The sequence below is a fragment of the Streptomyces sp. NPDC104381 genome (assembly GCF_055583745.1).
Genome location: NZ_JBVJNK010000004.1, coordinates 350,300 through 463,700 on the forward strand (window position 1 = coordinate 350,300; position 113,401 = coordinate 463,700).

Genomic DNA, 113,401 nt, shown 5'->3' on the forward strand with positions numbered 1-113,401 from the left:
GCCTGCCCCGGGTCGGATGTGCCGGGACCTCGGCGGTGGGTGCCGACAGGGCGGGGTCGGGGCAGTAGCGGGCCCATGCGTCCACGAACTGGTTGCGGGCGTACGCCTTGGCCTGCCTGCCGTTCTCGAACCGGTAGTTGGCCGGGCTGATACCGAAGTCACGCAGTAGATTCGCCAGGTGGTAGGCGTTCAGACCCTTCGTGCCGTACTCCGCCCACGGGGCCTCGGCGTCCTGGATGAGGACCGCGAGCAGGTCCTGGCTGCGCATGGCCTCCTTGCCGGCCTCCTGGTCGAAGACGCGGCGGATGTCACGCAGCAGCCGCGTCTTCAGTGTCGTCTGTTCGTCCTGGACCACCTCGTTGCGCGTCATCGCGAGGCAAGCGGCACGTGCCCGCGCGGGCCAGTGTCCGCCGGCGAGGTCGGCGACGATGACGAGCGGCTCCCATGTGTCGGCGGCGCGGTCCTCGACGGGCATCTTCGGCACCGCGCCCGCGACGGTGCCGCGCTGCGGGACCAGCCAGTCGGCCAGCCGGTCGCGAATCGCGTGCAGTTCCGGTACGGAGTATCGCGATCGGAAGGGGGTGATCCGCTCACCCGGCTTGCGCTTCTGCATGCGGATGACGATCGCCCGGTCCATGATCGTGTCCGGCAGGTCGCCGATGCCGGCCAGCGCCGCCATGGCGAAGGTGGGGAACGCGGTCGGCTTGTGCTCCGGCCCGGAGATCCGCCAGGCGGGCCGGTTGCGCTGGTGCCCGGCGTTCAGCAGGCCGCGCAGGTCCTCCTTGTCGCCTGCCTTGGGGCCGAAGATGGTGTCGGCCTCGTCCACCAGCAGCGTCGGCGGGTTCTTGCCGATGACGCGGAAGACGACGGCGGGGGAGGTGTTCACCGTCATCATCGGCTGGTGGACGGTCTCGTAGAGGACGTCCAGGAGACGGGACTTGCCGCACCCCTTGGTCGGCCCGACCACCGCCAGCCGTGGCGCGTGTTGGAGGCCCGGCTGGATGTGGGAGGCCGCGACCCAGAGCGTGACGGCGGTCAGGGCCTCGTCGCTCGGCAGCACCACGTACCGCCCGATCGCCGTGTGGAGATCGTCCAGCAGCGCGCTGCCTTCGCCTGCCGGCCCGCCGCTATCTTGGGACTCTGGTCCGCCTGGAGCAGGAATGCATGCGCTGTCCGACGCTGTTGTCGGCGCACTGGTTTCGGCAGGTCGCGAATTGCGTGAGCTCCGGCTCGGCGCATCGGCGGGCGGGCCTCCGATGGCGGGGCGTGCTTCTCGGTCGCGAGGCAGACCCTGGCCCGGGACCGCGATCGGTGGCCAGGCAACACCGGATGCCTTCGAGGTGGCGGGGGACGTAGGGTCCTTCATAGATGTTCCTCTCAGGTGGGGGCGAGACGGGCAAGGTCTCGCCCCTGACCAGTTCGTTCAGGGATGGGCGAGGTGCAAGGGGATCTCCGGCCCTCGGCGTAGGCGCGCCGAGGGCCGTTCCTGTGTCCGGGCGGTCTGGCGGCTCATGAGGCCAGGCCCCACTCGTCTCCGCCGTCGATCAGCGCGCGCTCGTAGCGCAGCAGTTCGGCCTCGGGGTAGAGCACCCGCTTGCCGACCTTGATGCCGCGCGGCCCCTTCTTGAGCTGCCGCCAGTAGCGGACGGTGCTCTCGGCGGTGCGGTAGCGCTCGGCTACCTCGGCGGTGGTCAGGTAACGCATGCGTTCCCATTCGGCTAGGTTGTGATTCGATCCGCATAATCAGTACCTCATGATCGGCGGTTAGCCAAACCGGGAAGCCCATGTTTCAATTTGGATAGCGACGGTCGCGATGGAGGTTCGATGGCAGACGAGAAGTCCGAGGGCGGCGAGGTGCCGCTGCTTTACAGCGAAGGCAACGTGGCGGGCCGCGTGGCCCTGGAGCGCGAGGTCAGAGGGTGGAGCACGACCGAGCTGGCCGAACGGGTGACCAGAGCCGGCGTGAAGATGAATCAGACGGCCGTCTGGCGCATCGAGAACGGCTCACCCCGTCGCCGGATCAACCTCGACGAGGCGCTCGCCTTCTCCCGCGTCTTCGAGCTCCCCCTCGAAGAGCTGATGTCGCCGCCCCTCGAAGGGCTCGACGTCGACAGCCGACGGCTCGTCCAGGAAGCCGTCGAAGCGTTCTACGAAACCCGCGACGCCCGCGACCGCCTGCACCGCGCCGTGGTCGCCGTCGCAGGCCACATCAAGGCCCACCCGGACAGCTCGCGGGCGATCCACGAGCAATGCCTCCGCCTCATGGGGGACGAGCGAGACGCGCGCGTCCTCAGCGGCGACATCGAGGACGGGGGCCACTACTGACAACCAGCACAGAGGAGAAGCCACTTGGCGAACGTACAGAAGCGACCCAACGGCAAATGGCGCGCCCGATACCGTGATCTCGACGGCAAGGAGCACGCCCGCCACTTCGACCGGAAGCTCGACGCCCAGCGCTGGCTCGACGAGGTCACGGCCAGCGTGGTCACTGGTCAGTACGTCGACCCGCGCGCCGGTCGCATCACCTTCGCGAAATACGCCGAGAGGTGGCAGGGCTCGCTCATCGCGAGCGAGGCGGGTGAGCGCATCACCGACAACGCGCTCCGGCTCCACCTCGTACCGGCGCTGGGTGCCCGCTCCCTGGCGGCGATACGCCGCAACGACATACAAGTGCTGTTCAAGCACCTGTCCGACCAGCTCGGCCCGGGCAGTGTCCGGAACGTCCACGACGTCCTCGTGCGCGTCATGACGGCGGCCGTGGACGACAAGGTCATCGCCTCCAGCCCGTGCCGCCGGATCACCCTTCCGGTCATGCCGGACGAAGAGGTCACCCCGCCCACCGTCGCTCAGGTCGGGGCCATGGCGCGAGCGATGCCGCCATACATCCGGGCGGCCGTCGTCACGCTCGCCGGATCAGGTCTGCGGATAGGGGAGTTGCTCGGCCTCAAGGTGGCGGATGTCGACTTCAAGGCCAGCACCATCCGCGTGGAGCGGCAGCGGCTCCAGTCGGGGAAGGTCGGTCCACCGAAGACCGCCAAGTCCCGGCGGACAGTTCCGGTCGGGGAGGTCGTCACCGACGCGTTCCTCGGACACCTCGCTGCGCGTCCCTCCACGGAGTGGCTGTTCACGATGGAGGAGGGGGAGCCACTCAACTACCGCCGCTGGAAGACCGAGTGGAACTGCGCCCGCAGGACGCTCCAGGCGGAGGAGAACAAGGCGGCCAAGAACGAGGGCCGCAAGCCCGTCGAGCTGCCGCACATGGTGACCCACGACTTGCGGCACTTCTACGCCTCCGCGCTCATCGCGGGCGGCGCGAGCGTCAAGCAGGTCCAGATGGTCCTCGGCCACGCGTCCGCCGTCATCACGCTGCGGATCTACGCGCACCTGTGGCCGGGCGAAGAAGACCGCACCCGGTCCGTGATGGACGCCGTTCTCGGCGGCCTGCGGACCGGGTGCGGACCGGTAGGGAGTCCGACCAGCGAAACCGCAGGTCAGACGGCCTAACCGTAGATCAGGCCTTCTTGGTCTCCCAGAAGATCGCGTCGATCTGGGCGATCAGGTCCAGAGCCTTCTGGCCCGTGGCCGGGTCGTTCGAGCCCTTGGCCGCGGAGAGCGCCTTCAGGGTGTCGTTGACCAGCTGGTGCAGCTCCGGGTACTTCTCGAAGTGCGGGGGCTTGAAGTAGTCGCTCCAGAGCACCGAGACGTGGTGCTTCGCGAGCTCGGCACGCTGTTCCTTGATCAGAACGGCGCGCGTGCGGAAGTCCGCGTCCTCATTGGCCTGGTACTTCTCCTGGACGGCCTTGACGGACTCCGCCTCGATGCGGGCCTGGGCCGGGTCGTACACGCCGCAGGGCAGGTCGCAGTGGGCGCTGACCTTCACCTTGGGGGCAAACAGGCGGGAAAGCATGGAGCTGTCCTTCCTCGTGATCGTCTTCTCAGGTGGGACATTACTCCGTGGGAAGCCGCTTTTTGCTGCTGCCCCCTAGGGCTTAGGCCAAAAGTCCGGGGTGAGGATGAGACCGGTGGCGGAAAATACGGAGCGGTGCGCGCAGCCGTGTACCGGAGGACGGACCGGGAGGTGCCACAGATGCCGGAGCCGGCACAGGAGCCGTGGAGCGGGCGGGCGGGACGTAAGCCGTTCCAGGTGGTGGAGGTGACGGGGCCCTCGATGGTGCCCACCCTGTACCACGGGGACCTGCTGCTCGTGCAGCGCGGGGCGCCGGTGCGCCCCGGTGACGTGGTGATCCTGCGTCACCCTTTCCAGCAGGACCTGCTGGTCGTGAAGCGGGCCGCCGAGCGGCGCGGCGGCGGCTGGTGGGTGCTGGGTGACAACGCGTACGCCGGCGGGGACAGCACGGACTACGGGACGGTGCCCGAGGAGCTCGTGCTGGCCCGCGTGCGGGCCCGCTACCGGCCGCTGAGGAAGGATCAGCGGTCGGTGTTCGGGCTGCTGGGCTGGGCGGTGTCCGCGGTGCGGCGCGTCTCGCCGGAGCGGTCGGCCTCCAGGCGCTTGCGGGCCCGGTAGGCCGCCACGTTGGCCCGGGTCGCGCAGCGGTCCGAGCAGTAGCGCCGTGAGCGGTTGGTCGAGGTGTCGAGGTAGGCGTTGCGGCACGGAGCCGCCTCGCACAGGCCGAGCCGGTCCACCCCGTGCGTGGTGAGGTGGAAGGCGAGGCCCATCGCCGCGATGGCGGCGAAACCGGCCGTCACGTTCGACGGGTGGTCGGCCAGATGCATGTGCCAGTCCGGTGTGCCGTCCTCGGCACGGGTGTCGTGCCCGGAGATCTGCGGGCTGACCGGGAACTCCAGCAGCAGCGAGTTGAGCAGGTCGACCGCGAGTGTGTCGTCGCCGCCGTCGGCCGCCTCGAAGACCGCGCGCAGCCGGGCCCGGACGGAGCGGAAGCGCGTCACATCGGCGTCCGTCGCACGCCGGGCCGCCTGGGCGTTGGTGCCGAACAGCTCACGGACGCACTCCACGGTCGTGAGGGAGTCCTTGTTGCGGGCCGGCTCCTCGGTGTTGACCAGACGCACGGCGTAATCCGAGTAATAGGCCAGTTCCACTTGTAGTCCTTACGGCGTCGGTCTATGGTCGCTGTGTCGACCAGTGTAATGGTCGGTGACGAACACTGGGTATTACGTGGAGGGTGAGATGGCGGAGGCGGCTACGAGCACCGACTGGCAGTCCTGGCAGAAGAGCTGGGACCGGCAGCAGGAGTGGTACATGCCGGACCGCGAGGAGCGGTTCCGGGTGATGCTGGACATGGTCGAGGCCGTCGTGGGGCCCGAACCGAGGATCCTGGACCTGGCGTGCGGTACGGGAAGTATCACGGACCGGCTCCTCCGGCGGTTCCCCGGCGCCACCAGTACGGGCGTCGACCTCGACCCCGCGCTGCTCGCCATCGCGCGGGGCACCTTCGAGGGGGACGACCGGGTCACCTTCGTGACCGCCGACCTGAAGGACCCGGACTGGACCGAGCGGCTCCCGCACACGTCGTACGACGCCGTGCTCACCGCCACCGCCCTGCACTGGCTGCACAGCGAGCCGCTCGCCACCCTGTACGGGCAGGTCGCCGGGGTGGTCAGGGACGGCGGGGTCTTCATGAACGCGGACCACATGATCGACACCGGCACCCCGCGCATCAACGCCGCCGAACGCGCCCACCGGCACGCGGCGATGGACCGGGCCAAGGCCGCGGGGGCCGTGGACTGGCGCGAGTGGTGGGACCTGATGGCGAAGGACCCGGTCCTCGCGGAGCCCACCGCCGAACGGTTCGTGATCTACGGCGAGCACGCGGACGGCGACATGCCCTCCGCCGACTGGCACGCCCGCACCCTCCGCGAGGCCGGCTTCGGTGAGGCCCGCGCGGTCTGGGCCTCCCCGTCGGACACCATGGTCCTCGCCCTGAAGTAGCGCCACGGAGAAGTGCGGGAGGAGGGGCGGCCGTCGGCCGCCCCTCCTCCTGTTCGTCCCGCACCGCAACCTCCTGCCCGCCCCGGCGCACTGGAAGGGTGAGACGGTCCGCATCCGCGGACCCGGAGAGAGGCGCCGATGACGCGGATCGATGACGACGCCGCACTGCACGCGTTCGTGGAGGGCAGACGCACGGCGCTGTTCCGCAGCGCCTACCTGCTGTGCGGAGACCGGCACGAGGCCGAGGACCTGGTCCAGACGACGCTGGTGAAGGTCGTGCTCGGCGGGAAGCGGCACGGGCGGCTCGACAACATCGAGGCGTACGCCCGCAAGACCCTGGTCAACACCTTCATCGCCGGCCGGCGCCGGTTCTGGAGGCGTGAACAGGCTTACGGGGAGCTGCCCGACCTTCCGGGGGACCCGGCCGACACGGACACCGGACTGATGGTGCGGGCGGCGCTCGCCCGGCTCACGGCCGGGCAACGGGCCGTGCTGGTGCTGCGCTACTGGGAGGACCTGAGCGTCGAGGCGACCGCCGACCTGCTCGGGATGCGGGCGAACACGGTCAAGAGCCACACGGCACGAGGGCTGGCGGCGCTGCGCGCCGGCATGGCCGCGGACACGGCGGAGGAACTTGTATGAACGACGTACGCGCACTGCTGGAACGGGCCACGCAGGACGCCGGCCACCCCACCGTCTCCACCGGGGCGGTGTACGCCCGGGCCGGGAGGATCCGCTTCCGGCGCAGGGCCGCGGCCTCGATGGCCGCGCTCGCGGTCGTCGCGGCGGGCGCGGCGGCCCTGCCCGGCATCCGGAACCTTACGGACACCACGGGGACCGGGCGCTCCTCCGTGGCGACGGCGCCGGCGGCACGGGAGAGCGCGTCCGGGGAGGACACGTCCGGGAAGGCGGCCCGGCTGGCCGCGCTGCTGCCGAAGGACGTGGGGAGCGTCGAGAAGGTCTCGCTGCCCGCCCTGACCGGCAACGGGGCACCCGGGCAGGAGCAGTCGGCGCACGCGGGCCCGCTGGACGGCGAGTACCTGATCCGCAAGGACGGCGGTGCCGGCTACCTCGTCGTGAAGTACCTGGACCGCTCCGTCCTCGGAGCACAGCCCGACGGCACCGGACGGGGCGACCTCTGCGCGCCGGGGGACGGCGGCCGCCCGCTCGCCGACTGTGTGCGGGACGAACTTTCGGACGGCAGCGTCCTGACGACCTGGAGCGACCCGATGGAGGACGCCGGTCGGGACGGAACACCCCTGTGGGGCCCGGAGCTCGACGGACGGCTGGAGCTGAAGGACGGTTCCCTGCTGGGCATGCGGGCCAGCAGCGGATACCTCGGCGACCGGTCGCGGGGCCCGCTGCTCACGGACCCGCCCCTCGGCCAGGACCAGTTGCGCACGCTGATGCGGCGGGCGGAGCTGCTCCCGGCGGGGTAGCGGAAGCGCGGAGGGCGGTACGGGACCCGGTCCCGTACCGCCCTCCGCCGCGTCGCTCCGGCGCTACAACACCTTCGACAGGAACGACTTCGTCCGGTCCTGCTGCGGGTTGGTCAGGACGTCGCGCGGGTGGCCGGACTCGACCACGACACCGTCGTCCATGAAGACCAGCGCGTCGCCCACCTCGCGGGCGAAGCCCATCTCGTGGGTGACGACGATCATCGTCATGCCGTCCTCCGCGAGGCCGCGCATGACGTCCAGGACGTCGCCGACCAGCTCGGGGTCGAGGGCCGACGTCGGCTCGTCGAAGAGCATCAGCTTCGGCTCCATGGCCAGGGCGCGGGCGATCGCCACGCGCTGCTGCTGCCCGCCGGAGAGCTGGGACGGGTAGTTCTTCGCCTTGTCGGACAGGCCGACCCGGTCCAGGAGCCGTTCCGCGCGGGCCCGGGCGACGGCCTTGGCCTCGCCCTTGACCTGGATCGGGGCCTCCATGACGTTCTCGAGGGCCGTCATGTGCGGGAACAGGTTGAAGCGCTGGAAGACCATGCCGATGTCACGGCGCTGCAGGGCGACTTCGCTGTCCTTGAGCTCGTAGAGCTTGTCGCCCTTCTGCCGGTAGCCGACCAGGTCCCCGTCGACGTACAGCCGGCCGGCGTTGATCTGCTCCAGGTGGTTGATGCACCGCAGGAACGTCGACTTGCCGGAGCCGGACGGGCCGATGAGGCAGAAGACCTCCCGCGGGGCGACCTCCAGGTCGATGCCCTTGAGGATGTGCGCGGGGCCGAAGGACTTGTGTACGCCCTCGGCCTTCACCATGGCGGTCATGCGGAGACACCTCCCGAGGGACGGTTGCTGAAGGAGGCGAGGTTGACCTTGATCCGCTGGAACGGTGTGAGCGGCAGGCTCCGCAGGCTGCCCCGGGCGTAACGGCGCTCCAGGTAGTACTGGCCGACGCTGAACACGCTGGTCATGACGATGTACCAGATCGACGCGACGAAGAGCATCTCCATCACCGCGTAACTGGTCGAGCCGATCTGCGAGGTGGAACGCAGCAGCTCGTTGTAGGTGACCGCGTAGACCAGGGACGAGGTCTTCAGCATGTTGATGAACTCGTTGCCGGTCGGCGGGATGATCACCCGCAGGGCCTGCGGGAGCACCACGCGGCGCATGGTCTTCGCCTGGGTCATGCCCAGGGCGTGCGAGGCCTCGGTCTGGCCCTCGTCCACCGACTGGATGCCCGCCCGGACGATCTCCGCCATGTACGCGGCCTCGTTGAGGGCCAGCCCCAGCAGGGCGCACATGAACGGGGTCATCACATCGGTCATCTCGTCCTTGTAGATGAACGGGATGTTCAGGACCGGGAAGATGAGCGCCAGGTTGAACCAGAGCAGCAGCTGCACATAGACCGGGGTGCCGCGGAAGAACCAGATGTACAGCCAGGCGACCCAGCTGGTCACCGGGTTCCTGGAGAGCCGCATCACGGCGAGCACCACACCCAGGATCACGCCCAGGACCATGGCGAGCACACTGATCATCAGCGTGCGGCCCGCCCCGGCCAGGACGGTGTCGTCGAACAGCTTGTCCTGGACCGCCTGCCACTGGATGTTGCCCTGCGAGAAGGCGTACACCAGGGCGACGAGGAGCGCGATGACGACCACGCCGCTGATCCAGCGGCCGTAGTGCCGTACGGGGATGGCCTTGATGGTCTCCGGTGCGACGGTGGTGGCCTTGGAGACGGGTGCGGCGGCGGCCGATGGGCCGCCGGGCACCTTGTCGAGCTTGTCAGTCATGGTGACTGCCCTTCGGTGGTGCGCCGGTCACTTGCCGCCGTTGACGGCGGCCTTGTCGATCGCGCCGGTACCGGCACCCCACTTGTCGAGCACCTTCTTGTAGGAGCCGTCCGCGATGATCGCGTCCACGGCCTCCTTGAGCACGTCACGCAGCTCGGTGTTGTCCTTGTTCACGGCGATACCGAACGGACCGGCGTCGACCTGCTCGCCGACGACCTCGAAGTCGTTGCCGCCGCCGGCCTTGCGGGCCAGGTCGACCGCGACCGGGTAGTCGTTGACGCCGGCGACGGCGCCGCCCGACTTCACCCGGGTCTGCGCCTCGGTGTCGTTCTCGAAGGACTCGATCTTCACGGCCTTCTTGCCGCCGTCCGTGCAGGCCGTGGACTGCTTCTTCAGGGCTTCCTCGTACGTGGTGCCGCGCTGGACCGCCGCCACCTTGCCGCACAGGTCCTCGATGGACTTGATGCCCTCGGGGTTGCCCTTCTTGGTGTAGACGGCGGTGCCGGCCAGGAAGTAGTCGACGAAGTCGACGCCCTTGCCGAGCTTCTTGCCCTTGTCGTCCAGACCTTCCTGGCGCTGCTTGTTGTCCGTGATGGACGACATCGCGATGTCGTGACGGCCGGTGTTGAGCGCGGTGATCAGACCGTCGAAGGAACCGGAGGTGAACTCGAACTTCACACCCAGCTGCTTGCCGAGGGCGTCGGCGAGGTCCGGGTCGACACCGACGATCTTGCCGTTCTCGACGGACTCCATCGGGGCGTACTCGGCATTCGTGCCGACCTTGATGACACCGGACTTCTGGTACTTCGCCGGAAGCTTGTCGAAGAGCGGGGCGGTGTTCCCCGAGGTGTCGCCGCCGGCCTTCGTCGAACCGCCGTCGGTCTGGTCGCCGCAGGCGGTCAGCAGCAGGGTGCCGGCGACCGCGACTGCGCAGACCGCGGCAATCCGGGACTTCGCGGTCGTACGACAGAGGGTGCTTGCGGTCATGATCGGAATCCTCCGGCGGTGAGGGAATGCTGGTCAGGTGGGCACGCACGCACCTTCGAGTGACGCCACCTTGTGTGATTAGGGCATCTTGCCATTCGGACTCACCCAATCAGGGGGCCGGTCATGTCAAAATCGGGTAACGGGCGACCCCCGAACCTCAATGGCCCGGTACCGCAAGGCCGGACCATCTGCTGGAAAGTGCGTGCCCCTCCGGAGAATCTCCGGTGCGTCTCGACCTACGGACGGCCTTCGTAGCCCTTAGTGGACTTGTCCAGATATTCGGCTATGAGTCATGTCACCGAGTCGATACCGACTCGTAAGAGGCCCGGTCCGTCCGGTAAGAAAGACCTTTACACCCCTCATCCGGGGCTCAGGGCGCGTGTGCGGCGCGCCCGCGCGTATGTGCCTCCCCTGCCGGAGCGGTCCAACCGCTCAGTGCCGGGAACGTACGCGGTGCCCGCCCACCCCTCCTCAACCAGGAGTGGCCACCCTCAACTGATGAAGACTTAAGGGGTCAACACAATGGCAGCGGAGATCGTCAATCCTCGCAGCGACAGCAAGACGAACGACGGCCGGACGCCCGGTGCGGCAGGGCTCAGCAGTGCGGACGAGCCCTTCGATCCGGCGTTCGCCCTCCACCGCGGCGGGAAGATGGCCGTGCAGGCCACCGTTCCGATCCGCGACAAGGACGACCTGTCCCTCGCGTACACGCCCGGCGTGGCGAAGGTGTGCAGCGCCATCGCCGAGCATCCGGAGCTCGTCCACGACTACACCTGGAAGTCGCAGGTCGTGGCCGTCGTGACGGACGGTACGGCCGTCCTCGGCCTGGGGGACATCGGTCCCGAGGCCTCCCTCCCGGTGATGGAGGGCAAAGCGATTCTCTTCAAGCAGTTCGGCGGGGTCGACGCGGTGCCGATCGCGCTCGCCACGACCGACGCGGACGAGATCGTCGACACCGTCGTGCGCCTCGCGCCGTCCTTCGGCGGGGTCAACCTGGAGGACATCTCGGCGCCCCGGTGCTTCGAGATCGAGCGCAAGCTCCAGGAGCGTCTCGACATCCCGGTCTTCCACGACGACCAGCACGGCACGGCCGTGGTCACCCTCGCGGCCCTGCGCAACGCGACGAAGCTCTCCGGACGGACGCTCGGTGATCTGCGCGCCGTGATCTCCGGGGCCGGCGCGGCGGGCGTGGCCATCGCGAAATTCCTGCTGGAGGCGGGCATCGGCGATGTCGCCGTGGCCGACCGCAAGGGCATCGTGAGCGCCGACCGCGACGACCTCACGGAGGTCAAGCGCGAGCTGGCGGAGCTCACCAACCGGGCCGGCATCACGGGCTCCCTGGAGACGGCGCTGGCCGGCGCCGACGTCTTCATCGGAGTCTCCGGCGGTACGGTCCCCGAGCCGGCCGTGGCCTCGATGGCGCCCGGTGCGTTCGTGTTCGCCATGGCCAACCCGAACCCCGAGGTCCACCCCGACATCGCGCACAAGTACGCGGCCGTCGTGGCGACCGGGCGTTCGGACTACCCGAACCAGATCAACAACGTGCTGGCGTTCCCCGGGATCTTCGCGGGCGCGCTCCAGGTGCGTGCCTCCCGGATCACCGAGGGCATGAAGATCGCCGCGGCGAACGCGCTGGCCGATGTCGTCGGCGACGAGCTGGCCGCGGACTACGTGATCCCCTCGCCGTTCGACGAGCGGGTCGCTCCGGCCGTCACGGCCGCGGTGGCCGCCGCCGCTCGTGCGGAGGGTGTCGCGCGGCGCTGACGCGCTACGGGTGTGGGGGGGGCGGGGTCCGCTGCGCGGGGCCTGTTCCCCCGCCCCGCCCCTTCCCGGAACCGGGGCACCGTCCCGGACCCCGGGCCTCGAACGCCGGGCAGGCTGGGTTTCGCCCTTGGGCGCCGGGTGGGCGGTGGCTCGTGCCCGGCCGGGGCGGCGCGTGTCACACTCTCGAACGCTTACGTCACGTGGCGTCACGCCCTATCGTCATGGCCATGTTCGCCGCCTACGCCGCACGCATCGACCGTGACCAGCCCCTCTCCGGACTTGAGCTGGGCGAACGCCCCTCGCCCGAGAGCCGCCCCGGCTGGACCACCGTCCAGGTCAGGGCCGCGTCGCTCAACCATCACGACCTCTGGTCCCTCCGTGGGGTGGGCCTCGCCGAGGACAAGCTGCCGATGATCCTCGGCTGCGACGCCGCGGGGATCGACCAGGACGGCAACGAGGTCGTCCTGCACTCCGTCATCGGCCAGACGGGGCACGGGGTCGGACCGGACGAGCCGCGCTCCATCCTCACCGAGCGCTACCAGGGCACCTTCGCCGAGCTGGTCACCGTACCGAGCTGGAACGTGCTCCCCAAGCCGAAGGAACTCACCTTCGAGCAGGCCGCCTGCCTGCCCACCGCCTGGCTGACGGCGTACCGGATGCTCTTCACCAACGCCGGTGTACGGCCCGGGGACTCCGTTCTCGTCCAGGGCGCGGGCGGCGGTGTGGCCACGGCCGCGATCGTGCTCGGCAAGGCCGCCGGCCTGCGGGTGTTCGCCACCAGCCGCGACGAGGCCAAGCGCAAGCGAGCCGTCGAACTGGGAGCCGTCGAGGCCTATGAGCCCGGCGCGAGGCTGCCCCAGCGCGTCGACGCCGTCATCGAGACCGTCGGAGCCGCGACCTGGTCCCACTCGGTGAAGTCGCTGCGGCCCGGCGGCACCCTGGTCATCTCCGGCGCCACCAGTGGCGACCGGCCCTCGCACGCCGAACTGACCCGCATCTTCTTCCTGGAGCTCAAGGTCGTGGGCTCCACGATGGGCTCCAAGGACGAGCTGGAGGACCTGCTGTCGTTCTGCGCGGCCACCGGCGTGCGGCCCGTGATCGACGGGACGCTGCCGCTGGACCGCGCGCGCGAGGGCTTCGAGCGGCTCGCCTCCGGTGACCTGTTCGGGAAGATCGTGCTCACCACGTCGTGAGCCCGGCAGGTGAACTGCTGACGCCGGACGGTCTGTTGCTGCGTCCCTGGCGGAACGACGACGCGCCGGCGGTGCTCCGTGCCTTCCTGCCCGAGGAGATGGCGCGCCAGGCGGGCCGGCCCGTCACGACCCCCGCCGAGGCCCTGGAATGGATTGCCGCCCGCGAGAGTGAGCGGGAAGCCGACAGAGCCTATACCTGGGCCGTCGTCCGTGACGGTGTCGCGCTCGGGTCGGTGGCCGTGGCGGCGGTGAACCACGTCCACAACACCGGCTGGGTCTCCTACTGGACCGTCGAAACGGCACGCGGGACAGGAATCGCCGTCGGGGGCGTGCGGGCGTTGGCCCGCTGGGCCTTCGAGGACCTGGGGCTCCACCGGCTCGAGCTCGGGCACCGGACGAACAACCCCGCCTCCTGCGCCGTGGCGGTGCGGGCCGGCTTCGCCGCGGAAGGGATCGAGCGGAAGAAGCTCCGCTACGGCGACACCCGGTACGACGTGGAGCGCCACGCACGCCTCGCCACCGATCATGTCAACCAGGGTTGACAGGCGCCGACTGTCAACGTACGTTGACGTCATGACCGAAGCAACGGATCTCGCCGCACGCGCCGGTGACCACGACCCGCGCGTCGGACTGCGGGCGGTCGCCGCGCTGCGGCGTCTGCTCGAGCAGCTCGAAGCCGTCCAGGTGAGGAGCGCCCGCGTCCAGGGATGGTCGTGGCAGGAAATCGCTGCCGAGCTGGGCGTCAGCAGGCAGGCCGTGCACAAGAAGTACGGGAGGCATTGATGTTCGAGCGATTCACCAAGGGCGCCCGGGCCACCGTGACCGGCGCGGTCACCCACGCCGAACGGGCCGGGGCGGACTCGGTCACCGAGGAACACCTCCTGCTCTCCCTGCTGGACCAGGAGGGGAGCCGGGCCTCCTTCGCCGTCGCCGCCCTCGGGCTCACGGACCGGCGCGCCTCGGTGGAGGCGGCACTCACGGAGGCCCGCCGCCGTGGCGGCCTCACCAAGGCCGATACGGAAGCGCTCGCCGGCATCGGTATCGACGTCACCGAGATCGTGGCCCGGGTCGAGGGTGCCCACGGTGAAGGGGTCCTGGCGGGCGACCGGAAGAACCGCCGACGGTGGTCCGGGCATCGTTCCTTCACGGGCGGCGCCAAGAGCATCCTGGAGAAGTCCCTGCGCATCGCCCTCGGCCGGCGCGACCGCTTCATCGGTGAGGAACACCTGCTGCTGGCCCTGACCGCCTGCCCCGGCGTCGTCGCCGACGTACTCGCGGAACACGGTGCGACCTACGCGACGGTGGAGCACGCGCTGTACGGGGACGGTGGGGAGGGCCACGCCCGGGCGAGCTGACGGGGGAGTCGGCGCCGCCCGGCCGGGTCCGATCCGGCCGGACAGTGCTCGGGGCCAGGGCTAGCCGGAGGCCTTCCCCTTCGCCTCGTCGGCCGGGTCGCGCAGCAGTGAACCGATGTGCGTGGCGGCCGTGGCCAGATGCCGGCGGGCCTCCGCGAGCTGGTCCTCGGTGACCCCCCGGTCCCGGGCCGCGTCACGGATGTCGTCCCGGAAGCGGTCCAGCAGTCGGTCCAGGTCGCGGGCCGGATCGCCGGTGGCCGTGGTGTCGGCGGCCCACTCGATGTCCGGCTCCTCCGGAGCGGGACGGCTGTACGCGGGCCAGGCGCCGGTCCTGGCGAAGTTGCCCAGCTGGCCCGTGATCTCCGCCAGGCCGTCGCGGACCCCCGCCGGCCAGTCACCCCGTGCGAAGTGTTCCTGGACCTGGCGTGCGGCGTTCTGCATCTGCTCCCGCGCGGTCTCGTGCGCCTCCTGGGCCTGGCGACGGGCCCGTTCGGCGTCCTCGCGGGCCTTGCGGGACTCGTCCTTCGCCCTGCGGGCCTGTTCCTTCCACTCCTGCTTGGCCTTGCGCAGCTCCTCCTTCGCCGTACGCCACGCCTCCTTCTCCCCGAGGCCGGGGTCCCAGCCGCCCTTGCGACCGCCGGAGGTGTGGCGGGACTCGGAGGCCGCCGCGCGCATCTCGCTGCGGAGCTGGCCGGCCGCGCCGCGCACGTCGTCGCGGATCTCGGCGGCCAGTTCGGAGACGGACTCGCGGATCTCCAGCTCCAGATCGGCCAGCTCGCCGCCGCGGCCCGCCAGCTCGGCCCGGCCGGCGTCGGTGATGGAGTAGACCTTGCGTCCTCCCTCGGTGGCATGGGTGACCAGGCCCTCGGCCTCCAGCTTGGCCAGCCGCGGATACACGGTGCCCGCCGACGGTGCGTACAGCCCCTGGAAACGCTCCTCCAGGAGGCGGATCACCTCGTATCCATGGCGGGGGGCCTCGTCCAGCAGCTTGAGGAGGTACAGGCGCAGTCGGCCATGGGCGAATACGGGGGCCATGTCAGAGCACCTTTCCGGTCGGCTCGGCATCATGCGCGTGGTCCTGGGCGGGTGGACGGCGCAGCAGGGCGATGGAGCCCGAGACAGTGGTCGCCTTCAGCTTCCCCGTGCCCGAGCCCAGGGTGCCGGTGATCTTCTTCGCGCCCCACTGGCCGCCCACGCGCAGGTCCTCGAAGGCATTGGAGACCGTACCGCTCGCGGTGTTCGCCTCGACCTTCGCGTCCGCGGGGTGCGGCAGCCGGATCGCGATCTCGCCGGACACCGAGGTCAGCCTGATGTCCGTCGGCTTGGGGGAGGTGTCCAGGTCGAGCACCATGTGGCCGGTGACGGACTCCGCCCGGACCGAGGTGCCGGCGCCCTCGACGACCGTCAGATCGCCGGACACGGACTGGAAGCGCAGATCGCCGGTGACGTTCTGGGCCTCCAGGCCGCCCGAGACGGTCTCGGCGCGGACCACGCCGGAGAGGCCCACCAGCGTGCTGTCGCCGGAGATGCCCCGCAGCTCGGTGCGGCCCCGGATCCCCGAGACGACCGCCTCGGCCCCGACGGCGCCGACCTCCACCGTCGCGCCGGCCGGTACGGCGAGGGAGACCGCGGCGCTCCGGCGCGGACTCCTGCGGTCGAGCCAGCTGAGGATGGACTGCCACGGCAGGTCCTCGTAGGCGACGGTGAGAGTGCCGCCCTCCTGGGTCACGATCAGCGGCGGCCCGTCGATCGCGGACACCTCCAGCCGGGCGGTCGGCTCGTCGGTGCCGACGACATTGATCACGCCGTCGACGAGGCGCACGTGGAGTGCTGTCACGGGGTCGTCGAAGGTGAGCTTCTGGGGCTCGGCGACGGTCCACGTCGACTCAGGCATGGATCAGACCTCCCACTGGGTGGCGTGACGCAACATATCGCGTCTTCTTGAGAACACGATATATCGCGGATGGGAGAAGTCAAGGGGGGAAGTCAAGGGGAGAAGCCGAGAGGGGGAGGTTAAGAGGGAGGGGTTCGAAGGGGGGTGCGAGGCGCGCCGGGTGGGCCTCGCGTGCGGGGTGGTGCCGTAAATGGTTCACATATGGGCAAATTGCCCTAGCGTATGGACCATGACCGCGACTTCCGTGGGCGCCCTGCTCCTCTGCCGGGCCGACCCCGAGACCGTACGGCCCGTGGCCCATCTGCTGCGGGAGCGCATGCTGCTCGTGCCCGCCGGGGACGGCTGGAGCGTGCTCGTCCCCGAGGGGAAGCCCTGGCGGAAGGACCCCCGTGACGGCGCCGCGGCCGACGGAGGCGCCGAACCCGTCGACCGGGTCGTCGGCGGCTGGGCCACCGCCCTCGCCGTGGGATCCACCTGGCCCGTGCTCGCCCTCTGGTGGGACGGCGACCGGTCCGGCTACACCCTCGCCGCGGGCTTCAGAAGGCCGGTGGGCTACACCTGGCTCGCCGACGGCACCCCGGCCGCCGAGGAGGAGGCCATGCGGACCTCCGCCGCCCGGCTGGGCCTCGACCCCGTACTGGACGTCCAGGCGCTGGAGGCACTCACCCGCGCGGACCCGGAGGCGGACGCCGACGCCCGGCTGCGCGGGCTCCTCGCCGTACTCTCCCGGGCCGGAGTGGACCTGCCGCCCGGTCTCACACCCGGCGACCCCGCCGACCGGCTGCGCTCGGTCGCCGGGGTCCACCCCGAAGCGGAACAGATCGAATGGGCCGGCTGGCGCGATGCCGTACGGGTGGAACTCGACGTCGTCGAGAGCGGCAGCCTCGGCCCCTGGATGGTCGGCCCCAGGGCCCGCGCCGTGGCGACGGCGCAGGTCGCCACCGGTCTGCCCCTGACCCTGTGGGGTGCGCGCAGGCGCAGCGGCGGCTGGATCACCGCGGGCCTGCTCCTTCTCGTGCAGGGCCTGCTGGGATTCGCGTACAACCGCTTCAGGGGCGCGGACGGCCCCGGAAGCGGAGGGTGACGGCCCGGACGGTGACTACTCGTCCTCGTCGTCGTCCAGCCGGGCCAGCCAGGTCGCGAGGCGCTCGACGGGGACCTCGAAGTCGGGGTTGAGGTCGACGAACGTACGGAGCTGCTCGGCGAGCCACTCGAAGGTGACCTCCTCCTCGCCGCGCCGCTTCTCCAGTTCCTCGATGCCACGGTCCGTGAAGTACATGCGACCAGAATAACGAGGCCGGAAAGCCGGAGGGCCCGGCCCCGCGAGATGCTCGCGGGGCCGGGCCCTCCGTCGTCGTACAGCCGCTGATCAGGCCTCGAAGACCTCGGCGACCAGCTGGGCCTGCTCGGCCTGGTGGCGCTTGGCCGAGCCGACCGCCGGGGACGAGCCGTGCGGACGCGAGATGCGACGCAGGCGCTCACCGTGCGGGACGTCGGCGCCGACGGCCAGGTCCAGGTGGTCGATCAGGTTGAGCGCGATGAACGGCCACGCACCCTGGTTCGCCGGCTCCTCCTGCGCCCAGAGGTACTTCTCGGCGTTCGGGTACTTGGCGATCTCGGCCTGGATCTCCGCACCCGGCAGCGGGTACAGACGCTCCAGCCGGATGATCGCCGTCTCCGTGTCACCGCGCTTCTCGCGCTCGGCGTCCAGGTCGTAGTAGAGCTTGCCGGAGACGAAGACGACCTTGCGGACCGCCTCGGCCTTGACCGACTCGTCACCGATGACCGGACGGAAGCCGCCGGTGGTGAACTCCTCCACCTTCGACGCCGCAGCCTTCAGACGCAGCATCGACTTCGGGGTGAAGACGATGAGCGGCTTGTGGTGCGGGTTGTGCACCTGCCAGCGCAGCAGGTGGAAGTAGTTCGACGGGAGGGTCGGCATCGCGACCGTCATGTTGTCCTGCGCGCACATCTGCAGGAAACGCTCCGGACGGGCGGACGAGTGGTCCGGGCCCTGGCCCTCGTAGCCGTGGGGGAGCAGCAGGGTGACGCCGGACGTCTGGCCCCACTTCTGCTCGGCCGAGGAGATGAACTCGTCCACGACGGTCTGCGCGCCGTTGACGAAGTCACCGAACTGGGCCTCCCAGATGACCAGGGACTCCGGGCGGGCCAGCGAGTAGCCGTACTCGAAGCCCATCGCCGCGTACTCGCTGAGCAGCGAGTCGTAGACGTTGTAACGGGCCTGGTCGTCGGAGAGGTAGAGCAGTGGGGTGTAGTCCTCGCCGGTCTTCTGGTCGACGAGGACCGCGTGACGCTGGCCGAAGGTGCCACGGCGGGTGTCCTGGCCGGCGAGCCGGACCGGGGTGCCCTCCATGAGCAGCGAACCGATGGCCAGGGTCTCGCCCATGCCCCAGTCGATCGTGCCGTTCTCCACGGAGGCGGCACGGCGCTGCATCTGCGGCAGCAGACGCGGGTGGACGGTGATCCCGTCGGGGATGTTCACCTGGGACTCGGCGACCAGCTTCACGACCTCCGAGGAGACCGCGGTGGTCACGGCGACCGGGAACTCGGCCTGCACGTCCGGGACGTGCGGCTGGGACGGCGCCGAGGTGGCCTCGCGGACCTCCGCGAACACCTTCTCCAGCTGGCCCTGGAAGTCCTGGAGCGCCTGCTCGGCCTCTTCCAGCGTGATGTCGCCACGACCGATGAGGGACTCGGTGTAGAGCTTGCGCACCGAGCGCTTCTTGTCGATCAGGGTGTACATCTGCGGGTTGGTGAACTCCGGGTTGTCGCCCTCGTTGTGACCGCGGCGGCGGTAGCAGATGAGGTCGATGACGACGTCCTTGTTGAACGTCTGCCGGTACTCGAAGGCGAGCCGCGCGACGCGGACCACGGCCTCCGGGTCGTCGCCGTTGACGTGGATGATCGGCGCCTCGATCATGCGCGCCACGTCCGTGGCGTACATCGAGGAGCGCGAGGACTCCGGGGCGGCGGTGAAGCCGACCTGGTTGTTGATCACCACGTGCACGGTGCCGCCGGTGCGGTAGCCGCGCAGCTGCGACATGTTGAGCGTCTCGGCGACGACGCCCTGGCCCGCGAAGGCCGCGTCGCCGTGGAGCGCGACGGGCAGGACCGTGAAGTCCGTACCGCCCTTGTTGATGATGTCCTGCTTGGCGCGGGCGATGCCCTCCAGGACCGGGTCGACCGCCTCCAGGTGCGAGGGGTTGGCGGCCAGCGAGACCTTGATCTGCTCGCCGTCCAGGCCGGTGAAGGTGCCCTCGGCGCCCAGGTGGTACTTGACGTCACCGGAGCCGTGCATCGACCGCGGGTCGAGGTTGCCCTCGAACTCCCGGAAGATCTGCGCGTACGACTTGCCGACGATGTTCGCCAGGACGTTCAGCCGGCCGCGGTGGGCCATGCCGATGACGACCTCGTCCAGGCGCGCCTCGGCGGCGGAGTCGATGACCGCGTCGAGCAGCGGGATGACGGACTCGCCGCCCTCCAGCGAGAAGCGCTTCTGGCCGACGTACTTCGTCTGCAGGAACGTCTCGAACGCCTCGGCGGCGTTGAGGCGGCGCAGGATCCGCAGCTGCTCCTCGCGCTCCGGAGCGGGGCGCGGACGCTCCACCCGGTCCTGGAGCCACTTGCGCTCCTTGGGCTCCTGGATGTGCATGAACTCGATGCCGGTGGTGCGGCAGTACGACTCACGCAGGACGCCGAGGATGTCGCGGAGCTTCATCATCGTCTTGCCGGCGAAACCGCCGACCGCGAAGTCCCGCTCCAGGTCCCACAGGGTGAGGCCGTGCTCGGTGATGTCCAGGTCGGGGTGCTTGCGCTGGCGGTACTCCAGCGGGTCGGTGTCGGCCATGACGTGGCCGCGGACCCGGTAGGAGTGGATCAGCTCGAAGACCCGCGCGGCCTTGGTGACGTCGTCGTCGTGCGAGGCGTCGATGTCCTTGAGCCAGCGGACCGGCTCGTAGGGGATGCGCAGCGCCTTGAAGATCTCGTCGTAGAAGTCGTTCTCGCCGAGCAGCAGCTGGGCCAGGACGCGGAGGAACTCGCCGGACGCGGCACCCTGGATGACCCGGTGGTCGTACGTCGAGGTCAGGGTCATGACCTTCGAGATGCCCAGCTTGTTCAGGGTGTCCTGCGAGGTGCCCTGGAACTCCGCCGGGTAGTCCATCGCGCCGACGCCCATGATGAGGCCCTGTCCGGGCATCAGGCGGGGCACGGAGTGGACGGTGCCGATGCCGCCGGGGTTGGTCAGCGAGGCGGTGACCCCGGAGAAGTCGTCCATGCCGAGCTTGCCGACGCGGGCCCGGCGGACGATGTCCTCGTAGGCCTGCCAGAACTCGAAGAAGTTGAGCGTCTCGGCCTTCTTGATGGCCGCGACGACCAGCTGGCGGTCGCCGTTCGGCTTCACCAGGTCGATGGCGAGGCCGAGGTTCACGTGCTCCGGCTTCACCAGGGTCGGCTTGCCGTCCTTCACCGCGAAGGAGTAGTTCATCGACGGCATGGCCTTGAGGGCCTGCACCATCGCGTACCCGATGAGGTGCGTGAAGGAGATCTTCCCGCCGCGGGCCCGCTTCAGGTGGTTGTTGATGACGATGCGGTTGTCGAAGAGCAGCTTCACCGGCACGGCGCGGACCGACGTGGCCGTCGGCAGCTCCAGGGAGGCGTTCATGTTCTTCGCGACGGCGGCCGACGGGCCGCGCAGCGTCACGTACTCGGGGCCGGCGGGGGCCTCGGTGGAGGCGTCCGCCTTCGCGGCGGCCGGGGCCGCCTTCGCGGGCGCCGCCTTCGCGGGCGCCGCCTTCGCAGGCGCTGCCTTCGCGGGGGCGGCCGGTGCCTTCGCGGGAGCCGCCGGAGCGGCCGCCGCGGGCTTGGCCGGAGCGGCCGGGGGCGCGGCCGGGGCCTGCGCCGTGGCCTGTGCCGGAGCGGTGTTGTTCACGGTGTTCGCGGCGGGGGCCGGCGTCACCGCTCCCGCGGGTGCGGGGACGGGCTTGTCCGCCGTGCCGGACGTGCCCGGCTTGTAGTCGGCGAAGAAGTCCCACCAGGCGCGGTCGACCGAATTGGGGTCCTGGAGGTACTGCTGGTAGATCTCGTCGACTAGCCACTCATTGGGGCCGAAAGCGGCCGCCGGGTTGGACCCGGAGCCTGCTTCTTGATCGGTCGAGATGCTCGAGTTACTGGGGGACTGAGACGACACGGCGGCAACCGCCCTCTTCCGCTTCACAAGGTGATGGACAGCGGAAATCAAGGCTACGCCCCCCGAGCCGTTACGTGCAGGCCGGGCCGGTCTTCGTCGTGCACATCACATCGGAAGCCGGGTTTCGGCGCATGAAATGGCGGGAAACAAGCAGGGTTCCGCTGCCCTTCGGGTACGCGAGGCCCATGCGAGGCCCCTTGGACCGTATCTCTTTCCCGGGCGGGAGGGAGAAACGGGTCCCTCCGCTTCGAACGCGGGGTCAACCGTGTGTCTGCGCGATCCCCGGAAGAGTGACCTGGATCCGGCAGCCACGGGCGGATTCGGCCACCCCGATGCGGCCACCGTGCAGATCGACGGCCCAGCGGGCGATGGCGAGACCCAGCCCCGTGCCGCCGTCGGAGCCCGGCCCGTGCGGGGAGGGCGCCTGACCGCGGTTGAAGCGCTCGAAGACCCGGTGGCGCTCCGCCTCGGGGATGCCGGGCCCCTCGTCGATGACCTCCAGCTCCAGCGACTCGGGGTACGCCCCGCGCCGGGCCAGCACGGTGACCCGGCCGTGCGGCGGGCTGTGCTTGACGGCGTTGTCGATGAGGTTGGCGACCACCTGGTGCAGGCGTTCCGCGTCCGCGTGCGCCGTCAGCTCGGGCGGCGACACGTCGAGGTGCAGATGGACGTCCGTACGGGAGTGGTTGCCCGAGCCGGAGGAGAGCCGGCGCTGCGAGGCGGCGAGGTTCGCCTCCTTCAGCACACCGGACAGATACGGCCAGACCTCGAAGCGGCGCGCCTTGATCGTCACCACGCCGTTGTCCAGCCGGGAGAGGTCCAGCAGGGTCTCCACCAGCCGGCCCAGGCGCTCGGTCTGTTTCAGCGCCGTACGCATCGTCTCCGGATCCGCGGCGGACACCCCGTCCACCACGTTCTCCAGGACGGCTCTGAGCGCCGCGATCGGTGTGCGCAGCTCATGCGAGACGTTGGCCACCAGCTCCTTGCGGTGCCGGTCCTCCGCCTCCAGATCGTCCGTCATCCGGTTGATCGTCTGCGCCAGGTCGCCGAGCTCGTCACGCCGCCCGGCGCCGCTCACCCGTCTCGTGTAGTCGCCGTGCGAGATCGACCGCGCCACGGCGCGCATCTCGTCCAGCGGAGCGGTCAGGCCGTGGGCCACGAACTGGGTGATCAGCAGGGTGGCGATCACCGAGAAGACCGTGATGAAACGGAATTCGGTCCTGGTCCGCAACGCGACGATCAGCAGTCCGGTCGTGATGAACACGGAGACCACCACGAGCGTGCCCAGCTTGGCCTTGATCGAGAAGGGCCGCAGTCCCGAGCCGGGCCGGGTCATGGCGCGGGGGTCTCCAGGGCGTAGCCGACGCCGTGCACGGTACGGATCCGCTCGGCGCCGATCTTCCGGCGCAGGGCCTTGATGTGGCTGTCGACCGTACGGGTCCCGGAGGCGTCCGCCCAGTCCCAGACCTCGGCCAGCAGCTGCTCCCGGGACAGCACCGCGCGCGGTGTGTTGGCCAGGCAGACCAGCAGGTCGAACTCGGTCGGGGTGAGGTGGACGTCGTCGGCGCGCACCCGGACACGGCGCTGCGCGTGGTCGATCTCCAGCTCACCGAGGCGCAGGATGCCGCTGCGCGGCGTCACGGCGGCCAGCGCGGCCCGTTCGACCCGGCGCAGCAGGACGTGGACCCGCGCCGCCAGCTCCCGCATCGAGAACGGCTTGGTCATGTAGTCGTCGGCGCCGACCCCGAGCCCGACCAGCATGTCGGTCTCGTCGTCGCGTGCGGTGAGCATCAGCACCGGCACGGGGCGCTGGGCCTGCACGCGACGGCAGACCTCCAGGCCGTCGAAGCCGGGAAGCATGATGTCGAGCACCATCAGGTCGGGCTGCCAGGCCTCGGCCGCGTCCACGGCCGCCGGCCCGTCCAGTGCGGTCTGCACCAGGAAGCCCTCGGCCCGCAGCCGGGCGGAAATGGCGTCGACGATCGTCGCGTCGTCCTCTACCACCAGCACCCGGCGCTGAGCCCCGGGGGTGGCCGCGACGCCGTTGTGGGTGGTGTGTGTCTGTTCCATCGCCCCGCCCCTGCCCGTTCTCGCGGAGGCCATTCCCCCGGAGGCACGGTTATCGCTTGTGGATTACGTCGTGGTTCCTGTGTGCCGGTCAGAGCGTAAAGGCAGAAGGCGCCTCTCGGCTACGCAGGGTGTTGTCCGTCGTGAAGGTGTTACCCACGGGAAAGGAGACGGATCGGCGGACTTGTGCCGTAGATCCATGGTGCGGCAGGGATGTGGACGCCTCGTGGGGGTTCAGTCGCCCCGGAGTGCGAGATGGACCACGTCCGGCACACCTCGGGCAACCGCTACTTCTTCGGTCGTTACTGCGTGGAATCCGGCATTCCGCAAAGCGTCCCCGAACGCGGCGGACGGCTGCGCGGACCACACGGCGAGGACTCCGCCGGGCGTCAGACGCGCCCGGCAGGCCGCGAGACCGGTGGCCGAATAGAGGTTTCCGTTGTCCTGGGTGACGGTCCAGTCGGGGCCGTTGTCGATGTCCAGGCACAGTGCGTCGTAACGCTCCGTGGTCGTGCGGAGGTGGTCGACGAGGTCCGTGCGGAGGATCTCGGTCCGGGGGTCGGCGAGCGCGTCCCCGGAGATCCGGCCGAGCGGTCCGTCCAGGTGCCAGCCCACGATGGCCTGTTCCCGCTCGACGACCGCGATCCGGCCCCAGCGGGGTTCGCCGGCCGCCCGTACCAGGGAGAAGCCGACGCCGAGCCCGCCGATCAGTACCGACGGATCCGGCCTGCCGGTGGGCAGCGAGGCGAGCGCCGCGTCGATCAGCAGCCGCTCGGAACGCCCGTCGGAGGTGTCCATCAGGAAGCAGCCGTTGGCGATGATCTCGAAGTTCTCGCCGTGCTCACGCAGGACGACTTCACCGAAGGGGCCTTCGCGCCGGTCGAGGACGACGGGGCGGTGGGCATCTGTGGCGGGCATGGGTGCGGTCTCCGGTCTCCGGGCAGGCGGCGGCTCTCGTGTGCGACCGCCCAGTTTCCCCCGGAGGGCGGTCGCCGGGCCAGCGGATTCCCGCGGTCCCACCCTCGGGGCGCGCGATCGCCACCCCGGTCGGGCGAGCCCGGGAATGGCCGTGGCCCGCAGGGCGCTGGCGTAGGGGCGGGGCGTGGTGCGGCGTCCGTACGGGGCTCGCCCCCGGTCTCCGCCCCGGCCCGGTCCTCGCAGGTCGAGCAGGGTGAGGTGCGTGATCGCTGAGAGCGAACATCGCCGGGGGAACATTCATGAGCTCACAAGCATTGAGTCCACATAGCTCAACTTGCCTGCCGAAGGGGAGATCATGACTGCTGAGTCGAACACCAAGGCGTCCACGTCGGTCGACCTGCCCGTGCTGCCGCTGGACGACGAGGTCGTGCTGCCCGGAATGGTGGTGCCGCTCGACCTGTCGGACACGGAGGTGCGCGCCGCCGTGGAGGCCGCCCAGGCCGTCGCGCGGCCCGGGGGCGGCAAGCCCGAGGTGCTGCTCGTGCCGCGTATCGACGGGAACTACACCGGGACCGGTGTCCTGGGCACGGTCGAACAGGTCGGACGCCTGTCGGACGGGGACCCGGGCGCCCTGATCCGGGCCCGTGACCGGGTGCGGATCGGTGCCGGGACCAGTGGGCCCGGGAACGCGCTGTGGGTCGAGGGCACCCGGATCGAGGTGCCGGACCACGCTCCCGGCTCCGCCGCCGAGCTCGCCAAGGAGTACAAGGCGCTCGCCACCAGCTGGCTGAAGAAGCGCGGCGCCTGGCAGGTCGTGGACCGGGTCCAGCAGATCGAGGACATCTCCGCGCTCGCCGACAACTCCGGGTACTCGCCCTTCCTCACCACCGCCCAGAAGGTCCAGCTGCTGGAGACCGTGGACCCGGTCGCCCGGCTGAAGCTGGCCATCCAGTGGCTCGGCGAGCACCTCGCCGAACAGGATGTGGCCGAATCCATCGCCAAGGACGTCCAGGAGGGCGTCGACAAGCAGCAGCGCGAATTCCTGCTGCGGCGCCAGATGGAGGCCGTACGCAAGGAGCTCTCCGAGCTCAACGGTGAATCCGGTTCCGGAGCGGACGAGCCCGACGACTACCGGGCCCGCGTCGAGGCCGCCGACCTGCCCGAGCACGTCCGCGAGGCCGCGCTCAAGGAGGTCGAGAAGCTGGAGCGCGCCTCCGACCAGAGCCCCGAGGGCTCCTGGATCCGGACCTGGCTGGACACCGTCCTCGAACTCCCCTGGACGGAGCGGACCGAGGACGCCTACGACATCAAGGGCGCCCAGGAGGTCCTGGACGCCGAGCACGCCGGGCTCCAGGACGTGAAGGAACGCATCACCGAGTACCTCGCGGTGCGCAAGAGGCGTACCGACCGCGGCCTCGGAGTGGTCGGCGGCCGGCGCGGCGGCGCCGTGCTGGCGCTGGTCGGACCGCCCGGCGTCGGGAAGACCTCGCTCGGCGAGAGCGTCGCGCACGCCATGGGCCGCAAGTTCGTCCGGGTCGCGCTCGGCGGTGTCCGGGACGAGGCGGAGATCCGGGGCCACCGGCGTACGTACGTCGGCGCGCTCCCGGGGCGCATCGTCAGGGCGATCAAGGAGGCCGGTTCGATGAACCCGGTCGTCCTGCTCGACGAGATCGACAAGGTCGGTTCGGACTTCCGGGGCGACCCGGCGGCCGCCCTGCTCGAAGTGCTCGACCCGGCGCAGAACCACACCTTCCGCGACCACTACCTGGAGGTCGAACTCGACCTCAGCGACGTCGTGTTCCTGGCCACGGCCAACGTCCTCGACGCCATCCCGGAGGCCCTCCTCGACCGCATGGAGCTGGTCACGCTGGACGGCTACACCGAGGACGAGAAGGTCGTCATCGCCCGGGACCACCTGCTCCCGCGCCAGCTGGAGCGGGCGGGTCTGGAGAAGGACGAGGTCGGACTGGACGAGTCGGCGCTGCGCAAGCTCGCCGGCGAGTACACCCGGGAGGCGGGCGTACGGAATCTGGAGCGGGCCGTCGCCCGGCTGCTCCGCAAGGTCGCCGCACAGCACGAACTGGGCGACCGGGAACTGCCGTTCACGGTGACCGACCAGGACCTGCGCGGTCTGATCGGCCGGCCGCACCACGTGCCCGAGTCCGCACAGGACCCGGCCGAGCGCCGTACCTCGGTGCCGGGCGTGGCCACCGGGCTCGCGGTGACCGGGGCGGGCGGCGACGTGCTGTTCGTCGAGGCCTCGCTGGCCGACCCGGAGACCGGGGCGTCCGGACTGACCCTGACCGGTCAGCTCGGCGACGTGATGAAGGAGTCCGCGCAGATCGCCCTCAGCTTCCTGCGGTCGCACGGCGCGGAGCTGGAGCTGCCGGTCGCCGACCTCAAGGACCGGGGTGTGCACATCCACTTCCCGGCGGGCGCGGTCCCCAAGGACGGCCCGAGCGCCGGCATCACCCTGACGACGGCGCTGGCCTCGCTCCTCTCCGGGCGGCTCGTCCGTACGGACGTGGCGATGACCGGTGAGGTGTCGCTGACCGGACGGGTGCTGCCGATCGGCGGCCTCAAGCAGAAGCTGCTGGCGGCACACCGCGCGGGCATCACCACGGTGGTGATCCCCCAGCGCAACGAGGCCGACCTGGACGACGTCCCGGCCGAGGTGCTGGAGAAGCTGGACGTCCACCCGGTGAGCGACGTCCGCCAGGTGCTGGAGATCGCGCTCGCCCCGGCCTCGGCCAGGGCGGAGAACAGGATCCCGGCCGCCGCGTAGGCGTCATGCTGTGACGGGCGTGACATCACGCCGACGGCCGGTACGGACGGCCCGCCCTCCCCCCGGAGGGCGGGCCGTTCCGCGTACGGACACGGCTCAGGGCCGGTAGACGGTTCCGGGCACGGGCTCCGCCGGGGCCATCAGCTGGGGGACCGTCACAAAGGTGTAGCCCGCCCGCTGGAGTGCGTCGATGATGCCCGGCACCGCCGGCACCGTGCCCTTGTAGATGTCGTGGAGCAGGATGATCCCGTCCCTGTCCGCCTGTTCGAGGGTCCGTCTCCTGATCAGCGTGGAGTCGTTCGTCGAGTAGTCCTTGGCGGTCGTGCTCCAGAGGACCTGGGAGAGGCCCAGATCCTTGCTGATCCCGGAGACCGTGTCGTCGGTACGGCCCTGCGGCGGACGCATCAGCCGGGGCTTCTTCCCGGTGATCTTCGCTATCGCGTCCTGGGTCTTCTCCAGTTCGGCGCGTATCTCGGCGGGCTTCCTGTCCGTCAGGATCTCGTGCGACCAGGTGTGGTTGGCGACCTCATGGCCCTCGGCCGCGATGCGCCGCACGGTGTCCGGGTGCTTGAGGACATGGTCCCTGCCCAGCAGGAAGAACGTGGCCGGCACCTTCTTCTCCTTGAGGATGTCCAGAAGGCGCGGGGTGTCCTCACCGGGGCCGGCGTCGAAGGTGAGGGCGATGCACTTCGCCTTCCGGCAGTCCACGGAGCCGAACGACCCCTTGGCGTCGGAGGCCGCGTCGGCACGGGCGGACCCCGGGGCGGTGGTCTGCATCGAGCAGCCGCTGAGCGTCAGGGTGAGCGCCGTCACAAGGGCGGCAGCCAACCCCGTACCCCACGACGACATCTTTCCGGGCAGCACGGACACAACGCATCACTTCCCCACGGGTCTGCCGCACGTCGGTGGTGCGGCACGCCAGGGACTATACATAGCGCGTATACGCTCAGTGCATAGTGGGCCCGGGCGCAGCGTCGGGCCCCGGTGACCTGGAGCGTGTCACCGGGGCCCGACGCCGGACGAGCGGGAGGGGTCAGCCGTTCGCGAGGGCCACCACGCGGTCGAGCGCGCCGTTGAAGTGGTTGTGGTCGCCGACCGTCGGGCCCGACGACGTGTACTGCCAGATCGTGTAGACGCCCCAGCCGGCCGGGAGTTCGCCGACCGTGGTGTTGTAGCGGGCCACCCAGAGCGGGTTGGTGGCGCCGAAGCCCGCGTTGTTGCCGGTGCAGTCCTTCCACCAGCTGGTCGCGGTGTAGATCACCGCGTCACGTCCCGTGCGCGCCTTGTAGGTGTTCACGAAGTCGCGGATCCAGGCGACCATGGCGGCCTGGGTCTTGCCGTAGCACTGCGCGCCGTACGGATTCCACTCGATGTCCAGCACTCCGGGCAGCGTCCTGCCGTCCTTGGACCAGCCGCCGCCGTTGTCCACGAAGTAGTTCGCCTGGGCCGCACCGCTCGTCGTGTCCGGGGTGGCGAAGTGGTACGTGCCCCGGATCATGCCGACGTTGTAGGAGCCGTTGTACTGCTGCGTGAAGTACGTGTTCTTGTAGTACGTGCCCTCCGTGGCCTTGACGTAGGCCCACTTCACGCCGCTGTTCCACAGGGTCGACCAGGCCACGTTGCCCTGGTGGCTGGCGACGTCCACGCCTTCGGTCTGTACGGCGCTGGTCCCGGTCGAGGGGGTGCCCCCCTGGCCGTCGTGGGCGATCACGCCCTGGCCCATCCTCGCCGTCCCCCGTTCGGGGACGGCGGCGGTGTCGGCCGCCGAGGCCGCGCCGGGCAGCGCGAGGAGGAGAGCGAGTGCGGCGAGGAGCGTGCCGCCCGCGAAGAGGTGGGGACGGCGGCGGGCGGGCGCTGTGGTTCCGGATCTGTGCACGGGCATTGCGTGCCTCCGAGGGCTCGGTGGGGGAGCTCATGGCCCAGGAGCGGGTGCGGGACGCTTCTGGGGTGCGTGCCTGGGGTGCGTGTCGCCATGGTGTGGACATGCCACCCGTGGCACTCACGAAGCTACGCACGTAGACCCGCGCTCCGGAAGGGGGCCTGGGCGCTGCCGGAGGTCTACGCCTACGAAATACTGGCTCAGCTGCGGTGATGGCCGGAGCTGAAAGAAACTTTCATCGGCGGGAAAGCGTATGAGGGGTGCTGACGTGCACGGGAGCGGAAGCGGCGATGAACCCGGCGCGAAGGCCGGAAGTGGTGTGGACCATGAATTCCTCGCTCTGGAGCGGGAGTTGTCGGTCTTTCTGCGCCGGGCGCGGGCCAACTCCGGTGAAATGGCCCGCGAGGTCCACCCGGATCTCGAAGCGGCCGCCTACGGGCTCCTCGTACGGCTGGAGTCGGCCGGGCGGCAGCGCGCCACGGACCTCGCCGCCTACTTCGGGGTGGGCAAGGCGACGATGAGCCGCCAGCTGCGGGCCCTGGAGGGGCTCGGCCTGGTGGCGAGGGAGACCGATCCGGCGGACGCCCGTGCCTCGCTCGTCCATCTCACCGACGAGGGCCTCGCGCGCTTCCGGAGCGTCCGCGACGCCCGCCGTGGCCGCTACGCCCGCAAGCTCGCGGGCTGGGACCGGACCGAGGTCGCGGAACTGGCCCGGCTGCTGCACCACTTCAACGAGCGCTCCGAGGACTGAGGCGCGCGCCGACCGGGCGGCTACAGCTCCACCACTTCGACGAGCGCTCCGAGGACTGAGGCGCACCGGCCGGGCCGCTACAGCTCCACCAGGACCGCTGTCGCGTCGTCATGCGTCTTGCCCCGGCGCAGATGGACGCGCTCCGTGTCGGCCCGTTCCAGCTCCCGCACCCGGTCGATCAGCCCCTGCGGCCCCTCCTTGCGCAGCACGTCCAGGGCGGCCGTCCAGTCGCCCGCACGGAACTTCTCCGTCCAGCGGCCCGCCCCGTCGGTCAGTGCGGCCAGCGCCCGGACCTCGGAGCGCGGGGTCTCGCCGGTCACCGCGCGCGACGCCACCCCGGGGTCGGCCGCCGCCGTGAAGAAGCCGCCCTCCTTGTTCCGTACGCGGGCGTCCGCGATCTCCTCGGAGGCGAGCGAGCCCGGCGGCAGCCGGTCGATCCGGTCGTCGAGCAGCGGCCGGACCGTGCCGTCGGGCGCCTCGACGAGCAGGGCCGAGTCGGACAGCACCAGGTGCTCGACCCGCTCCTCGTCCCAACGCGCGAGGACCACCGTTGCCTGAGGCGTACGCGGGTGAGAAAGGTCACACAGTGAACGGTGGGTGTCGGCGGTGCGCCGGATGGACGCCGAAAGGATCTCGGCCAGGGTCAGATCCCGCCGCGAAGCGGACAGTTCGGCCAGGGAGCCGCCGAGCCGCGCGGTGAACCACGGAACCGAGTGCACGCAGCCGTCGCTGCCCGCCGGAGGCGTGACGCCGTCGAGCAGAACGAGGACACCGCCCTGGCCTGCCGCTGGGGCGACGGCCGACGCCCAGTCCTCGTTGGGGCGTTCGGGACTGCCGGGTGCGGTGGCGAGTTCGATGCGCATCCGGCCAGTCTGCACGATGCCTTCACGTACCCTGCACGATCCGGCGGTTGGACCGTACCAGCAGGTCAGATGGCCGTCCCGGGCGGAATTCAGGGCTCCGTGCATATGCGGGCGGGCATACTGCCAAAGCCTGGCCCGAAGTTCCACCCGGTGGTCCGTGCATGGCCTGCGCCGCCTGTGGGGAGACTTGTTCGCCAACTCCGGAGTGCGGTTCACTCGTTCGAGTGGCGGAGCGGTTGATGCACGGCCCCCTCCCAAAAGCGCTGGAATGGTCAGAAGCCGTACGGCGCACATCAGGGCGGGCGCCCATTCACGTGACCGTGCGTCACCTCTGCTTCAAGGGCGGACGAGTCAAGATTGCGAGCACCGGTGCAGAAGAAGCGGCCTCGGAGCAAGGACAGCACGCGCGAGGAGCCCGGGGCGGTGCCTCAGGCGGCGGGTGCCTCCAAGCGGACCGTACGGGTACGCAGCCGGCTCGTCGCCGGCGTCGCCGTCGTGGGGATCACGGTCATCGCCGCGGGTGCCCCGGCGGCCCTCGGCGCGTCTTCCGATCTCAACGAGTCCCAGCAACTGGTCACGCTCGCCGAGCTGAACCAGCAGGCGATCACCCTCGCGCACGCCCTCGCGGACGAGCGCGACGAGGTGACCGCCCACATCGCGGGCGGCCGTGAGGACGAGGAAGGCACGTCCGGCACCACGGGCCCCGCGGCCCGGGTCGACCAGCAGGTGGACGAGATCCGGGAGGCCGCCCCGGCGTCGCTGACCCGGGACCTCGCCGCCATCCCCTCGCTCCGCAGGACCGCCCTCACCGGCAAGGGCTCGGCGATGGAGGCGTACCAGGCGTACTCCGAGGTCATCGCCAAGCTGCACGGCCTCGCCGACGAGCTCGCCCGGAAGACCCCGCCGCGCGCCGCCGACGCCACCCGCGCCCCGCTCGCCCTCGGCGGTGCCGTGGAGCAGGCCTCGGCCACCAGGGGGCTGATCCTGGCCGCGCTCGCGGTGCCCGGCACGAAGCCGCAGCAACAGCAGACCGACCCGTTCACCGGACTGCCCGTGCGGACGCAGGACGAGGGCGACAGCGAGAACGACCGCAACCGCGACGAACTGAGCGCCGCCGCCCAGCAGGCACGGGTGCGCGAGCTCGCCTCCCTCGCCGACTTCGACCAGGCGGCCGGGCCCTCCGCCAGGGACCGGCTGGCCTCCACGGTCACCGGCCCCGAGGTCACCACTGCGGAGAAGTACCTCACGCGGCTCACCGACCGGCCCGAGCTGTCCGACTCCGACCGGGCGGCCGACCCCGAGAAGGTCCAGGCGGCGCTCTCCGCCCGCATCGACCGCATGCGCGGGGTCGAGTCCGCGCTGGGCACCGCACAGGTCAAGCGCCTGGAGGGGCTGCGCGACGACGACGTCACCGCGCTGGAGCTCCGCCTCGCCCTGCTCGGCGGCTGCCTGCTGATCGCCGTCGGCGTCTCCACCGCCGTCGCCCGCACCCTCACCCAGCCGCTCGCCGTCCTGCGGATCGGGGCCGGACGTATCGCCGCCGAGCCCGAGACCGCCGAACCGGTCCGCTACACCGGGCGCAACGACGAGTTCGCCCAGGTCGTACGGTCCATCAACGCCCTGCACGGCAAGCTGCACGGACTGCACCACGACGTCACCGGCCGGCTGGAAGGCCTGCAGACCGAGCGCGGCGAGCTCATCGCCGGCCGCGAGGCCCTCACGCTCCAGCGCGCCGAACTCCAGGTCACCGTGGCGGAACTGACCGGCCAGCTCGAACGGCTGCGGAACACCGTCCACCACACCTTCGTCAACCTGTCGCTGCGCACGCTCGGTCTCGTCGAGCGCCAGCTCGGCGTCATCGAGGGCCTGGAGGAGCGCGAGCAGGACCCGGAGCGCCTGGCGACCCTCTTCAAGCTGGACCACATGGCCACCGTCATGCGGCGCCACAGCGAGAACATGCTGGTCCTCGCCGGGACCGACCACAACCAGGGGCACACGGGCCCGATCCCGCTCGTCGACGTCCTGCGCGCCGCCGTCAGCGAGATCGAGCGGTACGAGCGCGTCACCATCCAGTCTCTGCCGCCGCACGCCCAGATCGCGGGCTTCGCCGCCGACGACCTGAGCCACCTCGTCGCCGAACTCCTGGAGAACGCGACCTCCTTCTCCCCGCCGGACTCCCATGTCGAGCTCTCCGGCTGGCTGCTGGAGACCGGGGAGGTGATGCTCTCCGTCCAGGACGAGGGCATCGGCATGTCGGCGGTCCGGATGAGCGAACTCAATGCCAGGCTGGCCGACCCGGCGTCCTTCGAAGCCGGCGAACAGGCCGCGGACGGTGCCGGGCTGGGTCTTCAGGTGACCTCGCTGCTGGCGGCCCGCCACGGTGTGCGGGTGCAGCTGCGCGAGCAGAAGGGGAGCGGGGTGGCCGCGGTCGTCGTCCTTCCGCAGGCGCTGCTGCCCAAGGCGCCGCCCGCCTCCTCGCCGCCGCCGGTGCCGCTGCCCGGGGACGCGCCCACGCTGAATCTCCCGGGATCGGTCGCCGAGGCGAACTCCAACGCGCTGCCGCCCCGTTCGTCCCTCCCGGCCGAGGACCCGCTGATCGCGGCCGCCGAGCGGACCCTGGAGACGGCGGCCCCGCAGCCCACGGCCCCGGCACCCACCGAGCCGGAGCCCGTCGCCCCGGCGCCCGCCGCCGGGCCCGAGACCGCGCAGGCCCCGGCCGCACCGGCTGAGCCCGCGCCGGCACCGGCTGAGCCCGCGCCCGCCGCCGGCGAGGAGACCCGGTCCGTCTCCGAGTCCGAGACCACGATGCAGGTCCGGCTGCCCGCGCAGCAGGACGCGCCGAGCCCGTACGCCATCGGGCCCGACCGTCATGAGCGCGCCGCCGACGCCGGGCCCGCGCCCGCCGCCGACACGCGTCCCGCGCCTGCCCCCGCGCCCTCCGCCGACAGCCGTCCCGCGCCCGCCGCCCCGGCCGCCGACGCCGTCCCGGGTCCCCGGCAGCCGCTGACCGGACTGGGCGAGGAGGTGCCCGACCCGGCGCCCCTGCCCGAGCGCCTCACGGACAAGGGGCTGCCCAAGCGCACCCCGAAGATCGCGCCGCCGCCGGCCGCCCCGCCCACCGAGCGCAAGGGCGGCTTCGACAAGGAGGCCCTGCGCCGCAGGCTCGGCGGGTTCCACCAGGGCGCCAAGGACGGCCGCCGCGATGTCGAGGCGGAGATCGCCGAGACGGCGCCACAGACCGACCGTGACCGTACCGACGGTCGTATCGATGAGACGGGGGACACAGTCGAGGAGGCACGCAGTTGACTGCGCCCAGCACATTCGGGCTGAGCACCGAGGCCCGGAACCTTCACTGGTTGCTGAGCAATCTCGTGGAGGAGGTGCCAGGGGTCCACTCGGTCACCGTCGTCTCGTCCGACGGGCTGATGCTGCTCTCCTCGGACCCCGGTCTCGCGACGGCCAAGGAAGCGGGACGGCGGACGGGCCCCAGGGGCTCCAGCGCCGACCTCGCCACGATCGTCTCCGGCATCGGGTCCCTCACGATCGGTGCCGCCAAGCTGATGGACGGCGGTGGCGTCAAGCAGACGATGGTCGCCATGGACGAGGGCAGTGTCTTCGTCATGTCGATCAGCGACGGTTCCCTGCTCGGTGTGCACGCCACCCCTGACTGCGACATGAGCGTCATCGCCTACCACATGGCGCTCTTCGTCGGCCGTGCCGGACACGTACTCACCCCCGAACTCCGCAGTGAGCTGCGCAAATCGATGGAGAGCACCCAGTGACGTCAGCTGCTGAACCCGTACGAAAACTCCCCGTCAGGGGCGCCGACCGCAAGGCCGCGCGGGTCCGTCCGTACTCCCTCACCGGCGGCCGCACCCGCTTCGGCCACGTCCTGCTCGTCGAGACGTTCGTCGCCGCGCTGGAGGCCCCCGAGGAGCGCCGCGAGCTCACCAACGGCAACCTCGCCTCGCGCGTCATGCCCGAGCTCCGCGCCATCGTCGAACTCTGCCGCCGCATGCGTACGGTCGCGGAGATCTCGGCCCTTCTGAAGATGCCGCTCGGCGTGGTCCGGGTGCTGCTCAGCGACTTGGCCGACCAGGGAAAGATCCGCGTCTACGGGACCGGTCACGGCACCGGACAGCCCGACCGCGCGCTGCTCGAAAGGGTGCTCAATGGACTCCGCCGTCTCTGAGGCGCCGCTCTTCACTCCGCGACAGCGGGGGCCGCAGGACCGGCCCGACGAGACGGTACAGACCTGGCAGCTCGACCACACCCGCGCGCCGATCGCGACCAAGATCGTGGTCGCGGGCGGATTCGGCGTGGGCAAGACGACCTTCGTCGGCTCGGTCTCCGAGATAACCCCGCTGCAGACCGAAGCGCTGATGACGCAGGCGAGCGAGGAGACCGACGACCTCACCGCCACGCCCGACAAGGTCACCACGACCGTGGCGATGGACTTCGGCCGTCTCACCCTGGACGACGACCTCGTCCTGTACGTCTTCGGCACGCCCGGTCAGCAGCGCTTCTGGTTCATGTGGGACGACCTGGTGCGTGGCGCGATCGGCGCGGTCGTCCTGGCCGACACCCGGCGCCTCGCCGACTGCTTCGCGGCCCTCGACTACTTCGAGAGCTGCGGCCTGCCCTACATCGTGGCCGTCAACCACTTCGAGGGAACGACCGGTTACGAGGAGGCCGATGTCAGGGAGGCCCTGACCATAGCTCCGCACGTGCCTGTTGTGATCATGGACGCGCGTAAGAGGATCACCGTCGTCGAGTCGCTGCTCGCCCTGGTGGGCCACGCACTCGACGTCGCCCCCGAATGAACGACAGACGCGCCCAGTACACGTAACGGAGAACCGCGATGCGGAAGATACTCATAGTCGGAGCCGGCCAGTCCGGGCTTCAGCTGGCCCTCGGGCTGCAGTCCCACGGGTACGAAGTCACCCTGATGTCCAACCGCACCGCGGACGAGATCCGGTCCGGCCGGGTCATGTCGACGCAGTGCATGTTCCACACGGCTCTGGAGCACGAGCGTGATCTCCAGCTGAACTTCTGGGAGTCGCAGGCCCCGCGGATCGAGGGCCTCGGCGTCTCGGTCGCCGGCCCCGACTCCTCGCGCGTCATCGACTGGGTCGGCAAGCTGGACGGGTTCGCCCAGTCCGTCGACCAGCGCGTGAAGATGGCCGGCTGGATGGAGACGTTCGCCCAGCGCGGCGGTCAGCTCGTCATCCACGGCGCCGCGGTCTCGGACCTGGACTACTTCTCCCGTACGTACGACCTGGTGATGGTCTCGGCCGGCAAGGGCGAGCTCGTCTCCATGTTCGGCCGGGACGCCTCCCGTTCGCCGTACGACGCCCCGCAGCGCGCCCTGGCCGTCGCGTACGTCCACGGTCTGGGCCCGCGCCCGGAGCACCCGGAGTTCGACGCGGTGCGCTGCAACCTGGTCCCGGGTGTCGGCGAGCTCTTCATCATGCCGACCCTGACGACGTCGGGCCGCGCGGACATCCTCTTCTGGGAGGGCATCCCCGGCGGTCCGCTCGACGCCTTCCAGGGCATCAAGGACCCCTCGGAGCACCTCGCCAAGACCCTGGAGCTCATGGAGCGGTTCACCCCGTGGGAGTACGCGCGCGCCACCAAGGTCGAGCTGACCGACGCCAACGCCACGCTGGCGGGCCGTTACGCCCCGACGGTGCGCAAGCCCGTCGGCCGGCTGCCCGGCGGCGGCCTGGTCCTGGGTGTGGGGGACGTCGTCGTCGCCAACGACCCGATCACCGGCCAGGGCTCCAACACGGCGTCCAAGTGCGCGCACTCCTACCTCCACTCGATCCTGGACCACGGCGACCGGCCGTTCGACGAGGAGTGGATGGAGGCCACGTTCGAGCGGCACTGGGAGAACACCCAGCACGTCGTGAAGTGGACGAACGCGATGCTCGCGCCGCCGCCGGAGCACGTGCTGAACCTGATCGGCGCGGCCGGCCAGCTCCAGCCCGCCGCCGACCGGTTCGCCAACGGGTTCGACAACCCCGCGGACTTCGACAACTTCTTCTTCGAGCCGGAGAAGACGAACGCCTACCTCGCCGAGATCTCGGGCGCGCAGGGCTGACACCCGCGCCCCCGGAGAACCGGGCCGCCACGTCCGTCACGAGGACGTGCCGGCCCGGTTCTCAGTCCTCCGGGGCGCCCTGGGCGTCGTACCCCGTGTCCGCCCCCGAGGTGGCGCCCTCGGGCAGCTCCGGCAGGGTGTACGCGCTGAGGGGCTCGCCGTCCGGGTCGGGGCGTACGGCCCCCAGCACCGGGTTCGAGGCCAGTGGGGAGACCTTCACCGTGGCACCGGGCCTGGGCGCCTGCACCACGAGGCCGTCACCGATGTAGAGCGCCACATGGGTCGCCTTCGGGAAGTAGACCACCAGGTCGCCGGGGCGCAGCGAGCCGATGGGGACCTTCGGGAGCTCGGCCCACTGCTCCTGCGAGGTGCGCGGGATGCCCCGGCCGGCGGCGGACCACGCCTGCGAGGTGAGCCCCGAGCAGTCGTACGAGTCCGGCCCCTCCGCGCCCCACACATAGGGCTTGCCGATCTGCTCGACGGCGTAGCGGACGGCCTCCCCGCCCTCCTCGGTCGGCGGGCGTACGGAGCTGAGCGCCCCCGAGGCGGTCAGCGCGTCCTGGGCCGCGCCGATGTTCTTCTCCTCCAGCGCCGACACCGCGGCAAGCTGCTCGGCCGAGAGCGAGGCCAGCATCGCCTCGATGCCCTTCAGCCGGGTCCGCACGGTGTCGCGCTGCTGCTTCTGACGGGCGGCGAGCACCCTTTGCCGTTCCCGCGCCTTCCGGGATCTGGCCTCAAGGACCTCGGTGTGCTTCTCGGCGTCCGTCAGCCGGTCGACCACGGCCGAGCGGCCGGCCTGGGCGCGCTCGATGACGTGGCTCTGCTCCAGGGCGCGGGACGGGTCGTCGGAGAGCAGCAGCCGCATGTACACGGAGAAGTCGGTGCGCCCCTGGTACTGGTCGCGTGCCAGCCGTCCGGCGTCCCGGCGCCCGGCGCCCAGAGCGGCCCTGGCCCGGGTCAGCTCGGTGTGCACCTTCTCGGCCTCGGCGGTCCGCTTCCTCAACTCCACCTCGGTGCCGTTGTAGACCTCGCCGGCCTCCTCGGCCTGCCGGTAGAGGGTCTGCAACTGCTTCAGGAGCCCCGCGACGCTCTGCGGCGCCCCGGCGGCCGGGCCGGGAGCCGGCGGCGGCCCCGACGGCTCGGCGACGGCGGGGGAGGCGGCCACGACCGCGGCCAGAGCCGCGGTGCAGAGGGTGCGCGCGAACCCGCGTGACACGACATCACCTCCGGTGACAGGGGCGAGGCCGATTAATCGGACTACCCCACAAGTGCTCGGATCTGGTCCATCCGGTCACTCGGTGTCGGGTGATGCAAGGACCGCCCGGCGTGCCGTCCGGGGGATGCCCCGAACGGTGGACGCCGCGACGTCACGCCACGGGGAACGCGTAGAAGGCCCGTTCGCGCTGGACGACGGCGGTCTTCCCGGCGGCCAGCACCCGGTAGGGGGCGGTGACGGTGGCGCCCTTCGGGTCCTGGGCCCCGATGTCCTGGAACTTCCACAGCCGGCGCCCGTCCGCCGCGGCGAACGCCGTCACCTGCGAGGCGTCCGCGGCGAGCAGCGTCTTCCCGCCGCCGCTCAGCGTGAGCGCGGGGGCGTCGCCGCCGAGCGGAACCTCGGTGGACCGCCGCCAGAGCAGCTTCCCGGTCGCCCGCTCGACCGCGCCGACCTCCTGGTTGCGGTTGGTGGTGTGGAGCAGCGTCCCGGCCGGGAGGGGCGTGCCGAAGACGGACGACGCGGTGCCGTTCAGCGTCCAGACCGGCTTCCCGGTCGCCGTCTCGAAGGCCAGGAGGTCGTCGCCGACCGCGCCGTACAGCTGCCCCTGTTCGTCACCGGCCGCCGCGCCGGCCGGGGCGACCGCGCCGAACTGCCGGTTCCACAGCAGCTTGCCGGTGGTGCGCTCGAAGCAGCGGAAGAACGCCTTGCCCTTGCCCGCCGTCACATCGGCGGGGGTGAGCGTGCCCGCGTCCTGGCGTACGACGAGGTCGGCGTCCCGGACGGCGGTCAGCCGGTAGGCGGGGGTGCCGGGCGCCCGGCCCGCGGGGACGGCGACGCGCCAGAGCTCCTTGCGCTCCACGACGTCGTACGCGAAGAAGTACGCCTTGACGACCTGCGTGTCCTTGCCGGGCTTCTTGCCCTTCTTCGGCTTCGGCGCCTTCACGGTGACGGTGTGGGAGCCGGTGAACCAGAGGACGGACCCCGACAGACCGGTGAGCGGGCCGACCTTCATGTTCGGTACGCCGGTGAACTGGTCCACGAAGCGCACCCGGTGCACGATCCGCCCGTCCTTCGGCGACAGCCAGAGGAACTCGGTCGGGCTCGCCAGGAAGCAGAGGCCGTCCCCCGCGGTCAGGACCGCCTGGGCGCCCGCCGCGTCGGCGCGCTCCCACTTCTTCCGGCCGGTCCGCAGATCGACGGCGGTCGCCCCGGCCGTGTCGGTGAGCACCAGCAGCTGGTCCTGCCAGACGCCCGCGGTGAGGGGGGCCGGTGCGGCGGCCGGGTGCGTGTACATCCACCGGGGATCGGGCGCCCGGCCGGGGACGGCGGGGCGGGCCTCGGCGGCCGGCTTGTCGTCGGTGCCGGCGGCCGGCTCGTCGGAGCCGAGGGCGGAGACGGCGGTCCCGCCCAGGACCAGCCCGGCCGCGCCGGCGGCGACGGTGGTGAGCAGCGCACGCCGGCTGGTGGCCGGGGCGGATGCGGCGCGGGGCGCGGTGGCCGGCGCGGCGGGGGGCAGAGCGGGAGGCAGGGCCTGCGGGAGCGCGGCGGGCGCGCCCTGGGGGGCGGCGGCGGCCGGATAGGCGTACGGGTAGGGCTGCGCGGGCGACGGGGCGGGCGGCGACGGCGGGGATACGGCCCCGGCGGCCTCCTGGGGGACGGCGAGCTGGGTCGTCGCCCGGTCGGACTGCGGCGCGCGCGCCCCGGTCCCCAGGAACCGGGTGGTCCGGCTGTCCTCGCCGATGTCGCCGGTGTTGCCCGTGTTGCCGGTGTTGGTGATGTCGCCCGTCTGCCGCGCGCCGTCCGCAGGGGCCGCCTCCGCGGGGGCCCCGTCCGCGCGGACCGGGTCCGTGGGCACCCCGTCCGTGGGCACCCCGTCCGTGGGCACCGCATCCATCGGTACCGCGTCCTGGACCGGGTCCGCCGGCTCCTCCAGCGCCCGCACCCGCGCCGCCTGGTCCGTCAGCGCGGCGGACAGCGGCCCGGGGAGCCAGCCGCCCTTGGCGAGGCCCGCGGCGCCCTCCAGCGCCAACTCCGCGGCGACCGATCCCGCTCCGGGCCGGTCGTCCGGGTCCTTCGCCAGACAGCGGGCGATCAGCGCGCGCAACTCGTCCGGTACGGCGCCGAGTTCCGCCGATCCGTGCGCGATCCGCTCCGCCGCCTCCTCCACGGGGCCCTCGGCGAGCGGGGTCGTGCCGGTCGCCGCGTACGCCAGCAGCAGGCCCAGGACGAACAGGTCGGACGCCGGGCCCACCTCCTTGCCCTCGACCTGCTCGGGGGTGAGGTAGCCCAGCCGTACGGAGAGCTGCCCGCCCTCCCGCGCCTCGGCGGCGGCAGCGGCCCCCAGCGGCCCGAACGCGGTCAGCCGGGGGCCGTCCTCGGCCAGCAGCACCGTCTCCGGCGCCAGACCCTGGAGCACGGCCCCGCCCGCGTGCACCCGGGAGAGCGTCTCGGCCAGGCCCGCGCCCAGTATCCGTACGGCACGCTCGGGCAGCGGACCGGCGAGGCCGATCGCCTCGGCGAGCGTCACCGCCGGCACATAGGCCGTGGCGGTCCACAGAGCGTCGTCGTCCGGCGAGGCGAGCGGCGGCTGCACCCAGCCGCCGGCCAGCCGCTCGGCGGTTCGCGCCTCGGCCCGGAAGCGGCGCCGGAAGGCGGGTACGGCGGCGAGGGCGGGCCGGGCGGCCGTCACCACGGCGAGATCGTCGCCGTCCACGCCCCGGGCCACGAAGTGCACGGCGCTCGCGCTCGCGCGGAAGCGGGCCAGCGCGGTGTACGGGCCGAAGTGGCGTGGATCGTCCTGACGCAGCGCCTCCATGGCGCACCCCCCTTGTGACCGTGCCCTCGGCACCTGACCGCCGATCTTACGGGCGGCGGCCCGGATGTCGCTCAGGACCCGCTGCGGGGCCTGGTCCAGGGCCACTTGGGGGCGAAACGCTCACGGCCGTCGGGGGCGTACTCGTACACCCAGCCGCGCTGCAGCCCCAGGCGCTTCGAATAGCCCGCGGGGACGCGCCGGTAGGCGTACACGGTGGCCGGGCCGCCGTCGGCGTCCGGCACCGGGACCTCGTACCACTTGGGCGGATGGCCGGTCGGCCCGACCAGGACGGGCAGCACCCGGCCGTCCAGAGGGCCACCACGGAAGGGCGTGTTCTCGCTTTTCACCGGGCCAGTCTGACCCAGGGGCCCTCAGTCGGGCGGCAGCAGGTGCGCGGCCTGGCCGACGACCGGAACGATCAGGGCCGCGAGTCGTCCCGCGGGGCCGTCGACGGTCTCCTGGGGCAGCAGGTCCGCCACCACCGCCGCCGTCTCCTCGTCCGAGGCGGCCGTGATCGTGAGCAGGCCGATCAGATGGTCGACCAGCCAGTCCCGCAGGTCGGAGGGGGCCGGCTGCTTCCCCTCGTCCAGCCAGATCAGGGACGCCGCCTCCACGGCCGCGATCCAGGTGCGCACCATCATCCTCAGGCGTGGCCCGGCGGGTTCCTGTCCCGGGCCGCCGCCCCGGCCCAGATGGAGCAGGATCTGCTCGGCCGCCGACCGGCGCACGCCGTCCACGATCGTGGACGTGCGCGAGGTCTCGGCCACACTGCCGCCGCGCAGCAGGGCGCTGAAGCCGGCGTCGTGCTGGTCGACGAAGCCCAGGTAGCGGTCCAGGACGCGGCAGACCCGCTCGGTGGGCGGGCCGACGGCGGGCTCCGCGAAGCAGAGCGTCAGCTGGTCGGCGGCCGACCCGAGGGCGGCCTCGTACAACTGCTGCCTGCCGCCCGGGAAGTAGCGGTAGACGAGCGGCCGGGAGACGCCGGCCTCGGCCGCCACCTCGTCGATCGACACGTCGTCCGGCGCCCGGTGGGCGAAGAGCGTGAGTGCCGCGCCCAGCAGCTGGGCGCGGCGCTCCTCGACACCGAGCCGTCGGTACGCGCGGGCCGGCGGTACTGCGGGTGCGGACGTCATACCCCGAAGCCTAAGCGCTCCCTCCGGAAGGAGCGGTGGCCTCAGGCCAGCAGTCCCGAGCTCTTCCACAGCCTGCGTCCCACCCCGTTGAGCACGCCGATGTCGTCGAAGAAGTCCGTGAGCCGCTTCGCCCCGGTCTGCATGACCTCCGCGCGGTGGCCGCTCGCCTTCACCTGCGCCACGGCCTCGCGGCGGTCCAGGCCGACGTTCTCGTACACCTGCGGGTTGATGAAGCAGACGGAGAAGACGCGCGCCGCCTCACCGCAGTTGAGCCGGGTCAGCCGGCGCTCCCAGTGCGGTGCCGTCACCATCTGGCGGCGCAGCTCCTCGCGTGCGTAGCGCACGTGGCGGGCCTCCTCGACGACATGGATGCGGGTCACCCCGCGTACGAGCGACTGGACGCGCTCGTCGGGGAAGGTGAGCCGCTGCATCCAGTCCAGGATCTCCTCGCCGAGCAGGGTCGCGGCGAACGAACCGGGAGTGGTGGAGATGGTCTTCAGCACCCGCGCCAGGTTGTGGTAGCGCCGGGGGACCGGATAGCTGGGCGCCCCGCCCCACTCGATCATGCGGGCGAACATCATGGAGTGCCGGCACTCGTCGGCTATCTCGGTCAGGGCGTAGCGGACGTGCTTGCTCGTCACGGACTTGTCGTAGATGTGCCGCACCAGCAGCTGCATCAGGATGATCTCGAACCAGATCCCGAGCGAGGCCAGCGACGCGGCCTCGTGGCGCGCCAGCTCCATCCGCTGCTCCTCGGACATCTTCCGCCACAGCGGGGTGTCGTAGAGGGAGACCAGCTCCGGCGGCCAGAACCACTTGCCGTCCTCGATGCCCGCGTCCCAGTCGAGCTCGGTGTCCGGGTCGAAGGAGTGCTTGGCCGAGGCCTCCAGCAGGCGGGCCGCGACCTGTTCGCGGTCCTTGAGCGGCCCGAGCGCGTCACGCAGCGCCTGGAGGGACTCGTCGGTCACTGTCGTCATGGCTGAAAGCCCTTCGCAGAGGGGTTACCGGCGGTCAAGTTTCCGCTCACGGATTATGAGACTGCTTGTCAGCAAGGCAGTCAATCCCCTGTGCGCGACTTGTTGACCGCGCGTCTACCAGCGTGTGAACCTGCCAACTGACGTCAGCACCACGGAATGCACGATCCTCGCCAGGCGAAGGAGCTGTCCGTGTCGACACACGACCTCTACACCACCCCGCCCCCAGCGCCGACATGGCAGGTTCCTGCCACGGGTGCGGCCCGGTTCAGCTGGGACTACGACGACGGCCGCGAACGCCTCCTCGCCCTCTACCAGAAGGGCAAGGACAAGCAGTGGGACGGCAACAAACGCATCGACTGGAGCCTGGAGGTCGACCCCGCCGACCCGCTCGGCACCCCCGACGAGGCCCTCACCCTGTACGGCACCCCGCACTGGGCGAAGATGACCGAACGGGACCGGGGCGAGCTGCGCAAGCACTACACCTCCTGGCAGTTCAGCCAGTTCCTCCACGGTGAGCAGGGCGCGATGGTCTGCGCCGCCCGGATCGTGGAGTCGGTCCCCGACCTGGACGCGAAGTTCTACTCCGCCACCCAGACCATGGACGAGGCGCGGCACGCCGAGATCTACGGCCGCTTCCTGCACGAGAAGATCGGGATGCTCTACCCGGTCAACGACAACCTCCAGGGGCTGCTCGGCGACACCCTGCGCGACTCCCGCTGGGACATGCCCTACCTCGGCATGCAGGTCCTCATCGAAGGACTCGCGCTCGCCGCCTTCGGCATGATCCGCGACACGACCACCCGGCCGCTCCCCAAACAGATCCTCGCCTACGTCATGCAGGACGAGGCCCGGCACGTGGCCTTCGGGCGGATGGCGCTGCGCGACTACTACAAGCAGCTGAGCGACGCCGAACTGCGCGAGCGCGAGGAGTTCGTCATCGAGGGCTGCTACCTGATGCGCGACCGGCTCAGCGGGGTCGAGGTGCTGGAGAACTTCGGCATCGGCAAGCAGGAGGCCAAGGAGCTCTCCGAGCACTCGGAGTACCTCCAGCTCTTCCGCAAGCTGCTCTTCAGCCGCATCGTGCCCTGCGTGAAGGACATCGGCCTCTGGGGCGAACGGCTCCAGAAGGCCTACGTCGACATGGGCGTCTTCGAGCTGGGGGACTCCAACCTCGACCTGCTGATGGCCCAGGACGAGGAGATCGCCGAGCAACTGGACCGGGACCGCTTCGCGGTGGAGGAGCAGGAGCGGGTCGCGGAGGTCGCGGAGGCGATAGCGGAGGGCGGGACGGAGGGCTGAGCGAGGGCTCAGTTCTCCTCGGGGATCTCGATGGTCCGGCCGTTCTCGTCGACGGTCCGGGTCTCCCAGTACGTGTACCACTTGTCGTCCACGTGCTCGGGAACCTTGCCCTCCGGGTAGCGGGCGTAGCCCTTGGGCGGCTCCTCGCCGTCGGACGCGCACGCGCTGCCGGCGCTCCCCACGGCCAGGACCGGGTATTCGCCGCCCCCGCACACGGCGTCCTGCATGGAGCAGGCGGTGGTGAACAGGGCGACCGTGACACCGGCCAGGGCAAGCCCCAGCGTGCTGCGGCGGGACGGGACGCGGAGTCGGTGGGCCGTGCGCATGATGGGGCTCCCTCTGGTGGGTGGCTGACGGGCCCAGCCTGCCGTGTCCGGAGGGCGAGGGGCGTGAGCACGCGTACTCATATCCGGTGTACGTACGGTGGGGTGCGGGCGGAGGATGGCGGGCATGAACTCCCCTCCCCGGCACGGTGATTCCGCTGCGGCGCGCCGCAGCCTCGAAGCTCTCGCCCTGGGTGACGCGTTCGGGGAGCGGTGGTTCCCGCTCTTCCGGCCGCCCCGGCAGGCGTACGCCGAGGTGCGGGCGCGCCGGACCCCGCACGAGCCCGTGTGGCACTGGACCGACGACACCGCGCTGGCGCTCGCCCTTCACCGGGTGCTGGACGAGTGCGGACACGTCGAACAGGACCGGCTCGCCCTGTACTTCGCCCTCGCCTTCGACGCGGACCAGGCCCGGGGGTACGGGCACGGCATGCACATCCTGCTCCCGGAGCTGCTGACCTCGCCGGCCGACTGGCGCACGCTGGCGCCCGGGCTCTTCGATGGCGGCAGCCTCGGCAACGGCGCGGCGATGCGCGTGGCACCCCTCGGCGCCCGCTTCCACACGGACCTCGGACTCGCCGCCGAACAGGCCGTGCTCTCGGCGGTCGTCACCCACGCCCACCCGGAGGGCGTCGCCGGCGCGGTGGCGGTCGCGGTGGCCGCCGCCCTCTCCGTGCGCGGCGGGTTCACCCTGGAGGCGGTCGCCGGGCGCACCCCCGAGGGGCTTGTACGGGAGGGCCTGCTCCGCGCGGCGGAGGTGCCGTTCGCCACCGAGCCGTGGAAGGCGGCCGACCTCCTGGGCAACGGGAGCCGGATCAGGGCCGACGACACGGTGCCGTTCGCCCTGTGGACCGCCGCCCGGCACCCCGCCGACCTGGAAGGGGCCCTGTGGGCGACGGCGGAGGGCTTCGGCGACGTCGACACCACCTGCGCCATCACGGCCGGCGTCGTCGGTGCGGCCACCGGGGTGGAGGGCGCCCCCGCCGAGTGGCGTCTGCGGCGCGAACCCCTGGGCTGAGGGTCAGCCGGGCGGGCGCGGCGGCCCCGGTGGCGGCAGGACGCGTTCCACCGCGCACGCGATGCCCAGCAGCCCCGCGTCCGTCCCCCGGCCGGTCACCAGCTGGAGACCGGCCGGGCAGCCGTCCGGGGTGAAACCGGCCGGCACGCTCGCCGCCGGGTGGCCGCTCAGGTTGAACACCCAGGTCAGCGCCGTGGAGTACACATCCCCAGGGCCCTCGTGCCCGTGCGGCGGGTTGGGTGTCACCGGCGTGAGCAACAGGGGCGTACGGGCGAAGAAGGCGTCGAGGGCGGCGTCGTTCGCGGCACGGAGCGCCCGGGTGGCGGAGGTCGGGCAGCCCCCGCGCACCGCCGTCCACGCCGAAGCCGGGTCGAGCAGTGCGAGGGGGCGCGGGACCAGGCGGATCACTCCGGCCGCCGCCAGTCGCTCGACCGCGGCGCGCGTCACCTCGGCCACCTCGGGCCGCACGGACGCGTAGCCCAGGTCCGGGCTGTGGACGGCCGGGACGGGCAGTCGGGCCGGCCGGGGCGCGTACCCGTCCAGCACATGGCGCAGATACGTCTCCGCCCGTGCCGCCGAGCTCGCCAGCACACCGGGGGAGGCGAGGCCCGTACGGTCGGGGGAGGGGAGCAGGCCCGCGGTCGTCCGCAGGCCGAACACCCCGCACCACGCCGCCGGGATCCGCACCGACCCGGCCCCGTCGCTGCCCGTCGCCAGCTCCACCATGCCGGCCGCGACCGCCACGGCCGAGCCCGCCGACGAGCCGCCCGGAGTGCGGTCCGCGCGCCAGGGGTTGACCGTACGGCCGTGGGCGCCCTGCCCCCAGGTCTGCCAGGCGGTGCCGGGCCCGGGGACGGACGTGGTGCCGACCGGGACGGCGCCGGCCGCGACCAGGCGGCGGGCCGCGTACGAGCGGAGGCCCGCAGGGCCCTTCACCGCGAACGGCAGCCCGGCGAGCGGCAGTCCCCGGGCGGCGCGCTCCCCGGCGAGCGCCTCCTCGTGCAGGACCTCCGTGAACGCGTGCAGCGCCGGGTCCCGTTCGCCGATCCGGGCCAGCGCCGCCGCCACCTCCGACGTCATGACGTCAGTCTCCACCCTCCAGCGCCGCCTCCATCACCGCCCGGGCGATCGGAGCCGCGTTGCCGCCGCCGCTGACGTCGGCCCGGTCGGCCTCCGCGTCCTCCACGACCACCGCGACGGCGACCGCCGGGCGGCCGGAGTCCGGTGCCTGCGCCCAGGCGATGAACCAGGCGTACGGCGTACCGGAGTTGTCGACCCCGTGCTGGGCGGTGCCCGTCTTGCCGCCGACCGTCACACCGTCGATCGCCGCGTTCGCGCCGGTGCCGTGCTCCACGACGTCGACCATCATCCGCTGGAGCTGCTGCGCCGTCGCCGGGTTCATCGCCCGGTGGTACGAGTCCGAGCCCTGCTGCCGGACCGTGTCGCCGTCGTGCGTGGTCACCCGGTCCACCAGGTACGGGCGCCTGAGATCGCCCCCGTTCGCCACCGCCGAGGCCACCATCGCCATCTGGAGCGGGGTCGCCGTCGTGTCGAACTGGCCGATCGAGGACTGGGCCAGCTGGTCGTCGCTCATGTCCGAGTCGAAATTGCTGCGGGCCACCCGGGACGGGATCCTCAGGCCGTCGTCGTTGAAGCCGAACCTGCCCACCGCGTCCAGCATCCCGTCCAGCCCCACCTCGACGCCGAGATGGGCCATCACCGTGTTGCAGGAGACCCGGATCGCCTCCGCCAGGGAGGCCTTCCGGCAGCCGCGCGCCTCGTCGGGCAGCGTGGTCGAGGTCCCGGGCAGGACGTACGGGGACGGGGTGTCCGTCGCCGCGTCCGGATCGGTGACCACCCGGGCGTCCAGCGCCGCCGCCGCCGTCACGATCTTGAAGGCCGAACCGGGCGGATAGGTCTGCCGGATGGCCCGGTTGAGCATCGGCCGGCTCTGCGCGCGGTTGAGCCGCGTCCACGCGTCGGTCACGGCGGAACCGGTGCCGGAGAGGACCTCGGGGTCGTACGAGGGGGAGGAGACCAGCGCCAGGATCCGGCCGCTCGCCGGGTCGAGCGCGGCGACCGCGCCGCGCCGGCCCTCCAGCCCCTCGTACGCCGCGCGCTGCATCGCGTCGTCGATGGTGGTGACGACGTTCCCGCCCGGCTGCCGGCTGCGCGTGATGTCCCCCCACAGCGGCAGCGGGGCCAGGATCGGGTCGGTGCCGGAGAGGACGCCGTCCTCGGCGTTCTCCAGCAGCGTGGTGCCGTACGTCTGCGAGGCGTAGCCCGTGACCGGCGCGTACAGCGGGCCGTGGCGGTAGGTGCGCTCGTACGCGAGCTGCTCTCCGGTGTCCTCGGAGCCGGTGACGGACTCGTCGCCGACCATGATGTTGCCGCGCGGCTGGTCGTAACGGTCGATGGTGGTGCGGCGGTTGGCCGGGTTCGCGTTCAGCTCGTCGGCCTCGAAGAGCTGGACGCGGGCGGCGTTCGCCAGCAGGGCGAGGAGCAGCAGCAGACAGAATCCGGCGGCGTGCCGGATGTAGCGGATCACGGCCCGTCCCCGGCCCGCTCGGCGACGGTATCGGGGTCGGGGGTGCGGGCCACGTCGCTGACCCGGATCAGCAGCGCCACGATGATCCAGTTGGTGACGACGGACGACCCGCCCTGGGCCAGGAACGGCATCGCCATCCCGGTCAGCGGGATCAGCCCCATCACCCCGCCCGCGATCACGAAGACCTGGAGCGCCAGGATCGAGGCGAGGCCGATCGACAGGAGCCGTCCGAACGGGTCCCGCAGGGCCAGGCCCGCGCGGAATCCGCGGGCCACCAGCAGGGCGTACAGCAGGAAGATCGCGGTGAGCCCGGCCAGGCCGAGCTCCTCGCCCGCGGTCGCCAGGATGAAGTCGGACTTGGCGGCGAAGCCGATGAGGATGGAGTGGCCCAGCCCGAGGCCGGTGCCGAGCATGCCGCCCGCGGCGAACGCGAACAGGGACTGCGCGAGCTGGCTGGGCCCCTGTCCCGCCTCGATGGTGGCGTACGGATTCAGCCAGTCCTCCACCCGGCTGTGCACATGGGGTTCGAACGAGCCGACGGCGAAGGCGCCCGCCGCTGCCAGGAGCAGCCCGACGGCGATCCACCCGGTCCTGCCGGTGGCCACGTAGAGCAGGATCACGAAGAGCCCGAAGAAGAGCAGCGAGGTGCCCAGGTCCCGTTCGAGGACGAGGACGCCGACGCTGAGCAGCCAGATCGCCACGATGGGGCCCAGCACCCGGCCGGTGGGGAACTGGAGCTTCCAGATCCTGCGGCCGGTGTACGCGAGGGCGTTGCGGTTCGCCGCGAGGTAGGCGGCGAAGAACACGGCGAGCAGGATCTTGGCGAACTCGCCGGGCTGGAAGGAGAATCCGCCGACCCTGATCCAGATCTTGGCCCCGTTCACCGCGGGGAAGAAGATCGGCACGATCATCAGGACGAGGGCGGCGGCGACCGAGAGGTAGGCGTACCGCTGGAGCACCCGGTGGTCGCGCAGGAACACCACCACCGCGATGAAGAACGCCACCCCGAGCGTGGACCAGATCAGCTGGGTGGTCGCCGCCCGATCGCTCGGGGTCTCCAGGTCGAGCCGGTAGATCAGCACCAGGCCCAGCCCGTTGAGCAGGACGGCGATGGGCAGCAGCAGCGGATCGGCGAACGGGGCGCGGAAGCGGACCGCGAGATGGGCGAGCAGGGCGAGGAGCCCGAGACCGGCGCCGTACCCGGCGACATCGGGGGGCACGGCGTTGTTCCGGGCGAGCCCGACGGCGGCATAGCCGTAGACGGAGATGAGCACGGCCCCGATCAGGAGCGAGAGCTCGACCCCGCGCCGCTTGGGCAGGCGTAGCTCGGGCGGGCGTGCCTCCGCCGTCGTTGCGGTCATGCCCCGCAACGTAGCAAGAGGCGGGTGCTATTTCCCTTATGTCACCCTCGTGGCACTCCCGGCCGGTGCCCCCGGGAGCGGTTCAGCGCTGGTACGGGTTCTGGCCGCCGGGAGGCGCGTAGCCCGGCTGCTGCTGCGCGGCGCCGTACGGATTGCCGTCCTGCCCGCCCTGGGCCTGGGCCAGCAGCTGGTCGGCCTGCTCCTTCGGTATCCGGCGCTCCCCGCCGCAGAAGGTGCACTGCGTCGCGTACTTCGTCGAGAACGGGAACAGCGGCACGAAGAACAGCGTGAACTTGGTGACCCGCTTGCGCAGGGTGTGCGCGGCGGGATTGCCGCACCAGCCGCACACCATCGTGAGGACGGCCAGCTGGTAGAGATAGCCCCGCGTACCGAAAATGATCATGATGAGGTTCCTTTCCCCGTGTCTCCCGGAAGCGCCCGCCGGCAGAGCGCCAGGAGCTTCTCGTCCTCATAAGTGTCGTGACTGCCGTATCCGCCGTCCATCGCGTTGTGACGGCGGACGGAGAGAAGCTCGGCACGCAGCACCTGCGCCGCGTCCGACCCTGCACCAGCGGGCCCCATCCGCGCCAGGCATTCGGCGACCCGGACCCTGACGTGACGGTTCTTCTCCCAGGCGGAGAGGAGCACCGGCACGACCTCCCCGGTCCGCCCGGAGACCTCCCAGAGGGCGATCGCCGCGTCCACCCGGAGCCACAGCTCCTCGTGCTCCAGCAGGGCCCGCAGCCTCGGCGCCACCGCCTCGGCCCGTCCGCCCAGCCCGCCCAGCGCGCTCGCCGCCGCCCGGCAGTCGTGCACCTGCTCCGTCCGCAGCCCCTCGGCCAGCACCGGCAGCACCGCGCCGGCGTCGCCCGTGACCGCCCACAGGGCCTGTGCCGCCTCCGTCGCCGCCGCCGTCCCGGGCCGCAGGATCAGCCGGCGCAGCTCGGGGACGGCGCAGCGGGCGGCCGGCCCGAACGACCCCAGCGCCCGCAGCGCCGCCGTACGCAGCCACTCGCCCCGGTACTCGGGTGCCCCCCGCAGCACCCGCAGCACCTCCGGAGCGGCCTCGCCCGCCCGCAGCGCCGTCAGCCCGGCGAGCAGCGGGCTCGCCCGGTCGTACGCGCTCTCGTCCAGGGCGACCTCGCCGAGCCTGCGCCGCAGCGTCCCCGCGAGGGGGGCCGCCGCGTCACCGAGGCAGCTGATCGCGAACCCCACGTCGTGCGGGACCTCGGGCCGCTCCAGGGCCTGCGCCAGCGCGGGCAGCACCCGGGCGTCACCCAGCCTGGCCAGCGCCTTCACCGCCGAGCCCAGACCGGGCGGCCCGCTGGCCCACTCCTTGACCCACGCCCCGGGATCCGCCGCCACCCGCCCGGCCAGGGCGTCGGCCGCCGGCGCCGCCAGGCCGAACAGCTCCTCCAGCACATGCGAGGCGGCCTCGGCGAGCCGCGGCTCCGGATCGGTGAGTTGGGCGCCCACCAGCCGCACCAGGCCCTCGTACGAACCGCGCCAGGCCCGGATCAGCCCGCCACTCATCCGTACGGCGTCGAGGCGCTGCCAGGGATCCGGGCTGCACAGCTGGTCCGTCAGCAGCGCCGTACGGTCCGCCACCCGGTCGTCCAGGCCGACGTGCAGCGTCCGCAGCAGATCGGCGGCCCACGGGGTGCTGCGCCCCGCGGAGTCCTCAGCCGACAGCTCCCGCAGCTGACCCACCAGCGTCGGCGAGCCGGCCCGGTCTGCCCCGGTGTCGTCGCCGCCCGGAGCCTGCGCGGCGGACGGCTCCGGCCGGCAGGGCCGCGAGCGCAGCTCCCGCAGCAGGCCCGACACCACCCGTACGACATCCCCGGGCAGCGCGTCCGGGGCGCACCGGGCCAGCTGGGCGAGGGCCGCGAGCCGCAGCCCGGGCGGATACGCCTCCGCGGCGAGCCGGCTCAGCCAGTCCGCCGCCCGCCCCGCCAGCGGCCGGTGGCGCAGGGCGATCCGGCCGGCCGCCTCGACGAGCGCGAGCCGCACCTCGTCGTCCGCCTCCGCCGGCAGCCGCTCCCGCAGCAGTTCGAGGACCCGGCCCGGTCGGCCGTGCAGGGTGGCCAGGGCCAGCGGAGCCGCCAGCCGCACCCCCGGGTCCTCGTCCGCGACCAGCTCGAAGAAGACGGCCGACCCCGCGGACACGGCCGCAGCGGCCATCGCGTAGTTCGCCACGCCCTCGATCTCGTCCTCGTCGAGCTCGCTCTCGTCGTCCTCGTCCAGATCGATGCCGCCGATGCTGGTGAGCAGCTCGACTATCCCGCCCCGGTCCCGTATCGCCGGGTCCACGGCCAGCTCGAAGAGGAACGGTATGCACGCGAGCGTGCACGCGTACACATCGCCCTGGTGGTGCACCGCGCCGTACATCCCGTCCAGCGCGCTCTCCCGCTCCGCCGGATCGGCGGAGGCGAGTCCGTACAGGAGCCCCGGCACATCGTCGGCCGGGCCGTAGGCATGCTCCATCGAGGCCCAGTCGACCTCGTCGATCCCCGTGAACACGCCACACCCTCCCCGTGTCTTCCCGCCCCGGACCCGGCCGGAACCGTGCCCGCGAAGCAGCGTCTGCGCAGAGTGTGCACCACGCCTACGACGATCCACCCTCCACTTGCGGCCTTTCCTCGCCGCGCCGGCCCAGGGCTGTGAAGGGCCTGTGCGGGCCCTGTACCCTCCGCCCCCCTCAACCCTTGGGCAGCGGGCGGGCCTCGTCCGGATCGGTCAGCGGGCCGAGGAGATCGCCGTACCGGTCCAGCCGCGCGGCCATGTCCCCGGCGAGGAAGAGAAGGTCGTCCGGCGTCCCGCAGGCCTCGATCTCGTCCCAGGTGACGGGCGCGGAGACGGTCGGGCGGGCCTTCGCCCGCAGGGTGTACGGGGCGGCGGTGGTCTTCGCGGCGGCGTTCTGGCTGAAATCCACGAACACCTTCCCGGGGCGCAGCGCACGCGTCATCCGGTGCACCGCCAGCTCGGGCAGCGCGTCCTGCGCCTGCATCGCCAGCCTCTTCGCGTACGCCGTCACGTCCTCGGAGGGGGTGGGCTCCAGGGCGACGAGCAGATGCAGCCCCTTGGAACCGGAGGTCTTCCCGTACGAGGACAGCCCGTCCGCCGCCAGCCGCTCCCGCAGCCAGAGGGCGACCGCACAGCAGTCGACGACGCTCGCGGGCGGCCCGGGGTCCAGGTCGAACACCATCCGGTCGGCCACGGCCGGGGAGTCCTTCCGCCACTGGTGGGTGTGGAACTCCACCACCAGGTTCGCCGCCCACATCAGCGAGGGCAGGTCCTGGGCGAGCACCTGCCGGGCACCGGGGTCGTCACTGCGGGGGACCGGGGCCGTGCCTACCCAGTCGGGTGTACCGGGCGGCGGATTCTTGGTGAAGAAGCGCAGCCCCTCCGGGCCGTCCGGATACCGGAGGAAGGACAGCGGGCGGTCGCGCAGGTGCGGCAGCATCACGTCCGCCGCGGTGGCCGCGTAGTAGTGCAGCACCTCGCCCTTGGTGGTGCCGGTGGCCGGGTACAGCACCTTGTCGAGATTGCTGAGCGCCAGGCGACGCCCCTCCACCTCTGTGATCGGCGTCATACGATAAGAATCACATGAAATCGGTTGAATGCTGCCGTAGCGGCCGTAAGGGGTGAACGGTGAGGTCCATCTGGAACGGCTCCATCTCGTTCGGTCTGGTCAGCATCCCGGTCAAGCTCATGAACGCCACGGAGAACCACGCGATCTCCTTCCGGCAGATCCACGTCGAGGACGGCGGCCGGATCCGCTACCGCAAGGTCTGTGAGCTGGACGAGGAGGAGGTGCCCGCCTCCGAGACCGTCAAGGCGTACGAGGACGCCGACGGCACGGTGATCCCCGTGACCGACGAGGACCTGGCCTCGCTCCCGCTCCCCACCGCGAAGACGATCGAGATCGAGGGGTTCGTACCGGCCTCGGCGATCGACCCCCTCCAGCTGGACACCGCGTACTACCTCGAGGCCAACGGCGTCCCCGCCGCCAAGCCGTACGCCCTGCTGCGCGAGGCCCTCCGGCGCAGCGGCAAGGTCGCCGTCGCGAAGTACGCGCTGCGCGGCCGGGAACGGCTGGGCATGCTGCGGGTCACCGACGACGTGATCGCGATGCACGCCCTGCTCTGGCCGGACGAGATCCGCGCCCCGGAAGGTGTCGCCCCGGACGCCGACGTCAAGGTCCGCGACGCGGAACTGGACCTGGCGGACGCGCTGATGAACACCCTCGGCGACGCCGACATGGACACGCTCCACGACGACTACCGCGAGGCGGTCGAGGAACTGGTCGCGGCGAAGGCGGCGGGCGAGCCGGTGGCGGAGGAGGAGACGGAGAAGCCCGAGGGCAAGGTGATCGACCTGATGGCGGCGCTGGAGAACAGCGTGCGGGCGGCGAAGGAGTCCCACGGAGAGGACGGCGAGGTCGCGGACGTCCATCCCATCGGGTCCGGCCGGGGCGGGAAGAAGTCCGGGGGCCCGGCCACGAAGCGGGCCGCGTCGAAGAGGACGGCGGAGAAGGGCACGACCGGGAAGAAGGCGGCGGCGAAGAAAACTCCCGCGAAGAAGACCGCCACGAAGGAGGAGGCCGCGCCCAAGGAGGCGACGCCCAAGAAGACGACGGCGAAGAAGACGACGACCGCGAAGAAGACGGCGCCGAAGAAGACATCCGGGGGCACACGGAAGCGCACCTCGGCCTGAGCGGCGACCGATCCGCCTGCGCGTCCGGCCCGCCTGCGCGTCCGGTCCGTCGCCGCGCCCGGTCCGCCTCCGCCTAGTACAGTGCCGAGTGCCGCGACTGGCGCGTGCCCGGCAGGGTGCTCCGTGGAACCGACCACGAGGGAGCGGCACACTCCGGGCGTGCCCGGGGCGTCATCGCCGGAGGGCCGTCCGCCTGGGCAATCCGGGTCCACGTCGCCCCCGTGCGACCGACCCGGGAGGAACCCCGTGGCCGTACAGCCGTCCGATGCCCTTCGTCCTGCTCCGACCCGCCCCGCCCTGGCGGCGGCCGATCCCGAACTCGCCGCGCTGGTGGATGCCGAGGAGCGGCTCCAGGCGGACACGCTGCGCCTGATCCCCAGTGAGAACTACGTGTCCGCCGCCGTGCTGGAGGCGTCAGGCACCGTCCTGCAGAACAAGTACTCCGAGGGCTACCCCGGAAAGCGCTACTACGAGGGCCAGCAGGTCATCGACCAGGTGGAGACCCTCGCCGTCGAGCGGGCCAGGGCGCTGTTCGGGATGGACCACGCCAACGTCCAGCCCTACTCCGGCTCCCCGGCCAACCTCGCCGTCTACATGGCGTTCCTGGAGCCCGGCGACACCGTCCTCGGGATGTCGCTGCCGATGGGCGGGCACCTCACCCACGGCTGGGGCGTCTCCGCCACCGGTACGTGGTTCCGGGGCGTCCGTTACGGCGTGCGGCGCGACACCGGGCGCATCGACCTCGACGAGGTGCGCGACCTGGCGCGTGCCGAGCGGCCCAAGCTGATCTTCTGCGGCGGGACGGCCGTGCCCCGGGTCATCGACTTCGCGGGGTTCGCGGAGATCGCCCGCGAGGTGGGCGCGGTGCTGGTGGCCGACGTCGCGCACATCGCGGGGCTGATCGCCGGCGGCGCGCACCCCTCGCCCGCCCCGTACGCCGATGTCGTGTCCACCACCACCCACAAGACCCTGCGCGGGCCGCGCGGCGCGATGCTGCTGACCCGGGCCGAGCACGCCAGGGCCGTCGACCGCGCCGTCTTCCCCGGTCTCCAGGGCGGCCCGCACAACCAGACCACCGCCGCCATCGCCGTCGCGCTGAAGGAGGCGGCCGGGGCGGACTTCGCGGCGTACGCCCATCAGGTCGTCGCCAATGCCCGTGCGCTGGGCGAGGAGCTGGCCGCACGCGGCTTCGACCTCGTCTCCGGCGGTACGGACAACCATCTGCTGCTCGCCGACCTCACCGGCAAGGGCGTCTCCGGGAAGGTCGCGGCCAAGGCGCTCGACCGGGCCGGGATCGTCGTCAACTACAACACCGTCCCGTACGACCCCCGTAAGCCCTTCGACCCGTCCGGCATCCGCATCGGCACCCCCGCCCTGACGTCCCGGGGGATCCCGTCCTCCGAGATGGCGACGGTCGCGCAGTGGATCGATCTCGTGGTCGAAGCCGCTCGTACAGGTGATGAATCGACCGTTTCCAAGGTGCGCGACGACGTGCGGACCATGATGGACGCCTATCCGGCGCCGGGCCTCCCCCTGGCCTGACCGGGGCGCCGGAGCAGTCCGGGGCACACAGGGCCCGGACTGCTCCGGGAACGCCGTGCTCCCGACTCCGCGCGCCCGCTCTGCGCCCTGTGCGGGGGCCGACCCGCCGTACAGGCTGGGGGAGCAAGGATGCCGGGGGTGTGAACAGAGGGGGCACGATGCAGGATCTCAAGGTCACGTCATGGCAGCTCTTCGGGCACGACCGGCTCTACGTCAATCTGCCGGACGGCACCGCGATCGGCTGGGCGGACCGGGGCAGCGGCACGATCACGGTCCTGCACCCGCGGTACCGCGACGCCGTGGCCGACGCGCTCGCGCGCCAGGTCCCGGACCTGCCGGCGCTCGTCGGCGAGGACGCCCCGGCCGGACACCCGGCCCCGCCCGTGCCGCCGCCGGTCCCGCGGATCCCGCCGATGCGGGGGATGCGCAGGCGGGGCGCCGGTCCGGACACGGCGGCCGTACGGGCTCCGGCGCCGCCGCCGGAGCCGGAACCCGTGCGGGGCCCGGAGCCGGCGCCCGAACCCGTCGCGGCGCCGCAGCGGGCGCCCGGACCGGATCCGGCGACGGGGGCCGTGCCCGATCCGGCATCCGGTGCCGATGTCGATTCCGGTTCCGGTTCCGGTTCTGGTTCTGCCCAGGCTCCGGCTTCTGGTTCCGGGGTCGCTGAGGCTCCGGGTCACGGCCCGGTCCCCGGTTCCGGTTCCGGGTCTGTTTCCGGTGAGGCTCCGGCTTCCGCTGCCGCCCCGGAGGCGGTGCGGCGCGGGCGGCCCGCAGTCCTGCCCGCGCTGACGCCCGGCAGCGACCTGGCGTCGCGACGGCCGGGGACGGGGCTCCGGGAACAGCTCGGTGAGGGCGGCACCGGGGCGCTCGTACGGGCGGCCACCGGGGCGTTGCGGCGGCACAAGGACGGGGACCCCCGGCGCGGCGCCCTCGCGGGCGAGCGGCGGGTCGGAGCCGAGCTCAAGCGGCTGACCCGGCACGGCTGGCGGGTCCTGCACTCCGTGCCCCTGCCGGACGGTGCGGAGATCGGGCACCTGCTGATCGGGCCCGGCGGGGTGTTCGCCGTGAGCACCGACCACCGCCCCGGGGCGTCGGTACGGGTCGCCGACGGCACCCTGCGGCTCGACGAGGGCGACCCGCAGCCGTACGCGCTCGACGGCCGGCCGGACGCCGGCCGGGCGCGGGCGGCGCTGGAGGCGTACTGCGCCTTCGACGTACCCGTGCAGACCGTGGTGGTGTTCACCGGGGTCACCGCGCTCGAGGTGGTCGCCACCCCGGACGGCGTCCGCGTCTGCCGGGAGCGCCAGCTCTCCGCGCTCACCCCGCTGACCGGCGTGTTCACCCTCACCCAGGTGGAGCGGATCTACGACGTCGCACGGAACGCGGAGGCCTGGCTGGACGTATGAGCCCGGGAGGCGGCCGGTAGATTTTCCGGTGCTGCCCGCAGTGCGCTGCGGGCAGCACCGCCGCGCCGACGCCGTGCCGCCGAAGGGAAGACACCGTGAAACTCCGCTGTGCCGTGCTCGACGACTACCAGGCCGTGGCGGCCACCGCCGCCGACTGGTCCGCCGTCGCCGACGACATCGACGTGGTCAGCTTCACCGAGCACTGTGCCACGGAGGACGAACTGGCCGAGCGGCTCGCCGAGTTCGATCTGGTCGTCACGCTCAGGGAGCGCGTGCCGTTCCCCGCGACGCTGATCGAGCGGCTGCCCCGGCTCCGTCTGATCGTCGCCTCCGGCATGCGCAACACATCCATCGACTACGCGGCCGCCGAGCGTCACGGGATCACCGTCTGCGGGACCGCCAGCACGGCCACCCCGCCCGTCGAACTGACCTGGGCGCTGCTGCTCGGGCTGGCGCGCGGGATCGTGACCGAGGCCAACTCCCTGCGCGAGGGCGGGCCCTGGCAGTCCACCGTCGGAGCCGATCTGCACGGACGCAGGCTCGGCATCCTCGGGCTCGGCAAGATCGGCAGCAGGGTCGCCGCGGTCGGCCGTGCCTTCGGCATGGACGTGGTCGCCTGGAGCGAGAACCTCACCCCGGAGCGGGCCGAGGAGGCCGGGGCGGGTTTCGTCGCGTCCAAGGAAGAGCTGCTGGAGACCAGCGACTTCGTCACCGTCCATCTGGTGCTGAGCGAGCGCACGCGTGGGCTGCTGGGCGCGAAGGAACTCGGGCTGATGCGGCCCGGCGCCTATCTGGTCAACACCTCGCGGGCGGCGATCGTCGACCAGGACGCACTGCTCGACGTACTGCGCCGGGGAGCCATCGCGGGTGCGGGCGTCGACGTGTTCGACGTCGAGCCGCTCCCGGCCGGCCACCCGATGCGGGACGCGCCCCGGCTCCTCGCCACGCCCCACCTGGGTTATGTGTCGCAGGCCAACTACGCGGCGTACTACGGGGACGCGGTCGAGGACATCCGCGCCTGGCTCGACGGGGAACCGGTCCGCAGGCTCGGCTGAGATGGTGCCATCGCGGGTGCCGCGTACACCGGCGGTCGCGCGACGTCCGAAGTAGCCTGTGCGCGAGGGCACTTCGGCCCTCCGGACAGGGAGGCGCCGTGTGAGCCTGCTCGACGACGAGACGGCGGCGGGCATGGTCCGGATGCCCGCGGGTGCCGTCGACCTCCGTGACGACCGCCGCGGAGCACAGTGGCAGGAGACCGTCGAGCCCTTCCTGCTCGCCCGCCTTCCCGTCACCCTCGGCCAGTACTGGGCCCTCACGGACACGGCCCCCGATCCGGCCCTGTCCCACGCCCTGCCCGTGACGAACGTCAGCTGGCTCGACGCCGTCGACCTGTGCAACCGCTTCTCCGCCCGCGTCGGACTGGCCCCGGCCTACTCCCGTGACGCGCGCAGCGGCGAGGTGACCCGCGACCCGGCCGCCGACGGCTACCGCCTGCCCACGGAGGCGGAGTGGCAGTACGCGTGCAAGGCGGACACCGACGGCTACCGCTACGGCGAACTCGACGACATCGCCTGGTACGAGGGCAATGCGGGCGGCCGGCTCCACGACGTCGGCGGCCGGTCCCCGAACGCCTGGGGGCTGTACGACATGCTCGGCAACGTCTGGGAGTGGTGCTGGGACCTCTACGACGAGGAGGTCTACGGGGAGTACCGCACCTTCCGGGGCGGCGGCTGGGCAGAACCGGAGCGCGGCTGCGGCGCCACGGTGCGCCGCCGCAGCCACCCCACGTTCGCGATCGACGACCTCGGTTTCCGGATGGCCCGGAGCCTCGGGGGCGAGGACGACGAATAATCGCGCGACTGATCGAAACGGGTGCGGTACGTTCCTGATCACTCGAAGGGGGCGAAGTGACCAAGCTCAACCAGATCATCGCCGTGGAGAAGGGTGTCAAGAGCAAGTCGCTCCAGGACATCACCGCGGCCCACCACAAGGTGCAGAAGCCGGCGCTGCTGGCGGGCATCTCCCGTACGTACCAGCCGAAGGACGAAGAGGGCGAGCAGCTTCCGCCCGAGTCCGCGCGGGTGCAGATCAAGGCCGAGGAGGCGCTGCGTGAGATGTCCGCGTCGCTGACCCGGCTGTTCGACGTGACCGCGACGAAGGACTGGGCGAACTGCTCGGCCCGCGCGGACGTCGTGGTCGACGGACGTACGGTCGTCGGCGAAGTCCCGGTCAGCTACCTGCTCTTCCTGGAGAAGCAGCTCACCGACCTCCACACCTTCGTCAAGAAGCTTCCCGTCCTGGACGCCTCCGAGTCCTGGTCGCTCGACCCCTCGTCGGACCTGTGGAAGACGGACCCGGTCCGCACGATCCGGACGAAGAAGGTCCCGCGCAACCACGTCAAGGCCGAGGCGACCGACAAGCACCCGGCGCAGGTCGACGTGTACTACGAGGACGTGCCCATCGGATACTGGACGACCGTGAAGTTCTCCGGAGCGCTTCCGGCGCGACGGGTGAACGAGCTGCTGGAGCGGGTCGAGAAGCTCCAGCACGCGGTGAAGTTCGCCCGCGAGGAGGCCAACGGCGCCGAGGTCACCGACCGCCGGGTCGGAGACGCGGTGTTCGGCTACCTGTTCGGCTAGACCGGACGCCAGGCGGCATCCCCCAGAACGCCCCCGCGCAAAGCCGTGGGGGTGCGCACCCTGCACGAGGCGGAATTGAGGTCCGCCCCGTGTGACGAGCGCAAGCTGAAACTGACGTTCAGCCTGAAGACGCGGTAACGGTGGAGGTTCGAGTCCTCCCCCCGGCACCACCTGCCGGGGTGGCCCAACATGGCAGAGGCAGCCGCGATCAATCTCAGACTCTCGCTCCAGCTTCAGTATCGCCGCCGATTGCCAGATCGACCGAGTACGGACGAACACCGTTGAATGCTGGTTCGAATCCGGCCTGCGCCTCTCCGCGGCGCGGTAGTTCAAAGGCAGAACGCGACGGTATGACGACTGATCCGCACTCTTAAACGGCGCTGGCAAGCGCAATTGGGTGGCAACCCCAGGGGCCCGGGAGCTGGATACGACTCCCGGGCTCCGCCACGCCCGGGGGCGTGCAGAAACCGGGGCGGCAGGCATGCGACGGCGGCGTGCGGGTGGCTCGCCGGCAGCGGTCCTGCTGAAGCTCTTCATCGGTCCTCTGCCGCGCCTCCTGCTGCTCACGGCCCAGGCTCGTGCGATCGCCCTCACGCCCGGGCTCGTCCGGCGCGGACAGAGGTTTCTGGTTCGCGATGGCTCCGCCCAGATCGAAGACCCTGAAGCCGGGCCGAGGCGTCGGCAAGCAGCCCGGCCCGAACCGGCCCACGCCTGCTGGGAACGACTGGGCCCCGGAGCAAGGTGAGCGCGACGTTGCAGCGTCTTCTCACAAGTGGGGCGATGAGCCACGCACTTGGCGTGCGGCTTCACGGATTGCCTCGGCGTAGGGGGAGTCGAAGGCACGTACCTCCGGAGACAGGTCGCGGAAAGGAACGAGAGCGGCGTGGGACCCGTCCACGGACTGCATCCAGGCGGACCAGGCGTTGTGGACGTCCTCGTCGGTGACCTCTTCCCCCTTGGCCTCCAGAAGTACGGCGTAGATGCGGAACAAGGCATCCGAGTTCGCCGGGGGAGCCGCATCGGAGGGGAGGCAGGAACGAATCAGGTCGGCGAGGGGGTCGAGGTAGGTCACACGGCCAGTGTGCCCGCAAACAGGAGCAGGTGCGCCATGACGAACACCAGCGGTACGACGCGCTCGGAGGCCCCCAACTCCGCGTAGCGTTTGCGCCATCCCACGACCGGATCGCTTCTCAGGGCCTCCCACTCGTCGGAGAAGATCTTGACCTCGAGGCGTTCCTCGATCTTGTTGATGCCCTTGAACTTCGCGGTGTTGAGGTCTCGGTAGCTGCGGAGCTGTAACCACCACGTGGCCGACAGGGTGACCCCGGCCAGGGCCACGGCGAGTGCCGCCCACCACGGGGACTCGGCGAGTTCCTGGAATCCGAATCCCACGAGGGCGACAAAGGCGGTCTGCACGGACAGGAAGTACGCGTTGGCGGTCCCGCGGCGCGCGGAGACGCGGTCCGCCATCTCCACGGCGAGCTTGTAGAGCTCCAGGACCTCGGTACGCGTGCTCGGATCAGGAGGAGGCGTCATCGCGCGCCTCCGGTGAGCACGATGAAGTCGTGCTGCTGGACCGGGAGTTCTTCCGGGGCTGTGCGGGTATTGGAATCCGACGAACTCGTACGCTGGCATCGGGGCTCCCGCTACTCCACGTGGAGGAATCTGCGCGCATCGTAGGCCAAGACGGCCGGCGACGTCAGCAGGCATCGGAACTCGTCGGAGCTCGTCCGTCAGCCGAAGCGACGGCCGGTCCTTTCTTCACATGCGGCCAGCTGGTCGAAGGCCGGCCGCAACCCACGGGTGAGCTGGGTGAAGAGATTCCGCCAAGGGACTTCGTGGAGGGGAGTCCGGGTGAGTACGGGGCTCCAGTCCGCGGAGAAGTGCATGAGTCCGGCCACCGGATTGGCCTCGGGTTTCTCATACGGGTAATCAGGAAGAGATGGCGGGATCTTGCTCTTCCATGTCTTGTTTCTTTCGGAGTCCGGCAGGGTGTGCAGGACCCTCTCGACCTGCTCACGGATCGTCTCGTACTCCTTCTTGCCCATGGCTCCAGGCATCATCAGGAGAAGGCGCTGGGGCGGGAGGACGCGGAGGGCTTCGGAGAGCTCCCACACCGTGCCGGCGCCCGAGCCCAGGTTGAGGGCGACCAGACTGGCCTGTTCCATGAGTTCCCTCACCGGCTGCTTCCAGGATTCCTTCGGCAGGTACATGCGTACCGCTCCCGCGAAAGGAAGGACTTCTCCAGGGGCGCCGATGGCGACCAACTGGCCGACGGGGCGCATGGCGTCCGCGATGTGCTCCTCCTCGTCGCGACTGGACGTGATCAGGCCGACAGTGCCACCTGAGGGGTCCGGAGCGGAGAGTGCACCGCGTGGCGTGATCTGCTCCTTCAGTGCGGCGCGCTCCTTGTCGTCCTCGAACGACCTCAGGTAGAGAACGTAGGCGCCGGGGCGGATGAACTTCGTCTCGGAAACAACCATGCCCATATGTCTGCGGCCGATCAGGAACAGCTTTCTGCTCCTGTTGAAGACGGCCACACCGGCCGTTGCCGACGTGAAGAACAGGCCTGTCCACGTCGTGACCGGTGTGGTCAGTACGTGGTGGAAACACCAGAAAGATATGCCGAGAGGTCCCAGGGTGCACGGCCAGGCGGCCAGCCACAGTCCTAACCCCAGGACGGGGGACTGGCCGGACTGGACGGCCATGAAGGGAACATTTCGATTCCCGTCCCGTGACAGATCCAGGAATGGTATGTGGGGGCGACGGAAAGCGAACAAGTCATGCCAGTACTGCTTCTTCCCGTAGGGAATGGCCCAGAAGATCCCCGCTGCGGCCAGCGGGATCGCCAGGACCGCCGACCATGAGTCCGTCGGATCGTCCCCCGGGAGGGTGAGGAAGCGGTAGGCCAGGAAAGCGAACAGGGCAGGCACCAGGGTCTGCAGAAGCGCGCCGATTGTCTGACGCCGGGTTTTCTCGTACGCGGAGAAGGCGAAAAACAGAACAGTGCCCAGCAGTGTGCCGGAAAGATAAGTGAGGGATACCCCGGAGAGCGCGAGGACGGTGATCGTGGGATATCGCAGGTTGTGCACGCTTCGAGGGAGTATGAATTCGCTTGCGCAAGCTGTCAGGAATCCCAGGAAGTACCACAGGGCAGATGCGGGAATCGCATCGGCGAGATCGATTCCGCCCGCCCCGGCGATGATCGCGCAGTCACAGGTGATCATTTCCCCCCTCCCGTCACGAATCCACTGCTGCGGCAGGAGCTCGCCCCGTGCGCACCAGTACCCTGACGTGCCTTTGCGGTACCTCACGTGGAAGAGCACCCGTGAGGACGCATCCTCAGGGCCGCCCGGTTCCGGACGTGAGCGGGAGCCGGTGTCCCTGAGGTGGCGACAGCGGTTCGTGTCGTCGTCAGGCGAGTTCAGCGGGTGGTGGGACCGGGGGGAGCCGGGAGATCGGATCCAAGGCCGGCTTGAGCTCACGCCGAACCAGTCGGCGAATCACCCAGACATGCCTGATCCTCGGCACGGTCGGGGGGAAGCGCGTGAACCGGGGGTGCCACTGACGGTCGAAGGACAGGATTCCTCTGAGGGGGAAGTCCCACCGCAGCCCCTTCGTGAGCGGGGCAGGAGGCGGGATGTCCGGAAGGCGCGGCAGGGGTGGCCAGTCGCCGCCCGTCCCCGCGGACGATCTCGTCGCGTATTCCTCTGCCACACCTTCCTGGAAGGCGTGGTACAGCTCGTCGTCGTAGACGAGCAGGAGCAGGCGGTCGGGTGTGGTGGCGCGTAGGGCTTCGGTGAACTCCCACGCCGTTCCAGGGCCTGGGGCAGCCGTCATGATCACCGCGTGGGCGCCCCGGATCAGCCTGCTCACCGAGTCCTTCCAGTTGTCGACGGGTAGATAGCCGCGCTCCGCCCCGAGGGCCGGCAGGGGCTCGCCAGGTTGTCCGATCGCGACGACCCGGCCGAGGCCGCGAAACTGCCGCACCAGGAATTCCTCGTGCGTCCCCGTGAGTTCGAAGGGGGAGCGGGTGTACCAGCCCGGAATCTCGTCCGGCGGCAACGCCATCACGGGGTCGATGGCGAAGGGCCGCAGGTAGAGCTGATAGCGCTCCCCGGCGAGTTCGTCGAGCGACGTGATGATCCGGTGGCGGTGCTGCCTTCCTCGCTGCAACACGGCGCTGCCGACGACGAAGAGCAGGAACGGTGGGACCACGACCGCGATCGCGATCAGCGGCTCCATCCACGGGGAGAGCTCCGCCTCGGGCACCAGGTCTCCGTACAGCGTGATGCCGACGAAGCCCAGCGGCAGCGCCGGAGCGACCATGGCCCACGCCAGAACGGTCAGCACGCGACCTCGGCGGGGGCTTTGGTGCGCCTGGTGGCCGATGTGCGGCACGGCGGATTCCGTGGCATCGGTGTACGGGGCGGCGGCGGGCGGATCTGCCTCGTCCACCGGCTGTTGGGCCAGAATTTCACATGCCACCATGACGCCGGCGAGGGCGTACATGACGAACCAGGGCCAGGGGATGTCGAAGTGCCCGTCGATACGTGTTTTGGTGACCACGACCAACGCGCCGGCGGTGGTGGCGGTGGCGAGGGTCGTGAGGTGCACAAGAGCCTGGTGCCTGCGCAGGTGTCCACGGACCAGGATCGCCGTCACCAAGCCGAGCAACTCTGCTACGGGGAAGAACAGGATCACGTACGTCGCTATGTCGAGGACGAAAAGCGCCAACCGGAAGAACGAGCTGTCCAGCTCGTCGCGGATCACCGTGTAGGTGAACGATCCGAGGTGCCTGGTCTCCCGCGCATGGCTTTCCACGGCCAACCACAACGCGACGAACGCTGAGACGGCCAGCCCTATCGTGCTCGATCGTTTCGACAACGCGTCGTGCGGGCCGGGCGCCGTCCGGCTGCGGCGGATGTGAAGGGCGGTGACGAGCGCCTGAGCCGATGTGGAGATCACGGCGACCCACATAACGGCACCGGGAACAGGTGACATGCGCATACGCTCGCACGGGATGGTGACCCGGACAGGGGAGTCGGGGAAGTAGGCGTGCTCGCGCGGACAGAAGCAGATCGAGCGCATGACACCACCGCCCACCCCGGCCGGCCGTCACGCCTCCGGGGTGCAAAATGACCAAGGAGCGGGCCGAAGCGCAGAAGCTCGGGCAGGGTGGGAGAGGTAAGTCATGAGCCGGTGGCGACGGGGCTGGTGCCGGGCGGCTGCCGACCGCTGCCTCCCTCGCCCCCGATGAGCGAGCGCCGGTGTGGTGCACAAGGAGAAGACGTGGCGACAGAGACCTTCAGCATCGACAAACGGCCTTTGCAGGGTCTGCTGGGTCAAGTCGAAGCGGGGAAGATCCAGTTGCCCGAGTTCCAGCGCGGCTGGGTCTGGCCCTGGCCGCACATCGCCAGCCTGCTTGCCTCGGTGTCCCTCAACTACCCGATCGGGACCGTGATGCTGCTCAAGGGCGGCGGGGATGTCCGGTTCAAGTACAGGCCGGTCGAGGGGGCCGATCCGAGCGGGCAGGTGCAGCCGGAGTCGCTGATCCTGGACGGCCAGCAGCGGCTCACCTCGCTGTTCCAGTCGCTCGCGATGAACAGCCCGGTGGAGACCCAGGACGAACGCAAGCGCCGGGTGAGCGGCTGGTTCTACGTCGACATGGTCAAGGCGATCGACGAGAACGAGGACCGGGAGGAGGCGATCCGGTTCGTCCCGCCCGCGCGCAAGGTGATCAACTTCCGCGGCGAGGTCCTGGAGGACTACTCGACAAGGGAGTTGGAGTACCAGCACCGCGTCTTCCCGATGCGGAGTCTCTTCGACAACTCATGGGGCGACGGCTTCGCCCGCCACTGCAATTTCGCGCCGGACGCCATGGAACTCTGGTACCGCTTCCGGGACAGCTTCATCAAGTCGTTCGACCTCTACCACTTCCCGGTCATCGAACTCGGCAAGGACACCCCACGTCAGGCGGTCTGTCAGGTCTTCGAGAAGGTCAACACGGGTGGAGTCACCCTCACCGTCTTCGAACTGCTGACGGCGACGTACGCCGCGGACGAGTTCGATCTGCGACGCCACTGGCACGAGTGCCGTTCCGCCTGGGAAGCGTCCGAGTACGCCATCCTGAAAGACGTCTCCAACACCGACTTCCTCCAGGCGGTCACTCTCCTCGCCACTGCCGAGCGGCGGCGCCGGGAGGAAGAGGCCGGCACGGACGAGGAGCGTCTGCCGCGCATCGGGTGCAAGCGCAAGGAGATGCTCGCGCTGGGGCTCGAGGACTACCGGCGGTACGCGCCCGACGTCGTCGCCGGCTTCAAGGCCGCCGCCAAATTCCTGCGCCAGCAGTTCGTCTTCGACACCCGGTTCCTGCCGTACGGCACGCAACTCATCCCCCTCGCGGCGATCTTCGCCCTCGCCGGCAAGGACGCGGAGACCGCGGGCGCACAGGAGAAGCTGGCCCGCTGGTACTGGTGCGGGGTGTTCGGCGAGCTGTACGGCGGCACCACCGAGACCCGGTTCAACCTCGACCTCCCCGACGTCGTCGACTGGATCCGCGGATCCACGCAGGAACCTCGTACGGTCACCCAGGCGCAGTTCGCGGCGAGCCGGCTGCTGACCCTGCGGACCCGCCAGAGCGCCGCCTACAAGGGGATCTACGCACTCCTGCTCAAGGCGGGGGCCGCGGACTGGCGTACGGGGGAGAAGGCGGAGGTGAGCGTCTACTTCGACGAGGCGATGGACATCCATCACATCTTCCCGCAGGCGTGGTGCCAGAAGAACGGACACGAGCGCTCCGTCTACAACTCCATCGTCAACAAGGCTCCCCTGACGGCACGGACCAACCGGATCATCGGCGGCCACGCACCGTCCGACTATCTGCAGCGGCTCGCCAAGGCGGCCGAGACCAGCCCGGAGAGCGTGGAGCGGCGCATCAGGACGCACCTCGCGGACCCCGGGCTGATGCGGGCCGACGACTTCGACGCCTTCTTCGAGAAGCGGCGGAGGGTGCTCCAGGAACACATCGCCACGGCGATGGGCAAGCCGGTGGTCGACGACCACATTCCGGGTCAGCGGCCCGGTGAGGCCATCCAGGCTGCGGAAATCGGGTTCCACGCCGTCCCGGTTTCCGTGGAGTCGTGACTCCCCGATACGTGGCGGAACGCCAAGGATGGGGTGGCCGTCCGTATGCGACGGTATGACGACTGATCCGCTGGGTGGCAACCCCAGGGGCCCGGGAGCTGGATACGACTCCCGGGCCCCGCCACGTTCCGGCTGCCCCGTGTACCGGGCCTCGCGCTCTACGCCTTGCGGAGCCGGGCGATGATGCCGTCCAGGTCCCGTCGGAACAGGTCCGGGCGGACGACGTGCCCGCCCGGCGCTTCGTGCCATTCGTGCGGGATTCCGGCTGTGCCGAGGCCCGCCCGGAACTCCCGCTGACCGGCGAGCACCTGCGTCTCGTTGACGGTGTCGAACCAGTTGACCGGGTCGGGGCTGGTGCCGGCGACCAGGAAGACCCGCTTGTTCCGGTAGCTCTCGATGCGCTGCACGGGGTTGTCGGCGGTCACCCGCGCCTCGTCCCAGAGCGGCGCGCCGTAGACCGTGCCTCCGCCCAGCTCCACGGCGGCGGAGGAGGCGTTGGCCCAGTGGGTGACCAGGCCGAGGTCGCGACGCAGGCTGGCGGGACCGGAGTGGGCGCTCACCGAGGCGAAGTGGCCGTAGTACTTGGCCGCGTACTTCAGCGCTCCGAAGCCGCCCATCGAGAATCCGGAGACGGCCCGGCCGTCGTACTCGGCGAACGTACGGAAGTTGGCGTCGATCCACGGGACCAGCTGGGCGATGTGGAAGGTTTCCCAGTTCCGGGCGCCGGTGTTGGAGCTGACCGGGTTGGAGTACCAGCCGGCGTGGCCGCCGTCGGGCATCACGACGATGAGAGGTTTTCCGGCCGTCCAGTCGCGGATGCCCATGCGGTCGAACGTGATGAAGTCCTGGTCCGTACCCCCTCCGTGGAAGAGGTAGAGGACCGGATAGGAGCGGCCGCTGCTGTGGTAGCCGTCCGGGAGCAGGACATTGACGCCGGGGTTCCAGCCGATCGCATCGGTCGCGAAGCGGTAGAACCACATCCGGGGGTCCCGCTCGTCATGACCCACGATGCGCAGTCCGAAGCCGTCGCCCGCCGCGGCGGCCGATGTCGCCGACGCCAGTACCCCTCCGGACCCGAGGGCCACAGCCGCGGTGACTCCACCGAAGGCTCTGATGGCGTTCCTGCGGGTGTAGCGATGCGTGCTCAACATGCTCTCCTGACTGGGAAGGCTCCGCGGACGACACGGACGGGGACAGGTCCGCCCTCCCGGCGGTCCCGCGGGAGGGCGGCCTGTCGGCGGGCCGGACCTGCCCGGCAGCCGGCGGGCGAACGGATCAGGCGGAGTAGCCCTTCGGCGGGATCAGCGAGGCGAGCTGGTCGAAGCTGATCCAGTAGATCTGGTTGCCGCTGAACGAGGCGGGGTCGGCTATGACGACGGTCCGGTCCACCTCGTCGTAGCCGAAGACGGTGAAGTAGTGGTAGATCGTCTGGTCGGACGGATACCCGGGCGGCTGGTTCCCCGGCGGGGCGACGATGTTGGCCACCAGCGGATAGTTCCGGTCGATGTCGAACACGATGTCGTTCCAGAGCAGGTCCCGCTGGCCCTGGGTGGGCGGATCGTTCGGCATCTCCTTGGTCTCGTACCAGCCCCCGCCGAGGTTCGCGTTGAGTACACCGGTCACCTGCCCGATGTGGTCGGTTCCCGCCTCCGTCGTGCCGAGCTGCCAGGCGAGATCTCCCTGGCTGGGCGGCGCCATGCGGGCGGAGAGCGCTATGCGAGTCGCGGCGGGACCGCACCAGTAGCCGGTCTCCTGGACCTGGTAGTCGATCTGGAGCCAGTGGGCGCTGCGGGTGCGTCCGGCGTCGACCTTCAGCCTGCTGCCCGGCTTGTCGAACCCGCTGAGGACGGCCGTGCCCGCTTTCGACCCGTGGGCGAGTACGGAGACGGACGGGGCGGACGACGCGTACGCCGTGGCGGGCTGGAGCAGAGCCCCGAGGGCCATGGCTGCGACGGCCGCGGACACAAGTCTCTTACGCATGAGAGCTCCTGGGGGGACGGGCCCGTGAGGGAGGGCGCGACTGTGGGGGTGCCCGGTCGTGTGCACAAGCAGGGTCAGCGTGATTCCCCGCCCGTGCCGGAGGCAAGCGGTGAAAGTTCAGGCTTACCGGTGAAGCCCGGTGGCCCCACGCTCCGTCGGCGGGGGCACCGCCCTCCCTCCGGCGGCCAGCAGGGCGCGCCCCTCCGCGGTCGCGACGTGCAGGGACCGCCCGGCCTTACGGACGGTGGTGACCAGTCCGGCCGCGCGCAGCACGTTGACGTGCTGGCTGACAGCGGGATGGGTCACCTGGAGGAGACGGGCGGCCTCGACGGTGGAGCAGCCGGTGAGAGTGGCGCGCAGTACGCCGGCACGTGTGTGGCCGAGCAACGGCCCCAGGGGCCCGGAGCCCTCGGTGGACGCTGCGTCGGGAGCGGGACCGGCCCAGCCCGTGGCGTGGTGGATGGGGTAGACCAGCACCGGTGGCAACTCCCCGTCGGCCAGGGTGGTCGGTGTGGGCCAGCAGAAGAACGACGGCTGGAGCACCAGGCCCCGTCCGCACAGGTGGAGCTGCTGGTCGACGGGGTAGGCGACTTCCAGCACGGGGTGCCGCCAGCGGAACTGCGGACCCAGACCGCCGAGCAGTCCCTCGGTACCCCGGTCGAGGAGGCTGTACAGCCGGACGGCGCGGTCAGCGTCGACGTGGGCACGGATGCACGCCCAGTAGGGTGCGAGAGCCTCCAACTGGTACGTATGGAGGGCGTCGCCGAGTCGGCGGAGGGCATCGGTGTCGCCCGCGGCCAGGGAGCGCACCCAGCCCGGCATCCGTAGCGAGGTCGCCAACTTCGACAGATCGGTGCGCAGCCGCGGATGCGGGGTGCTCAGCAGGACGTCGAGTGCCGCCTGCAGGCTGGTGCGGTCACCGGAGGTGGGGGTGAGGAAGTCGGGGGAGTAGCCGCGGGGCGGCAGCAGGCCGGCCAGCAGTGTGCGGCTGCCCGAGAGCCTCGGCCGGGCCCAGCGCCTCCACGCATCGAATTCCCTCGCTCCGTCCCGGCGCTGCAAGGTCTGAACGCTGTTGGTGATCTCCCAGAGGAAGTCGGGCCCCGGCGCCACCCGGACCCGCGCCAGGTCCTCGGACGTGAAGTGCACCCGCAACATGGACCCTCCATCGAGAGGTGATGGTGCGCCGGCGCCTGCCGCCGGGCCCTCCGCCGGATGAACAAGGCGGAGGCCAGGGGTAGTTGCCACTCCGGCGCCGTGCAGGCTGCCTCCCGGCAGCGTACCTGCGCTCGACCGGCGTGACAGGAGGGCAGCGGTGATCACAGCCGCCCTGCCCGAAGGGTGCGAGCCGCGCCGGGGAGGGAGCGCCTCCGGGAACGGGTCCCCGGGCATGAAAAAGACCCCCTGCACAGTGTTTCCACTGGCGAGAGGGTCTTTTCGGCACTTCCTGCGAAGTGCCCCCGGCAGGATTCGAACCTGCGCACCCGGCTCCGGAGGCCGATGCTCTATCCCCTGAGCTACGGGGGCGATGTCGCTGCGCTCGGCGGCGACGAGTGAAACCCTACCAGCTCCGACGGGGTGTCCGGGAACACGTTTTTGCGGGTCGTCGGGGCCGGGCCGCGACCGTGCGCGGGGACGCGTGTGCGGCCGGTGCCGGAGGGGCGTCGGCCACCCTCCGGGGGCGGAAGTGGGCAAAACCCGGACGCAGCTCCTCCGCCCGCCCTACCCTCGAAGGGTGTCAGGGGCGTACGGCCGCGTGCTTGTTGTCGACGACAACAAGGTCATCCGGCAGCTGATCAGGGTCAATCTCGAGCTGGAGGGCTTCGAGGTCGTGACCGCGGCCGATGGCGTCGAGTGCCTGGACCTGGTCCACGAGGTCCGCCCGGACGTGATCACCCTCGACGTCGTGATGCCCCGGCTCGACGGGGTGCAGACCGCCGCCCGGCTGCGCGCCGACCCCAGGACCGGGCACCTGCCCGTCGCCGTCATCAGCGCGTGCACGCCGCACGAGGTGGACAGCGGGGTGGCCGCCGGGGTCGACGCGTTCCTGGCGAAGCCCTTCGAGCCGAGCGAGCTGGTGCGCATGGTGCGACGGCTCGCGGACCGTGAGAACCCCGTGCCCCTCGACGACAGGCGCGGTGCCGGGACGGCCGGGAGCGCGGCGGGCTGAGGGTACGGCCGGCCGGGTCGCTGCCCGTATGGCGAAACCGGTTGGCGAAGTGCCCCCCTTCCTCCCATACGCTGGTGCCGTGACCCCCGCAGATCTCTCCCGGACCGTGCTGCACGCTGTGCGCCGCGCGGTCGACGAGAACGCCCTGCGCGCGCCGGTGCCCGCGCGCGTGCGGGTCGAGCGGACACGGCCCGGCGGCAGCGGCGACTACGCCTGCGCCGTCGCCCTCCAGCTGGCCGGCCCCGCCGCGCTCCCCGCACGGGAGGTCGCCGCGCTGCTGCGGGACCGGGTCGCCGGGGCCCCGGGGATCGGGCGGGTCGAGATCACCGGACCGGGCTTCCTGAACTTCACGCTCGACGCCGCCACCGGCGCCGACGCCCGCGCCGCCCGCGTTCGCGAGGTGCGTGAGCTCGGTCTCCGCTACGGGCGGGTCACCACGGAGGCCGGGCGCCTCCACCGCCTCCACCACCCCAGCGAGATCAGGGCCGCCGTCGTCGCCCAGGGCGTGGCGCGGCTCCTGCGCACCCAGGGCGGCCAGGTGTACGTCGGCTGCACCGGCGAGCCCGGCCCCCGCTGGGAGGACCTGCGGGTGAGGGTCGGCACGCGGTACGGGGCCGAGGAGAGCGCCCTGATCCGTCCCGTCCCCGCCGGCGCCACCGCCGGGGCGCTGGTGGACCGGCTCGGACGCGAGGCCGCGCTGTGGGGACTGCAGCGGCCCGCCGCCCACGACCACGCGCCCCTGGGTGACGACCTCCTCGTACAGGGGGAGGCCAGCCCGTTCTTCCTGGTCCGCTACGCATACGCCCGTACCCGCGCACTCACCCGCGAGGCGGCGCGGCTCGGTTTCGCCGGCCGGTACGACATCGACGTCGACGCGCCCGCGCTGCACGCCGCGCTCGCCGACCACCCCGGTGTCCTCGCCTCGGCGGCGCGCCTGCACGCGCCGGACCGCGTCGCCCGGTTCCTGGAGACCACGGCGGACGCCCTCCTCGACCTCCACGCCACGGCCCCGCCGCTTCCCGTCGGCGACGAGAAACCCTCGGCCGCCCACCGCTCCCGGCTGGCCCTTGCCGAAGCCGCCGGGAAGGTGCTGGCAGGCGGCCTGTTCGTGCTCGGCATCAGCGCGCCCCCACACCTCTGACGAGCGACTTGAGAGAGCAGAGCAGAACGATGAGCCGATCCGCACACCCCGCCGGGCCCCGTCACGCCGACGTCTACCCCGAGGGCCACTACACCGCCCCGGCCACCGACCTCAACGAGCTGGACCCGAAGGTCTGGTCCCGTACCGTCACCCGTGACACGGACGGCGCGCTCACCGTCGGCGGGATCGAAGTCGCCCGGCTGGCCGAGGAGTTCGGAACCCCGGCGTACTTCCTGGACGAGTCCGACTTCCGGGCCCGCTGCCGCGCCTGGGCGGACGCCTTCGGGCCGGACGCCGACGTCTTCTACGCAGGCAAGGCCTTCCTGTCGCGCGCCGTCGTGCGCTGGCTCCAGGAGGAGGGACTGAACCTCGACGTCTGCTCCGGCGGCGAGCTGGCCACCGCGCTGGATGCCGGGATGCCCGCCGAGCGCATCGCCTTCCACGGCAACAACAAGACCGTCGCCGAGATCGAGCGGGCCGTCGAGGCGGGCGTCGGGCGGATCGTCCTCGACTCCTTCCAGGAGATCGTCCGCGTCTCGCACGTCGCCCAGCGGCTCGGCGTCCGCCAGCGCGTGCAGATCCGCGTCACCGTCGGCGTCGAGGCCCACACCCACGAGTTCATCGCCACCGCGCACGAGGACCAGAAGTTCGGCATCGCGCTGGCGGACGGGCTGGCGGCCGAGGCGGTCCGCAGGGCACTCACCCTGGACGGCCTGGAGCTCATCGGCATCCACTCGCACATCGGCTCGCAGATCTTCGACATGGCCGGCTTCGAGGTCTCGGCGCGGCGCGTGGTGCAGCTGCTCGCCGAGGTCCGCGACGAGCACGGCGTCGAGCTCCCCGAGATCGACCTCGGCGGCGGCCTCGGTATCGCGTACACCTCCGAGGACGACCCCCGCGAGCCGCACGAGATCGCCAAGGCGCTCAGCGACATCGTGACCCGCGAGTGCGAGTCGGCCGGTCTGCGGACCCCGCGCATCTCCGTCGAACCGGGCCGCGCGATCGTCGGCCCCACCGCCTTCACGCTGTACGAGGTCGGCACCATCAAGCCCCTCGAAGGCCTGCGGACGTACGTCAGCGTCGACGGCGGCATGTCGGACAACATCCGCACCGCCCTGTACGACGCCGAGTACAGCGTGGCGCTGGTCTCCCGCAGCTCCGACGCCGAGCCCATGCTCGTACGGGTCGTCGGCAAGCACTGCGAGAGCGGTGACATCGTGGTCAAGGACGCGTTCCTGCCGTCCGACCTCGCGCCGGGCGACCTGATCGCGGTGCCCGCCACCGGTGCGTACTGCCGCTCCATGGCGAGCAACTACAACCACGCCCTTCGCCCGCCGGTCGTCGCCGTGCGCGAGGGGGAGGCGCGGGTCATCGTCCGGCGCGAGACGGAGGAAGATCTCCTGCGGCTCGATGTCGGCTGATGAAATTCACATCTCAAAATCCGGACGGGTGGCAGAAACCCCCGTCCGGTGAGTGAGACTGGTCCACACATCAGAAGTATGAGAAACGAGGTCGGATGATGCGTACGCGTCCGCTGAAGGTGGCGCTGCTGGGCTGTGGAGTGGTCGGCTCAGAGGTGGCGCGCATCATGACGACGCACGCCGACGACCTCGCCGCGCGCATCGGCGCGCCGGTCGAGCTCGCCGGTGTCGCCGTGCGCCGGCCCTCCAAGGTGCGGGAGGGCATCGACCCCGCGCTGATCACCACCGATGCGACCGCCCTGGTCAAACGGGGCGACATCGACGTCGTCGTCGAGGTCATCGGGGGCATCGAGCCCGCCCGTACGCTCATCACCACCGCCTTCGAGCACGGCGCGGGCGTCGTCTCGGCCAACAAGGCGCTCCTCGCCGAGGACGGCTCCGCGCTCCACGCCGCCGCGGAAAGCAACGGCCGGGACCTCTACTACGAGGCGGCCGTGGCCGGCGCCATCCCGCTCGTACGGCCGCTGCGCGAGTCCCTCGCCGGCGACAAGGTCAACCGGGTCCTCGGCATCGTCAACGGCACGACCAACTTCATCCTCGACCGGATGGACACGAGCGGAGCCGGGTACTCCGAGGCGCTCGACGAGGCCACCGCGCTCGGTTACGCCGAGGCCGACCCCACCGCCGACGTCGAGGGCTTCGACGCCGCCGCGAAGGCCGCCATCCTCGCCGGGATCGCCTTCCACACCCGGGTGAAGATCGGCGAGGTGCACCGCGAGGGCATCACCGAGGTCACCGCGGCCGACATCGCCTCCGCCCGCCGCATGGGCTGTACCGTCAAGCTCCTCGCGATCTGCGAGCGCGCCGCCGACGGCAACTCCGTCACCGCCCGCGTGCACCCCGCGATGATCCCGCTCAGCCACCCGCTGGCATCCGTGCGCGAGGCGTACAACGCGGTCTTCGTCGAGGCGGAGGCGGCCGGGCAGCTCATGTTCTACGGCCCCGGCGCCGGCGGTGCCCCGACGGCCTCTGCGGTCCTGGGCGACCTCGTCGCCGTGTGCCGCAACATCATCGGCGCGACCACCGGTCCCGGTGAGTCCGCGTACACGCGTCTGCCGGTCAGCCCCATGGGCGATGTCGTCACGCGCTACCACATCAGTCTCGACGTGGCCGACAAGCCTGGCGTACTCGCCCAGGTCGCGACGGTCTTCGCCGAACAGGGCGTATCCATCGATACGGTCCGCCAGCAGAGCCGGCCGGACAGTCAGGAAACCGGCGGCGAGGCTTCGCTCGTCGTCGTCACCCACCGCGCGCCCGACGCCGCCCTCTCCGGGACCGTCGAAGCGCTGCGCAAGCTGGACACCGTGCGCGGTGTCGCCAGCATCATGCGTGTTGAAGGGGAGTAAGGACCCATGACCAGCAAGGGCACCCACCAGTGGCGCGGCATCATCGAGGAGTACCGGGACCGTCTTCCGGTCACGAGCACGACGCCGGTCGTCACACTCCGTGAGGGTGGCACGCCGCTCGTCCCGGCGCAGGTCCTCTCCGAGCGCACGGGCTGCGAGGTGCACCTCAAGGTCGAGGGCGCCAACCCCACCGGTTCGTTCAAGGACCGCGGCATGACCATGGCGATCACCCGGGCCAAGGAGGAGGGCGCGCAGGCCGTCATCTGCGCCTCCACCGGCAACACCTCGGCCTCCGCGGCGGCGTACGCCGTGCGCGCGGGCATGGTCTGCGCCGTCCTCGTGCCGCAGGGCAAGATCGCGCTCGGCAAGATGGGGCAGGCGCTCGTCCACGGCGCGAAGATCCTCCAGGTCGACGGGAACTTCGACGACTGCCTGACCCTGGCCCGCGGCCTCTCGGACAACTACCCGGTGGCGCTGGTCAATTCGGTCAACCCGGTCCGGATCGAGGGTCAGAAGACCGCCGCGTTCGAGATCGTCGACGCGCTCGGCGACGCCCCCGACATCCATGTCCTGCCGGTGGGCAACGCGGGCAACATCACGGCCTACTGGAGGGGCTACCGGGAGTACGCGAAGGACGGCGTCTCCACGCACACCCCGCGCATGTGGGGCTTCCAGGCCTCCGGCTCCGCGCCGATCGTGCGCGGCGAGATCGTCAAGGACCCGGCGACCATCGCCACCGCGATCCGCATCGGCAACCCGGCGTCCTGGCAGTTCGCCCTGGACGCGCGTGACGAGTCGGGCGGCTTCATCGACGACGTGACGGACCGTCAGATCCTGTCGGCGTACCGCCTGCTGGCCTCCCGGGAGGGTGTCTTCGTGGAGCCCGCGTCGGCCGCCTCCGTCGCCGGTCTGCTCAAGGCCGCCGACGAGGGCAAGGTCGACCCCGGCCAGAAGATCGTCTGCACCGTCACGGGCAACGGCCTCAAGGACCCCGACTGGGCCGTCGCGGGTGCTCCGCAGCCGGTGACCGTCCCGGTCGACGCGGTGGCCGCGGCCGAGAAGCTGGGCCTCGCGTAACCGGCGTCCGCCGCAGCTCAGCCGCCCTTCCGGGGCGGAGAGCGCATGGGAGGTGTGCGACACGCATCGTGCGCCTCCCGTGCGCCCTATGTCGCCACAGAACCTTCCTTCGATAAGCTGTACCCGACCCGCCCCGCCGCATCCGGCGGTGCAGCAGCCGTCGTGACTGCCGGGCCCCCCGTACCCTCCGCGCAACGGCACCCCACGCACGCCGAAGTACCCCGCACCACCATCCCCGCCGCCGTACAGGAAGAGTCGTCCAACCGATGGCCGGTCCCGCGTTCCGAGCCGCCGCCGTCCGGGTGCGCGTCCCCGCAACCAGTGCCAATCTGGGCCCGGGTTTCGACGCCCTCGGCCTCTCGCTGGGGCTCTACGACGACGTCGTCGTCCGGGTCGCCGATTCCGGGCTGCACATCGACATCGCGGGTGAGGGCGCCGAGACGCTGCCCCGCGACGAGAGCCACCTGCTCGTACGCTCCCTGCGCACGGCCTTCGACCTGCTCGGCGGACAGCCCCGCGGCCTGGAGATCGTCTGCGCCAACCGCATCCCGCACGGCCGCGGCCTGGGCTCCTCGTCCGCCGCCATCTGCGCCGGGATCGTCGCCGCCCGCGCCGTGACGACCGGCGGCGAGGCCCGCCTCGACGACGCCGCGCTGCTGGAGCTGGCCACCGAGATCGAGGGGCACCCGGACAACGTCGCCGCCTGTCTCCTCGGCGGCTTCACGCTCGCCTGGACGGACGGCGGAGCCGCCAGGGCGATCCGGATGGACCCCGCCGACTCCGTCGTGCCGGTGGTCTTCGTCCCGGCCACCCCGGTGCTCACCGAGACCGCCCGCGGCCTGCTGCCGCGCACCGTCCCCCATGTGGACGCCGCGGCCAACGCCGGTCGTGCGGCCCTGCTGGTCGAGGCCCTGACCCGGCGGCCCGAGCTGCTGCTCGCGGCCACGGAGGACCGGCTCCACCAGGAATACCGGGGGCCGGCGATGCCGCAGAGCGTGGAGCTGGTGAACCGGCTGCGCGCCGACGGTGTCCCCGCTGTCATCTCCGGTGCGGGGCCCACCGTGCTCGCACTGACGGAGGAGGGTTCGGCCGACAAGGTCGCCCGGCTGGCGGGTGAGGGCTGGGCCGCGAACCGGCTCGCCCTCGACGCCACGGGTGCGAGCGTGTTGCCGCTCGCCGCGTAATCCCACGTGATTGCCGGTGCATGAGAGGGGGAATGTTTGTTGGAGCCGGTAGTGTTAACCTCAAGTCAGCAATCGACGTCTTCGTGGCGCGTTGCTTCGTGTCCCCTTCCGGGACCACCACTCTTCCGGGAGCCTCCCCGACTGCCTGAGCAGCCTGCCTGAGCTTTCGAGCACGCTCCGGAACCGGCACGACACCCTCTTGCTCGTCCAGGAGTGGGCCGAGCAGGGGGATCTCGCGCCGGAACCCCGCACATTCGTCTCTCCGCCGTACCCGGCGGACCACCGCCCCGGCAAGGTCCGCGATCGACACGATCAACAGACCGCAGTCGGACAGCACAACCGGTCGCCGAGCCAGAAGGCCGACGTCCGCTCCAGGGAAGGACCCTTCGTGAGCGACACCACCGATCTGATGGGCGTGAGCGCCGACAAGAGCGTCGACAGCTCCGTGCCCGCCGAAGGTGCTGCCACTGGCACCACCGCACGGCGCCGCCGCTCCGGCACCGGCCTCGAGGGCATGGTCCTGGCCGAGCTGCAGCAGGTCGCGTCCGGCCTCGGCATCAGGGGGACTGCGCGGATGCGCAAGAGCCAGCTGATCGAGGTCATCAAGGAGGCGCAGGCGGGAGGCTCCTCCGCGCCCGCCTCCAAGGCCGCCGCGTCCGCCGGTACGGACGCCGGGAGCAAGCCCAAGCGGCGCGCCACGTCCAAGACGCGCACCGGTGACGAGACCGCTGCCGCCCCGGCCGCCGACAAGGCCGCCGCCCAGCAGCAGATCGACATCCCCGGCCAGCCGGCCAGCGACGACCAGCCGACGGGTGAGCGCCGCCGTCGCCGGGCGACCGCGCAGGCGGGCAGCCCCGACACCAAGACGGAGCCGAAGGCCGAGTCCAAGGCGGAGGCCGAGCCGAAGAGCGAGTCCAAGGCCGAGGGCCGTCAGGACCGCGGTGACGAGCGCGCCGAGACGAAGGGCGACGCCAAGGCGGAGTCCGCCGCCGACACGGCCGAGGGCCGTCGCGGCGACCGCCAGGACGGCCGGCGTGACCGTGGCGACCGCCAGGACCGCGGCGACCGCCGGGACCGCCAGCGCGACCGCCGCGGCAAGGGCGACGACCAGGGCCAGCAGGGCGGCGGACGCCGTCAGGGCCAGCAGGGCGGCGGCCAGAACCAGGGCCAGCAGGGCGGCGGCGGCCAGCAGGACGACGGTTACGACGACGAGGGCGGCCGCCGTGGCCGCCGCGGGCGTTACCGCGACCGCCGGGGCCGTCGTGGCCGCGACGACTTCGCGACCGACGTGCAGGTGGCCGACGACGACGTCCTGATCCCCGTCGCGGGCATCCTCGACATCCTCGACAACTACGCGTTCATCCGGACCTCCGGCTACCTGCCTGGACCGAACGACGTGTACGTCTCGCTCGCCCAGGTCCGCAAGAACGGCCTGCGCAAGGGTGACCACGTCACCGGTGCGGTGCGCCAGCCCAAGGACGGCGAGCGCCGCGAGAAGTTCAACGCGCTGGTCCGTCTCGACTCGGTCAACGGCATGGCGCCGGAGACCGGCCGCGGCCGTCCCGAGTTCCAGAAGCTGACCCCGCTGTACCCGCAGGACCGGCTCCGTCTGGAGACCGACTCCAACGTCCTGACCACCCGGATCATCGACCTGGTCGCACCGATCGGCAAGGGCCAGCGAGGCCTGATCGTGGCCCCGCCGAAGACCGGTAAGACCATGATCCTGCAGGCCATCGCCAACGCGATCACGGTCAACAGCCCCGAGTGCCACCTGATGGTCGTCCTGGTCGACGAGCGTCCGGAAGAGGTCACCGACATGCAGCGGTCGGTGAAGGGCGAGGTCATCTCCTCGACCTTCGACCGTCCCGCCGAGGACCACACCACGGTCGCCGAGCTCGCCATCGAGCGCGCGAAGCGCCTCGTGGAGCTGGGCCACGACGTGGTCGTCCTGCTGGACTCGATCACCCGTCTGGGCCGCGCCTACAACCTGGCGGCGCCGGCCTCCGGCCGCATCCTGTCCGGTGGTGTCGACTCGACCGCGCTGTACCCGCCGAAGCGCTTCTTCGGTGCGGCGCGGAACATCGAGGACGGCGGCTCGCTGACCATCCTGGCCACCGCGCTGGTCGAGACCGGCTCGCGCATGGACGAGGTGATCTTCGAGGAGTTCAAGGGCACCGGCAACATGGAGCTCAAGCTCGACCGGAAGCTCTCGGACAAGCGCATCTTCCCGGCGGTGGACGTGGACGCGTCCAGCACCCGTAAGGAAGAGATCCTGCTCGGCAGCGACGAGCTGGCGATCGTCTGGAAGCTGCGCCGGGTGCTCCACGCGCTCGACCAGCAGCAGGCGATCGAGCTCCTGCTGGACCGGATGAAGAAGACGCAGTCCAACGCGGAGTTCCTGCTCCAGATCCAGAAGACGACGCCGGCGCCGGGCAACGGCAACGACTGACGTCGCGACGCCACACGTACGAACGCCGGATGCCCCGTCACGGAAGTGACGGGGCATCCGGCGTTCATCTGCCCCTGGTGGGTTGTGTTTTCACCTGAGTAACATGAACAGGTCAAGGTGGGGGGCCACCGCAGCGCAGGTCATCAGGGGGGTCTTGGTTCCGCGCTGCCCGCATGCCTTCGTCCCCCACGAGTCACATCTCACCTACGGCAGGGCCGTGTGCCCGGCCGTACACATGCAGGGGGTTTTCGAGTGCAGATACGCACCCGAGGTGGTCGGTACAGACGTCGTTCCAGCGTCGTACTGCCGGCCGTGGCGATGGTGGCGGGACTGATCGGGGCCGGTCTCACCGTCACCGGGGCGCAGGCGGCCGAACCCGGCGGCAAGCCGCACCTCACCCGGTCAGCCGACCGGGTAGTGGCCCCGTCGCAGGCCGAACTGCGCACGCGCGCGGCCCGGTCGATGCAGACCGACGAGAAGACGAAGGGCTCGCTGACACCGTCGGCGCTCTCCGCCACCAGCGGGGTGAAGAAGCCGGACCCGAAGATCATCGGTGGTTCGGAGACCACGATCTCGGCGGCTCCGTGGATGGCGCAGCTCCACTTCTTCGACGACAAGGACACGGCCGACACCAGCGATGACGAGGGCTACTTCTGCGGTGGCTCCGTCGTCGCCCCCACGAAGGTCGTCACCGCGGCGCACTGCGTCAAGGGCCTCAAGTGGTACCTCGACAGCACGGTCATCGTGGGTACGGATCAACTGCCCACGGACACCGGCCAGATCGACTCCGACGGCTACCCCGTCTACGACTTCCACGGGGGGCAGCTGCGCGGCGCCTACCGCCAGTGGCACCACCCCTCGTACGACGCCGTCACGATCGACAACGACGTCGCCGTTCTCACGCTGAACTCCCCGGTGAGCGTCAAGCCGCTCCCGATCATGCGGAACACCGACACCGCGGTCTACGCGGCGGGTACGGCCGCGAAGGTCTACGGATGGGGCCGCACCAGCTCCACCGAGGACGGGCTCGCCCAGACGTTGAAGGTCGCCCAGGCCGACATCAACACGAACGCCGCCTGCCAGGAGGCGTGGGGCTCCTACTACGTCGTCGGGCACATGGTCTGCGCGGGAGACCCCGCCACGGGCAGCGACGCCGACACGACGACCGTCTGCAACGGCGACTCCGGAGGTCCGCTGGTCGCCGACGGCATGCTGGTCGGTGTCGTCTCCTGGGGCGCGGAGGACTGCTCCGCCCAGGGCGCCTACTCGGTGTACGCGAAGATGAGCACGTACTCCGCGCCGGTCAAGGCCAGGGTCTACGACGCGAATCTGAACTACGACCACACCGCCGACCTGTTCGCCCGTCAGACGTCGTCCGGCACGCTGTACGAGTGGGACTCGTCGGTGACGAAGCTGACCAGGAACTACGACTGGGGCAACGCCGGCGGCATGGACCTGCTGGTTCAGACGGACCTGGACCGGGACGACAACCAGGACCTGCTCTACAGGGTGACCAACGGTGACGTCTACTGGGACCACTGGGTCCCCTCGACAGGTGCCTGGGGGAGCAAGCTGGTCGCCACGGGGTGGAAGGCCCACAAGCAGATCCTCTCGCCCGGTGACCTCACCAACGACGGACTGGCCGACATGCTGGCCGTCAACTCCTCCGGAAACCTGCACCTCTACCCCGGAAAGGGAGATGGAGGGTTCCAGGCCCCGATCCTGATCGGCGGAGGCTGGGGGCAGTACAACATGGTGCGCGGGCACGGTGACTTCACCAATGACGGCAAGCCGGATGTGCTGGCGCGCGGTGCCGACGGATCCGTCTACCTGTACAAGGGCACCAGCACCGCGGCGACACCCTTCGAGCCCAGGGTGAAGGTGGCCACCTTGAGCGGACTCGACATGCTCGCCACGGTCGGCGACGTGAACAGCGACGGCCACGCCGATCTGCTGGGCCGGGACACGGCGGGCAAGCTCTGGCTGTACCCCGGCAACGGCAAGTCCTCGGGTGCGATCTTTGCCACACGTGTGGCCTTCGGCACCGGCTGGAGCAGCTACAACCTGTTCGGCTGAATGACCAGGTGAGCCCCGGGTTACCGGCCCGTTCACCCGTACCTCCCGAGGCCCCCGTCGCGCGACGGGGGCCTCGGCTCGTTGTGCAACGCTTCTGGGTGCTCCGGTCGTCCCACCGAGTGACGCCGGACCGCGCCCGTGCACCACGGCAGGGGGTAGCAGCGAGAAGCGAAAGAGGGAGCCGCATGAGCGAGCAGAGCAGGAGCGCCGGGCGAATACGCGGCACCGGCAGCCGCCGGAGGAAGCCGTCGCGGGGGCGGCGGGTGAAGCGGGTCGCCCTGTGGGGTGCCGCCGCCCTGGTCGTCGTCGGGGGTTCCGGGCTCGGTTACGCGTACTTCACGCTCGACGGGAACCTCAAGGGCGTCGACATCGACGCCGCCCTGGGGACCGACCGCCCCGACGACGTCGACAACGGGTCGCAGGACATCCTGGTGCTGGGTTCCGACTCCCGCTCCGGTGCCAACGGGAAGTACGGCGCCGACGAGGGCTCCGCGCGTGCGGACACCGCGATGATCGTCCACGTCGACGAGGGCCACACCGCCGCCAGCGTCGTCTCGGTCCCGCGCGACACCCTCGTCGACCGTCCCGCCTGCACGAGCGACACCACCGGTGAACAGGTCGGCGCCGCGCACGAGCAGATGTTCAACTCGGCGTACCAGGTCGGCGGGCCCGCCTGCGCGGTGAAGACCGTCGAGGCGATGTCCGGCATCCGCATGGACCACTACGTCGAGGTCGACTTCACCGGGTTCGAGAAGCTCGTCGACGAGCTCGGCGGGGTGAAGGTCACCACCTCGCAGGCGATCGACGACCCCGACAGCCACCTCGCCCTGAAGCCCGGCACCCACACCCTCAGCGGCGAGCAGTCGCTCGGCCTCGTCCGTACGCGGCACAGCGTCGGCGACGGCAGTGACCTGGGCCGCATCCAGCTCCAGCAGGCGTTCGTCAAGGCGCTGATGGACCAGGCGAAGAGCGTCGGGGTGTTCTCGAACCCGAAGACCCTCTTCGGCCTCGCCGACACCGCGACCAAGGCCGTCACCACCGACTCCGAGCTGGCCTCCGTCAAGAAGCTCACCGGCTTCGCGAACGGGCTCAAGGGCCTCGGCTCCAAGAACGTCGACATGGTCACGCTCCCCGTGGAGTACGACCCCCAGGACCCCAACCGGGTGCTGCCCCAGAAGAAGGCCGGGGCGCAGGTGTGGGCCGCCCTCAAGCAGGACAAGCCGGTCCCGGCGTCCGCGACGGCGAAGTCGGCCGGCGACAAGGGCGACGCGGGGGACGTCGTACGGTGAACGGGACGTTCCGTCACCGCGCGGTCGCGGAACGTTCCCCGGACGTACGGGAATACACACGGCCGGGGTCTCGTTTTGGGAGATACGGCCGGTCCTGGCAGACTGGTACGTCGGCCCCGGTTCACGGACGCGCAATCCGCGCGAACGACCCGGAGCCCTCCCGAATCTAGGAGACACCTTGAAGCGCGACATTCACCCCGAGTACGTCGAGACGCAGGTCAGCTGCACCTGCGGTGCGTCGTTCACCACCCGGAGCACCCTTGAGGGCGGCGCCATCCGCGCCGACGTCTGCTCCGAGTGCCACCCGTTCTACACGGGCAAGCAGAAGATCCTCGACACCGGCGGCCGCGTGGCCCGCTTCGAGGCCCGCTTCGGCAAGGCTGCCGGCTCCGCCAGCAAGTAGCGAGCCACTGCGCCGGTTCCCGACGCCCTCCACGGGGCGCCGGGACCGGCGTTTTTTCCGGCTGTGCGGCCGGGCGCACCCGATGGGGCGCGCGCGGCGGCACACCGTCCAGCAGGCCCGCAGACGTATGACGCAGAAACCAGGAGCCCGAAGATGTTCGAGGCGGTCGAGGAACTGATCGGCGAGCACGCCGATCTCGAGAAGAAGCTCGCCGACCCGTCGGTCCACGCCGACCAGGCCAACGCGCGCAAGCTCAACAAGCGCTACGCGGAGCTGACCCCGATCGTCTCCACCTACCGGTCCTGGAAGCAGACCGGCGACGACATCGGGACGGCCCGCGAATTCGCCGCCGACGACCCGGACTTCGCCGCCGAGGTCAAGGTCCTGGAGAAGCAGCGCGAGGAGATCACGGAGAAGCTCCGGCTGCTCCTGGTCCCGCGCGACCCCAGTGACGACAAGGACGTGCTCCTGGAGATCAAGGCGGGCGCGGGCGGCGACGAGTCCGCCCTCTTCGCCGGCGATCTGCTCCGCATGTACCTGCGGTACGCCGAGCGCGTCGGCTGGAAGACCGAGATCATCGACTCCACCGAGTCCGAGCTGGGCGGCTACAAGGACGTCCAGGTCGCAGTGAAGACCAAGGGCGGCAACGGCGCCACCGAGCCCGGCCAGGGCGTCTGGGCCCGGATGAAGTACGAGGGCGGGGTGCACCGCGTGCAGCGGGTGCCCTCCACCGAGTCGCAGGGCCGCATCCACACCTCGGCCGCCGGTGTGCTCGTCACGCCCGAGGCGGAGGAGGTCGACGTGGAGATCCACGCCAACGACCTCCGCATCGACGTCTACCGCTCCTCGGGCCCCGGTGGCCAGTCCGTCAACACCACGGACTCCGCCGTGCGCATCACGCACCTGCCGACCGGCGTCGTCGCCTCCTGCCAGAACGAGAAGAGCCAGCTCCAGAACAAGGAGCAGGCCATGCGCATCCTGCGCTCCCGGCTGCTGGCCGCCGCCCAGGAGGCTGCCGAGCAGGAAGCCTCCGACGTGCGCCGCAGCCAGGTGCGTACGGTGGACCGGTCCGAGAAGATCCGGACGTACAACTTCCCGGAAAACCGGATCTCGGACCACCGGGTGGGCTTCAAGGCGTACAACTTGGACCAGGTCCTCGACGGCGACCTCGACGCCGTCATCCAGGCCTGCGTCGACGCCGACTCCGCCGCCAAGCTCGCCGCCGCATAAGCCGTCTGCCCCACAGCCCCGCCCCGCTCGTGAACCCGTACGGAGAACCGCGATGAACCTGCTGCTCGCCGAGGTGGCCCAGGCCACCCAGCGGCTGGCCGACGCCGGTGTCCCCTCACCGCGATTCGACGCCGAGGAACTCGCCGCGTTCGTGCACGGGGTCAAGCGGGGCGAGCTGCACAACGTGCCGGACGCCGACTTCGACGCCCGCTACTGGGAGACGATCGCCCGCCGCGAGGCCCGCGAACCGCTCCAGCACATCACCGGCCGCGCCTTCTTCCGCTACCTGGAACTCCAGGTCGGCCCCGGTGTCTTCGTCCCGCGCCCCGAGACCGAGTCGGTCGTCGGCTGGGCGATAGACGCGGTCCGCGCGATGGACGTCGTCGAACCGCTGATCGTCGACCTCTGCACCGGATCGGGCGCGATCGCGCTCGCCATGGCGCAGGAGGTCCCGCGCTCCCGTGTGCACGCCGTGGAGCTCTCCGAGGACGCCCTGCGCTGGACCCGGAAGAACGCCGAGGAGTCCAGGGTCACCGTCCACCGAGGCGACGCGCTGAGCGCCCTCCCGGAGCTCGACGGCCAGGTCGACCTGGTCATCTCCAACCCGCCCTACATCCCGCTCACCGAGTGGGAGTACGTGGCGCCGGAGGCCCGCGACCACGACCCGCAGATGGCGCTCTTCTCCGGCGAGGACGGCCTCGACACCATCCGCGGCATCGAACGCACCGCGCACCGTCTGCTCCGCCCCGGCGGGCTCGTCGTCATCGAGCACGCCGACACCCAGGGCGGCCAGGTGCCGTGGATCTTCACCGAGGAGCGTGGCTGGGCCGACGCGGCCGACCACCCCGACCTGAACAACCGGCCCCGGTTCGCGACGGCCCGCAAGGCCATGCCGTGACCACCGGGACACCGGCACCGCACGAACCCCACCCGACAGATCCGTACATGTCCGAGGAGGCCGGCTGATGGCACGGCGATACGACTGCAACGACGCGACCGACCGTACGACCGGCCTGCGTGAAGCCGCGTCCGCCGTCCGCCGTGGCGAACTGGTCGTGCTGCCCACCGACACCGTGTACGGGATCGGTGCGGACGCCTTCAGCGCGGAGGGCGTCGCCGACCTGCTGGACGCCAAGGGCCGTGGCCGCAACATGCCGACCCCTGTGCTGATCGGCTCCCCGAACACCCTGCACGGCCTGGTCACCGACTTCTCCGAGCAGGCCTGGGAGCTCGTCGACGCCTTCTGGCCCGGCGCCCTCACGCTCGTCGCCAAGCACCAGCCGTCCCTCCAGTGGGACCTGGGCGACACCCGCGGCACCGTGGCCGTCCGGATGCCCCTGCACCCGGTCGCCATCGAGCTCCTCACCGAGGTCGGCCCGATGGGCGTCTCCAGCGCCAACCTCACCGGACACCCCTCGCCCGAGACCTGTGACGCCGCCCAGGAGATGCTCGGCGACAGCGTCTCCGTCTACCTCGACGGCGGTCCGACCCCCGGGATCATCCCGTCGTCGATCGTCGACGTCACCGGCAAGGTCCCGGTCCTGCTGCGGGCGGGCGCCCTCACGGTCGAGGAACTCCGCAAGGTGGTACCCGACCTCGAGGTGGCCAATTGACCGCCCCTGAGGGGCGTGGCATAACGGGGCGGCACGACACTTTCCGCATCCTCCACGTCAGCACCGGCAACGTCTGCCGCTCGCCCATCACCGAGCGGCTGACCCGCCATGCCCTCGTGGACCGTCTCGGGGACCCCCTCAGCGGCGGGCTGATCGTGGAGAGCGCGGGCACCTGGGGGCACGAGGGCGCACCCATGGAGGCCAACGCCGAGGTCGTCCTCGCCGACTTCGGCGCCGACGCCACCGGCTTCGTGGGCCGTGAACTCCTCGACGAGCACGTGATCCGCGCCGACCTGGTGCTCACCGCGACCCGCGACCACCGCGCCCAGGTGATCTCCATGGGGCACTCGGCGGGCCTGCGCACCTTCACGCTCAAGGAGTTCACCCGGCTGGTACGGGCCATAGACCCCGCGACGCTGCCCGACGCCCGTGAGGAGGGCGTCGTCCAGCGTGCCCGCGCGCTGGTGCGTGCCGCGGCGGCCCTGCGCGGCTGGTTGCTGGCCCCCACCGCGGAGGCGGACGAGGTCTACGACCCGTACGGCGCGCCCATCACGTTCTTCCGCTCCATCGGGGACGAGATCAGCCAGGCGCTCGACCCCGTCATGACGGCGCTCACCGGGGTACGCGCCCCCCACTGAGGCGCGGCCGGCCCACGCCCCCGCGCGGCGGGGTGCGCCGACCGGCGTAGAGGGGCGCCCGGCAGCGGGCAGGCGGCCCGGGGCGGGCCTACATTGGATCTGACGCCACGCACCCCCCTCCAGGCCCGGAGCCCCCGATGCCGGTCACCACTCCCGCCGCCCGCGCGGCCGCGCCACCGAAGCCCCTGCCGGACGCCGTGACCGCCCTGCCCCAGGACTTCGGCGCCCTGCTCCGCCAGGACCCCGAGATCGGCGGCATCCTGCTGGCCGAGGCCGGGCGGCAGTCGAGCACCCTCCAGCTCATCGCGGCCGAGAACTTCACCTCGCCCGCGGTCCTCGCCGCCCTAGGCTCCCCCCTCGCCAACAAGTACGCCGAGGGCTACCCCGGAGCCCGCCACCACGGCGGCTGCGAACAGGCCGACGCCGCGGAACGCGTCGCCGTCCGGCGGGCGACGGAGCTGTTCGGCGCCGAGCACGCCAACGTCCAGCCCCACTCGGGCTCCTCGGCCGTCCTCGCCGCGTACGCCGCGCTGCTGCGCCCCGGTGACACGGTGCTGGCCATGGGACTCCCGTACGGAGGGCACCTCACCCACGGCGCTCCCGGCAACTTCTCCGGGCGCTGGTTCGAGTTCGCCGGCTACGGCGTCGATCCCGACAGCGGGCTCATCGACTACGCGCAGGTGCGCGCCCTCGCCCGGGCGCGGCGTCCCAAAGCGATCGTGTGCGGCTCGATCTCGTACCCCCGGCACCCCGACTACGAGCAGTTCCGCGCCATCGCCGACGAGGCCGGCGCCTATCTGATCGCGGACGCGGCCCACCCCATGGGCCTGATCGCCGGGGGAGCGGCCCCCAGCCCGGTCCCGTACGCGGACGTGGTGTGCGCCACCACGCACAAGGTGCTGCGCGGGCCGCGCGGCGGCATGATCCTGTGCGGCGTGGAGCTGGCCGAGCGGATCGACCGCGCGGTGTTCCCGTTCACCCAGGCCGGCGCCCAGATGCACACCGTCGCGGCGAAGGCCGTCGCGTTCGGAGAGGCGGCGACCCCGGGCTTCGCGGTCTACGCCCACCGGGTCGTCGCGCACGCCCGGGCCCTGGCGGCCGCCCTGGAGGCCGAGGGCTTCGAGATCACCACGGGCGGCACGGACACCCACATCGTCGTCGCCGACCCCGCCCCGCTGGGCGTCGACGGCCGCACCGCCCGCGAGCGGCTCATGGCCGCCGGGATGGTGCTGGACACCTGCGCCCTGCCGTACGGGGACGCGCGCGGCATCCGGCTCGGCACCGCGGCCGTCACCACCCAGGGCATGGACGAGGACGACATGGCGCGGATCGCCGAGCTGTTCGGCGCCGCCGTGCGCGAGGAGGGCGACCCGGGAGCGCTGCGGGCCGAGGTGCTCGCACTGGCCGAGCGCAATCCGCCCTATCCGGGGTAGGCGAGGCAGGTGGAACCATTACCCGTGGCTCGGTGTCCTCGCTCATGAGACTAGGGTGTGGGGCTGAGATGGCCGGCGAATTCTGTGGGGCAGCCCGTGCGTGATTACCTGCTGACGCTCTGTGTCACGGCAGCGGTTACCTATCTGCTGACCGGGCCGGTGCGGAAGTTCGCCATCGCGGTCGGGGCGATGCCCGCGATCCGCGCGCGTGACGTGCACCGGGAACCGACACCTCGGCTCGGTGGCATCGCCATGTTCGGCGGACTGTGCGCGGGGCTGATCGTCGCGGACCACCTGTTCAACCTGAACGGGGTCTTCGAACTCTCCAACGAACCCAGAGCACTGCTCTCCGGTGCCGCCCTGATCTGGCTGATCGGCGTACTCGACGACAAGTTCGAGATCGACGCCCTGATCAAGCTCGGCGGACAGATGATCGCCGCCGCGGTCATGGTCATCCAGGGGCTGACGATCCTGTGGCTGCCCATCCCCGGCGTGGGCACGGTCGCGCTCACCCAGTGGCAGGGCACGCTGCTCACGGTCGCCCTGGTCGTGATCACCATCAACGCGGTCAACTTCGTCGACGGGCTCGACGGCCTGGCGGCCGGCATGGTCTGCATCGCGTCGGCCGCGTTCTTCCTCTACACCTACCGCCTCTGGTACGGGTACGGCATCGAGGCGGCCGCCCCCGCGACGCTCTTCGCCGCGATCCTGATGGGGATGTGCCTCGGCTTCCTGCCGCACAACATGCACCCCGCCCGGATCTTCATGGGCGACTCCGGATCGATGCTGATCGGCCTGGTGCTGGCCGCCGGCGCGATCTCCGTCACCGGCCAGGTCGACCCGGACGCGATGAAGCTCTTCGAGGGAAGCGAGCGGCAGGCGACCCACGCGATGCTGCCGGTCTTCATCCCGCTGCTGCTGCCGCTGACGATCATCGCCATCCCGGCGGCCGACCTGATCCTCGCGATCGTGCGCCGCACCTGGAACGGCCAGTCGCCCTTCGCCGCCGACCGCGGGCACCTGCACCACCGGCTGCTGGAGATCGGGCACTCGCACAGCCGTTCCGTGCTGATCATGTACTTCTGGTCGGCGCTGATCGCCTTCGGCGCCGTCGGCTACTCCGTGCACTCCGCGTCCCTGTGGATCGTGCTGGTGATCGTGGGGCTCAGCGCTGTGGGTCTCGTCCTGCTGCTCATGCCCCGCTTCACCCCGCGCGCCCCGCACTGGGCCGAGTCCTTCGTGCCGCCGCGCTACCGGCGCCGCCGGCCCGGGGAGGCCACCGGCGGCGAGGAGGGGGCCGAGCGGGCCCCGGGCTCCCAACACGGGCCGGAGGGCTCGCAGATGGCCTCTCCGGAGCCGGAACGGGCCTCGGTGGCCGTGGGTGTCTCCGGCGTCAACGGAGCGACCGCGATCGGCCCCCGTTCGCGCTTCACGGATCGGGACCGCGCCGACTCGTCGCGTTAGCACCGCCGACGCAGAAACCCCTATATCAGGCAATGTGGCGTGACGTTCTGCACACACGGGCGGGTTAACCCTCATGTGTGACAGCTGGCACACTTTCTGAGTAAAGACCTCATCAAATAGTTTGTGATACCGTTCACGAAGCCCGGTGAGGAAGCCGAAGGACCTGAGTAGCACGGTCCTTTGGCCCGAAACATCGACTCGGACCGGGCCTACGCTCGTCCCTGACGACCACTGACCACCCCCTGCAATGCGGAGTAACCGCCATGCCGTCCAACGACGCCCGGACTCTCCTTCACACCGCCGTGCCCACTGCTGCCGCCGGTGTCGTCGCCGTCGCCGTCAGCGCTGTGCTCGCCGGCGGCAAGGGAGCGATCGGCGCAGCGGTCGGGACGCTGGTGGTGATCCTCTTCATGGGGATCGGGCTCGGCGTCCTGCAGCGCACCGCCAAGTCGATGCCGCACCTGTTCCAGGCCATGGGACTCGTGCTCTACACGACCGAGCTGCTGCTGCTCTTCGTCTTCGTCGCCGCCTTCAAGAACACGACGCTGTTCAACCCGCGGGCCTTCGCCGCCTCGTTGATGGCCGCGACGCTCGTCTGGGTCGCGGCGCAGATCCGCGTCCACATGAAGACCAAGATCCTTTACGTCGAGCCGGACTCGTCCGCGGGCAAGACGCCCGAGAACATGGGGTCTTCGACGTGAGGGGTAGGCCCGGGATAAGCGCGCGTTCGAGACCCTGCTATCGTCCGGTGCCAACTGCGGCACAGCGGGCGCAGGCATCAAAATCGGCGCCTGCTTCCTCGCGAGGCGTAATGCCTGAGCCGCCCCCCATCCGTAACACCAGTCCAGTGCCGACCAGCGGCTGCTTGCCGCGCCGACACAACGAGGTTGCCGTACCTATGCGCCACGCTGAAGGAGCCCGCGGTGAGTGCTGACCCGACGACGGTGCTCGCCTTCGAGACCGACTGCCACATCTTCTCCGGATGCGGCTTCCCGGCTCCTGGCCTGCACTCCTTTGTTTTCGAGCCGATGTTCACCGTCGGCGGCATCGAGATCAACAAGCCGATGCTGCTGGCGGTCCTGAGCACCGTTGTCGTCGTCGGCTTCTTCTGGGCCGCCTTCAGCAAGCCGAAGCTGGTGCCCGGAAAGCTCCAGATGGTCGCCGAGGCGGGTTACGACTTCATCCGCACCGGTGTGGTGTACGAGACGCTCGGCAAGCGTGAGGGCAAGAAGTACGTGCCCCTCATGGTCTCGCTGTTCTTCTTCATCTGGATCATGAACCTCTGGGCGATCATTCCGTTCGCCCAGTTCCCGGTGGTCTCGGTCATCGGGTTCCCGGTGGCGCTGGCCGCGATCGTCTACATCCTGTGGGTCAGCCTGACCTTCAAGCGGCACGGCTTCGTCGGCGGCTGGAAGAACATCTCCGGCTACGACCCGTCGATCGGTCCGGCCCTGCCCTTCGTCATGCTCATCGAGATCATGTCGAACCTGCTGATCCGGCCGTTCACGCACGCCGTGCGACTGTTCGCCAACATGTTCGCCGGTCACGTGCTGCTGCTGATCTTCACCATCGCCAGCTGGTACCTGCTGAACGGCATCGGCATCGCGTACGCCGGTGTGTCGTTCGTGATGACCATCCTGATGACCGCCTTCGAGCTGTTCATCCAGGCGCTGCAGGCCTACGTGTTCGTCCTTCTGGCCTGCAACTACATTCAGGGTGCTCTCGCCAAGGAGCACTGAGCAGTCCAGCACCACCCCCGATAGTCGTCCGGTGGCCAACCCCCACCGGTTCTGAAAGAGAAGGAAGAAACGGCATGTCCGCTCTTGAGACCCTCGCCGCCGTCAACATCACGGGCAACCTCGGTTCCATCGGCTACGGCCTCGCCGCGATCGGCCCCGGCGTCGGCGTCGGCATCATCTTCGGTAACGGCACCCAGGCGCTCGCCCGCCAGCCCGAAGCTGCCGGCCTGATCCGCTCGAACCAGATCCTCGGCTTCGTCCTCTGTGAGGCGCTCGCCCTGATCGGTCTCGTCATGCCCTTCGTCTACCCGGTCGACTAAGTCGCGGCATTCCGACTGCCCGATGCGACGAAAGGCATTGATGTGAACGCCCTACAGCTGGCGGCCGAGGAAGAGATCCAGAACCCGCTGCTTCCGGCGATCCCCGAGATCGTCATCGGCCTGATCGCCTTCGCCATCGTCTTCGGCTTCCTCGCCAAGAAGCTTCTCCCGAACATCGAGAAGGTTCTGGAAGAGCGCCGCGAGGCGATCGAAGGCGGAATCGAGAAGGCCGACGCCGCCCAGACCGAGGCCCAGAGCGTTCTTGAGCAGTACAAGGCTCAGCTCGCCGAGGCCCGGCACGAGGCCGCCCGTCTGCGCCAGGAGGCGCAGGAGCAGGGTGCCGTCATCATCCAGGAGATGAGGGCGGAAGGTCAGCGGCAGCGCGAGGAGATCATCGCGGCCGGCCACGCCCAGATCGAGGCCGACCGCAAGGCCGCGGCGTCCGCGCTGCGCCAGGACGTGGGCACCCTTGCCACCACCCTGGCCGGCAAGCTCGTCGGCGAGTCCCTCGAGGACCACGCCCGGCAGAGCGGCACCGTCGACCGTTTCCTCGACGAGCTCGAGGCGAAGGCCGAGGCCGTCCGATGAACGGAGCGAGCCGCGAGGCGCTGGCCGCCGCACGCGAGCGCCTCGACGCACTGACCGACTCCACGTCGGTCGACGCGGCGAAGCTCGCCGAGGAGCTGGCAGCCGTCACCGCGCTGCTCCACCGCGAGGTATCGCTGCGCCGGGTCCTCACCGACCCGTCGCAGGGAGGCGAGGCCAAGGCCGAGCTGGCCGGACGGCTCCTGCGGGGCCAGGTGGGCGGCGAAGCCGTGGACCTGGTCTCCGGCATGGTCCGGTCCCGCTGGTCGCAGTCGCGTGACCTGGTGGACGCGGTCGAGGAACTGGCGAACACCGCGGACCTCACCGCGGCTCAGCGCGCCGGTGCGCTCGACGACGTCGAGGACGAGCTCTTCCGGTTCGGCCGGATCGTCGGCACCGACGTCGCGCTGCGCTCCGCCCTGACCGACCGGAGCGCTACGGCCTCCGCCAAGAGCGCGCTGCTCCGCAGCCTGCTCGGCGGCAAGGCCCGGCCCGTCACCGAGCGCGTGATCACGCGCCTCGTGACGCAGCCCCGAGGACGTAGCCTGGAAGCGGGACTCGAGTCCCTGTCCAGGCTCGCCGCGGAGCGCCGGGACCGCATGGTCGCCGTCGTCACCTCGGCGGTGCCGCTGTCCGATCGCCAGAAGCAGCGCCTCGGCGCCGCCCTGGCGAAGATCTACGGCCGGCAGATGCACCTGAACCTGGACGTGGACCCCGAGGTCCTCGGCGGGATCGCGGTGCGCGTCGGCGACGAGGTCATCAACGGCACGATCGCGGAGCGCCTCGACGAGGTCACCCGCAGGATGGCCGGCTGACAGCGCGCAGCGCCACACCGCACCAACTGAACGAGCAAGAATTGCGGCCCGGTTGGGCCGTGCAGAAATTGCAGAAGATTCCTGGGGGTCGCCCCCAGACCCCATTGAGAAACTTCGGGCCCAACAAGGAGAGCAGGGAACCCCAGATGGCGGAGCTTACGATCCGGCCGGAGGAGATCCGGGACGCACTGGATAACTTTGTCCAGTCGTACCAGCCGGACGCGGCCTCGCGCGAGGAGGTCGGGACGGTCAGCGTTGCCGGCGACGGCATCGCGAAGGTGGAGGGCCTGCCCTCCGCCATGGCGAACGAGCTGCTGAAGTTCGAGGACGGCACCCTCGGTCTCGCCCTCAACCTCGAGGAGCGCGAGATCGGTGCGATCGTCCTCGGCGAGTTCAGCGGGATCGAGGAGGGCCAGCCGGTGCAGCGCACCGGTGAGGTGCTCTCCGTCGGCGTCGGCGAGGGCTACCTCGGCCGCGTCGTCGACCCGCTCGGCAACCCGATCGACGGTCTCGGCGAGATCGCGACCGAAGGCCGTCGCGCCCTCGAGCTGCAGGCGCCTGGCGTCATGGTCCGTAAGTCGGTGCACGAGCCGATGCAGACCGGCTACAAGGCCGTCGACGCCATGGTGCCGATCGGCCGCGGCCAGCGTCAGCTGATCATCGGCGACCGTCAGACGGGTAAGACCGCTCTGGCCGTCGACACGATCATCAACCAGCGCGACAACTGGCGCTCGGGCGACGTGAACAAGCAGGTGCGCTGCATCTACGTCGCCATCGGTCAGAAGGGCTCCACCATCGCCTCCGTGCGCGGTGCCCTCGAAGAGGCCGGCGCCCTGGAGTACACGACCATCGTCGCCGCCCCGGCGTCCGACCCGGCCGGCTTCAAGTACCTGGCGCCGTACACCGGCTCGGCCATCGGCCAGCACTGGATGTACGACGGCAAGCACGTCCTCATCATCTTCGACGACCTCTCGAAGCAGGCCGACGCCTACCGCGCCGTGTCGCTTCTGCTGCGCCGTCCGCCGGGCCGTGAGGCCTACCCGGGCGACGTCTTCTACCTGCACTCGCGTCTGCTGGAGCGCTGCGCCAAGCTCTCCGACGACATGGGCGCCGGTTCGATGACGGGCCTCCCGATCGTCGAGACCAAGGCGAACGACGTGTCGGCGTTCATCCCGACCAACGTCATCTCCATCACCGACGGCCAGTGCTTCCTGGAGTCCGACCTGTTCAACGCGGGTCAGCGTCCGGCGCTCAACGTCGGTATCTCGGTCTCCCGAGTCGGTGGCTCCGCCCAGCACAAGGCCATGAAGCAGGTCTCCGGCCGACTGCGTGTGGACCTCGCCCAGTACCGCGAGCTGGAGGCGTTCGCCGCCTTCGGTTCCGACCTGGACGCGGCCTCCAAGGCGTCGCTGGAGCGCGGTAAGCGCATGGTCGAGCTGCTGAAGCAGCCGCAGTACGCCCCGTTCCCGATGGAGGAGCAGGTCGTCTCCGTCTGGGCCGGCACCACGGGCAAGATGGACGACGTCCCGGTCGAGGACATCCGCCGCTTCGAGACGGAGCTGCTCGAGTTCCTGCGCCGCGAGCGCAAGGACCTCCTGACCAGCATCGCCGAGGGCGGCAAGATGTCCGACGACACGCTGCAGTCGATCGCCGACGCGATCGCCGCCTTCAAGCAGCAGTTCGAGACCTCGGACGGCAAGCTCCTGGGCGAGGGCTGATCGATGGGCGCTCAGCTTCGCGTTTACAAGCGCCGCATCCAAGCCGTCACCGCGACCAAGAAGATCACCAAGGCGATGGAGATGATCGCCGCCTCGCGCATCGTCAAGGCGCAGCGCAAGGTGGCGGCGTCGATGCCGTACGCGACCGAGCTCACCCGTGCGGTGACCGCGGTCGCGACCGGCTCGAACACCAACCATCCGCTCACCACCGAGGCCGAGTCCCCGGCCCGGGCGGCGGTCCTGCTCCTCACGAGCGACCGCGGTCTGGCCGGCGGCTACTCCTCCAACGCCATCAAGGCGGCGGAGCGGCTGAGGGAGCGGCTGGCAGCCGAGGGCAAGGAGGTCGACACGTACATCGTCGGCCGCAAGGGTGTCGCGTACTACGGCTTCCGTGAGCGCAAGGTCTCGGAGTCGTGGACGGGCTTCACCGACAGCCCCGAGTACTCGGATGCCAAGAAGATCGCCGAGCCCCTGATCGCGTCCATCCAGAAGGACACGGCCGAGGGTGGCGTCGACGAGCTGCACATCGTCTTCACCGAGTTCGTGTCGATGATGACGCAGAACGCGGTCGACGGGCGGATGCTGCCGCTGTCGCTCGACAAGGTCGAGGAGGAGAGCACCGAGAAGGGCGAGATCCTTCCGCTGTTCGACTTCGAGCCGTCGGCGGAGGACGTCCTCGACGCCCTTCTGCCGCGCTACGTCGAGAGCCGTATCTACAACGCACTGCTGCAGGCCGCCGCTTCCGAGCACGCTGCCCGCCGCCGCGCGATGAAGTCGGCGACCGACAACGCCGGGGATCTGATCAAGAGCCTCTCCCGGCTTGCCAACGCGGCCCGCCAGGCCGAAATCACCCAGGAAATCAGCGAGATCGTCGGCGGTGCAGGTGCGCTGGCCGACGCGTCCGCGGGGAGTGACAAGTAATGACGACGACAGTTGAGACGGCCGCTGCCACGGGCCGCGTCGCCCGGGTCATCGGCCCGGTCGTCGACGTGGAGTTCCCCGTCGACGCGATGCCGGAGATCTACAACGCCCTGCACATCGACGTCGACGACCCGGCCGAGGCCGGCGCTCGTAAGACGCTGACCCTCGAAGTCGCCCAGCACCTGGGTGACGGCATGGTCCGCGCGATCTCGATGCAGCCCACCGACGGCGTGGTCCGCCAGGCCCCGGTGACCGACACGGGTACGGGCATCACCGTCCCGGTCGGTGACGTCACCAAGGGCAAGGTGTTCAACACCCTCGGTCAGATCCTGAACGAGCCGGAGGCCGAGGCGCAGATCACCGAGCGCTGGCCGATCCACCGCAAGGCCCCGGCCTTCGACCAGCTCGAGTCGAAGACCGAGATGTTCGAGACCGGCCTGAAGGTCGTCGACCTGCTGACCCCGTACGTCAAGGGCGGCAAGATCGGTCTGTTCGGTGGTGCGGGCGTCGGCAAGACGGTCCTCATCCAGGAAATGATCATGCGTGTGGCGAAGCTGCACGACGGTGTGTCGGTGTTCGCCGGCGTCGGTGAGCGCACCCGTGAGGGCAACGACCTCATCGACGAGATGACCGACTCGGGCGTTCTGGACAAGACCGCGCTGGTCTTCGGCCAGATGGACGAGCCGCCGGGGACGCGTCTGCGCGTGGCCCTGTCCGCCCTGACCATGGCGGAGTACTTCCGCGATGTGCAGAAGCAGGACGTGCTGCTCTTCATCGACAACATCTTCCGCTTCACGCAGGCCGGTTCCGAGGTCTCCACGCTGCTCGGCCGCATGCCGTCCGCGGTGGGTTACCAGCCGACCCTGGCCGACGAGATGGGTGTGCTCCAGGAGCGCATCACCTCGACGCGTGGTCACTCGATCACCTCGATGCAGGCGATCTACGTCCCCGCGGACGACCTGACCGACCCGGCCCCGGCCACCACGTTCGCCCACCTCGACGCGACGACGGTTCTCTCCCGTCCGATCTCCGAGAAGGGCATCTACCCGGCCGTGGACCCGCTGGACTCCACGTCCCGCATCCTGGACCCGCGCTACATCGCGCAGGACCACTACGACACGGCCAGCCGTGTCAAGGGGATCCTGCAGAAGTACAAGGACCTCCAGGACATCATCGCGATCCTCGGTATCGACGAGCTGGGCGAGGAGGACAAGCTCGTCGTCCACCGTGCCCGTCGCGTCGAGCGCTTCCTGTCGCAGAACACCCACGCCGCCAAGCAGTTCACCGGCCTGGACGGTTCGGACGTTCCGCTCGACGAGTCGATCGCCGCGTTCAACGCGATCTGCGACGGGGAGTACGACCACTTCCCCGAGCAGGCGTTCTTCATGTGCGGTGGCATCGAGGACCTCAAGGCCAACGCCAAGGAGCTCGGCGTCTCCTGAGCCTCCGGCTCACCGAGGGGGGTGGGCGTGTCCCGCCCCCCTCACCACGCCCCGTAGAATCGAACCGACACCCGGCACGACCGCCGGGTGGTGACCCGAGGAGCCACCCTTGGCTGCTGAGCTGCATGTCGAGCTGGTCGCCGCGGACCGCAGTGTCTGGTCCGGCGAGGCCACCCTCGTTGTCGCCCGTACCACGTCCGGCGACATCGGCGTCATGCCCGGTCACCAGCCGCTCCTGGGTGTGCTGGAATCGGGCCCCGTGACGATCCGTACGAGTGACGGCGCGACGGTTGTCGCCGCTGTGCACGGCGGTTTCATCTCGTTCGCGGACAACAAGCTTTCGCTGCTGGCGGAGATCGCCGAGCTTGCGGACGAGATCGACGTCCAGCGCGCCGAGCGTGCGCTGGAGCGCGCGAAGTCCGACACGGACGCCGGCGCCGAGCGCCGCGCGGACGTGCGACTGCGTGCGGTGGCGGCGCACTGAGCGTCCCCACGAGCAGTTTTTTACTCAGCCGCGGCCCGAGCTGGAGCGATCCAGACCGTGTCGCGGCTGAGGCGATGCAGGTGCAGTCCGGTTCGGCCGGTTTCGGTATCCGTTACTCGACGATGCGAGGAGGTCGGTGGAGATGGTCCTCGCTCTGTGGGTTGGCGGTCTGGTCGTCGTACTGGTCGCTGTGGGTCTGTTCGTCTTCGGCCTCCGCAGGCGGCTGATCCAGCGCTCCGGCGGAACCTTCGACTGCAGCCTGCGCTGGGACGTGTCGGAGGAGCCGGATCCGTCCGGCAAGGGCTGGGTGTACGGGGTCGCGCGGTACAGCGGTGACCGCGTCGACTGGTTCCGGGTCTTCTCCTACTCGCCCCGTCCGCGCCGCGGTCTGGAGCGCTCCGCCATCGAGGTGGTCGCGCGCCGACTGCCCGAGGGCGAGGAGGAGCTGGCGCTCCTGTCCGACTCCGTCGTGCTCGGCTGTCTCCACCGGGGGACGCGCCTGGAGCTGGCGATGAGCGAGGACGCCCTGACCGGCTTCCTCGCCTGGCTGGAGGCGGCACCGCCTGGCCAGAGAGTGAATGTGGCCTGAGGATCTCAGGCATGCGAAAACCGGGGAGACAGGGGGCGGACCTGTCTCCCCGGCGCTTTTTCGGGGTGCGGTGACCTGGCGCGGTTAGTTGAGGCCGCTGTCCATCGCGCTCACCAGTTCACCGTTGGCGGTGTCGCCGCTGAACTCCCAGAAGAACGCCCCGCCCAGGCCCTGGCTGTTCGCCCAGGCCATCTTGGACGTGATGGTCGCCGGGGTGTCGTAGCTCCACCAGTTGGTGCCGCAGTGGGCGTAGGCGGTGCCGGCGATCGTGCCGGTGGCCGGGCAGCTGTTCTTCAGGACCTTGTAGTCCTCGATGCCCGCCTCGTACGTCCCCGGGGCCGCCCCGGTCGCCGTACCGCCGGGTGCCGCCTGGGTGACGCCGGTCCAGCCGCGGCCGTAGAAGCCGATGCCGAGCAGGAGCTTCTTCGCCGGGACGCCCTGGGCCTTCAGCTTGGCGATGGCGGCGGCGGAGTTGAACCCGTCCTTCGGGATGCCGCTGTACGAGGTCAGCGGGGAGTGCGGGGCCGTCGGACCCTTGGCGTCCCAGGCGCCGAAGAAGTCGTACGTCATCACGTTGTACCAGTCGAAGTACGCCGAGGCGCCCGCGTAGTCGGCGGCGTCGATCTTGCCGCCCGTCGAGCCGTCCGCGGTGATCGCCGCGGTGACCAGGTTCTTCGAGCCGAACTTGGTGCGCAGCGCCGAGGAGAGGTTCTTCAGCGCGGCGGGTCCGCTGGTGTCGCAGGTGAGGCCGCAGGCGTTGGGGTACTCCCAGTCGATGTCGATGCCGTCGAAGACATCGGCCCAGCGGGGGTCCTCCACCAGGTCGTAGCAGGACTGGGCGAACGCGGCCGGGTTCTGGGCGGCGGCGCCGAAGCCGCCGGACCAGGTCCAGCCGCCGAAGGACCAGATGACCTTGATGTTGGGGTACTTCGCCTTGAGCTTGCGCAGCTGGTTGAAGTTGCCGCGCAGCGGCTGGTCCCAGGTGTCGGCGACGCCGTCGACCGACTGGTCGGCGGTGTAGGCCTTGTCGTAGTCGGCGTAGGCGTCACCGATGGTGCACTTGCCGCCCTGGACGTTGCCGAACGCGTAGTTGATGTGCGTGATCTTCGCGGCGGAGCCGGAGGTCACGAGGTTCTTCACGTGGTAGTTGCGCCCGTAGACGCCCCACTCGGTGAAGTAGCCGAGGTTGACCTTGTCGCCGGTGCCGGGGCCCGGGTCGGTCGTGCCGGTGGTGCGGACGGCGACGGAGGCGCTGACCGGGCCGGTCTGGTCGGCGGTGTCACGGGCCTGCACCGTGTAGGAGTAGTCGGTGCCCTTGGTGAGGCCGGTGTCCGTGTACGTCGTCGTGGTGACCGTGGCGACCTTGGCGCCGTCGCGCAGGACGTCGTAGTTCTTGACGCCCTTGTCGTCGGTCGCGGCGGTCCAGCTGATCTTCGCCGAGGTGTCCGTCACGTTGCTCGCGGTCGGGGTGCCGGGCTTGGACGGCGGGTTGTCGCCGGGGACGGTGGGGCCGCCGTCACAGGAGGCGCCGTTCAGCTTGCACCCGGCGGGGGAGCCGGAGCCGGTGCCGTTGAAGCCGAAGCTGATGCTGGCCCCGGGGGCGACCGTACCGTTCCAGCCGAGGTTCTTGGCGGTCCAGTGGGTTCCGGAGCTGGTGACGGAGGCGTCCCAGGCGGAGCCGACCGCGGTGCCGGAGGGGAAGTCCCACTCGATCGTCCAGGAGGACAGGGCGGTCGTGCCGGTGTTCTTGACCGTCCACTGGCCTTCGAAGCCGGTGCCCCAGTCGGACTTCTTGACGTAGGTGGCGGTCGCCGAGGTGGCGGCCTCGGCGGGGGAGGCCAGTCCGACCATCGCGGCGAGCGGGAGCAGCAGCGCGGTGAGACCCGCGACCGTCCTGGACCTGATGGCTGTACGGGCTGTGGGTCTCCGTCTGAACCGGGAGAGGCGTACGGGGGTGTCAGTGCTCAACGGTGCTCCTCGGGTGAGGTCCGGCAATCGGGATGGTCCGTCAAACCCTGCGTCGCCCTGAGCTCGCTGTGTCATGGCGTACTCACCGCAGTGTGTCCGGTGAGATTAGGAAGGTCTGGACCAATCGTCAAGAGGTCTGGACCAAAGAACCCCGCCCAGGTGTCAGAGGCCCAACTCCTGAGCCAGCACCGCCGCTTGGACCCTGCTGCGCAGCTCCAGCTTTCCCAGGAGCCTGCTGACATGGGTCTTCGCCGTCGCCTCCGCCATCCGGAGCCGCTCCGCGATCTCCGCGTTCGACAGCCCCTCGCCCAGGCAGCCCAGCACCTCCCGCTCCCGGCGCGTCAGCGCGTCCAGGACCTCGCGGCCCGGCCCGCCGGTCCTGCGCGGAACGGTGCTCCCGGCGAACTCCTCGATCAGCCGGCGGGTGACGGCCGGGGCGATCATGCCCTCGCCACGCGCCACCGTGCGCACCGCGTCGAGCAGGTCCCCGGCGTCGGTGTTCTTCAGCAGGAAGCCCGACGCGCCCGCGCGCAGCGCGCCGAAGACGTACTCGTCCAGATCGAACGTGGTCAGCACCAGCACGTCGGCCAGCCGCTCCGCCACCACCTGGCGGGTCGCCGACACCCCGTCGAGCCGGGGCATCTGTACGTCCATCAGCACCAGGTCCGGGCGCAGTTCACGCGCCAGACGCACGGCCTCCTCACCGTCGGCCGCCTCGCCCACGACCTCGATGTCCGGCGCGCTGCCCAGGATCAGCACCAGCCCCGCGCGCACCGCCGACTGGTCCTCGGCGACCAGCACCCGGATCGTCATGTCCGGTACGTCCTTTCCTCGACGGGCAGTTCGGCCCGCACCAGCCAGATCTCCGTGCCGTCACCGCAGGGTTCGGGCCCCGCCCCGATGGTCCCGCCCAGCAGCGCCACCCGCTCCCGCATCCCCACCAGACCGGCCCCGGAACCGGGCGCGCGCGGGGGCGGCCGCTCGTCGAGCGCACTGCTCACCTCCACCGTCAGCACCTCGCGCGAGCGCGCCAGCCGGACCGTCACCGGGCCGGGCGCCGCGTGCTTCAGCGCATTGGTCAGCGACTCCTGCACGATCCGGTACGCCGCCAGCTCCACCGGCGCGGGCAGCGGCCCTGACTCCTCGCGGCCGTCCTCCAGGGTGACGGTGAGCCCGCTGGACGCGGAGTTCGCGCCCGCCTGCGAGACGAGGGCGTCCAGCGAGGCGAGGGTCGGAGCGGCGGCCGGCGGGCCGGCCGCGCCGTTCTCCCTCAGCAGCCCGATCAGCCGCCGCATCTCGGCCAGCCCTTCGACGCTGTTCCGCCGGATCACCCCGAGGGCCTCGCGGGAGGTGCCCGGATCGTCGATGGAGAGCGCGGCCGTGGAGTGGATGGCGATCGCGGAGAGGTGGTTGGCGACCAGGTCGTGCAGCTCGCGGGCCATCCGGGAGCGCTCGGCGGTCACCGCCTGCACCCGGTCCATCTCGGCCAGCAGCGCGGTCTGGTCGGCGCGCAGCCGGGCCGCCTCGGCGGCCTCCCGGTGGTTGCGCACGCTGACCCCGGTGAGCGCGGGGGCGAAGAGGACCAGTCCGGTCGCCACGGCGATCAGCAGGGCCTCGGGGGTCCGGAACCAGGCGAAGAACCCGGTGGTGACCGCGACCGTGACCAGGAAGGTGGCCACCGGGAGCCGCCGGGCGGCGGCCGGGGTCCCGTAGACCACGGCCGCGTACACGAGGTCGGTGTACATCAGGAGCGTCGCCAGGCTGCCCGTAGTGAACTGGTCGGCGACCAGCGCGAGTGTCCCGAGCGCGACCGCGGTCTGCGGGCGGCTCCGGCGCAGCAGCTCCAGGGCGGCCGTCACCACGAGCGGCACGAGCGCCACCCAGTGCGCGCCGAGGGGCCTGCCGCCCTGGGTGTGCAGCCCGGCCGCCCAGAGCACCAGCCCGCCGGTCAGCCCGGTCACCGCGATCAGTACGTCATGGCGGTGCGGGCGCGGAGAGGTGAACACCCGTCCATCCAACACGGCATGGGCCGGCGTCTCGTCCGTACGCGGGGTGAGGTGCGAGTACATCGAAGGATGCAGTCACGTTTCGTCACTGCTGACGACGACCCGCCGCCGTACGGAAGGGAGGCTGGAGGGGACCGGAGGGACCGGAAGGGGATGCGCCGTGATCGTCACACTGATCGTGCTCTGCGAGGTGGGCTTCTGGGTGCTGCTGGCCGCCGGGCTCGCGCTGCGGTACGTGGCGCGGAAGCCCCGGCTGGGGGCCGCCGTGCTGCTGTGCGAGCCCCTGCTGGAGGTGGTCCTGCTGGTGGTGACGGCCGTCGACCTGAAGAACGGCGCCGAGCCGGACTGGAAGCACGGCCTGGCCGCCGTCTACATCGGCTTCACGGTGGGGCTCGGCCACTCCACCATCACGTGGGTCGACGCCAGGGTCGCCCACCGCTTCGCGGGCGGCCCGCCGCCGGTGCGGCCCCCGAAGTACGGGATGGCACGGGCCGCCCACGAGTGGCGCACCGCCGCCCGCTGGACGGTCGCCGCGGTGACGGCGACGGCCCTGCTCCAGGCGGCGGTCCTCTACGTCGGCGCGGACGGCGACACCGGATCGCTGCGGATGTGGCAGCAGAAGATGCTCTGGGTGATCGGGATCAACCTGATCATCGCCGTGGGCTACACCGTCGCGCCGAAGCGGGAACCGAAGGGGCCGCGGGAACCGGAGGGACCGGAGGGACCTGAGAACCGGGTCGGGGCCGGCCGCTGACTCAGCGCTCGCCGCCCGGCACCCACAGCACGTCCCCGACCTCCTTGTTCGCCGTCCTGGCGAGGATGAACAGGAGGTCGGAGAGGCGGTTGAGATAGGTCGCCGTCAGCGCGTTCATGACCTCGCCGTGCACCTCCAGCGCCGCCCAGGTGGACCGCTCCGCCCGCCGGACGACGGTGCAGGCCTGGTGCAGCAGCGCCGCCCCCGGGGTTCCGCCCGGAAGGATGAAGCTGCGGAGCTTCTCCAGCTCCTCCAGGAAGGTGTCGCAGTCCGCCTCCAGCTTGTCGACGTACGACTGCTCCACCCGCAGCGGCGGGTACTCCGGGTTCTCCACCACCGGCGTCGACAGGTCCGCGCCCACGTCGAACAGGTCGTTCTGTACGCGGACGAGGACCTTCACCACGTCCTCGGGGAGGTTCCCGAGCGCGACGGCCGTGCCGATGACGGCATTGGCCTCGTTGGCGTCGGCGTACGCCGAGATCCGCAGATCGGTCTTGGCGGTCCGGCTCATGTCGCCGAGGGCGGTGGTGCCCTTGTCGCCGGTACGGGTGTAGATGCGCGTCAGATTGACCATGGGGCCAGGGTAGGTCTTTCGCCCGGCCTGACCCGAACGAGAGGCCCTCCTATGCTCCGGCCCTGCGGAAGACGCGTGTGCCCACCGTCACGGCCAGAAGGGCGAACGCGAGCGCCACCAGGACCCCGTACAGCATGTGCGCCGTGGCGTACGAGCCGACGTAGGCGTCCCGCACCGCGTCCACCAGGTAGCGGAACGGCGTGAAGTGCGACAGGACGTCCAGCCAGGCCGGGCCGAGCGTCATCGGCAGCATCAGCCCGGAGAGCAGCATGGCCGGCATGGTGAGCGAGTTGATCACCGGCCCGAACTCCTGCGGCGTCCGCACCTTCATGGCCAGGGCGTACGACAGCGAGGCCAGCGAGACGGTCAGCAGGCCCACGAAGCCGAAGCCGATGAGCACCCCGGGCAGCGGGGCGCGCAGCCCCATGGCCAGTGCGGCGAGCACCAGCAGCACGGCCTGGAACATGAAGAGCAGCGCGTCCCGCAGGACCCGTCCCAGCAGGAGCGCCAGACGGCTGACGGGGGTCACACGCATGCGCTCGACCACCCCGGTCGACTGCTCGATGATGATCGCGAAACCGGTGAACGAGGCACCGAAGAGCGCCAGTTGAAGGAGCAGTCCGGGCACCAGGACCTGCCAGGAGTCACCGGTGGAGCCGAGCGGGAGACCCGTGAGGAGCGGGCCGAAGAAGAGCAGGTAGAGCAGCGGCATCAGGATCCCGAAGAAGATCTGGAACCGGGAGCGCAGGGTCTGCCGGACGTACCGGCCGAAGATCAGCGAGGTGTCGTGGATCAGCATGGGGGTCCTATACGGCGACGGGGGCGGGATCGGCGGCGGCCGGGGTGCGCCCGGTGATCGCGAGGAAGGTGTCGTGGAGCGACGCGTCGGGCGAGCCGGCGTGCTCGGTCTTCAGAGCCGAGGGCGCGCCCTCGGCGACGACCAGGCCGCCGTCGATGACGACCAGCCGGTCCGCGAGGGCGTCGGCCTCGTCGAGGTAGTGGGTGGTGAGCACGACCGTCGTGCCGAAGTCGTCGCGCAGCCCCCGGACCAGGTCCCACAGGTCCTCCCGGCTGCCCGGGTCGAGCCCGGTGGTCGGCTCGTCGAGGAAGAGCACCTCCGGCCGGTGGGTGAGGCCCATCGCGATGTCGAGGCGGCGCCGCTGGCCGCCGGAGAGCGCGGCCGTCCTGCGGTCGAGCAGCTCGCCGAGGCCGAGGTGCGCGGCGAGCTCGTCCGCCCGCGCGATCGCGTCCGCCTTGCCCAGCCGGTACAGCCGCCCCTGGGTGACCAGCTCCTCCCGCACGGCGATGTGCGGGTCCACCCCGCCGGACTGGGCGACGTAACCGCACTTCTCGCGGACGCCCGCCGGGTCCCCGGTCAGGTCGCGGCCCGCGACGGTGGCCGCGCCGCCGGTGGGGGCCAGCAGCGTGGTGAGCATCCGCAGGGTGGTGGTCTTGCCCGCGCCGTTGGGGCCCAGCAGGCCGACGATCTCCCCGGGCATGACGGCCAGGTCGACCGAGCGCACGGCGTGGACCGGCCCCGCCTTGGTGGTGAAGGTCCGGGCGAGCCCGGACGTGCTGATGATTGGCATGGTGACCACAAAAACAGAGCGACTGAAAAATTGCAATGCCTCCAAAGTTTCAGCGGCACCACGGCATCCGTACGATGGGTCCATGGCTGAGGGACTGCGGGAGCGGAAGAAGCGCCGGACGAGACAGCACCTCTCGGACGTGGCCACCGGGCTCTTCGTCGAGCGGGGCTTCGACGCGGTCACGATCGCCGAGATCGCCGAGGCCGCCGACGTCTCGGTGAACACGGTGTACAACTACTTCCCGGCCAAGGAGGACCTCTTCCTGGACCGCAGCCGGGGCATCGTCGACCGGCTCTCGCGCTACGTCCGGGGCCGTGACGCGGGGGAGTCCGCCGCCGAGGCCGTCCTGCGCGAACTGCGGATCCAGGTGGAGGGCGTCTCGCCGACGGTCGGTCTCATCGACGGCTACGCGCACTTCATGCGGGTCATCGAGGGCGCCGACACCCTCAAGGCCCGCCTCTGGCACATCGGGCAGGAGGCCCAGCTCCATCTGATGGGCACCCTGCGCGAGGAGGCGGGGGCGGAGCCGGGCGACCAGGCGCCGGTCCTGGTGGCCGGTCAGCTCTCCTGGGTGCACAGCACGCTCATGGCGTACATCGGCGGAGAGATGGTCGCCGGCCGGGGCACGAACGAGGTCTCGCGTGACGCGCTCGTCCTGCTCGACGACATGGAGGACCTCCTCGGCGAGAAGGTCCTCAACTACGCGCGGCGCGCCGCCGGGTGACACCGGCCGGTGTGATGTCCGTCATGTGAGACGTGACGCGCATCTCTTCGGGGCCTCACGGCCCCTCACGGGTACTAATCTCCGCCGGAGAGCAAGCAACGAACGAGAAGCATTGGGGTGCGAAACGTGGCCAGGAAGCTCGCCGTCATCGGCGCCGGACTCATGGGGTCCGGTATCGCGCAGGTCTCCGCCCAGGCGGGCTGGGACGTCGTGCTGCGTGACGTCACCGACGAGGCCCTGGCCCGCGGGCGCGGTGGCATCGAGGCCAGTTACGGCAAGTTCGTCGCCAAGGGCAAGCTGGAGGCGTCCGACGCCGAGGCCGCACTCGCCCGCATCACCACGACCACCGACCTGGACGCGGTGGCCGACGCCGACGTCGTCGTCGAGGCCGTCTTCGAGAAGCTCGAGGTCAAGCACGAGATCTTCCGTACGCTCGACAAGGTCGTACGGGAGGACGCCGTCCTCGCCTCCAACACCTCCGCCATCCCGATCACCAAGATCGCGGCCGTGACGGAGCGCCCGGAGCGGGTCGTCGGTGTGCACTTCTTCTCGCCGGTGCCGATGATGCAGCTCTGCGAGCTGGTACGCGGCTACAAGACCAGCGACGAAACACTCGCCACCGCGCGGGAGTTCGCCGAGTCCGTGGGCAAGACCTGCATCGTCGTCAACCGTGACGTGGCGGGCTTCGTCACCACCCGGCTGATCTCGGCGCTGGTCGTCGAGGCGGCCAAGCTGTACGAGTCGGGCGTCGCCTCGGCCGAGGACATCGACACCGCGTGCAAGCTGGGCTTCGGCCACGCCATGGGCCCGCTCGCCACGGCCGACATGACCGGCGTGGACATCCTGCTGCACGCCACGGGCAACATCTACACCGAGTCCCAGGACGAGAAGTTCGCCGCTCCCGAGCTGATGCGCCGGATGGTCGACGCAGGTGACATCGGGCGCAAGAGCGGGCAGGGCTTCTACGCCTACTGATCACGACCGGGTCCCCGGCTGCCTGATGTGCCGTCAGTCAGAGCCGGGGATCCCGGGATCCGTTGCCGTCCGGCGCGCGGATCCGGCGGGTACCGGCGGACCTTGTTCACCCCTCGGGGTGAATTCGGTATCGGTTCGCTTACAGACGGCAACTTCCCTGTCGCTGCGGCAGTCAGTTGTGGCAGAGGAAGAAAGAGAAAAAGACAGACCGACCTAGCTGCGGAGTACTTCCGGGGAGCGCATATGCACATCAGGGGCGACCACGCCGAGCTGGTCGTCGGGGGCCGCCTCGACGTCCGAAGCGCGGCGGACGCCCGTACGGTTCTGCACTCGGCCGTCGACGACGGAGCCGGCGATCTCGTGCTGAACCTGACCGAGCTCGACTCCTGGGACGCCACCGGACTCGGCGTCATCATGGGCGCGCACCGCAGAGCCGGGCGTGCCGGCCGGCGGCTGGTGCTGCGCGGCGTACCGCCGCAGATGCAGCGCCTGCTGGTGGCGACGAGGCTGCACAGGATCCTGGCCATCGAAGGCGGGATCGCCGCCGACTCCCTGCCACGCGTCTGAGGCGTGTGCGGGAGTCCCGCGGTCCGGGCGGAGCGCCCTTCGGCGGCGATACACGCACAATCCTCACGAGAACGTGATGTCGCGGGCCGCGCGGCCCCCCGCCGGTTCGTAGATACTGTGCGAAGGTTTAGGGTTCGGCCGTCAGCCGATCGAAGAGACCCACCGGCGGACACCGGACCGGGAGCGACAGCGACAGCGGGGCGTGCGAGGCCGGAGGGGGCTACCGCGCACTGCGCGTCTGGGGGACTTTGACGATGGACCCGATCAACCGGGGACCGGAAGAGTACGGCCACGGCACCGACCGGTCCGGCGACGACGCCGGGCGGCGGCGGCAGTCCCGCGACCCGCTGACGCCCGACCTCGGGCACCAGGTATCCCAGCAGCCGCGCACGGTGCAGCTGATATCGGGTGACTTCCTGCTCACCGTCAATCCGGTCGACGGCAGCGAGATCGAGCCCTGCCGGCCGGGTGAGCTCCCCGACGCGCCCGTACGGCACACCGCCGCCCAGCGTGTGGAGCGCGAGCGCGCCGCCGCGCCGCCCGTACCCCCGGGGCCGCCCGCGCCGCAGATGCCCCTCCTGGAACGCCAGGAGGAGCGCGAACGGCTGGTCCGGCTGCTCGCCCGGGGCCGTTCCGTGTGCCTCACCGGGCCCGCCGGTTCGGGACGTACGGCGCTCCTGGACGCCGTCGCGGCCGACTGCGCGGACCTGGCACCGGACGGCGTCGTACGGCTCTCCGGCTACAAGCGGACCGCCGCCGAGCTGCTCCACGGGCTCTTCGAGGCCGTCCACCGCGCCCCGCTGCACCGGCCCGACCGTGAGGGGCTCCTCGCGCTCGTCCGCGGCATCGGGGCCGTCGTGGTCGTCGACGACCTGGAGCTCGGCGGCGCCGCGCTCCAGGAGCTGCTCGACGCCACCCCGGAGTGCGCGTTCCTCTTCGCCGTGACCCCCGACGTCTCCGCCCCCGCGGCCGACGCGAACCTCGAGGAGGTCTTCCTCACCGGTCTCGGCCGCGGCGCCTCGATCGAGCTGATGGAACACGTCGTCGAGCGCGCGCTCACCGACGAGGAGGCGAACTGGGCGGGAGACCTCTGGTTCGAGTCCGAAGGACTGCCGCTGCGTTTCGTCCAGGCCGGCGCCCTGCTGCGCCAGCGCGACGACCTGCGCGCCGGCCAGGACGCCTTCGACGGCTACGAGGACGACCCTGCCGACGCCCCCTTCGGCCGGGTCGAGCCCGCCGGCCTCCCGCTGCCCAGCCTCGGCGAGGGCGCCGCGCCCGCCGCCCTGCTCGCCTCCCGGCTCAGCGAGGCCGCCCGCGAAACCCTGCGCTTCGCCGTCGCGCTGGGCGGTGAGGTGCCCCACCAGGCGCACCTGCCTGCCCTCGTGGGCGACACCCACGCCGACGCGGCCCTGGGTGAACTGGCCCTCAGCGGACTGCTCTCCCCGGCCGGTTCCCGCTACCGGCTGGCCGCCGGCGTCCTCGCCCAGCTGGAGGCGAGCGGATACGACGAGACCGCGGACGCGCACGCCCGCAGCGCCGCCCAGCACTACACCTGGTGGGCGGGGCACCCCTCCGTCACCCCGGAGCGCGCGGTCGCCGAGGCGGACGCGCTCCTGGCGTCCATGACCCGCCTGGTGCCCGGCGAGGCACCGGGACAGGCCAGCGTGGCCGTCCTGCTCGCCCGCAGCGCCGCTCCGGCCTTCGCGGCGGGGATGCAGTGGGGCGCCTGGGAGAAGGCCCTCAGGGCGGGCCAGGAGGCCGCACGGATCGCCGGCGAGGTGGCGGAGGAGGCCTACTTCCACCATGAGTTGGGCGTCCTCGCGCTCTGCGCCGGCCAGCTGGACCGGGCCAGGGCCGAGCTGGAGACGTCCATCGGCATGCGCGGGGCGCTCGCCGACAAGCCCGGCGCGGTGGCCGGACGCCGGGCGCTCGCCCTCGTCGCGGACCGCTCGGGCGAACCGATCCACAGCGCCCCGGCCGGCGATGAGGTGCCGCTCCCGCGCCACGACGAGCCGGTCCCGGCCTCCGGCGGCATCCCGGAGCCCAAGCCCCTCTTCCCCCGGCTGACCGACACCTCCGCGACCCTGATCGCCCGTCAGGACCCGCCGCTCCCCGGCCCGCCCGGCGGACGCATCGGCGTGCTCAGGGGTGCCCGGCGCAATCTCGTCGCGGTGGGCGCGGGCGCGCTGCTGGCGGCCGTCCTCGGCACCGTGGTCACCCTCGGCGCCACCTCGGGGAGCGAGGAGCCCGACGGGCAGAACGTCACGACCGAACAGTCGGCGAACGAGGACGACAGCGACAACGGCCTCCCCGCGGACGAGCCCGCCGACGACACGGCCACCGACGAGGACACGGACGGCGACGGCTCCGCGTCCCCCGGACCGTCCGGCACCGCCTCCCCGTCCGCGAGCGACAGCCCCTCCCCGGGCACCTCCGGCCCCGGCACCAGCCCGGAGACCAGCGCCTCGTCGAGCGGCAGCCCCAGCGACCGGCCGACCCAGGACAGCCCCTCACCGACGAAGAAGCCCACGAAGACGCCGACCACCCCGCCCGACACCGAGACCCCGAGCGAGACGCCGACCGACCCCGAGTCCCCGGACCCGACCCCGTCGGAGTCGGAGACGACCACGGAACCCTCCATGTCCGACTCCGCGAGCGGCCCGGCCGAGACCGTCACCGCGTCGGCGACCGAGGAGGGATCCGCCTCCCCGACGACCGCCTGAGAGCGCGGGAACGCCGTACGGGCCCGGAATCCGGGCCCGTACGGCGTTCCCGCGCCCCGGGGTCAGAACAGCCGCAGCTTGTCGTCCTCGATGCCGCGCATCGCGTCGTAGTCCAGGACCAGGCACCCGATCCCGCGGTCCGTCGCCAGCACCCGCGCCTGCGGCTTGATCTCCTGCGCCGCGAACACACCCCGCACCGGCGCCAGATGCGGATCCCGGTTGAGCAGCTCCAGATAACGGGTCAGCTGCTCCACACCGTCGATGTCGCCCCGCCGCTTCAGCTCCACGGCCACCGTCGCACCGTCCGCGTCCCGGCACAGGATGTCCACCGGGCCGATCGCGGTCGGGTACTCGCGGCGGATCAGGGTGTAGCCCTCGCCGATCGTCTCGATGCGGTCGGCGAGCAGCTCCTGGAGGTGCGCCTCCACACCGTCCTTGATCAGCCCCGGGTCGACACCCAGCTCATGGGACGAGTCGTGGAGGATCTCCTCCATCGTGATGATCAGTTTCTCGCCCGCTTTGTTGACCACGGTCCAGACGCCCTCGTTGTCGTCGGCGCCCTCCTTCAGGGTGCACGGCGGGGACATCCAGTTGAGAGGTTTGTACGCCCGGTCGTCGGCGTGGATCGAGACGCTGCCGTCCGCCTTCACCAGGATCAGACGGGGGGCGGAGGGCAGGTGGGCAGTGAGCCGGCCCGCGTAGTCGACGGAGCAACGGGCGATGACGAGACGCATGGTCGGCAACGCTACTCGACGACCCCTGGTCCACGCGATTCCCGTACGCCTCCGGTGCAACTCCCGACCGGGGCCGATCTGGCTTGCCCCTCTTTGCGACCGTTCGTTATTGGCCGGTTGTGTTCCCAATCTCCTGGTGCGGCCCGGACTGCGCCCTTACCGTGGAAGCAGGAGGTCGCCGTCTGTGTACGCAGCGTCGCCACCCTGCCCTGCCCGTAAGGCCCCGGCCACCTGTCGGGGTCGCGAGAGGAGAACCCATGTCGCTCGACGTCTCACCGGCGCTGTTGGAACAGGCCGAGCGAGGCGAGGTCGACGAAGCCGACTTCGTCGACTGCGTCCGGACCTCCCTGCCCTACGCATGGGAGATGATCAGCTCCCTGGTGGCCCAGCTGAAGGTGGACGGCGGAGAATTCGCCGACAACCAGACGCCCCCGCCGGACGAGCAGGCACGTGGTCAGCTGCTGCGTGCGCTCGCGAGTGATGCGATACGCGGCGCGCTGCAGCGGCACTTCGGAGTGCGCCTGGCATTCCAGAACTGCCACCGCGTCGCGGTGTTCCCGCTGGACGCCTCGGTCGACGACCGACTGGCCAAGTTCACCTCGGTGAGGGGCCAGTTGCTCAACCAGTCGCCCGAACTACGGGACTGCTGAACGCTCCTGCTGCCGCTTCGGGCCGCGGGAGGTGCAACTGGCTCCGGGGCGGCAGCTCCCGCACCACCGCACCACCAGGACTACCAGCGTGAACAGGTCACTTCAGCAACGGCAGCACTTCCGTGCCCAGCCGCTCCACATTGGTCTCCGTCGCGGCGAGATCGCCCGACCCCTCGACCATGAGGGCGAAGCGGGTGATGCCCGTGCGCTCCGCCGTGGCCGCCAGCCGGTCGGCGGCGAACCGGGGCGGACCCACCGGATGCAGCCCGCAGAGGAACTCCGTGTACGCCACGGGGTCACGCATCACCCGGTGGCGGTTGTCGACCGTCACATGCGCGCCGAGCCCCTGCCGCAGCCAGCCCGGCATCGACTTCACGAGCGTCTCCACGGCGTCCCCGGGGCCGTCGGCGATCTGAGCCACCCCTGCGGACACATGTGCTACTCGCTCCGCGACCTCCGCCGGCTGACCGGCCTCCCGGGCCGCCGATCGCCACAGAGCGACCATGTCGGCCTTCTCCTCGTCGCCGCAATGCATCCCGAGGAGCATCGGCAAACCCTTTTCAGCGGCGAGTTTCACGCTTTTCGGCGACGTGCAGGCGACGATCACCTCGGGGCCCGGCGGACCGTCCCCGAGGAGCTCGTCGGCACGCGGCACCACGGCCACCTCACGGAAGCCGTAACGCTCCCCGCTCCCCGCCACCCGGGGCTTGCCCAGCCAGTCGAGCAGCAGCTCCAGCGCCTCGGGGAAGCCCTGCTCGTACGCCCCGAGACCGCCTCCGAACACCTCCAGATCGACCCAGGGGCCGCCACGCCCCACCCCGAGGGAGAAGCGTCCGCCGCTGGTCAGGTGCAGCAGGGCGGCCTGTTCGCCGAGCATCACGGGGTGCTGGTTCGGCAGGACGCTCACCGCCGTGCCGACGCGGATCCTGCGGGTGCGGCCGAGCAGCAGCGCGGCCAGGGTCGTGGCGGACGGGCACACCCCGTACGGCACGAAGTGGTGCTCCGCCAGCCAGACGGAATCGAGCCCGGACTCCTCCGCGACCTCCGCGGAGCGGACGGCCCGGTGCAGGGCCTCACCCTGTCCCTGGCCCGGAAACTGAGCCGCCAGTACGAACGTTCCTACGCGCATCGCCTTCTGCCTCCTTACGGCCGACGCGGCTGTCCCCCCACTGGCAACAACGTCTGACACGTGCCAAAGGCACGGTCCACGGCGAAGTTGTTGCGATTTTCCGGTTACCCACCCGCCCCGCACATGCTCACCAGCCACTCCCGACACAGGCCGGGCGCCGGTGGCTCTACGCTGGACGGGACCGATCCGCTCGTGCCCGCCCCGTGAGGTGTCCCGTGTCCCCGCGCCGCAACCGCCCCCGAGGCGGCGAGAGTCCTACCGGCAACGCCCAAGGCGCGGGGGAGCGGTACGGCGGGGGCGGCGCCACGGAGAGCTGGCAGGGCGAGGAGTGGTCGGTGCGCCCGGTGAGCGGCGCGAGCGCGGCGGGCAAGCGCTACCGC

At 70.9% G+C, this 113,401-nt stretch carries 105 protein-coding genes and 1 tRNA gene (2 of these 106 cut by a window edge); 61 read left to right on the plus strand and 45 right to left on the minus strand.

Going from position 1 to position 113,401, the window contains the following annotated elements; translation table 11 throughout:
* Positions 1-1,366, minus strand: the 5' portion of a protein-coding gene (locus tag ACZ607_RS15390; RefSeq protein ID WP_469735198.1) for a DUF3631 domain-containing protein. Its footprint begins 74 nt before the window's first position; only the first 1,366 of its 1,440 coding nucleotides appear in the window; its start codon is at positions 1,364-1,366; its stop codon lies beyond the left edge, outside the window.
* Between the two features lie 143 nt (positions 1,367-1,509).
* Positions 1,510-1,704, minus strand: coding sequence for a helix-turn-helix transcriptional regulator (locus ACZ607_RS15395; RefSeq protein WP_030628141.1), 195 nt, complete (start codon positions 1,702-1,704; stop codon positions 1,510-1,512).
* 120 nt (positions 1,705-1,824) lie between these two features.
* Between ACZ607_RS15395 and ACZ607_RS15400 the strand changes: the two genes are divergently transcribed.
* Together ACZ607_RS15400 and ACZ607_RS15405 are read left to right on the plus strand one after the other, a co-directional pair.
* Complete coding sequence (locus tag ACZ607_RS15400) at positions 1,825-2,325, plus strand: helix-turn-helix transcriptional regulator (protein WP_358340094.1); 501 nt, start codon at positions 1,825-1,827, stop codon at positions 2,323-2,325.
* Between the two features lie 24 nt (positions 2,326-2,349).
* Entirely contained in the window at positions 2,350-3,504 is a 1,155-nt protein-coding gene (locus ACZ607_RS15405; protein ID WP_469735199.1) for a tyrosine-type recombinase/integrase, read from the plus strand.
* A 7-nt stretch (positions 3,505-3,511) separates the two neighbouring features.
* Here ACZ607_RS15405 and sodN read toward each other — a convergent pair whose 3' ends face one another.
* Entirely contained in the window at positions 3,512-3,907 is a 396-nt protein-coding gene (gene sodN / locus ACZ607_RS15410; RefSeq protein ID WP_185298534.1) for a superoxide dismutase, Ni, read from the minus strand.
* 180 nt (positions 3,908-4,087) lie between these two features.
* Between sodN and sodX the strand changes: the two genes are divergently transcribed.
* A complete protein-coding gene (sodX, locus tag ACZ607_RS15415) occupies positions 4,088-4,525 on the plus strand; it encodes a nickel-type superoxide dismutase maturation protease (protein ID WP_469735200.1) in 438 nt (145 codons plus the stop codon).
* Here the strand turns inward: sodX and ACZ607_RS15420 are convergent.
* Positions 4,429-5,058, minus strand: a complete 630-nt coding sequence (locus ACZ607_RS15420; protein WP_469735201.1) for a CGNR zinc finger domain-containing protein — start codon at positions 5,056-5,058, stop codon at positions 4,429-4,431. The two genes, sodX and ACZ607_RS15420, sit on opposite strands and share 97 nt — an antisense overlap.
* A gap of 88 nt (positions 5,059-5,146) precedes the next feature.
* On the opposite strand from ACZ607_RS15420, the gene ACZ607_RS15425 reads away from it, so the two are divergent.
* The 3 genes from ACZ607_RS15425 to ACZ607_RS15435 all read left to right on the plus strand — a co-directional run bounded on the left by ACZ607_RS15425 (position 5,147) and on the right by ACZ607_RS15435 (position 7,347).
* Complete coding sequence (locus ACZ607_RS15425) at positions 5,147-5,908, plus strand: class I SAM-dependent methyltransferase (RefSeq protein WP_469735202.1); 762 nt, start codon at positions 5,147-5,149, stop codon at positions 5,906-5,908.
* Positions 5,909-6,046: 138 nt separating this feature from the next.
* Positions 6,047-6,550 (plus strand): SigE family RNA polymerase sigma factor, encoded by a 504-nt coding sequence (locus ACZ607_RS15430; RefSeq protein WP_469735203.1) that lies wholly within the window; start codon positions 6,047-6,049, stop codon positions 6,548-6,550.
* On the plus strand, positions 6,547-7,347 hold the full coding sequence (locus ACZ607_RS15435; protein WP_469735204.1) for a hypothetical protein: 801 nt from the start codon (positions 6,547-6,549) through the stop codon (positions 7,345-7,347). Before ACZ607_RS15430 ends, ACZ607_RS15435 begins: the two co-directional genes overlap by 4 nt.
* A 63-nt stretch (positions 7,348-7,410) precedes the next feature.
* Here the strand turns inward: ACZ607_RS15435 and ACZ607_RS15440 are convergent, their stop codons facing one another.
* Genes ACZ607_RS15440 through ACZ607_RS15450 form a run of 3 tightly spaced genes read right to left on the minus strand, consistent with a single transcriptional unit; the run spans position 7,411 to position 10,124 of the window.
* Complete coding sequence (locus ACZ607_RS15440) at positions 7,411-8,172, minus strand: amino acid ABC transporter ATP-binding protein (RefSeq protein ID WP_099174524.1); 762 nt, start codon at positions 8,170-8,172, stop codon at positions 7,411-7,413.
* A complete protein-coding gene (locus ACZ607_RS15445; protein WP_124274646.1) occupies positions 8,169-9,137 on the minus strand; it encodes an amino acid ABC transporter permease in 969 nt (322 codons plus the stop codon). The genes ACZ607_RS15440 and ACZ607_RS15445 overlap by 4 nt, the downstream gene beginning before the upstream one ends.
* A 27-nt stretch (positions 9,138-9,164) precedes the next feature.
* Positions 9,165-10,124, minus strand: a complete 960-nt coding sequence (locus ACZ607_RS15450; RefSeq protein ID WP_469735205.1) for an ABC transporter substrate-binding protein — start codon at positions 10,122-10,124, stop codon at positions 9,165-9,167.
* A gap of 522 nt (positions 10,125-10,646) precedes the next feature.
* Between ACZ607_RS15450 and ACZ607_RS15455 the strand changes: the two genes are divergently transcribed.
* From ACZ607_RS15455 to ACZ607_RS15475, 5 genes are all read left to right on the plus strand, one after another.
* Positions 10,647-11,888 carry an NAD(P)-dependent malic enzyme gene (locus tag ACZ607_RS15455; protein WP_469735206.1) on the plus strand — a complete coding sequence of 414 codons (1,242 nt, stop codon included), beginning with the start codon at positions 10,647-10,649 and terminating at the stop codon, positions 11,886-11,888.
* A gap of 227 nt (positions 11,889-12,115) precedes the next feature.
* Positions 12,116-13,081 carry a zinc-binding dehydrogenase gene (locus ACZ607_RS15460; protein ID WP_469735583.1) on the plus strand — a complete coding sequence of 322 codons (966 nt, stop codon included), beginning with the start codon at positions 12,116-12,118 and terminating at the stop codon, positions 13,079-13,081.
* Entirely contained in the window at positions 13,078-13,623 is a 546-nt protein-coding gene (locus ACZ607_RS15465; protein WP_469735207.1) for a GNAT family N-acetyltransferase, read from the plus strand. Before ACZ607_RS15460 ends, ACZ607_RS15465 begins: the two co-directional genes overlap by 4 nt.
* 31 nt (positions 13,624-13,654) lie before the next feature.
* Positions 13,655-13,864 (plus strand): sigma factor-like helix-turn-helix DNA-binding protein, encoded by a 210-nt coding sequence (locus ACZ607_RS15470; protein WP_033298277.1) that lies wholly within the window; start codon positions 13,655-13,657, stop codon positions 13,862-13,864.
* Entirely contained in the window at positions 13,864-14,436 is a 573-nt protein-coding gene (locus tag ACZ607_RS15475; RefSeq protein WP_469735208.1) for a Clp protease N-terminal domain-containing protein, read from the plus strand. Before ACZ607_RS15470 ends, ACZ607_RS15475 begins: the two co-directional genes overlap by 1 nt.
* A gap of 60 nt (positions 14,437-14,496) precedes the next feature.
* Here ACZ607_RS15475 and ACZ607_RS15480 read toward each other — a convergent pair whose 3' ends face one another.
* Both ACZ607_RS15480 and ACZ607_RS15485 read right to left on the minus strand, forming a co-directional pair.
* Positions 14,497-15,471 (minus strand): PadR family transcriptional regulator, encoded by a 975-nt coding sequence (locus ACZ607_RS15480; protein WP_469735209.1) that lies wholly within the window; start codon positions 15,469-15,471, stop codon positions 14,497-14,499.
* Position 15,472: 1 nt separating this feature from the next.
* Positions 15,473-16,330 carry a DUF4097 family beta strand repeat-containing protein gene (locus tag ACZ607_RS15485; RefSeq protein WP_469735210.1) on the minus strand — a complete coding sequence of 286 codons (858 nt, stop codon included), beginning with the start codon at positions 16,328-16,330 and terminating at the stop codon, positions 15,473-15,475.
* Between the two features lie 229 nt (positions 16,331-16,559).
* On the opposite strand from ACZ607_RS15485, the gene ACZ607_RS15490 reads away from it, so the two are divergent.
* Positions 16,560-17,414 carry a hypothetical protein gene (locus ACZ607_RS15490; protein WP_469735211.1) on the plus strand — a complete coding sequence of 285 codons (855 nt, stop codon included), beginning with the start codon at positions 16,560-16,562 and terminating at the stop codon, positions 17,412-17,414.
* 15 nt (positions 17,415-17,429) lie between these two features.
* Here the strand turns inward: ACZ607_RS15490 and ACZ607_RS15495 are convergent, their stop codons facing one another.
* The 5 genes from ACZ607_RS15495 to ACZ607_RS15515 all read right to left on the minus strand — a co-directional run bounded on the left by ACZ607_RS15495 (position 17,430) and on the right by ACZ607_RS15515 (position 24,524).
* Positions 17,430-17,609, minus strand: coding sequence for a DUF6104 family protein (locus ACZ607_RS15495; protein WP_014048295.1), 180 nt, complete (start codon positions 17,607-17,609; stop codon positions 17,430-17,432).
* 90 nt (positions 17,610-17,699) lie between these two features.
* A complete protein-coding gene (locus ACZ607_RS15500) occupies positions 17,700-21,539 on the minus strand; it encodes a multifunctional oxoglutarate decarboxylase/oxoglutarate dehydrogenase thiamine pyrophosphate-binding subunit/dihydrolipoyllysine-residue succinyltransferase subunit (protein WP_469735212.1) in 3,840 nt (1,279 codons plus the stop codon).
* A gap of 259 nt (positions 21,540-21,798) precedes the next feature.
* Positions 21,799-22,875, minus strand: a complete 1,077-nt coding sequence (locus ACZ607_RS15505; RefSeq protein ID WP_469735213.1) for a HAMP domain-containing sensor histidine kinase — start codon at positions 22,873-22,875, stop codon at positions 21,799-21,801.
* The gene (locus tag ACZ607_RS15510) at positions 22,872-23,609 is read right to left on the minus strand and encodes a response regulator transcription factor (RefSeq protein ID WP_014154105.1); all 738 of its coding nucleotides are present in this window, start codon (positions 23,607-23,609) and stop codon (positions 22,872-22,874) included. Before ACZ607_RS15510 ends, ACZ607_RS15505 begins: the two co-directional genes overlap by 4 nt.
* Positions 23,610-23,840: 231 nt before the next feature.
* On the minus strand, positions 23,841-24,524 hold the full coding sequence (locus tag ACZ607_RS15515) for a spermidine synthase family protein (protein ID WP_469735214.1): 684 nt from the start codon (positions 24,522-24,524) through the stop codon (positions 23,841-23,843).
* A gap of 355 nt (positions 24,525-24,879) precedes the next feature.
* On the opposite strand from ACZ607_RS15515, the gene lon reads away from it, so the two are divergent.
* On the plus strand, positions 24,880-27,309 hold the full coding sequence (gene lon / locus ACZ607_RS15520) for an endopeptidase La (protein WP_469735215.1): 2,430 nt from the start codon (positions 24,880-24,882) through the stop codon (positions 27,307-27,309).
* 96 nt (positions 27,310-27,405) lie between these two features.
* On the opposite strand, the gene ACZ607_RS15525 is transcribed toward lon, so the two are convergent.
* Both ACZ607_RS15525 and ACZ607_RS15530 read right to left on the minus strand, forming a co-directional pair.
* Positions 27,406-28,158, minus strand: coding sequence for a polysaccharide deacetylase family protein (locus ACZ607_RS15525; RefSeq protein WP_469735584.1), 753 nt, complete (start codon positions 28,156-28,158; stop codon positions 27,406-27,408).
* Between the two features lie 184 nt (positions 28,159-28,342).
* Entirely contained in the window at positions 28,343-29,191 is an 849-nt protein-coding gene (locus ACZ607_RS15530; RefSeq protein ID WP_469735216.1) for a lysozyme, read from the minus strand.
* Positions 29,192-29,441: 250 nt separating this feature from the next.
* Between ACZ607_RS15530 and ACZ607_RS15535 the strand changes: the two genes are divergently transcribed.
* Entirely contained in the window at positions 29,442-29,939 is a 498-nt protein-coding gene (locus ACZ607_RS15535) for a MarR family winged helix-turn-helix transcriptional regulator (RefSeq protein ID WP_469735217.1), read from the plus strand.
* A 77-nt stretch (positions 29,940-30,016) separates the two neighbouring features.
* Here ACZ607_RS15535 and ACZ607_RS15540 read toward each other — a convergent pair whose 3' ends face one another.
* Positions 30,017-30,802, minus strand: a complete 786-nt coding sequence (locus tag ACZ607_RS15540; RefSeq protein ID WP_469735218.1) for a hypothetical protein — start codon at positions 30,800-30,802, stop codon at positions 30,017-30,019.
* 369 nt (positions 30,803-31,171) lie between these two features.
* Between ACZ607_RS15540 and ACZ607_RS15545 the strand changes: the two genes are divergently transcribed.
* Genes ACZ607_RS15545 through ACZ607_RS15565 form a run of 5 tightly spaced genes read left to right on the plus strand, consistent with a single transcriptional unit; the run spans position 31,172 to position 36,905 of the window.
* Complete coding sequence (locus ACZ607_RS15545; RefSeq protein ID WP_469735219.1) at positions 31,172-34,108, plus strand: sensor histidine kinase; 2,937 nt, start codon at positions 31,172-31,174, stop codon at positions 34,106-34,108.
* Entirely contained in the window at positions 34,105-34,584 is a 480-nt protein-coding gene (locus ACZ607_RS15550) for a roadblock/LC7 domain-containing protein (protein WP_469735220.1), read from the plus strand. The genes ACZ607_RS15545 and ACZ607_RS15550 overlap by 4 nt, the downstream gene beginning before the upstream one ends.
* The gene (locus ACZ607_RS15555; RefSeq protein WP_073745173.1) at positions 34,581-34,994 is read left to right on the plus strand and encodes a DUF742 domain-containing protein; all 414 of its coding nucleotides are present in this window, start codon (positions 34,581-34,583) and stop codon (positions 34,992-34,994) included. The genes ACZ607_RS15550 and ACZ607_RS15555 overlap by 4 nt, the downstream gene beginning before the upstream one ends.
* The gene (locus ACZ607_RS15560; RefSeq protein ID WP_383742047.1) at positions 34,975-35,625 is read left to right on the plus strand and encodes a GTP-binding protein; all 651 of its coding nucleotides are present in this window, start codon (positions 34,975-34,977) and stop codon (positions 35,623-35,625) included. Before ACZ607_RS15555 ends, ACZ607_RS15560 begins: the two co-directional genes overlap by 20 nt.
* A 38-nt stretch (positions 35,626-35,663) precedes the next feature.
* Positions 35,664-36,905 carry a styrene monooxygenase/indole monooxygenase family protein gene (locus ACZ607_RS15565; protein WP_469735221.1) on the plus strand — a complete coding sequence of 414 codons (1,242 nt, stop codon included), beginning with the start codon at positions 35,664-35,666 and terminating at the stop codon, positions 36,903-36,905.
* A gap of 61 nt (positions 36,906-36,966) precedes the next feature.
* Here ACZ607_RS15565 and ACZ607_RS15570 read toward each other — a convergent pair whose 3' ends face one another.
* From ACZ607_RS15570 to ACZ607_RS15590, 5 genes are all read right to left on the minus strand, one after another.
* A complete protein-coding gene (locus ACZ607_RS15570; RefSeq protein WP_469735222.1) occupies positions 36,967-38,121 on the minus strand; it encodes a C40 family peptidase in 1,155 nt (384 codons plus the stop codon).
* Positions 38,122-38,272: 151 nt separating this feature from the next.
* Positions 38,273-40,936 (minus strand): outer membrane protein assembly factor BamB family protein, encoded by a 2,664-nt coding sequence (locus tag ACZ607_RS15575; RefSeq protein WP_469735223.1) that lies wholly within the window; start codon positions 40,934-40,936, stop codon positions 38,273-38,275.
* Between the two features lie 71 nt (positions 40,937-41,007).
* Positions 41,008-41,283, minus strand: a complete 276-nt coding sequence (locus ACZ607_RS15580) for a hypothetical protein (RefSeq protein ID WP_469735224.1) — start codon at positions 41,281-41,283, stop codon at positions 41,008-41,010.
* Positions 41,284-41,307: 24 nt separating this feature from the next.
* A complete protein-coding gene (locus ACZ607_RS15585; protein ID WP_469735225.1) occupies positions 41,308-42,069 on the minus strand; it encodes a TetR/AcrR family transcriptional regulator in 762 nt (253 codons plus the stop codon).
* Between the two features lie 41 nt (positions 42,070-42,110).
* Positions 42,111-43,046, minus strand: coding sequence for an AurF N-oxygenase family protein (locus ACZ607_RS15590; RefSeq protein ID WP_469735226.1), 936 nt, complete (start codon positions 43,044-43,046; stop codon positions 42,111-42,113).
* Between the two features lie 189 nt (positions 43,047-43,235).
* Between ACZ607_RS15590 and ACZ607_RS15595 the strand changes: the two genes are divergently transcribed.
* Positions 43,236-44,345, plus strand: coding sequence for a ferritin-like domain-containing protein (locus ACZ607_RS15595; protein WP_469735227.1), 1,110 nt, complete (start codon positions 43,236-43,238; stop codon positions 44,343-44,345).
* 8 nt (positions 44,346-44,353) lie between these two features.
* Here the strand turns inward: ACZ607_RS15595 and ACZ607_RS15600 are convergent, their stop codons facing one another.
* Entirely contained in the window at positions 44,354-44,671 is a 318-nt protein-coding gene (locus tag ACZ607_RS15600; protein ID WP_469735228.1) for an SCO0607 family lipoprotein, read from the minus strand.
* 124 nt (positions 44,672-44,795) lie between these two features.
* Between ACZ607_RS15600 and ACZ607_RS15605 the strand changes: the two genes are divergently transcribed.
* Complete coding sequence (locus ACZ607_RS15605) at positions 44,796-45,686, plus strand: ADP-ribosylglycohydrolase family protein (protein WP_469735229.1); 891 nt, start codon at positions 44,796-44,798, stop codon at positions 45,684-45,686.
* 3 nt (positions 45,687-45,689) lie between these two features.
* Here the strand turns inward: ACZ607_RS15605 and ACZ607_RS15610 are convergent, their stop codons facing one another.
* The 6 genes from ACZ607_RS15610 to ligD all read right to left on the minus strand — a co-directional run bounded on the left by ACZ607_RS15610 (position 45,690) and on the right by ligD (position 53,187).
* Positions 45,690-46,766, minus strand: coding sequence for an amidase family protein (locus ACZ607_RS15610; RefSeq protein ID WP_469735230.1), 1,077 nt, complete (start codon positions 46,764-46,766; stop codon positions 45,690-45,692).
* A gap of 4 nt (positions 46,767-46,770) precedes the next feature.
* A complete protein-coding gene (locus ACZ607_RS15615) occupies positions 46,771-48,234 on the minus strand; it encodes a peptidoglycan D,D-transpeptidase FtsI family protein (RefSeq protein WP_469735231.1) in 1,464 nt (487 codons plus the stop codon).
* Positions 48,231-49,595, minus strand: coding sequence for an FtsW/RodA/SpoVE family cell cycle protein (locus ACZ607_RS15620; protein ID WP_469735232.1), 1,365 nt, complete (start codon positions 49,593-49,595; stop codon positions 48,231-48,233). Before ACZ607_RS15620 ends, ACZ607_RS15615 begins: the two co-directional genes overlap by 4 nt.
* Before the next feature lie 82 nt (positions 49,596-49,677).
* Entirely contained in the window at positions 49,678-49,998 is a 321-nt protein-coding gene (locus tag ACZ607_RS15625; RefSeq protein ID WP_469735233.1) for a zinc ribbon domain-containing protein, read from the minus strand.
* Entirely contained in the window at positions 49,995-52,115 is a 2,121-nt protein-coding gene (locus ACZ607_RS15630; RefSeq protein ID WP_469735234.1) for a PBS lyase, read from the minus strand. Before ACZ607_RS15630 ends, ACZ607_RS15625 begins: the two co-directional genes overlap by 4 nt.
* A gap of 178 nt (positions 52,116-52,293) precedes the next feature.
* Positions 52,294-53,187: a non-homologous end-joining DNA ligase gene (gene ligD, locus ACZ607_RS15635; protein ID WP_469735235.1), complete on the minus strand. Its 894-nt coding sequence runs from the start codon at positions 53,185-53,187 to the stop codon at positions 52,294-52,296.
* A 59-nt stretch (positions 53,188-53,246) separates the two neighbouring features.
* Here ligD and ku point away from each other — a divergent pair, with 59 nt between their 5' ends.
* From ku to ACZ607_RS15665, 6 genes are all read left to right on the plus strand, one after another.
* A complete protein-coding gene (gene ku / locus ACZ607_RS15640; protein WP_469735236.1) occupies positions 53,247-54,311 on the plus strand; it encodes a non-homologous end joining protein Ku in 1,065 nt (354 codons plus the stop codon).
* Positions 54,312-54,557: 246 nt separating this feature from the next.
* Positions 54,558-55,853, plus strand: a complete 1,296-nt coding sequence (locus tag ACZ607_RS15645; protein WP_469735237.1) for a serine hydroxymethyltransferase — start codon at positions 54,558-54,560, stop codon at positions 55,851-55,853.
* A gap of 158 nt (positions 55,854-56,011) precedes the next feature.
* Positions 56,012-57,259 carry a nuclease-related domain-containing protein gene (locus tag ACZ607_RS15650; RefSeq protein ID WP_469735238.1) on the plus strand — a complete coding sequence of 416 codons (1,248 nt, stop codon included), beginning with the start codon at positions 56,012-56,014 and terminating at the stop codon, positions 57,257-57,259.
* A gap of 95 nt (positions 57,260-57,354) precedes the next feature.
* On the plus strand, positions 57,355-58,314 hold the full coding sequence (locus ACZ607_RS15655; RefSeq protein WP_469735239.1) for a D-2-hydroxyacid dehydrogenase family protein: 960 nt from the start codon (positions 57,355-57,357) through the stop codon (positions 58,312-58,314).
* A 100-nt stretch (positions 58,315-58,414) separates the two neighbouring features.
* A complete protein-coding gene (locus tag ACZ607_RS15660) occupies positions 58,415-59,110 on the plus strand; it encodes a formylglycine-generating enzyme family protein (RefSeq protein WP_469735240.1) in 696 nt (231 codons plus the stop codon).
* A gap of 56 nt (positions 59,111-59,166) precedes the next feature.
* A complete protein-coding gene (locus ACZ607_RS15665; RefSeq protein WP_469735241.1) occupies positions 59,167-59,898 on the plus strand; it encodes a DUF7873 family protein in 732 nt (243 codons plus the stop codon).
* Positions 59,899-60,664: 766 nt separating this feature from the next.
* Here ACZ607_RS15665 and ACZ607_RS15670 read toward each other — a convergent pair.
* The 4 genes from ACZ607_RS15670 to ACZ607_RS15685 form a co-directional block, all read right to left on the minus strand.
* On the minus strand, positions 60,665-60,970 hold the full coding sequence (locus ACZ607_RS15670) for a DUF7701 domain-containing protein (protein ID WP_469735242.1): 306 nt from the start codon (positions 60,968-60,970) through the stop codon (positions 60,665-60,667).
* Complete coding sequence (locus ACZ607_RS15675; RefSeq protein WP_469735243.1) at positions 60,967-61,434, minus strand: RipA family octameric membrane protein; 468 nt, start codon at positions 61,432-61,434, stop codon at positions 60,967-60,969. The genes ACZ607_RS15670 and ACZ607_RS15675 overlap by 4 nt, the downstream gene beginning before the upstream one ends.
* Positions 61,435-61,631: 197 nt before the next feature.
* Entirely contained in the window at positions 61,632-63,125 is a 1,494-nt protein-coding gene (locus tag ACZ607_RS15680) for a hypothetical protein (RefSeq protein WP_469735244.1), read from the minus strand.
* Between the two features lie 187 nt (positions 63,126-63,312).
* The gene (locus tag ACZ607_RS15685; protein ID WP_469735245.1) at positions 63,313-64,989 is read right to left on the minus strand and encodes a hypothetical protein; all 1,677 of its coding nucleotides are present in this window, start codon (positions 64,987-64,989) and stop codon (positions 63,313-63,315) included.
* Positions 64,990-65,190: 201 nt separating this feature from the next.
* Here ACZ607_RS15685 and ACZ607_RS15690 point away from each other — a divergent pair, with 201 nt between their 5' ends.
* Positions 65,191-67,044 (plus strand): GmrSD restriction endonuclease domain-containing protein, encoded by a 1,854-nt coding sequence (locus ACZ607_RS15690; RefSeq protein WP_469735246.1) that lies wholly within the window; start codon positions 65,191-65,193, stop codon positions 67,042-67,044.
* A gap of 158 nt (positions 67,045-67,202) precedes the next feature.
* On the opposite strand, the gene ACZ607_RS15695 is transcribed toward ACZ607_RS15690, so the two are convergent.
* The 4 genes from ACZ607_RS15695 to ACZ607_RS15710 all read right to left on the minus strand — a co-directional run bounded on the left by ACZ607_RS15695 (position 67,203) and on the right by ACZ607_RS15710 (position 70,548).
* A complete protein-coding gene (locus tag ACZ607_RS15695) occupies positions 67,203-68,195 on the minus strand; it encodes an alpha/beta hydrolase (protein WP_469735247.1) in 993 nt (330 codons plus the stop codon).
* Positions 68,196-68,319: 124 nt separating this feature from the next.
* A complete protein-coding gene (locus ACZ607_RS15700) occupies positions 68,320-69,024 on the minus strand; it encodes a C39 family peptidase (protein ID WP_469735248.1) in 705 nt (234 codons plus the stop codon).
* 123 nt (positions 69,025-69,147) lie between these two features.
* Positions 69,148-70,179 (minus strand): winged helix-turn-helix domain-containing protein, encoded by a 1,032-nt coding sequence (locus ACZ607_RS15705; protein ID WP_469735249.1) that lies wholly within the window; start codon positions 70,177-70,179, stop codon positions 69,148-69,150.
* 297 nt (positions 70,180-70,476) lie between these two features.
* Positions 70,477-70,548 (minus strand) — tRNA-Arg (locus ACZ607_RS15710).
* A gap of 160 nt (positions 70,549-70,708) precedes the next feature.
* On the opposite strand from ACZ607_RS15710, the gene ACZ607_RS15715 reads away from it, so the two are divergent.
* The 26 genes from ACZ607_RS15715 to ACZ607_RS15840 all read left to right on the plus strand — a co-directional run bounded on the left by ACZ607_RS15715 (position 70,709) and on the right by ACZ607_RS15840 (position 98,628).
* A complete protein-coding gene (locus ACZ607_RS15715; RefSeq protein WP_469735250.1) occupies positions 70,709-71,191 on the plus strand; it encodes a response regulator in 483 nt (160 codons plus the stop codon).
* Between the two features lie 79 nt (positions 71,192-71,270).
* On the plus strand, positions 71,271-72,332 hold the full coding sequence (nrtL, locus tag ACZ607_RS15720; protein WP_469735251.1) for an ArgS-related anticodon-binding protein NrtL: 1,062 nt from the start codon (positions 71,271-71,273) through the stop codon (positions 72,330-72,332).
* A 29-nt stretch (positions 72,333-72,361) separates the two neighbouring features.
* Positions 72,362-73,753, plus strand: a complete 1,392-nt coding sequence (gene lysA / locus ACZ607_RS15725; protein ID WP_469735252.1) for a diaminopimelate decarboxylase — start codon at positions 72,362-72,364, stop codon at positions 73,751-73,753.
* Positions 73,754-73,848: 95 nt separating this feature from the next.
* Positions 73,849-75,159 (plus strand): homoserine dehydrogenase, encoded by a 1,311-nt coding sequence (locus ACZ607_RS15730; RefSeq protein WP_469735253.1) that lies wholly within the window; start codon positions 73,849-73,851, stop codon positions 75,157-75,159.
* Positions 75,160-75,165: 6 nt separating this feature from the next.
* On the plus strand, positions 75,166-76,236 hold the full coding sequence (thrC, locus tag ACZ607_RS15735; RefSeq protein ID WP_469735254.1) for a threonine synthase: 1,071 nt from the start codon (positions 75,166-75,168) through the stop codon (positions 76,234-76,236).
* A 266-nt stretch (positions 76,237-76,502) separates the two neighbouring features.
* Positions 76,503-77,420 carry a homoserine kinase gene (gene thrB, locus ACZ607_RS15740; RefSeq protein WP_469735255.1) on the plus strand — a complete coding sequence of 306 codons (918 nt, stop codon included), beginning with the start codon at positions 76,503-76,505 and terminating at the stop codon, positions 77,418-77,420.
* 388 nt (positions 77,421-77,808) lie between these two features.
* Entirely contained in the window at positions 77,809-79,869 is a 2,061-nt protein-coding gene (gene rho / locus ACZ607_RS15745; protein ID WP_469735256.1) for a transcription termination factor Rho, read from the plus strand.
* Positions 79,870-80,121: 252 nt separating this feature from the next.
* A complete protein-coding gene (locus tag ACZ607_RS15750) occupies positions 80,122-81,945 on the plus strand; it encodes a trypsin-like serine protease (RefSeq protein WP_469735257.1) in 1,824 nt (607 codons plus the stop codon).
* Between the two features lie 185 nt (positions 81,946-82,130).
* On the plus strand, positions 82,131-83,234 hold the full coding sequence (locus ACZ607_RS15755) for an LCP family protein (protein ID WP_469735258.1): 1,104 nt from the start codon (positions 82,131-82,133) through the stop codon (positions 83,232-83,234).
* A gap of 178 nt (positions 83,235-83,412) precedes the next feature.
* Positions 83,413-83,637 carry a 50S ribosomal protein L31 gene (gene rpmE, locus ACZ607_RS15760; protein WP_099174467.1) on the plus strand — a complete coding sequence of 75 codons (225 nt, stop codon included), beginning with the start codon at positions 83,413-83,415 and terminating at the stop codon, positions 83,635-83,637.
* 153 nt (positions 83,638-83,790) lie between these two features.
* Positions 83,791-84,867 carry a peptide chain release factor 1 gene (gene prfA, locus ACZ607_RS15765; RefSeq protein ID WP_014154059.1) on the plus strand — a complete coding sequence of 359 codons (1,077 nt, stop codon included), beginning with the start codon at positions 83,791-83,793 and terminating at the stop codon, positions 84,865-84,867.
* 52 nt (positions 84,868-84,919) lie between these two features.
* Positions 84,920-85,765: a peptide chain release factor N(5)-glutamine methyltransferase gene (prmC, locus tag ACZ607_RS15770; protein WP_099174465.1), complete on the plus strand. Its 846-nt coding sequence runs from the start codon at positions 84,920-84,922 to the stop codon at positions 85,763-85,765.
* Between the two features lie 67 nt (positions 85,766-85,832).
* A complete protein-coding gene (locus ACZ607_RS15775; protein WP_469735259.1) occupies positions 85,833-86,480 on the plus strand; it encodes an L-threonylcarbamoyladenylate synthase in 648 nt (215 codons plus the stop codon).
* On the plus strand, positions 86,477-87,118 hold the full coding sequence (locus tag ACZ607_RS15780) for an arsenate reductase/protein-tyrosine-phosphatase family protein (RefSeq protein WP_469735260.1): 642 nt from the start codon (positions 86,477-86,479) through the stop codon (positions 87,116-87,118). Before ACZ607_RS15775 ends, ACZ607_RS15780 begins: the two co-directional genes overlap by 4 nt.
* 137 nt (positions 87,119-87,255) lie before the next feature.
* Positions 87,256-88,551, plus strand: a complete 1,296-nt coding sequence (locus tag ACZ607_RS15785; protein ID WP_469735261.1) for a serine hydroxymethyltransferase — start codon at positions 87,256-87,258, stop codon at positions 88,549-88,551.
* Between the two features lie 96 nt (positions 88,552-88,647).
* Positions 88,648-90,015, plus strand: a complete 1,368-nt coding sequence (locus ACZ607_RS15790; protein WP_469735262.1) for an MraY family glycosyltransferase — start codon at positions 88,648-88,650, stop codon at positions 90,013-90,015.
* A gap of 263 nt (positions 90,016-90,278) precedes the next feature.
* Positions 90,279-90,716: a hypothetical protein gene (locus ACZ607_RS15795; protein ID WP_469735263.1), complete on the plus strand. Its 438-nt coding sequence runs from the start codon at positions 90,279-90,281 to the stop codon at positions 90,714-90,716.
* Positions 90,717-90,938: 222 nt separating this feature from the next.
* Positions 90,939-91,754 carry a F0F1 ATP synthase subunit A gene (gene atpB, locus ACZ607_RS15800; protein WP_469735264.1) on the plus strand — a complete coding sequence of 272 codons (816 nt, stop codon included), beginning with the start codon at positions 90,939-90,941 and terminating at the stop codon, positions 91,752-91,754.
* Positions 91,755-91,828: 74 nt separating this feature from the next.
* Positions 91,829-92,074 (plus strand): ATP synthase F0 subunit C, encoded by a 246-nt coding sequence (atpE, locus tag ACZ607_RS15805; RefSeq protein ID WP_014048348.1) that lies wholly within the window; start codon positions 91,829-91,831, stop codon positions 92,072-92,074.
* Positions 92,075-92,116: 42 nt separating this feature from the next.
* Positions 92,117-92,662, plus strand: a complete 546-nt coding sequence (locus ACZ607_RS15810; protein WP_469735265.1) for a F0F1 ATP synthase subunit B — start codon at positions 92,117-92,119, stop codon at positions 92,660-92,662.
* Positions 92,659-93,474, plus strand: a complete 816-nt coding sequence (locus ACZ607_RS15815; RefSeq protein ID WP_469735266.1) for a F0F1 ATP synthase subunit delta — start codon at positions 92,659-92,661, stop codon at positions 93,472-93,474. The genes ACZ607_RS15810 and ACZ607_RS15815 overlap by 4 nt, the downstream gene beginning before the upstream one ends.
* Before the next feature lie 146 nt (positions 93,475-93,620).
* Positions 93,621-95,192, plus strand: coding sequence for a F0F1 ATP synthase subunit alpha (atpA, locus tag ACZ607_RS15820; protein ID WP_469735267.1), 1,572 nt, complete (start codon positions 93,621-93,623; stop codon positions 95,190-95,192).
* A 3-nt stretch (positions 95,193-95,195) separates the two neighbouring features.
* Positions 95,196-96,113, plus strand: a complete 918-nt coding sequence (locus ACZ607_RS15825) for a F0F1 ATP synthase subunit gamma (RefSeq protein ID WP_124274700.1) — start codon at positions 95,196-95,198, stop codon at positions 96,111-96,113.
* Entirely contained in the window at positions 96,113-97,555 is a 1,443-nt protein-coding gene (atpD, locus tag ACZ607_RS15830) for a F0F1 ATP synthase subunit beta (RefSeq protein ID WP_389637338.1), read from the plus strand. Before ACZ607_RS15825 ends, atpD begins: the two co-directional genes overlap by 1 nt.
* Before the next feature lie 109 nt (positions 97,556-97,664).
* The gene (locus tag ACZ607_RS15835) at positions 97,665-98,039 is read left to right on the plus strand and encodes a F0F1 ATP synthase subunit epsilon (RefSeq protein ID WP_359472776.1); all 375 of its coding nucleotides are present in this window, start codon (positions 97,665-97,667) and stop codon (positions 98,037-98,039) included.
* A gap of 142 nt (positions 98,040-98,181) precedes the next feature.
* The gene (locus ACZ607_RS15840) at positions 98,182-98,628 is read left to right on the plus strand and encodes a DUF2550 domain-containing protein (protein ID WP_014154045.1); all 447 of its coding nucleotides are present in this window, start codon (positions 98,182-98,184) and stop codon (positions 98,626-98,628) included.
* Positions 98,629-98,712: 84 nt separating this feature from the next.
* On the opposite strand, the gene ACZ607_RS15845 is transcribed toward ACZ607_RS15840, so the two are convergent.
* The 3 genes from ACZ607_RS15845 to ACZ607_RS15855 all read right to left on the minus strand — a co-directional run bounded on the left by ACZ607_RS15845 (position 98,713) and on the right by ACZ607_RS15855 (position 102,602).
* Positions 98,713-100,596: a glycosyl hydrolase family 18 protein gene (locus tag ACZ607_RS15845; RefSeq protein ID WP_469735268.1), complete on the minus strand. Its 1,884-nt coding sequence runs from the start codon at positions 100,594-100,596 to the stop codon at positions 98,713-98,715.
* 162 nt (positions 100,597-100,758) lie between these two features.
* Entirely contained in the window at positions 100,759-101,409 is a 651-nt protein-coding gene (locus tag ACZ607_RS15850) for a response regulator (protein ID WP_469735269.1), read from the minus strand.
* On the minus strand, positions 101,406-102,602 hold the full coding sequence (locus ACZ607_RS15855) for a sensor histidine kinase (protein ID WP_469735270.1): 1,197 nt from the start codon (positions 102,600-102,602) through the stop codon (positions 101,406-101,408). The genes ACZ607_RS15850 and ACZ607_RS15855 overlap by 4 nt, the downstream gene beginning before the upstream one ends.
* A 160-nt stretch (positions 102,603-102,762) precedes the next feature.
* Between ACZ607_RS15855 and ACZ607_RS15860 the strand changes: the two genes are divergently transcribed.
* Positions 102,763-103,356, plus strand: a complete 594-nt coding sequence (locus tag ACZ607_RS15860; protein WP_469735271.1) for a hypothetical protein — start codon at positions 102,763-102,765, stop codon at positions 103,354-103,356.
* Position 103,357: 1 nt separating this feature from the next.
* On the opposite strand, the gene ACZ607_RS15865 is transcribed toward ACZ607_RS15860, so the two are convergent.
* From ACZ607_RS15865 to ACZ607_RS15875, 3 genes are read right to left on the minus strand one after another with little or no spacing between them, the layout of a single operon-like run.
* Entirely contained in the window at positions 103,358-103,930 is a 573-nt protein-coding gene (locus ACZ607_RS15865; RefSeq protein ID WP_099174449.1) for a cob(I)yrinic acid a,c-diamide adenosyltransferase, read from the minus strand.
* Between the two features lie 49 nt (positions 103,931-103,979).
* Positions 103,980-104,729: an ABC transporter permease gene (locus ACZ607_RS15870; RefSeq protein WP_469735272.1), complete on the minus strand. Its 750-nt coding sequence runs from the start codon at positions 104,727-104,729 to the stop codon at positions 103,980-103,982.
* 7 nt (positions 104,730-104,736) lie between these two features.
* Positions 104,737-105,519 (minus strand): ABC transporter ATP-binding protein, encoded by a 783-nt coding sequence (locus tag ACZ607_RS15875; RefSeq protein ID WP_469735273.1) that lies wholly within the window; start codon positions 105,517-105,519, stop codon positions 104,737-104,739.
* Positions 105,520-105,601: 82 nt separating this feature from the next.
* Between ACZ607_RS15875 and ACZ607_RS15880 the strand changes: the two genes are divergently transcribed.
* From ACZ607_RS15880 to ACZ607_RS15895, 4 genes are all read left to right on the plus strand, one after another.
* A complete protein-coding gene (locus ACZ607_RS15880; protein WP_469735274.1) occupies positions 105,602-106,243 on the plus strand; it encodes a TetR/AcrR family transcriptional regulator in 642 nt (213 codons plus the stop codon).
* Between the two features lie 126 nt (positions 106,244-106,369).
* The gene (locus tag ACZ607_RS15885) at positions 106,370-107,218 is read left to right on the plus strand and encodes a 3-hydroxyacyl-CoA dehydrogenase family protein (protein WP_469735275.1); all 849 of its coding nucleotides are present in this window, start codon (positions 106,370-106,372) and stop codon (positions 107,216-107,218) included.
* Positions 107,219-107,461: 243 nt separating this feature from the next.
* Positions 107,462-107,785 (plus strand): STAS domain-containing protein, encoded by a 324-nt coding sequence (locus tag ACZ607_RS15890; RefSeq protein ID WP_073745281.1) that lies wholly within the window; start codon positions 107,462-107,464, stop codon positions 107,783-107,785.
* 254 nt (positions 107,786-108,039) lie between these two features.
* Positions 108,040-110,508 (plus strand): ATP-binding protein, encoded by a 2,469-nt coding sequence (locus tag ACZ607_RS15895; RefSeq protein ID WP_469735276.1) that lies wholly within the window; start codon positions 108,040-108,042, stop codon positions 110,506-110,508.
* Between the two features lie 62 nt (positions 110,509-110,570).
* Here the strand turns inward: ACZ607_RS15895 and nucS are convergent, their stop codons facing one another.
* On the minus strand, positions 110,571-111,242 hold the full coding sequence (gene nucS, locus ACZ607_RS15900) for an endonuclease NucS (protein ID WP_099174445.1): 672 nt from the start codon (positions 111,240-111,242) through the stop codon (positions 110,571-110,573).
* Between the two features lie 257 nt (positions 111,243-111,499).
* Here nucS and ACZ607_RS15905 point away from each other — a divergent pair, with 257 nt between their 5' ends.
* The gene (locus tag ACZ607_RS15905) at positions 111,500-111,892 is read left to right on the plus strand and encodes an SCO5389 family protein (protein ID WP_403991596.1); all 393 of its coding nucleotides are present in this window, start codon (positions 111,500-111,502) and stop codon (positions 111,890-111,892) included.
* 97 nt (positions 111,893-111,989) lie between these two features.
* Here ACZ607_RS15905 and ACZ607_RS15910 read toward each other — a convergent pair whose 3' ends face one another.
* Positions 111,990-113,021, minus strand: coding sequence for an LLM class flavin-dependent oxidoreductase (locus ACZ607_RS15910; RefSeq protein WP_469735277.1), 1,032 nt, complete (start codon positions 113,019-113,021; stop codon positions 111,990-111,992).
* Positions 113,022-113,236: 215 nt separating this feature from the next.
* Between ACZ607_RS15910 and ACZ607_RS15915 the strand changes: the two genes are divergently transcribed.
* On the plus strand, positions 113,237-113,401 hold the start of the coding sequence (locus tag ACZ607_RS15915; protein WP_469735278.1) for an ATP/GTP-binding protein. 165 nt of this gene lie beyond the right edge of the window; the window shows 165 of its 330 coding nt (coding positions 1-165); its start codon is at positions 113,237-113,239; its stop codon lies beyond the right edge, outside the window.

What these genes read in the sequence shown, in the direction of transcription:
- ACZ607_RS15395 (WP_030628141.1), bottom strand. Translation starts at nt 1,704, where the DNA reads ATGCGTTACCTGACCACCGCCGAGGTAGCCGAGCGCTACCGCACCGCC.
- ACZ607_RS15400 (WP_358340094.1), top strand. Translation starts at nt 1,825, where the DNA reads ATGGCAGACGAGAAGTCCGAGGGCGGCGAGGTGCCGCTGCTTTACAGC.
- sodN (WP_185298534.1), bottom strand. Translation starts at nt 3,907, where the DNA reads ATGCTTTCCCGCCTGTTTGCCCCCAAGGTGAAGGTCAGCGCCCACTGC.
- sodX (WP_469735200.1), top strand. Translation starts at nt 4,088, where the DNA reads ATGCCGGAGCCGGCACAGGAGCCGTGGAGCGGGCGGGCGGGACGTAAG.
- ACZ607_RS15425 (WP_469735202.1), top strand. Translation starts at nt 5,147, where the DNA reads ATGGCGGAGGCGGCTACGAGCACCGACTGGCAGTCCTGGCAGAAGAGC.
- ACZ607_RS15430 (WP_469735203.1), top strand. Translation starts at nt 6,047, where the DNA reads ATGACGCGGATCGATGACGACGCCGCACTGCACGCGTTCGTGGAGGGC.
- ACZ607_RS15435 (WP_469735204.1), top strand. Translation starts at nt 6,547, where the DNA reads ATGAACGACGTACGCGCACTGCTGGAACGGGCCACGCAGGACGCCGGC.
- ACZ607_RS15440 (WP_099174524.1), bottom strand. Translation starts at nt 8,172, where the DNA reads ATGACCGCCATGGTGAAGGCCGAGGGCGTACACAAGTCCTTCGGCCCC.
- ACZ607_RS15445 (WP_124274646.1), bottom strand. Translation starts at nt 9,137, where the DNA reads ATGACTGACAAGCTCGACAAGGTGCCCGGCGGCCCATCGGCCGCCGCC.
- ACZ607_RS15450 (WP_469735205.1), bottom strand. Translation starts at nt 10,124, where the DNA reads ATGACCGCAAGCACCCTCTGTCGTACGACCGCGAAGTCCCGGATTGCC.
- ACZ607_RS15455 (WP_469735206.1), top strand. Translation starts at nt 10,647, where the DNA reads ATGGCAGCGGAGATCGTCAATCCTCGCAGCGACAGCAAGACGAACGAC.
- ACZ607_RS15460 (WP_469735583.1), top strand. Translation starts at nt 12,116, where the DNA reads ATGTTCGCCGCCTACGCCGCACGCATCGACCGTGACCAGCCCCTCTCC.
- ACZ607_RS15470 (WP_033298277.1), top strand. Translation starts at nt 13,655, where the DNA reads ATGACCGAAGCAACGGATCTCGCCGCACGCGCCGGTGACCACGACCCG.
- ACZ607_RS15475 (WP_469735208.1), top strand. Translation starts at nt 13,864, where the DNA reads ATGTTCGAGCGATTCACCAAGGGCGCCCGGGCCACCGTGACCGGCGCG.
- ACZ607_RS15480 (WP_469735209.1), bottom strand. Translation starts at nt 15,471, where the DNA reads ATGGCCCCCGTATTCGCCCATGGCCGACTGCGCCTGTACCTCCTCAAG.
- ACZ607_RS15485 (WP_469735210.1), bottom strand. Translation starts at nt 16,330, where the DNA reads ATGCCTGAGTCGACGTGGACCGTCGCCGAGCCCCAGAAGCTCACCTTC.
- ACZ607_RS15490 (WP_469735211.1), top strand. Translation starts at nt 16,560, where the DNA reads ATGACCGCGACTTCCGTGGGCGCCCTGCTCCTCTGCCGGGCCGACCCC.
- ACZ607_RS15495 (WP_014048295.1), bottom strand. Translation starts at nt 17,609, where the DNA reads ATGTACTTCACGGACCGTGGCATCGAGGAACTGGAGAAGCGGCGCGGC.
- ACZ607_RS15505 (WP_469735213.1), bottom strand. Translation starts at nt 22,875, where the DNA reads ATGACCCGGCCCGGCTCGGGACTGCGGCCCTTCTCGATCAAGGCCAAG.
- ACZ607_RS15510 (WP_014154105.1), bottom strand. Translation starts at nt 23,609, where the DNA reads ATGGAACAGACACACACCACCCACAACGGCGTCGCGGCCACCCCCGGG.
- ACZ607_RS15515 (WP_469735214.1), bottom strand. Translation starts at nt 24,524, where the DNA reads ATGCCCGCCACAGATGCCCACCGCCCCGTCGTCCTCGACCGGCGCGAA.
- lon (WP_469735215.1), top strand. Translation starts at nt 24,880, where the DNA reads ATGACTGCTGAGTCGAACACCAAGGCGTCCACGTCGGTCGACCTGCCC.
- ACZ607_RS15525 (WP_469735584.1), bottom strand. Translation starts at nt 28,158, where the DNA reads ATGTCGTCGTGGGGTACGGGGTTGGCTGCCGCCCTTGTGACGGCGCTC.
- ACZ607_RS15530 (WP_469735216.1), bottom strand. Translation starts at nt 29,191, where the DNA reads ATGCCCGTGCACAGATCCGGAACCACAGCGCCCGCCCGCCGCCGTCCC.
- ACZ607_RS15535 (WP_469735217.1), top strand. Translation starts at nt 29,442, where the DNA reads ATGAGGGGTGCTGACGTGCACGGGAGCGGAAGCGGCGATGAACCCGGC.
- ACZ607_RS15540 (WP_469735218.1), bottom strand. Translation starts at nt 30,802, where the DNA reads ATGCGCATCGAACTCGCCACCGCACCCGGCAGTCCCGAACGCCCCAAC.
- ACZ607_RS15560 (WP_383742047.1), top strand. Translation starts at nt 34,975, where the DNA reads ATGGACTCCGCCGTCTCTGAGGCGCCGCTCTTCACTCCGCGACAGCGG.
- ACZ607_RS15565 (WP_469735221.1), top strand. Translation starts at nt 35,664, where the DNA reads ATGCGGAAGATACTCATAGTCGGAGCCGGCCAGTCCGGGCTTCAGCTG.
- ACZ607_RS15575 (WP_469735223.1), bottom strand. Translation starts at nt 40,936, where the DNA reads ATGGAGGCGCTGCGTCAGGACGATCCACGCCACTTCGGCCCGTACACC.
- ACZ607_RS15585 (WP_469735225.1), bottom strand. Translation starts at nt 42,069, where the DNA reads ATGACGTCCGCACCCGCAGTACCGCCGGCCCGCGCGTACCGACGGCTC.
- ACZ607_RS15590 (WP_469735226.1), bottom strand. Translation starts at nt 43,046, where the DNA reads ATGACGACAGTGACCGACGAGTCCCTCCAGGCGCTGCGTGACGCGCTC.
- ACZ607_RS15600 (WP_469735228.1), bottom strand. Translation starts at nt 44,671, where the DNA reads ATGCGCACGGCCCACCGACTCCGCGTCCCGTCCCGCCGCAGCACGCTG.
- ACZ607_RS15605 (WP_469735229.1), top strand. Translation starts at nt 44,796, where the DNA reads ATGAACTCCCCTCCCCGGCACGGTGATTCCGCTGCGGCGCGCCGCAGC.
- ACZ607_RS15610 (WP_469735230.1), bottom strand. Translation starts at nt 46,766, where the DNA reads ATGACGTCGGAGGTGGCGGCGGCGCTGGCCCGGATCGGCGAACGGGAC.
- ACZ607_RS15620 (WP_469735232.1), bottom strand. Translation starts at nt 49,595, where the DNA reads ATGACCGCAACGACGGCGGAGGCACGCCCGCCCGAGCTACGCCTGCCC.
- ACZ607_RS15625 (WP_469735233.1), bottom strand. Translation starts at nt 49,998, where the DNA reads ATGATCATTTTCGGTACGCGGGGCTATCTCTACCAGCTGGCCGTCCTC.
- ligD (WP_469735235.1), bottom strand. Translation starts at nt 53,187, where the DNA reads ATGACGCCGATCACAGAGGTGGAGGGGCGTCGCCTGGCGCTCAGCAAT.
- ACZ607_RS15650 (WP_469735238.1), top strand. Translation starts at nt 56,012, where the DNA reads ATGCAGGATCTCAAGGTCACGTCATGGCAGCTCTTCGGGCACGACCGG.
- ACZ607_RS15675 (WP_469735243.1), bottom strand. Translation starts at nt 61,434, where the DNA reads ATGACGCCTCCTCCTGATCCGAGCACGCGTACCGAGGTCCTGGAGCTC.
- ACZ607_RS15680 (WP_469735244.1), bottom strand. Translation starts at nt 63,125, where the DNA reads ATGATCACCTGTGACTGCGCGATCATCGCCGGGGCGGGCGGAATCGAT.
- ACZ607_RS15685 (WP_469735245.1), bottom strand. Translation starts at nt 64,989, where the DNA reads ATGCGCTCGATCTGCTTCTGTCCGCGCGAGCACGCCTACTTCCCCGAC.
- ACZ607_RS15695 (WP_469735247.1), bottom strand. Translation starts at nt 68,195, where the DNA reads ATGTTGAGCACGCATCGCTACACCCGCAGGAACGCCATCAGAGCCTTC.
- ACZ607_RS15700 (WP_469735248.1), bottom strand. Translation starts at nt 69,024, where the DNA reads ATGCGTAAGAGACTTGTGTCCGCGGCCGTCGCAGCCATGGCCCTCGGG.
- ACZ607_RS15705 (WP_469735249.1), bottom strand. Translation starts at nt 70,179, where the DNA reads ATGTTGCGGGTGCACTTCACGTCCGAGGACCTGGCGCGGGTCCGGGTG.
- lysA (WP_469735252.1), top strand. Translation starts at nt 72,362, where the DNA reads ATGAGCCGATCCGCACACCCCGCCGGGCCCCGTCACGCCGACGTCTAC.
- ACZ607_RS15730 (WP_469735253.1), top strand. Translation starts at nt 73,849, where the DNA reads ATGATGCGTACGCGTCCGCTGAAGGTGGCGCTGCTGGGCTGTGGAGTG.
- thrC (WP_469735254.1), top strand. Translation starts at nt 75,166, where the DNA reads ATGACCAGCAAGGGCACCCACCAGTGGCGCGGCATCATCGAGGAGTAC.
- thrB (WP_469735255.1), top strand. Translation starts at nt 76,503, where the DNA reads ATGGCCGGTCCCGCGTTCCGAGCCGCCGCCGTCCGGGTGCGCGTCCCC.
- ACZ607_RS15755 (WP_469735258.1), top strand. Translation starts at nt 82,131, where the DNA reads ATGAGCGAGCAGAGCAGGAGCGCCGGGCGAATACGCGGCACCGGCAGC.
- prfA (WP_014154059.1), top strand. Translation starts at nt 83,791, where the DNA reads ATGTTCGAGGCGGTCGAGGAACTGATCGGCGAGCACGCCGATCTCGAG.
- prmC (WP_099174465.1), top strand. Translation starts at nt 84,920, where the DNA reads ATGAACCTGCTGCTCGCCGAGGTGGCCCAGGCCACCCAGCGGCTGGCC.
- ACZ607_RS15775 (WP_469735259.1), top strand. Translation starts at nt 85,833, where the DNA reads ATGGCACGGCGATACGACTGCAACGACGCGACCGACCGTACGACCGGC.
- ACZ607_RS15785 (WP_469735261.1), top strand. Translation starts at nt 87,256, where the DNA reads ATGCCGGTCACCACTCCCGCCGCCCGCGCGGCCGCGCCACCGAAGCCC.
- ACZ607_RS15795 (WP_469735263.1), top strand. Translation starts at nt 90,279, where the DNA reads ATGCCGTCCAACGACGCCCGGACTCTCCTTCACACCGCCGTGCCCACT.
- atpE (WP_014048348.1), top strand. Translation starts at nt 91,829, where the DNA reads ATGTCCGCTCTTGAGACCCTCGCCGCCGTCAACATCACGGGCAACCTC.
- ACZ607_RS15815 (WP_469735266.1), top strand. Translation starts at nt 92,659, where the DNA reads ATGAACGGAGCGAGCCGCGAGGCGCTGGCCGCCGCACGCGAGCGCCTC.
- atpA (WP_469735267.1), top strand. Translation starts at nt 93,621, where the DNA reads ATGGCGGAGCTTACGATCCGGCCGGAGGAGATCCGGGACGCACTGGAT.
- ACZ607_RS15825 (WP_124274700.1), top strand. Translation starts at nt 95,196, where the DNA reads ATGGGCGCTCAGCTTCGCGTTTACAAGCGCCGCATCCAAGCCGTCACC.
- atpD (WP_389637338.1), top strand. Translation starts at nt 96,113, where the DNA reads ATGACGACGACAGTTGAGACGGCCGCTGCCACGGGCCGCGTCGCCCGG.
- ACZ607_RS15840 (WP_014154045.1), top strand. Translation starts at nt 98,182, where the DNA reads ATGGTCCTCGCTCTGTGGGTTGGCGGTCTGGTCGTCGTACTGGTCGCT.
- ACZ607_RS15850 (WP_469735269.1), bottom strand. Translation starts at nt 101,409, where the DNA reads ATGACGATCCGGGTGCTGGTCGCCGAGGACCAGTCGGCGGTGCGCGCG.
- ACZ607_RS15865 (WP_099174449.1), bottom strand. Translation starts at nt 103,930, where the DNA reads ATGGTCAATCTGACGCGCATCTACACCCGTACCGGCGACAAGGGCACC.
- ACZ607_RS15870 (WP_469735272.1), bottom strand. Translation starts at nt 104,729, where the DNA reads ATGCTGATCCACGACACCTCGCTGATCTTCGGCCGGTACGTCCGGCAG.
- ACZ607_RS15875 (WP_469735273.1), bottom strand. Translation starts at nt 105,519, where the DNA reads ATGCCAATCATCAGCACGTCCGGGCTCGCCCGGACCTTCACCACCAAG.
- ACZ607_RS15880 (WP_469735274.1), top strand. Translation starts at nt 105,602, where the DNA reads ATGGCTGAGGGACTGCGGGAGCGGAAGAAGCGCCGGACGAGACAGCAC.
- ACZ607_RS15890 (WP_073745281.1), top strand. Translation starts at nt 107,462, where the DNA reads ATGCACATCAGGGGCGACCACGCCGAGCTGGTCGTCGGGGGCCGCCTC.
- ACZ607_RS15895 (WP_469735276.1), top strand. Translation starts at nt 108,040, where the DNA reads ATGGACCCGATCAACCGGGGACCGGAAGAGTACGGCCACGGCACCGAC.
- nucS (WP_099174445.1), bottom strand. Translation starts at nt 111,242, where the DNA reads ATGCGTCTCGTCATCGCCCGTTGCTCCGTCGACTACGCGGGCCGGCTC.
- ACZ607_RS15905 (WP_403991596.1), top strand. Translation starts at nt 111,500, where the DNA reads ATGTCGCTCGACGTCTCACCGGCGCTGTTGGAACAGGCCGAGCGAGGC.
- ACZ607_RS15910 (WP_469735277.1), bottom strand. Translation starts at nt 113,021, where the DNA reads ATGCGCGTAGGAACGTTCGTACTGGCGGCTCAGTTTCCGGGCCAGGGA.